Source organism: Magnetospirillum sp. 15-1, assembly GCF_900184795.1.
Classification (GTDB): Bacteria; Pseudomonadota; Alphaproteobacteria; order Rhodospirillales; family Magnetospirillaceae; genus Phaeospirillum.
The window spans coordinates 1-114133 of sequence record NZ_FXXN01000021.1 but is presented as its reverse complement, the minus strand read 5'-3'; the positions used below and the strand labels follow the sequence as shown (position 1 = coordinate 114133).

Below are 114133 nucleotides of genomic sequence, written 5' to 3'. Positions count from 1 at the left end.
GCCGGGCGACGGTGGTGACCGCCAGCCCACCATAGGCCAGTTCCTGGAGGCGGTAGGCCAGGCGGCTTTCCAGGAAGGTGCGGTTGTAGGGCGGCGCCTCGGCCTCGAACAGATCGCGCCACAGCACCTTCAGGTCCGGGATCGGCGCCGTCTTCAGGGCGGCCAAGCGGGCCAGCAGGGGGTCCTCGGTCATGATTTCCTCCGTCGGTTGACGGGGACATGACCGCTCTGGCCGGCCATGAAGTCGAGGGAACTGTCTCTGGCGTCAGCAGATAAACGACTGGATTTCCGCGCCTTCAGCCGGATCAGGCCAGTGGCCAGGATGTTGGCGACCTCGTCCAGGCGCTCGGCGGCGGTCATGCGGTCGGGAGACAGAGCATTGTGCATCGGTGGTGTCCGCAATCCTTCGCTGGGGTCGTTCGCCCCGGCAATTGGTTATTGCGGAAACCCTATGCTTGCTCCTTCGGTCGTAACAATCCGGGGACGGAGACTTTCGGATGGCAACGGATACTGGCGTAGGCGCCAAGCATGACATCGACCGATGCTGTGATATTCTGACCTCGCAGATTCTTCCGCTGGAGGGTCGAAATGGTCAAGGATGTGATGGAGTTTCAGGAAGAAGCTGCTCATTCGAACAGCATCCCTGACCTGCAAGAAGCGCTGAAGGTGGCGATGACCAGCCTCGGCCTTCCGTATTTCAGCTATGCCTGGAGCCGCTCGTCGTCGTTGGACCACCTTGAAATGGCCGATGACTCGTTCTTCACCACGGTCTCGGAGGAATTCTTTGCCACCTATATCAAGGATGGCCTGTACCGGAACGACTACTCGATCTACGCCTGCCGTGGCACCACCCGTATTCCGTCGCTCATCGGGCGAACCTATCACCGCTGGAAAAATGTACCAGATGACGAATTGAACGCATCGGAGTTGGCGGTGGAGGATTTCGCCAGGGAGTTCTTCGTCGATGGCCTGGTCGGCCTCCTCGAAAATCATGACGGCCTGTTCTTTGCCGGAGCCAGCGTGGTCGGCCAGGATATGCCCATACGCGAATTTGATCACGCATTGACCAACGCTGGCACCGCCTTTCAGCTCCTACGCATTTACCATGATCGGTTTCATATGCTGCGGCGGGGTGAGCGGCTCATCCATATCCGTGAATCCGATCTCGATCGGTTCCTGGTGGCGGTACAAGGCGGTGAGATCGGCGCCATCAGTGCCGGGATCGCCGAGTTGTTCCGCGGCGGCTCACCGGCATCCGCATCCATGTCCCCGTTCGAGCATTCTTCCAACTACACCAAGATCACGCTGCGGGGACGGGGATTCGATTTCGGCACCCTTCAGGCGCGGATCATTGGAATCCTCCATGCGGCAAGCCGGACCCCTGATCCATGGGTGCCTGAAGCAGAACTCCTGTTCTCAGCTCAGTCGAACTCTCAGCACCTCAGGGAATTGTTCAAGAACAAGGATCCCGGCTTTTTGTTCGAGCGGAATGGCATTGGCAAGATCCGCCTAAAATTGTAGGCGGGATCGAGCGTTCGCCCTGCTGTCAAGGGGACGGGATAGGGATGATCCGTCCCTGCCGCATCCACCTCCCTGACCCGCCACCATCCTCCATGCTTCCACGAGTTCATATCTCGCGGAGCACGCCAACATGGCCGAACAATTTCTCTGCCAGAAGCAACTGGCCCGACGGTGGGGTATTTCCCACCGCACCCTGGAAAACTGGCGCTACCGGGGCCAGGGCCTGCCGTTCCTGAGGCTGGGCGGCAAGATTTTCTACAAGATTGAGGAAGTCGAAGCCTACGAGGCCCGTCAGACCCAGCCCGGCTTCGGGCAGAACGTTCTGTTCGAGGACGTTGGCGTGGCCGAATTGAGGGCGGGCCAATGACCTCCCCCATGACCATCCCGGCCTTCCAGTCCTGGTTCGCGGGCGCCGTTCCTGGTGACGGCCTCATCTACCACCTGGGCCTGCTCGGTCTCGACCGCGCCCGTGGCCCGTCGTCCCTGCCCGAAGCGGCCCGCTCCCAACTCGACCGTGTTGCTGCCCGCGCCCTGGCGCTGGCCGAGGACGGCCGCCTGCTGCTGGTTCAGCGCCGCGTCGCTGAAGACCGCATCGCCTACATCGCCATCAAGGCGAGCGGCGACAAGCCCCGGAGGATCTGACCATGACCATCCCCAACCGTCCCCGCCTCGCCGACATGATGACCATGGCGGTGGGCGAAATCGCCGCCCTTCCGGCGGACATGCTGATCCTGCTTCAGGAGGAAGCCGAAGAGGCCCTGCGTCGCGCCAAGATGCAGAAGGATTGGCTCGACGGCGTGCTGGACCGTCGTTACGCCACCATCGCCGCCGAGATGCGCAGCCGTGACGGCAAGGACACCGGCACGGTGCGCTTCGACGATGGCGGAATCACCGTGGTGGCAGATCTGCCCAAGAAGGTGGAGTGGGACCAGGAGCAATTGGCGGCCACCGTCGAGCGCATCCGCGCCAGTGGCGATGATCCGGCCGAATACGTCGATCTCGCCTTCAAGGTGCCCGAGCGCAAGTACGGCGCATGGCCCGCCCACATCCGCACCGCCTTTGAGGCCGCCCGGACGGTGAAGACCGGTAAGCCGACCTTCACGCTGAAGCCCAACACCCACTGAGACAGCGGCGGGGCAGCCCGTACCGCAAGGGCGGGCAAGGCTTCCCTTCGGCGCCCGGTCAACGCCCCGCCGTCCCCCCTTTGAATCGGAGAATCCCATGGCCGTTCGCATCATCACCGCCGACGAGCGCTTGTCGTGCGCCGGCAACAAGACCTCGGTGGCCATCTTCGGCCAGCCCGGCGTCGGCAAGACCTCGCTGCTGAAAACCCTGCCGCCCGACAAGACCGTCTGCCTGGATCTGGAAGCTGGCATGAAGTCGGTGCAGGACTGGCCGGGCGCCAGCATCCCGGTGCGCAGCTTCGGCGATTTCCGCGACCTCGCCGTGCTGATCGGCGGCCCCGATCCCGCCGTTGATCCCAACGCCTTCTACAGCGCCCAGCATTACCAGCATGTCCGCTCGGTCTATGCCGGGACCGGAATCGAGGAATTCCTCGACTCGATGCCGGTGGTGTTCGTCGATTCCATTACCGACCTCACCCGCCAAGCCATGGCCTATGCCAAGCAGCAGCCGGAAGCCTTCTCCGACCGCACCGGCAAGCCCGACATCCGTGGCGCCTATGGCCTGCTGGGCCGCGAAGTGATCCAGGCCCTGAAGCACCTGCAGCATGCGCCGGGCAAGACGGTGATCTTCGTCGGTGTGCTGGAGAAGGTCACCGACGAGTTCAACGCCTCCACCTGGCAGCCGCAGATGGAGGGATCCAAGGCCGGGCGCGAACTACCCGGTATCGTCGATCAGGTCATCTCCATGCACCTGTTCTCCCAGGATGCCGAGGGCAATTGGCTGCTGGACGAGAAAGCCACCGAGCGCCGCCTGGTCTGCTGTTCGGGCAATCCCTACGGTCTTCCCGCCAAGGATCGCTCCGGCCGCCTGGACGTCACCGAGCCCCCTGATCTCGGCACCCTGCTTGCCAAGATCAACCGCGTTTCCGCCTGACCCGAGGAGATTTCCCCATGTCCTACGATTTCAACGACGCCCAGCCGCAGATGATGCCCACCGGGGAACTGATTCCCGACGGCACCTTCGCCAAGATCCGCATGACCATCCGCCCCGGCGGGGTCAACGGCTCGGTGCCCATGGATGCCGGTCTGCTGAAGGCGGCCTCCGAGAGCGACGCGAAGATGCTCGACTGCGAATTCACCGTGGTCGAGGGGGCGTTCGTGCGCCGCAAGTTCTGGCAGAACTTCACGGTGGCCGGCGGCAAGCTCGACGACAAGGGCCAGTCCAAGGGCTGGAACATCTCGAAGGCGTCGTTCCGCGCCATGGTCGATAGCGCACTGGGCTTGAGTCCCAAGGACATGAGCGACGCCGCCAGGGCCAAGCGGGTGCTGCAGGGGCTGAAGCAGTTGGACGGCATCATCTTCGCCGCCCGCATCATGGTGGAGCCGGCCAGCGATCCCAAATACCGTGACCAGAACCGTCTGGCCAACGTGGTGCTGCCCGATGAGCCGGAATATGGCGCGGTGATGAAGGGCGAGACGGTAGAGGCCGATCCCGTCAATGCCAAGCCGCGCAAGCCGTCCGTCACCGCCGGGCAGAACGCCCCGGCCTGGGCCACCGACGCGGCTCCGGTCCAGGCGCCGCAGCAGCAGGCCGGCAATGTTCCCTGGACTCAGCAGGGATCTGCCCAGGCTCAGCCTGCCGCCCAGCAGCCCGCTCCCCAGCCGTCGGCCAATGGCCCAGCCTGGCTCAATGGCTAATGGAAGTGCCGCCCGTCAGCCCGGCGGGCGGCCCCACTATGACCGATGACGAATGGCAGGCGCATGTGACGCGCCAAGCGGCAAAGGCGATCGGCGAATGGCTCGAGGCACGCGGAAGACTGCACCAGCCCATCAGGGTTCTCGCCCTGTGGGAGCTGGAGGCCATGGCCCAAGCGGCCATCAGCAGCTTCGTGGTGCTGGGCTGTTCCCGGATCAAGGAGGAACCCGGCCAGCACCCGGACCTGACTCGGTTCTTGCTGGCCTGACCCTGTGCGCGGTGTGCAGCCGCGAGGCCAAGGGCTTCGGCTACGTCCACCGCCTGCGCCACGACCAATACCCGTTTCATCGCTTCTGTTCCCGCCGCTGCCAGGAGGCAGGGGCAAAGATCGCAGGGGATCACCACGGCATGATCGACAAGACCGCCCGCGAAACCCAGGCCATCAAGGATGCCCGCCCGCTCTTCGCCGAGGCACTGACGGCGCTTGGCCTGATGGAGCATTTCTTCAACCGCTCCGCCGCCGACATCGACCGGCTGATCGAAGCCGCCATCACCGGCTACGTGGACTCCATGCAGCGCCAGGCGGGCGTCAAGGAACGCACCGGCACTCCCTTCGACGATCCCATCCCGTTCTGAAGGCCGCCGCCATGCTCGACCTCAACCACGGCTCCGGCTGCCAGTACCAAGCCCCGGCCCGCGATCCCGGCATCACCATGGCGGTGAATACCGCCATCGATGCCGCCTTGGTGGTGCGCAACCGGGCGCAGGTGGCCCGCCAGTATGTCAGCACCTCGGGTATCGGCCGGGAATGCCTACGCCAGATCCAATACGACTATCTGGCCGTGCCCAAGGACGAGGGCCGGGATTTCGAGCCGGCGACCTTGCGGATCTTCGAGGCCGGGCATCGCGGCGAGGACGTGGTGGCGGCGTGGCTGCGGGGGGCGGGCTTCGATCTGCGCACCGAGCGCCGCGATGGGCGGCAGTTCGGCTTCTCGGCGTTGGGCGGTCGGTTCAAAGGCCACATCGACGGCTGCCTGGTCGGCGGGCCGGTGGCCATGGACTATCCCACCCTGTGGGAGAACAAGGCGCTGGGCGTGTCGTCGTGGAAGGACGTGGTCAAGCGCGGAGTGGTGCTGTCCAAGCCGGTCTACGCCGCCCAACTTGCCCTCTATCAGGCCTATATGGACCTGCCGGCCCCGGCGCTGTTCACCGCGCTCAACCGCGACACCTGGGAAATCCACTGCGAGCTGGTACCGTTCGACGCCGCCTTGGCCCAGACCATGAGCGACCGTGCAGTCCAGGTGGTGCAGGCCAGCGATGCCCAGGAGCTGCTGCCCCGCGCAGTCGCCGAACGGACATCGGTGGTGTGCCGCGGCGGCAAGACCAGTAGTGGCTGGCACGGCACATGTTCCTGGCAGGACCGCTGCTGGGGGGGCTGCCGATGAGCGATATCACTCCGTCCGACACGCAAGGACGCGCCATCGCCACCATCCGCCAGTGGTTTGAGACCGGGACGGAGCGGCAGCCGGTGTTCCGGCTGTTCGGATTCGCCGGCACCGGCAAGTCCACCGTCCTGAAATTCGCCCTCGACGATCTGGGCCTCAGCCCCCATTCCGAGGATTGCCCCGGCGTGGTCACCGCCACCTTCACCGGCAAAGCCGCCCTGGTGTTGCGGCGCAAGGGCACCCCGGCTCGCACCATCCACAGCCTGATTTACAGTGTCGTCGAGGCCACCGACGAAGAGATCGCGGAAGCCCAGAATCGGATCAATCAGGCTGAGCTTGATGCCCGATCTCTGATCGGCTTCGACCGCACCGCCACCGAGGCCGCCATCGAGGCCATGCGCCAGGGCTTGCGCGACATGAAGAAGCCGCGTTTCGCCCTCAATCCCGACAGCCCCGCCGCCAGCGCCAGGCTGATCGTGCTGGACGAGGTGTCCATGGTCGGTGAAGAGATGGCCCGCGACCTGATGAGCTTCAAGCGCCCCATCCTGGTGCTGGGCGACCCCGGCCAGTTGCCGCCCATCAAGGGCGAAGGCGCATTCACTCAGGCGGCCCCCGATATCATGCTGACCGAAATCCACCGCCAGGCCGCCGAGAGCGCCATCATCCGCCTCGCCACCCTGGCCCGCGAAGGCCGCCCCATCGGCTTCGGCCAGTACGACGACCATGCCTGGAAGATGCGGATGGCCGACGTCACCCCGCAGCAAGCCTTGCGCGGTGGTCAGGTGATCTGCGGCCGCAACGCTACCCGGTTCCAGTTGAATCATGCACTGCGCTATGCCGCCGGTTTCGGGGGATCGTATCTGCCCACCGGTTCCGACGAGAAGGTGATCTGCCTCAAGAACCAGAACGATCTCGGCCTGATCAACGGCATGTTCCTGACACTCTCGGACATCGTTGACGAGGGCAGCGTCTATTTCTCGGCCGTCGTCACCGACGAGGAAGGAACACCCATTGGCCCACCCGCCAAGGACGGCAAGCCGGGGCGGTTGCTGCTCTACAAGGGCCATTTCGAAGACCATGTCGCCCTCGACCCGAATCGCCATGACCGTGATTGGCGCGACAAGAAGAAGCTGACCGAGGCGACCTTCGGCTGGGCTATCACCTGCCACAAGGCGCAGGGATCGCAGTGGGAGAACGTCATCGTCTGGGACGACGGCCTCGGCCGCACCGAGCAGGATCGCCGCCGCTGGCTCTACACCGCCATCACCCGCGCCGAGCGGGGGCTGGTGATCCTGGCATGATCGATCTCAATGACGTTTGGCTGGCGCCAGCCCGGCATGATCTGGATGATATCCGCGACCGCCTGGCCGCCACCGCGCAGGATTGGCTGCCGGGGCTGTTTCCGCAGGCGCGGTGGTCGCAGGACTGCCGGACGTTGCGCTGTGCCGACCTGTCGGGCCGTGCCCCGCGCAAGGAAGGCTCCTGCATCCTGCATCTGGCTGGCAGCCATGCCGGGTGGGGCTTCGACCACGCCACCGGGGAAAGTGCCGGCCCCATCGACCTGATCCACCACGCCACCGGCCTGTCCGACCGTGAACTGTTCGAGGAAGCGGCGCGGCTGGCCCGCATGCATCTGCCCGCGCCACCCCGAGCCAACATCCCGAAGCCCACCCATGACCTGGAGGTGGCCCGCATCGTTGGTTCCGCCCAGCCGCTGACCGGAACCGTGGGCGAGACCTATCTCCGCCACCGTGGTGTCGGCGACCCTGGTTCGCCGGATCTGCTGTTCCACGACGATCTGGCCGATTTCGACAGCCGCCGGGGCTGGCCGGGGCTGGTGGGAATCGTGCGCGACGGCACGGGCAAGCCCACAGGCGGCATCCACCGCACCTTCCTGCTGGACGACGGATCGGGCAAGGCCCCGCCAGCTAAGAAGATGCTCGGCCCGGTGGCGGGCGGTTCCGTGCGTCTCGCTCCCATTCCCGCCGATGGCCATCTCGGTATCGGCGAGGGTATCGAGACCGCGCTGTCGGCCTGGGCCATCTTCGGCATCCCCACCTGGGCGGCCTTGTCGGCGGGCAATCTGCGCGACTGGCAATGGCCGGAGGGGACCACCCGCGTCACCATTTTCGCCGATGCCGGCGAGGCCGGTCAGCAGGCAGCCCAGGTTCTGGCCGAGCGGTTGACCGCTACCAGCATCACGTCCACCATCATGTCGCCCCTGCATGGCGACGACTTCAACGACGATCTGCTCAAGGGGGCCGTCGACGCACATTATAATAGTGACTCGGTCGCGTCCGATCAGCCGCTGCCGCCGACCGGCTTCGACGACCTCTATGCCGCCGCCCTGGCGCTGACCTTTCCGCCCGACATGGGCGACCTCGGGCGGCTGCTCGGCCACATCGCCCAGGCTCGCCTCGATCCCGTGACCGAGCGCCAAGTGCTGGTCGCCATCAAGGCCACCACCCGCATCCCGGTGTCGGTGACCGAAAAACAGATCAAGGATCTGCGCCGCCGCATCGGCCCCGTCGGCATGCCGTCCGTCCGCCCGGCGTGGTTCAACCAGCTTCGCACCAGCCCCGACGGAATCCCTGAGCGCAACGAGGCCAACGTCATCACCGCCCTGTCGAATGACGAAGCCTTCGCCGGGGCACTGATCTTCGACGAATTCCGCCAGGAGATCGTCGTCAATCGGCCGTTGCCCTGGGATGACCACAACAAGGCCACCATTCCCCGCCCGTGGTGCGAAGCCGACGACATCCGCTGCGCCGAATGGCTCCAGCGCCGCGACATCAATGTTTCCTCCCTGGTGGTGGCTCGCACTATCGGCGCCGTCGCCCGCGACATCCGCGTCCATCCGGTGCGCGAGTACCTGACGGGCCTGAAATGGGATGGCGTGCCCCGTCTGGAAGCCTGGGCCGTCACCTATCTTGGTGCCGCCGACACCCGTCTGTCTCGCGCCTTCGGTTCGCTGTGGGTGCTGTCGGCGGTGGCCCGCGTCATGGACCCAGGGGCCAAGGCCGATCAGGTGTTGATCCTCGAAGGCCCGCAGGGTGCCAAAAAATCGACGGCGCTGAAAACGCTGGCCGGGGCCGACTGGTTCACCGACGAGCTGGCCGAGATCGGCAGCAAGGACGCCGCCCAGCAGACGCGCGGCGTGTGGATCATCGAGATCGCCGAACTGGATGCCATCGGCCGCGCCGAGGTGTCCCGGATCAAATCGTTCCTGTCCCGCTCGGTCGATCGCTATCGTCCGCCTTACGAACGCTACGTCATCGACGTGCCGCGCCAATGTGTGTTCGCCGGCACCGTCAATCCCGACACCTATCTGCGCGACGAGACCGGCAATCGCCGCTTCTGGCCCGTCCGCTGCGGCAAGATCGACATTGATGCGCTCCGCCGTGACCGAGACCAGCTTTGGGCCGAGGCCATGGTCTGGTACGCCAATGGCGTGAAGTGGTGGATCGAGGACGAAGAAACCAAGCACATGGCCGAAGCCGCTCAGGAGGAACGCTACCAGGGCGATGCCTGGGATGGCCTGATCGACCGCTGGCTGGTCTACGACAAGGAGCGGATCAATTACGGCAATGGCGCCTACGACGACTGGCGCGACGTGGAGGTTGCCCGGCCCGAACCGCTCGCCGACGTGTCCGTGGCGGAAATCCTGGGACAGGCTATCGGCATCGAACCTGGGCGTTGGACCAAGGGCGACCAGATGCGTGTCGGCGCATATCTCAAGGCACGCGGTTGGGAGCGATACCGTTGCCGCATCAACGGCTCCCTCGAATGGCGCCACAGGTACCCTGGTTAGGCCGGGCCGAAACCGGTCAGTTCCCGCTGGAATACATCTCCAGATCTTTCACTCCGCCCGTCTGCGGAAAGGTGATGATGCCCCCAAACGCCGCCATTTTGCGAACTGATGGCTGTTCGACGGCCATGTCGCTGGTGAACGGCTTGAAGGTGTTCATCGCCAGCAGTTCGCTGAATTCGGCCTGCTCGATGCTGAAGTTGAGGCTCCGCCCGTAGCCCCACAGAACACCCCTCAGTGTGATTCCGGTGCAGAGCGTCTTGCTCACATACTGCCCATTCTCGATGCTGTACCGATAGGGTCGGCACTGGCGGGGCGTGATGTTGACCGCTCGCCGGTCATCCAGGCGAAGGCCGTCGACCTTGGCCTGATCGATAATCGCTCCATCCCCTTGCCGCACGGTCATCACCAGGGAGTAGGCCGAGGCATCCGTTCCCGACGGGACAATCTCGGCGGTCACCAAACGCCCCGGTCGATTGGGCTGCTCCACCTGATGGGAACAGGCCATCGGAAGCGCCAGCACGAATAGAATGCCAAGCAGGCGGGCGGATCGCGTCCCCCAGGTCACAATCGCTTCAGCCATGCCGCCACATCCCCAGACAGTTCCCGATCGACGATGCGACGCACAGTAGCGCGCCCAGGTTGAGCGTCAACGGCTTGCCGCCATAGACCGCGTCGCCCGTTCCCACCTGTGGTCGATTGTTCCCACCTGAGGCCCCGGCTTTCCCGATGGGCAGCCAATTCGACGGCGCTCTGTTCCCACCTGTTCCCACTTCACGATTCAGGTAGGAACGGCCGGAAGCCGCAGAAACCCTGCCTGTTCTTACCGTTCCCACTGTTCCCACCTTGTTGGAGACTCATTTTTGGAAAAGAAAAATACGCCACTAAGGTGGTATAACGCAGTCGCAGATGCAGGCGATAATTTGTAAATTTGTTTTCCTGGGAAAAAGTTTTGAAATGACATTCCAGGTGGGAACATGGGAACACGCCTTCCCACCTTACGAAAACCTCCGTATCTCTACGATGCCGACAGGACGCCGCTTGAACGACGGCCCCACGGGCAATAGCCTTTCCCTCGACCAAAGCCGAAGGCCCACAACCTCGTGAGCCTTCACCATGACCACCATCCTCGCCCTTGATCTGGGCACCACCACTGGCTGGGCCATGCGTCTGGCCGATGGTTCCGTCGTATCCGGCACCATGGAATTCAAGCCCGGCCGCTATGAAGGCGGCGGAATGCGCTTCTTGCGTTTCCGGTCCTGGCTCGACCATCTTGAATTCGCCGCCAAGAAGATCGACCTCCTGCATTTCGAGGAAGTGCGTCGCCATGCCGGGACCGATGCGGCCCACATCTATGGTGGCTTCCTCGGCCATCTCACCGCTTGGTGCGAACTGAAACACATCCCGTACCAGGGTGTACCGGTCGGGACCATCAAGCGGCACGCCACCGGCAAGGGCAATGCGGGCAAGGACGCTGTCATCGCCGCCATGCGGGCACGCGGCTTCAACCCCGAAGACGACAACGAGGCCGACGCCCTCGCCATTCTGTCCTGGGCCATCGACACCCAAGGCGGTGTGCGATGAACTGGACGCCGTCCCTGGTTGAGGAACGTCTCGCCGAAGCCGCCGATACCCTGCGCCGTCTGCCCGAAGTCCGGGTTCAGGGGCACGCCAGCATATGGCCGCCCTACATCCAGGAATGCTGGTCGGCGGAAGATGTGAGGCTCCGCCGTCCGCCGCCCTCGGCCGCCGCCATCACCCGCATGGACGAAACCTTGCCCTGGCTGCGCCATCTCGATCCCGCCGATGCCCGGATCGTCTGGCTGCGGGCCGACGGAGATCCGTGGAAGGTGATCTGCTGGAAGGTCGGCATGACCCGTTCCGCCGCCCACCGCCACTGGCTGTTCGCGCTATGCGTCATCGCCTGGACGCTTAACGGGCGGCGCATCCCCCGTCACATCTCCAAGGTCGATCTGATCGCCCGAACCAAGGCAGCGGAGGAAAGCGAAAAGTGTATCGAGACATCGCAGGCCGCGACAGGAATGGCCGGTCTGGGGTAAATGTAGTCCCATGCTCGCGAGGGGCGGCGAAGACGATCATCAAATGATCCGCCGCTCGCCGCTGGCGAAAGAATAGAACAGGCCAGGGCAAGGCGGCGCGGATATCGCGGGTCCTCCCTGGCGCTTTCGCTATGCGGGCGGCCCCAGCGCCCGATTTCGCTAGCGACAGCCGAAAAATCTAGGCTACCACCCCGTACCAGTTACCACCCCGGAAGGCGCGCAAGTCCCAAGGACATCGCGCCTTTCACGCTTTCGGGCGGGGTGGTACGGGGGGCGGTAGCCAGCCCGGTAGCCGCCTTCCGGCTACCACCCCTGTACCACCCGTACCACGGCTACCACCATGCAACTTGCTCTCACCGAGCCGGTATCCCCGGCGCTCGGCTCCATGCCGCACGCCCAAGGGTTGGTTTACGGCTCAGTGTGCAGCGGAATCGAAGCGGCGACGGTGGCCTGGGAGCCGCTGGGTTGGCGGCCAGCCTTCTTCGCCGAGATCGAACCATTCCCCTCCGCCGTGCTGGCGCACCATTACCCCACGGTGCCGAACCTGGGCGACATGACCGCCATCGACGGTGCGGCGTGGCGGGGCAAGATCGACGTGCTGGTGGGCGGCACGCCCTGCCAGGCCTTCTCGGTGGCGGGCCTGCGCAAGTCACTGGATGACGCCCGAGGCAATCTTGCCCTCAAATTCGTGGAACTCGCCGATGCCATCGCCCCGTCATACGTGCTTTGGGAAAACGTCCCAGGCGTACTCACCACCCGCGACAACGCCTTCGGATGCCTTCTGGGCGGACTGGCCGGAGAAGATGGTCCGGTTGTCCCGCCAGGGGGCAAATGGTCGGACGCTGGTGTTGTCGTTGGACCCGCGCGCACAGTCGCGTGGCGGGTGCTCGACGCCCAATATTTCGGCTTGGCCCAACGCCGCCGCCGTGTGTTCGTTGTCGCAGGTGCTGGAGACCGGGCAGATCCCGTCGCGGTACTTTTTGAGCGCCAAGGCCTGCGCAGGGATTCTCCGCCGAGCAGAGAAGCGGGGCAAGGCGCTGCCGGTTCGACTGCATGCCGCGCTTATGGCGGCAACAACACCTCCGGCCCCATCGACGTCGCCACCGCTCTGAACGCCTGCGCCTCGGCCAGCGGACGAATGGATTTCGAGAGCGAAACCTTCGTCGCCACCACCTTGCGGGCCCGCGACCTGTCCCGTGGCGTCAATAGCGACTGCACCGACACGCTGATCGCCCACACCTTGCGGGCCAAAGCGAATCTTGCCCATCGGCCCGACATCGACACCCTGGTTACCCATTCCCTGCGCGGCGAGGGTTTCGACGCCTCGGAGGACGGCACCGGACGCGGCACACCGCTGGTGCCGGTGGTGATCCCCATTCAGGAGGCCGGTGCCCGCACCGGCATCAGCACCACGGACGTACGTGCCGGAATCGGTGTCGGCAGTGATGGCGATCCCATGTTCACCTTGCAGGCGGGCAAGCAGCACGCCGTGGCGTTCAACCTGCGTGGCCGCGACGGTGGGGCGCAGGCCGAAATTGATGCCGACAACATCGCCAGCCTACGTGCGGCCAGCGGCGGCTCCAGCCGCAGCTATGTCGCCTTCGCCCAAAATCAGCGGGACGAGGTTCGTCCTCTGGATGTTGCGGGTGCCTTGGCGGCGGAGCCGGGAACCAAACAGCAGACCTACGTGGCGTTCGACTGCAAGGCCGGCACCGGGTTCCAGACGATCAATGCCGACGGTGTCACCCCGACCCTGCGGGCCATGTCGGCTCAGGGCAGAGAGAATGGCGGTGGCCAGTTGGCGGTCCAGCACGACATGGCAGTGCGCCGCCTGACGCCCCGCGAATGTGAACGGCTGCAGGGCTTTCCCGACAATTACACCCGCATCCCGTGGCGCGGGAAGCCTGCGGACAGGTGCCCCGACGGCCCAAGGTATCGGGGGCTGGGGAATTCCATGGCTGTACCGGTGATGCGCTGGATCGGCAGCCGCATCCAGGCCGCAGGAAAATGACAATGACCCATCCGCTTCCCGATACGGTCGAGGCTTGGCCCATCGACCGGCTGATCCCCTTTGGCCGCAATGCGCGGACCCATTCGGACGGCCAGGTCGCCCAGATTGCCGCCAGCATGGTCGAGTTCGGCTGGACCAATCCGGTGCTGGCCGACAGCAATGGGAACGTCATCGCCGGGCATGGCCGACTGGCCGCCGCCAAGTCCCTGGGGCTGGACACGGTGCCGGTGGTGATTCTCGATCATCTGACCGAGGCCCAGCGCCGCGCCTACATCCTGGCTGACAACAAGCTGGCCCTGAACGCCGGATGGGACGACGAAACCCTGGCGGCGGAACTGCACGCGCTGAACGCCGAAGGCTACGACCTCGACCTGATCGGCTTCTCCGCCGAGGAACTGGACGCCTTGATGGCGCCCCTCGACGACGAAGGCGATGGAGATGGCGAGGCTGGGGAAGACGAAATCCCAGAGCCGCCCGCCGATCCGGTGACGCGGCCCGGTGATCTGTGGGTCTTGGGCCGCCATCGCTTGCTTTGCGGCGACAGTACCAGCGCCACCGATGTGGAGCGCCTGCTGGCCGGGGCTGTGCCGCACCTGATGGTGACCGACCCTCCCTATGGCGTCGAATACGATCCCACCTGGCGTAACGAGGCCGGGGTTTCATCCTCGGCCCGCACCGGCAAGGTGGCCAACGATGACCGCGCTGACTGGCGGGAAGCCTGGGCGTTGTTCCCCGGCGAAGTGGCTTATGTCTGGCACGCGGCCATCTTCGCCAAGACGGTGGCCGAAAGCCTGGAGGCCAACGACTTCAAGATTCGCGCCCAGATCATCTGGTCGAAGAATCGCTTCGTTCTGGGGCGTGGGGATTACCACTGGCAGCATGAGCCCTGCCTATACGCCGTGCGCAAGAATGGCACCGGCCACTGGCAGGGGGCACGCGATCAGGCTACCGTTTGGGCCATTGGTAATAACGGTGATGAAGACGAGGCCACGGTCCACGGCACCCAGAAGCCGGTGGAATGCATGCGGCGCCCGATTCTCAACAACAGCGCCGAGGGCGACGGGGTGTATGAGCCGTTCGCGGGTAGCGGCACCACGGTGATCGCGGCCGAGACCACCGGTCGCATCTGTTTTGCCATGGAGTTGAACCCGGCCTATGCCGACGTGATCGTCGGCCGCTGGCAGAAGCTGACCGGAAGCAAAGCCATCCTGGAGGGTGATAACCGGTGTTTCGACGACATCGCCGCCGGGAAGGTGGTCAGCGCCGGGTGATCCGGCGAAGGGAATGCTGGTACTTGGCGTCGGTGGGCTTCCAGTTCAGCGGCTTGCAGCCGAGGCGTAGGTCGCGCTCCCAGAATTCGAGGATCTGCTGGTTGCTGTAACCCTTGCCCCGGAAGTATTCGAAGTCGCTTTGCGACCACTGAGGATGGGCCTTCAGGGCGGCGGTGGGGCGGACGGTCAGGGCCATGATCACTTCGCCTTCTGGCCGGCGGCGTAGGCCGCTTCCAGGGCCTTCTTGATCTGCCAGACCGCCAGTTCGTGGAAGTCGAGGCGATCGCTGTTCCGGGTGTTCAGGGTTTCGAAGCCAAGGATCTGAGTAGCGATCTCGGTCAGGGCTTGGTCTCGGGTCTTCATGCTCTTGGCCTCCGTTGTGCGGGGACCAATAACGCTCTGTTCCGCAGGCTTATCAAGTCGATTAATCAATCAATTTCAATTGATTAGTAAAATGCGCCAGAGCCGCAGCATGTCGCTGGTGGAAGCCGTTACCAACGTTGTCATCGGCTACGTTCTGGCGGTGGCAACGCAGATGGTGGTGTTCCCGATATTCGGTATTCACATCGCCCTGGCCGACGACCTTGCCATCGGCACCATCTTCGCTCTGGTGTCCCTGCTGCGCGGTTTCGTGCTGCGGCGGGCCTTTGAGGCTCTGCGCTGAGGACTTGGATTCGTGCGACAGCGAATCTACTGTGCCTCATTGATGCCCGGAAAGGATTCGTTAACCATGTCCAAGTCTGCCCTGTCCAAGTCTGTCCGCGAGGCCACCGGTTGTACGGTCGCCCAGGCCGATGCCGCCGTCGAGGCCATGCTGTCCACCATCGTCGAGGGCGTGAAGAAGGATGGCAGCTTCCGTCTGGTCGGTTTCGGCAATTTCAGCAAGGCCGAGCGCGCCGCGCGTCAGGGCCGCAATCCCAAGACCGGCGAGGCCATCGAGATCGCCGCCTCCACCAGCATCAAGTTCAGCACGGCGGCGGCTTTGAAGAAGTCGCTGTAAGTCATGGCCGTCAACCCCGAGCATGTGGCCCGTGCCGCGAATGATCTGCTGGATCACTATGGTCGGGCCGCTCTTGATGTCGCCAAAACGCAGGTGGACCGAGCGTCGAGGGCCGGTGATATGCCAGCCCTCGATCAAGCCCTGATGGTCCTGACCGAAATCGAGCGCCATCAGGACACTTCGTCCACGCCGGTGACATAGGAATCGCCCTTGTTCCAGGACCCTTCGTCGAGTTCCCACTCGGTGTCGGCGCTCTCAAACAGCTTCTCGAAGGCCACCGTTCCAGCCTGTTCGGGTGATTCGGCATCAACGTCAACGAAAGTGCTTTCGGTGACGTCGCGAGTGATGATCACTCTGTAGCGGGGCATCGCCGATCTCCTCAGTCTTGGATGCGATACACGCGACCGCGCCCATCGACCTTCTCGCTGGTGACCGTCAGGTCCAGCTTCTTCTTCAAAGCCCCGGCGATGGCCCCGCGAATCGTGTGTGCCAGCCAGCCGGTAGCCTCCATGATCTCGGCGATGCTGGCCCCCTCGGGGCGCTTCAGCATGGCGATCAGGGCTTCCTGCTTGGTTCCCTGACGCATCTTGCGGACGGGTTGGCCTTCCGTGGCGGTGTCCGGGCTTTCGGGCGAGGTTTCCGGCTGGTCGGCCATGTCCGTTGCCGGTTCCTCTTCCGAGCCCGTGTCCGCGCCCGTGTCGGCGACAATGCCCAACGCCTCATAGGCGGCGGGCGCAGCCCGCAGGGTCAGCGCATTGCCGTCCTCGTCCTCGCGCCAGACCGGTGCGCCGGGTTCGGCGGGGATTTCCTCGGCCAGTTCCTTCTTGATCAGGCTGTTCAGCACCATGTTTACCGCGCCGCCCTTCAAGGCGGCGGTGACCGGCAGCAAGAAGCCGCCTTCGCGGGCGCAAGCGGCGGAAAGAATGACGGCCTGAGTGTCGGAAAGCTGGGTCATGGGGTGGTCCTCCAAGGATGGCGCGGGTCGATCCCGCCGCCTGTACCACCCCGAGCCCCGCCAGCTTGAAGCCGGTCGGGGCGGATGGAAAAAGCCGTCGATCAGGTGGCGAATTCACCTTCCTGGAAAGCGCTGTCGGTGATGTTTTTCAGCGTCTCGGCGTAATGGGCCATCGTCCCGGCATGGCCCCAGGTGATCTCGTCGGGCGTCCAGTTGAAGTGGTCGTCGCTCAAGCTCTGTAGCCGGGCCAACATGGCGTCGAATTCGGCCTTCTTGGCGAGGAAGGCGTCGATGGCCTGGGTGTTGTCGCTGCGCTTCGTCATGGTTCCCTCCGGTGTTCGTGGGACCATCCATCGCTCTGCCGGGCGATGACATCAACTCGATAAGTCGATCATTTCATTGCTTTCTGCGGGGTTCCGGCCATGGGACTGTCGATACGCGCCTATGCGCGGCATCGCGGGGTCAGTCACGTCTCCGTGCTAAGGGCCGCCAAGGCTGGACGCATTTCCCAGGAGCCGGACGGCACCATCGACCCGGTCAAGGCCGACGCCGCCTGGGATGCCCAGACCGATCCGGCCCGCAAGGCTCCGCCCACTTCGCCGGAGAAGGCCACACTGATTCCGCCTGCGACCCAGGCATCCCCGTCACCACCGCCCCAGCGCGATTCTCTGCCCTCGACAGGTACCAACTTCACCCAGGCCCGCACCGCTCACGAGGTCGCCAAGGCACAGAAGGCCCGCATCCAGGTGCAGCGTCTGAAGGACGAGGTCATCGACCGCGCCAATGCCCTGGCCCTGGTGTTCAAGCTGGCCCGCCAGGAACGCGATGCCTGGGTCGGCTGGCCCGCCCGTGTTGCCGGGTTGATGGCGGCGGAGGCCGGGATGGACCCGCATGTGATGCAGGTTTTGCTGGAAACCCACGTCAGGGCGCATCTGAATGAGCTTGCAGACATCAAGCCGGACTTCCGCTGAGTTCGACGGCGCGGATCTGATCCTGTCGGCCTGGAGCGACGGTCTGCGGCCCGATCCGCTGCTGACCGTGTCGGAATGGGCCGACCAGCACCGGGTCCTGTCGTCGCGCGCTTCCGCCGAACCGGGCCGCTACCGCACCAATCGCACGCCGTATTTGCGCGAGATCATGGACTGCCTGTCGCCATCCCATCCCTGCCGACGGGTGGTGTTCATGAAGGGGGCCCAGGTCGGCGCCACCGAGGCGGGCAACAACTTTCTCGGCTTCATCATCCACCACGCCCCCGGCCCGGTGCTGGCGGTGCAGCCCACGGTCGAGATGGCCAAGCGCAATTCGCGCCAGCGCATCGATACCCTGATCGATGAAAGCCCCATCCTGCGGGAACGGGTCAAGCCGGCCCGCTCGCGCGACGCCGGCAACACCATGCTGTCCAAGGACTTTCCCGGCGGCACATTGGTGATGACCGGGGCCAACAGCGCGGTGGGCCTGCGCTCCATGCCCGCCCGCTATCTGTTTCTCGACGAGGTCGACGCCTATCCGGCCTCCGCCGACGAGGAGGGCGACCCGGTGGCGCTGGCCTGCGCCCGCATGGCCACCTTCGCCCACCGGGCCAAGGCGTTCCTGGTCTCAACGCCCACCATTCGTGGGCTGTCGCGCATCGAGCGGGAATTCGAAGCGTCCGACCAGCGCCGCTTCTTCGTGCCGTGCCCCCATTGCGGCGAAATGCAGTGGCTGAAGTTCGAGCGGCTGCGCTGGGACAAGGGTCAGCCGGGCAGCGTCCGTTACGTCTGCGAATCCTGCGACCAGCCGATCAGCGAATCGGCCAAGGCCACCATGTTGGCGGCAGGCGTTTGGCGGGCCACGGCGGTGGCCGAGGATCCCGGCACCGTCGGCTTCCATATCTCGGCGCTGTACTCGCCGCCGGGCTGGCAATCCTGGGAAAGCATCGCCCGCATGTGGGAAGCAGCTCAAGGCAATGACGACGCGCTCAGGGTGTTCCGCAACACGGTGCTGGGGGAAACCTGGGTCGAGTCCGGCGAGGCCCCCGATTGGCAGCGGCTCTATGACCGCCGCGAGACCTGGGCCAATGGCACGGTGCCTCACGGCGCCCTATTCCTCACCGCCGGGGCCGATGTCCAGAAGGACCGCGTCGAGATCGATGTTTGGGCCTGGGGCCGTGGCCTGGAAAGCTGGCTGGTCGACCATATCGTCATCGACGGCGGCCCCGAAAAGGCCGAGACCTGGACGAGCCTGGAAGAGGTGCTCGGTCGCATCTGGAAGCACGCCAACGGCGCCGCCCTGAAGATCGCCCGCCTCGCCATCGACAGCGGTTACGAATCCTCGGCGGTCTACACCTGGGCTCGCCGGATGGGCGTCGGCCAAGTCTCGCCCATCAAGGGCGTCGAGGGCTTCAACCGCTCCAGCCCGGTCTCCGGCCCCACCCTGGTTGACGCCACCGAGGGCGGCAAGAAAATCCGCCGTGGCGCCCGGTTGTGGATCGTGGCGGTCTCCACCTTCAAGGCGGAAACCTACCGCTTCCTGCGCCTGGAGCGCCCCACCGACGAGGAATTGGCCGAGGGAATCCGTTTCCCGGCCGGAACGGTGCATCTGCCATCGTGGACGGATTCGGAGTGGTGCAAGCAATTCGTGGCCGAGCAGTTGGTGACGGTCAAGACCCGACGCGGCTTCTCGAAGCTGGAATGGCAGAAGCTGCGCGAGCGCAACGAGGCGCTGGATTGCCGGGTCTATGCCCGCGCCGCCGCCTGGATCGTCGGCGCCGACCGCTGGTCGGAGGCCAAATGGCGGGATCTTGAGAAGCAGGTGGCGATGAACGACCGGCTTCCCGCCAGTGACCCGGAGGCCGGGCAGATCCGCCGCACCGTCCGTCGCCCCCGGCGGATCATCAAGTTCAGCGGGATGCACTGATTATGACCCTCGACGAAATGAAGGCTGAGCGCGAGCGCGTTCTGGCGCGACGCAACTCACTGGTGGCTCGCGTCACGGTTGGCGACCGCACCGTCCAATACGACCTCACCCAGGCTAACGATGTCCTGGCCGATCTCGACCGCCGCATCGCCATGCTGGAAGGCAAGAAGCCGCGGCGGCGCATCCTGGCTGTTGCCAGCAAGGGATTATGACCATGTTGTCGGGCCTGCGCAGAAGGATCGGCGCCCTGATTGGCGGGTTCGAGGCTGCCCAAGGCAGCCGTCGGCTCAAGGGCTTCCAGCCCAGCCGCGCCCATGTCAACACCCTGATCGCGGCTGCCGGTTCCGACATCACGGCGCGAGCCCGCTATCTGGTCCGCAACAACGGCTACGCCCTCAACGCCGCCGAAAGCTGGACCGGCAATGCCGTCGGCACCGGCATCAAGCCTTCGTCGCTGATCGCCGACAAGGATCTGAAGACCTGGGTGCAGCAGTTGTGGCTGGCCTGGACCGACGACTCCGACGCCGAGGGCCTGACCGATTTCTACGGCCAGCAGCGCCGGGCCGCCCGCGAGGTGTTCATCGCCGGGGAGGTGTTCTTCCGCCTGCGCCCGCGTCGGCCCGAGGACGGCCTGACGGTGCCGTTGCAGCTTCAGATGCTGCCCTCGGAGATGCTGCCGCTGACCCGAACCGAGGTTCTTCCCAGCGGCAACGTCATCCGCCAGGGCATCGAGTTCGACCGCATCGGTCGGCGGGCGGCCTATTGGTTCCTGCGCCGCCATCCCGGTGATTTCACCGACCCCGGCATGGTCGGCGAAATGGTGCGCGTTCCGGCCGCCGAGATCATCCACGTCATCGACCCGGTGGAATCCGGCCAGCTTCGCGGGGTGTCGCGGCTGGCCCCGGCGGTGGTGAAGCTGTTCCTGCTCGACCAGTACGACGACGCCGAGTTGGAGCGCAAGAAGATCGCGGCCATGTACGCCATGTTCGTGACCTCACCGGCCCCCGCCGACGTGATCGACATGGTGCCCGCCGATGACGGTTCCGGCGACCGCATCGTCGAGGTCCAGCCCGGCCAAGTGGTGCCCTTGGAGCCGGGCGAGCAGATCCAGACCTCGGCTCCCGCCGATGTCGGCGGTTCCTATGAGCCGTTCGAGTACCGGACGCTGCTGCAGATCTCCGCCGCCACCGGCATCCCCTACGCCTACCTCAGCAACGACATGCTGAAGGCCAATTACTCCAACTCGCGCATGGCGCTGCTGGAGTTCCGCCGTCGGGTCGAGGCGTGGCAGCACTCGGTGATGGTCCATCAGATGTGCCGGGTGGTCTGGCAGCGCTGGCTGGACGTGGCCGTTCTGTCCGGGGCGCTCGACATTCCCGGCTATGAGCGCAACCGGGCCGGCTTCATCGCCTGTTCCTGGCTGCCGCCGAAATGGGACTGGGTCGATCCGCTGAAGGATGCCAAGGCCGAGATCGAGCAGATAGGCGCTGGCCTGAAAAGCCGCACCCAGGCGCTGGCCGAGCGCGGCTTCGACGCCGAACAGGTGGATGCCGAGATCGCCGCTGATCGGGAACGCGAACAGCGGCTGGGGCTGGTGTTTGGTGCCACGCCGTCGGCCGCTCCCACCCATGACACCAGCCCCATCAGCCGGAGGATGGATATGAGCGAACGCGTCTTCAGCATCGACACCGTCAGTGAGGTGACTGGGATTTCACGAGCGAACCTCCACCAGATGATTTACCGCAGGCATTTCGTGCCCATTCACAGCACTCGAAATGGCGTTGCTCGTGACTTCACACTGCGGGACATGGTGCATCTCGCCGTCGTTTCCGATCTGCGCTCCATCGGCATCGATCTCCGGCAGGCGGTGAATATGGTCGGCTCCTCGGCTGACGGCACGGCGGGACGGGATATTGTCACCTGCCGCAGCGGCGAGATCGAAATCACCGTCGATGTCGCCCGCATCACCGAACGTATCCGCGACAGGATGGCAGGGGAGCGGTCATGACCGACCTCCCGCATCTCGCGGCCCGCCTCTACGGCACGCCGCTGCTGGTCGCCCGCAGCAAGCTGGACGTGATCCTGGGTGCCCTTGGCCCCCGGCTGGCCGGGCAGCCCATTTCCTTCGACGGTGACGCAGCTTCGACCGGCGATGTCGTGGTCACCACCGACGGCATCGCCATCGTGCCGGTGATCGGCACCCTGGTGGCGCGCTCGGGCTACCTGGGCGCCGCCAGCGGCCTCACCGCCTATTCCGACATCGCCGAGTCCATCGAGGCGGCGGCCACCGATCCTGGCATCCGCGCCATCCTGCTGGATGTGGATTCCTCGGGTGGCGAGGTGGGCGGTCTGTTCGATCTGATCGACCACATCCAGGCCATCCGCACCCAATGCGGTAAGCCCATCTGGGCGGTAGCCGATGAGGCGGCACTGTCGGCCGCCTATGCCATCGCCTGCACCGCCGACCGAATCTATGTGACCCAGACCGGCGAGGTCGGTTCCATCGGCGTGGTGGCGGTCCACCGCGACGAATCGGGGGCCGATGCCCAGGCGGGGCTGGCCTGGAGTTTCATTCATGCCGGGGCGGCGAAGGTGGATGGCAATCCCCATCAGCCGCTGTCGGACTCCGCCCGCGCCACGCTCCAGGCCGACGTGGATGCCCTCTACGGAAAGTTCGTTGCCCTGGTGGCCAAATGCCGCAAGCAGCCGCCCGAGGCGATCCGCTCCACCGAGGCCACCGTCTATCGCGGCGACCAGGCGGTGGCTGCCGGACTGGCCGACAAGGTCGGCACCCTGCGTGTCGCCCTGGCCGATCTCGGTGCCAGTCTGGCCCGTCCCACCGTTTCCCGTCCCATCGCCGCCCGAAAGGAAGTCCCGATGTCCGAATCCCAGGGGGGTGTCCCCGTTCTGGCTGCTGTGCCGCAGTCGCCCGCCCAGGCCAACGCCGATCTGGAGCAGCGCCTGCGCGCCGAATATTCCGAGATCAGCGCCATCGCCGCCCAGGCCGCCCGCCTGGGTGTGGCCATCGATCCCGCCGAGGCCATGGCCAAGGGCATCCGCCCGGAGGCGCTTCGCCGCACGGTGCTGGATCAACTGGCCGAACGTTCCGACGCCACCGACGTGGTCGCCGCCGCCCCGGCGGGGGCCACACCCAAGGCTGAAACCGAAAGCCCCATCGTCCGGCGTGCCCGCGAAGCCGCCGCCCGCCAGTAAGGAACCGCCACCATGCCGACGTTGACCGCCCCGCCCACCCTGGGCGACCTGCTGAAATTCGAGTGCAATGCCAGCTATGGCCGCGAGACCGTGACTCTCAAGGCCGGCACCAACTATTTGCTCGGCTCCGTGCTCGGCAAGGTCTCCGCCAGCGGCGAATACCGCCTGTCTCCCGCCGCCGAGGTGGTGGGTGATGAAGGCGCCGAGGTGGCCTTGGCCGTCCTGCTGGAAGCGGTGGATGCCACCGATGCCGCCGTCACCGGCCTGATCGCCGCCCGTGGCCCGGTCATCCTGGCCGAAGGCGCCTTGGCGTTTGACGCCTCCGTCGATCAGCCCGCCGAACGGGTTGCCAAGATTGCCCAGCTTTCTGCCCTGGGCCTCGTCGCCCGCACCACCGCTTGACGCACCGAGGAAACCCATGAACGCCATCATCAATCCCTTCGACGTGGGCGGCTACTCGCTCGCCGAAATGACCCAGGCCATCAACATTCTGCCCAACCTCTACACCCGGCTCGGCCAGATGGGGCTGTTCCGCTTCGAGGGCGTCACCCAGCGCTCGGTGATCATCGAGCAAGCCGAAGGCGTCCTCAACCTGCTGCCCACCGTGCCGCTGGGCGGCCCGGCCACCGTTGCCAACCGCGACGCCCGGAGCATGCGCTCCTTCACCGTGCCGTGGATTCCCCATGATGATTCCATCACGCCCCAGGACGTCCAGGGCGTGCGCGGTTTCGGCGTCGCCGATGCCGCCGATCCGCTGGCCACCGTCATGGAGCGGAAACTGACTCGCATGCGGAGCAAGCACGCCCAGACCCGCGAGTTCATGGAGGTCAACGCGCTCAAAGGCGTCGTCCGTGACGGTGCTGGCAGCACCCTCTACGACTACTTCAGTGAATTCGCCCTGAGCCGCCAGCAGGTCGATTTCACCCTGGGCACCGCCACCACCAACGTCCAGGCCAAGATCCGCGACGTGCTGCGCAAGGTCGAGACCGAGCTGAAGGGCGAGACCATGACCAGCGTGCTGGCCCTGGTCAGCCCGGAATTCTTCGACAAGCTGATCGGCCATGCCAAGGTCGAGCAGGCCTACCAATACTATTCCTCGACCGGCGCCCAGCCGCTACGGGAAGATGTGCGCCGTCGTTTCCCCTTCGCCGGCATGGTGTTCGAGGAATACAGCGCCACCGTCACCCTCTCCACCGGCCAGACCGAAACCCTGATCCCGGCGGGCGAGGGCATCGCCTTCCCGCTCGGCACCATGGATACTTTCGTCACCTATGGCGCCCCGGCCAATCTGATCGAGACGGTCAACACCCTGGGCGTTCCCATGTACGCCCGGCAGCTTGCCCGCCAGGACGGCAGCGCCATCGACGTCAAGACCGAGGCGTCCATCCTGCCGGTCAACAAGCGCCCGCGTCTGGCGGTGCGGTTGTTCTCGGGCAATTGAGCATGACCGCCTTTGCCGACGCCCTCGACGACCTGTTCGCCGATCCGAACATGGCCGTCACCGTCAGCTACCAGGGCCGTCCCGTGCGCGCCCTGGTACGGCGGCCTGACCGCGACATCGAGTTCTCCGACATCACCGTGCAGACCAGTACGGCTTTGTTCGAGATTCGGCGGCGGGACGTCCCGGCACCCCAGGCGGGGGATGTGATCGTCCACGATGGCGACAGCTTTGTCGTTCAGGGCGAACCCCGCCTGGATGCCGAGCGGCTGATCTGGACCTTGGACACGAGACCGGCATGAAACTGGCGGCGGCTATTTCCGGCGATCTGCGCAAGATCATGGCCGAGGAGGTCAAGGAAGCCGAGGATGCGGTCACCGCCGCCATGCGCCAGGCCGCCGACGGGCTGAAGGCGGATCTTCGCCGCCAGGTCACCGAGACGGGCATGGGCCAGCGCCTCGCCAACACCTGGCGGGCCGAGCTGTATCCCAAGGGCCAAAAGAGCATCAAACCGGCGGGCTTCGTCTTCACCAGGGCACCGACCATCATCCGGGCCTTCGACCAGGGGGCGGTGATCAAGTCCAAGCATGGCTTCTGGTTGGCGATTCCCACGCCTGCCGCCGGCACCGGTGCCCGAGGCAAGCGCATGACGCCGGGCCTATGGGAACAGATGCACGGCAGCCGCCTGCGATTCATCTATCGCCGAGGCGCGCCCTCGCTGCTGGTGGCCGAGAACATGCGGGCCCGCACCGGCAAGCGGGGAGGCTTCGCCAAGGGCAGTGCTTCGGCGCTGCGCACCGGGCGCGGGCTGGCCAGTGTGGTGATGTTCATCCTGGTGCCGCAGGTCAGTTTGAAGAAACGCCTCGACGTGGATGGTGCCGCCGAGCGGTGGGCTTCGGCGCTGCCGGAGCTGATCGTCAGGAATTGGCGGTGATCATTCCGATCACTGCACCGATTTGGCAGCACCACCATGGATGGCCATGAACATCCGTCTTTGTGGTCCCCGCAGGGACTGGAACCCGAACGCCGAGTAGAATCCTTGGGCACCATCGTCGATGGGGTCAACGACGATCACCGACATGGCGACCGTCTCCGCCGCCACCTTGGTCTTCTTGACGGCATCAGCCAGCAGAACACTGCCCAGACCCTGTCCAGCAGCGGCCAGATCAACGGCGAGGCGCCCGATCAGTGCCGCCGGAATGGGATGTCGCGGTAGGCGCTTCTCCATTGCTGGCGGCAGGTCAGCGGCGACCACCGTCGCGGCGCTGAGGGTGAAGAAGCCGAGGATATGCTCGGGCCGATCCGGCATGACGGCCACGAACACCCGTGCGGTATTCCGCCGGACATCCTGGCTGGCCTGCTCGTGGATATAGCGGTCGAGGGACTCATTGCCGCAAGAGAAGGACGAGCGATCATGATGGGATTCAAGCGGCTCGATCTGGATGGAATCGGTGGCGAGACTCACCGGCGCACGACCCGCGAATGCTCCTCGAGCGCCTTCTGGAGCTTCTCGTTCGGCTCGGGCGGATTGAGCAGCAGTTCCTGAAAACGCTCCCATTCCTCAGCATTGAGCGCAATGACCTCGTGCTCGCGCACCACCGCATCCGCCTTCTGCAAGGCGACATCGACCACGAAGTCGGTGAGCGTCTTGTCGGCATAGGCGGCGGCCCGTTCCAGCTTCCGCTTCGATTGCGGGCTGAGACGAATGCTGATGCGCTCCTGGCGCTGGGCAGTCCTGGGCATGATGGCGGCTCCAATTGATGCCTCAAATATGTACGCCTTATTGGCGCACGTTTCAAGGATTGCCCATGCCGAGTGTCCGCGAACAGATCCTCGCCGCCCTGCTGGCGCGGCTGGAAACGGTGCCTGGCGCCACGGTCAAACGGGAAGCGCCGCTACCCGAAACGGTCCCGGCGGGTGGACTGATCATCCTACGCGACGGCGATCCCGGCGACCCGGAGGTGGTGCTGTCGCCCGTCACCTATCTCTGGGAACACCAGACCGAGATCGAGGTCATCCTCCAGCGCGGCCAGGACGACGATAGTGCCGCACTGGATGCTTTGCTGATGGCGGTGGGCGACGCCCTGGCCGCCGACCGTTCCCTCGGTGGTCTGGCTGAAGGACTGGATTGGGGCGCCCCCAAGACCTCCGGTCTCGCCATCGGCGGAGCTGCCGCTCTGCGCGGCGCCATGGTGCCGATCTCCATCCATTACGCCAGCCCAGATCCGCTGGGCTGATTTCCAATCCATCAAGGATTCCGATCATGGGCAAGACTCGGGCCTACGGCGCCGATTGCATCCTGCTGGCCGCCTTCGAGACGGCTTACGGCACCCCGCCTGCCGACGGTTATGGGCGGTTGTCGTTCAAGGAATCGAGCCTGGGGGCCGAGCGCCCTCTGGGCTCCGACCCGCTGCTGGGCCAGGGCCGCGACGCCCAGGACCCGTTCTATGAAGCGGTCAAGGACGAGGGCGATATCGGCGTGCCGCTGGATGTGCGGGCGCTGGGGTTCTGGCTGAAGGGCCTGTTCGGCGCGCCCGCCACCGCCGACAACGGTGATGGTACCTTCGACCATGTCTTCACCTCGGGCGGCACGCTACCCAGCCTCGCCATCGAGATCGGTCATGTCCAACTGGCGGCGCCGAAGTTCTTCCGCCATGGCGGCGCCAAACTGGACAAAGTGTCCTTCGACATGGCCCGTTCCGGCGCCGCCAACGCCACCATCTCGGTGATCGCCCAGGGAGAGACCGAAGCGGCTGCCACCATCGACACCACCCCATCGACCTTCGCCCTGAAGCGGTTCAGCCAGGGCAGCGGCACCATCCGTGTCGGCGGCAGCCAGCTCGCCAACGTGGTCGGCGGCAAGATGGCCTTCTCCAACAATCTGGAGCGGGTCGAGACCATCCGCGCCGACGGCCTGATCGACGGCGTCGATGAGACCGAGGCCACCGCCGAAGGCTCGGTGGACATCCGCTTCGGCATCGACACCACCCTGACCGCCGCCATCGCCGCCGAGAGCCCGGTGGCGATGGAATACGGCTTCACCATCCCCGGCTCGGTCTTCGCCCTGACCTTCCATCTGCCTCGGGTGTTTCTGCCGAAAAAGAAGCAGGAGATCAAAGGCCCCGGCGGCATCCAAGCCAGTTACGACTGGCGGGCCGCCCGCGACCCGGTGGCGGGGTATCTGCTCCGTGTCACCCTGGTCAACGACGTGACGGGGTACTGATCATGATCCGACTCTCCCTGCCCAAGGAGCCGTACTGGCTCGATCTGCCCCATGGCGTGCGGGTGTTCGTCCGTCCCCTGACCACGGCGGTGTACGAGGCCGCCCGGTCGCGCGGCTGGCGCATGGCGCGAGCCATCGCCGCCGAGCATGCCGATCTGAAAGCCGCCGGGGCCGATATCACCGGCCTGCCGGACCTATCCGACGAGGACGCCCTGGCCGGGCTGTCGCAGATGCTGTTCGCCCAAGGTTTGGCCCGGTCGGCCATCACCAAATGGGAAGGCGTGCTGGACGAGGCCGATCAACCGGCAGAGGTCTCCGACACCGCCATCGCCGAGTTGATGCAGCTTCCCCGCATGGCCGAGTCCTTCGTCGTCCAATACACCGAAACCCATGAAGCGGTCATCGCCGAGGGAAACGTCTCCAGGCCCGCGCCGAATGGCACTTCGGCGGCGGGCCTGACTATTGCCGAGGCTGCGGTGGAAACTGCGACTGTCCCTACGACCGCAACGCCCCCCTGACCGAGGCGGGTTGGCAAGCCTGGGAATTGCTGACCGGGGCCATCGGCGCCATTCGTATCGGCCCGCGTGGCGGCATCACCGGTCTCGACCTTCCGGCTCTGCTGATCCAGGCCCAGACGCTGGGTTACGACCGACCCCTGCTGGCGCGGCTGCTGCCCTTCGCCGAGCGGGGCATGGTGGCCGGTTCCGGCAAGGTTCAAACCGAGACCTGATCCATGGCCACAAAATCCGTTTCCATCCGCCTGTCCCTGCAGGACGGCGAAACTGTCCGCCGCGCCCTGCTGCAACTGGGCGAGGATGGGCAGAAGGCCCTGCTGCGGATCGAGACGGCGGCGCAACCGGCGTCGAAGTCGCTGCTGGCCATGAATGCCGCCAGCCAGGATATCCAGGGCGGCATGGCGGGGTTTGCCTCGCGCCTCGGCCCCATCGGCTCGGTGATGATGGCGCTGGGCCCGGCCGGGCTGGCGGCGGGGGCGGCCATTGGCTTCTTCGGCAAGGCCATGGTCGAGTCCACCATCAAGGTGGAAAGCCTGGAGGCCCGCCTCAAGGGTCTGGTCGGTGCCGCGGCCCTGACCGAAACCACCAGCTATCTCTACACCCAGGCTCAGAAGACCGGCACCGCCCTGGAGACGGTGGTCGGGGCCTATTCCCGGCTGGCCGCGTTGCAGAAGGCCGGGATCATCACCACTGGTGAATCCCGCGCCCTGCTGGAGGGCTTCCAGTCCACCGCCATCGCGCTGGGGGCCTCGGCTGAGCAGTTGGAGCAATCGCTGTTCGGTCTGGCCCAGGGGCTGTCGTCGGGCACGCTGCGCGCCGAGGAACTCAACCAGATCGTCGAACCCATGCCGGGGCTGCTGCAGGCTCTCGACCGGGCCGCCGCGCTGCCCTCGGGCGGCTTCCGCCAGATGGTCACCCAGGGCAAGGTCACGGCGGATTTCTTCCGCGACACCCTGATCAAGGCGCTGCGGGGGTTCGACGAAGCCGCCAAGGAAAGCGCCGACACCGCCGAGCGGTCATTCACCCGCATGGCGAACGCTTGGCAGGGCTTCACCAACGCCCCGTGGCTGCGCAAGGTTCTGTCGGGCGGCGCCAATGCCGGGGCGGCGACGCTGGAATCTCTGACGCCGGGAGAGTCCTCGGTCAAGACGCGGCTGGCTGATCTGGATCGCCGCATCGCCGCCCTGGGGGGTGAGCAGGCACTGGATAAGCCGCTGCCCGCTGGCACCCATTCCGTGGTGGTGAAGGCGGTCAGGGAAGAGAACGAAGAACTGCGCCGCCTGCTGGCGGAGCGCCAGGATGTCGCCGCCGATCTCGACGAGATCACCCGCAAGCGGGCGGGCATGGATGCCCAGGCCAAGATGGAGCGCGACCGGGTCCGGGCCGAGCAGCGCGAGCCCAGCTATCTGGAGAAGCTGACTGATCTCAAATTCGAGGTCGAGTGGCAGGAGAAGCTTAACGTTGCTCTCGCCGCCGGTAATGCGGAATTTACCCGCACCAAGGCCCAGTACGAGGCGGCCAAGGGCTTCAAGCAGCTTGAAAAGGAGCTGTTCCAGCAAGGCGGGGTCTATCGCACCAAGCCCAAGGAACAGGAGATCAAGGATCTGCTGGCCCGCGAGGCCGAAGCCAAGGGCAATGGCGAAATGTCCGCCCAGGCCCAGGCCGAGGTGCTGGGGCTCAATCTCCAGGCCCGTGGCCAGGAGCGTCTGGCCGAAGCCGCCCGCACCGGCGGGCAGGCCCAGATCGACGCCGCCCGCGATGCCAAGGTGTTGGAGTTTGCCTTCAAGAACAATGGCGCGGCGGTGGCCGACTATGACCGGGCGTTGCGCCGTATCGATGCCGCCAAGCTGCTGGAGCAGAAGAACGGCCTGATCCGCACCTTGGAGCAGGAAGCCACCGCCAATGACCGCCTCGCCGAGGCTGCCAAGGGATCGGTGGCCGACACCATCCTGGCGGAGCGCACCAACTGGCTGGCTGAGCAGGCCGCGAAAGGGCTGACCGACGCCAATGGTGAACTGGCGACGTCCTACGCCCAGGTGCAGAAGTCCCGCGCCCATAGCGATGCCGCCCGCGCCATCGCCGATCTGGAGCGTGAGATCGATGCCCAGGTGCGTCTGGCCGAGGCGGTGCGCAGCGGGGATCGAGGCCGCGTTCGTGACACCACCATCGACAACGATGTTGCCAAGTTCGCTCGCAGCCGCAAGCTGGCCGAGGACGACCCCCAGGTCGATGAATACCGGGCAGCCCGCTCGCGCCAGTACGCCGAGGCGGTCAAGGACGAGGCCCAGCAGACCAATCTGGCCTATGACGCCACCCTGCGGTTCAAGGACGAACTGGCCAAGCTCAATGAGCAGCGCGCCTCGGGCACTCTCACCGAGGAAGCCTACGCCCGCCGGTACAAGGAGTTGGAGCAGGACAAGCTGGCGGCCAGCCGCGATTGGCAGGACGGCGCTATCCGGGCGGTGCGGGCCTATGCCGACGAGGCCAGCAACGCGGCGGCTTCGGCAGAGCGGGCCATGTCGGGGGCCTTGCGGGCCAGCGAGGACGCCTTCGTCAAATGGGCCATGACCGGCAAGCTGGCGGGGCAGGATCTGTTCAACAGCTTGGCCGAGGAGGCCCTGCGTGCCGCCTGGCGCATGTCGGTGGTGGCGCCGCTGTTTGGCGGAGCCGGTGGCGGCATCTTCGGCGGCATGATCGCGGGCATCGGCAGCTTCTTTTCCGGCACCGGTTCATCAGGGACTGGTAGCGGTGGCTCGGTCCCGGTGCCCGATACCGGCGCCTTCGCCATCGCCCATTCCGGTGGCCTGATCGGCCTCGACCGCCTGGAAACCCGGTCCTACAGCCCTTCGGTCTTCGCCAATGCGCCGAAATACCATACCGGTGGTCTGGTGGCGGGAGAGCGTCCTATCGTCGCCCGCGTCGGCGAGGGCGTCTTCACGCCGAAGCAGATGGACAACGCCGACCGCATCCTCAATGCCGCCTTGTCGCAGCCCGCGGCTGTGGGCGTGGTGGTCACGGTCAACAATCATGCGTCGGGCACCCAGGCCCGTGCCGAACAGTCCCAGGGGGCCGATGGCCGTATCCACCTCGACATCATCGTCGAGGAGATAGAGGGCCGCATGAGCCGCCGCATCGGTCGCGGCGAAGGCATGGCCCCGATGCTGGAGCATCGCTATGGCCTCAACCCGGCGGCGGGAAGCTATCGATGACCACCCTCATCTCCTGGCCCGCCCGGCTGCCGCTGCCGACCTATGACGGCTATGCCCTGGAGCCGGAATCCGGTGTGTCGCGCACCGACATGGAATCCGGCCCCGCCCGGCAGCGGCGGCGGTTCACGCAAACGCCCACCCGCATCCCGGTGCGGTGGCGCTTTCGGGACGTGGACTTCGCCACCTTTGAGGCATGGTTCCGACTGAAGCTGGACGATGGGGCCGATTGGTTCGCCATCTCCCTGCTGGGTGGAAGCGGCATTGCCGCCCATGACGCCCGCTTCGTCGGCCAGAGCAACGCACCCTATAAGGCGGTGCCCAGTCGGGGTGGGGTTTGGATCGTCACCTCGGTGTTGGAAATCCGCGAACGCCCCATGCTCGACGAGGGGGCGCTGGACATCCTGCTGGCCGAGGATGTGGTCGCTCTCTTCGCCAACATTCAGACCCTCCATACCACCCTGCATGTCGGCTTGCCCGTCAGCATTCGCTGGTGATCGTCCATGACCCTGCAAACCGATCTTGCCGCCGCCATCGCCAAGGTGACCGCGGACAGTACCCTGCTGCACAAGGTGGTGCATGGTCCTGCCAGCGGGACCGAGTCCCAGGTCGTCACCGAGGGCGGGGCGGTCAAGACGGTGGCCAAGGCCATCGCCGATATCGACACCCTGCTTCAGTCCGGCCTGGAAACCCTGGACCAGAAGGTCGCGGCGGCGGCAGCCAGCGCGACGCTTGCCGTCCAAAGCGCCGATACSGCGGAGACGAGCGAGGCGGCCATCTCGGCCAACGCCCAGGCCGCCCGTCAGTCGGAAACGCATGCCGCCGCCAGCGCGTCATCCGCATCCGGTAATGCCGCGGCAGCCAATACCAGCGCACTCGCGGCACAGGCATCCCGGCAAGCGGCGGAGAATGCAGCCGCCCAGGCGGAACAGGCCCGGACAGCCACGGTGGCGGCGAAGGCCGTCGCCGTGCAGGCGGCAATCGATGCCGGGGCATCTGCATCGGCAGCCAATGCATCGGCCATCGCTGCCAATACCAGCGAAGCCGCCGCCCGGTCGAGTGCGGAAGCGGTGGATTTGTCCGAGCAGCGGGCGGCGGCCTCCTCTGCTTTGGCAGTCCATGCCGAGGCCAGCGCTACCGCCTCAGCGGCCCAGGCCCACGCCTCGGAAGTCGCCGCCACAGGCTCGGCCACGGCAGCAGCGCAATCCGAAACCGACGGCGCCTTCTGGGCCGGACAGGCCGAGAGCTTCGCCGTGGCCGCCGAGGCGGCCGCAACCATCGTCGCCGAAGCCACCGGCCTGGATATCACGACGCTGATCGTTTCCGCCCGCAGGGGCTCGGATTACCGGACGCTCGGCATCCAGTTGTTCTGAAGGGAAGCCCATGACCACCCTTGCCCATTACCTGACGCTCAAATCCGCCCAGGACAACGCCTTCGCCACCATCTCAGCCAAGCTCGATGATCCCAACCTGCGGATGGACGATTTCGCCCTGATGGTAAAGGCCATCGAGTTGATCGAGACCGTCCAGGACACCGATGCCTACGACGCCCTGTTGCGCAAGGTGGCGGCCAAGGCGGCAGGGCTCTACGCCCCGGATTTAAGCGGCGAGGCCATCCTCATGCTCACCCGAGCGTCCAGGCTGGGCGACATCCCCCATGGCGGGGAGGTGCGGTGGATGCTGCTCAATCGCGATGACCGGAACATGGATGTCACCGGCGCCGTGATGGTCGGCGAGCGCAGCCTGGAATCCTTCGGCGATTGCGTCCTCGAAACCTTCTACGCGGAGACCTGATCCCATGCCCCTGACCATCACCCCGATCCCCAATGCCGCTCCCTTCGCGGCGTTCTCCGACAATGTCGGCATCTTCAGCAATTCCAAGGCCCGCGAAATCCCGGCCCGGCTCAATGCCGTCGCCCAGGCCCTGAAGGATCACATCAACACGCTCTGGCTGTCCACGGCCACCGGCTTCATCAACGGCACGGTGATTGCCGGCCTGAACGCCGCCATTGCCAAGATCGAGACGTTCTCCAACGGGATCGAAACCCGCATCAACAATCAGATGGCCGAGTTTCAGGTCAATCTCGCCAATTACCTCGGAACCAATGCCGGGTATTCGGTCAGTGCCGCCAACGCCGCCCTGTTCACGGGGGGTATCGTCGCGGGCGACATCGTCTACGACGTTGCCGGACGGGCCGCATCGATCCGCCAGGGCCCGCGTCTGATCAACGGCATCACCTACAACGATGACGGGACCATGGCGGGCTATGCCGAGAAACTGACCCTCGGTGGCATCACCTACACTCGCGCCTACAGCTTCACCTATACGCCCGACGGCCAGATCGCCACCATCACGGAGGTTTGACGATGGATATCCTGACGTTCAACGCGCTGAAGCAGTACCAGCGCCGTATTGACAGCGATCTGCTCGATCCCTGGAAGCGCCCGGCCTTCGCCGTGGTCACCATGAGCAGTTCGGCACCCTGGGGCACGGTGGTCTACAACCACTATCTCCAGGAGCTTTGCCGCCAGCATTACAATGACAGCGGCTACATGCAGGGCAGCACCAGCAGCCTGGGCACCGAGTTCTTCAACAACTGGTATTCCTACGGCCAGACGAACTCGAACATCTCGTCGACCGACACCTCCTATGGCGACGGCACGGCGCGGTGCGGGCATCTCGGCCACATCGCCCTTGGCATCGGCCCCGACGGTTCGATGATCGGCCGTCCCAGCCCCTATGCCGGCACGGCGCTGAGGAATGTCGGTGTCTGGGTCAACAACAAGACCAACAAGAACCTCGCCCTGTTCATGGAGAACCAATACGCGGGCGTKGCGCCACGCGCCATCGCGCCCGGTCGCCTGACCGGTACCGAAGGCTGGCACCTGGCCTGGACCAACACCAAGTTCTACGCCCAGAACAATTTCGGGACCTACAGCAAGTACGGCATGATCGGCTACAACGAAAAGACCGGCACGCTGGTGATCAACGAGAACAGGAATGGCGGCACCTCCATGAGGCTGCACGTCTATTCCAGCGTCCCGCCCTTCGACATTTCCGACAGCAATCGCCGGGCCTGGTTCAACAACCTCAACGAGGCCAAACACACCGTCTACGACTGGACGGCCAATTCGGCGGGGTATGCCGAGAGCCTCTATCGCGCCATCGTCATCCCTTGCGACGACGGCAAGATCATCGTCGTCCGCATGGAGCCCAACAATTACTGCATGCTGGACCGCTTCACGCCGAACGGGGCCGGGAGCTACACGAAGGAAGCCACCCATACGCTGAGCACCACCACGACCTACGGCATGGAATCCGGGGATCGCAACGGCATCCGTTTCCAGATCTCCAACGACGGCAAATACGTCATCTGCTACCAGCCCTATTACTACTATGGCGCCGGGGCCGAGGTTTTCCTGATCCGGGTCTCCGACGGGAAATACGCCTTCCTGCAATACCAGGATTCCGGCTATGGGCGGTCGTTCGCCCCCATCCGCGACAGCGATTTCATGGTGTCCTACAGCCCGAATTCCGACAGCGGCTACGGCATCTACATGTCGCACATCGATACCAGGACGGTGTTCCAGGCCGTCGCCGACAAGGGCGACATGAGTGCCAAGGTGCCGGGCTTCAACGTCTACATCTTCGACAGCGCCTACCACTCGACCAACTACCCCTACATCGTCCCGATCATCGGAGGGAATTGATCATGGCCGGCAAAATCAGTTTCCCCCACGGCAATGACTGGGGCGTCATCGGTCCCGAGGGTGATCACGACCTGCCGGTGGACTCGACCCTGGGCCACCGCTTCCAACTCGTCGATGGCAAGGTCATCGACCGCTATGACGGCGTCACCGACGACGAGGTCCGCGAGATTGATGCGGCGCGCGTCGTCGAGAGGCAGGCCGGAGAACTCCAGGCGGCCAGAACCGCCCTGGTTCGGCGGGTCAAGACCGAAGCCGCGCAGCGGATCGCTACTCTGGACTGGAAGGTCGAACGCGCCCGTGAGCGGGATGCCCTGAACGGCACCAAGAGCCTCCAGGAGGTCTATGCCGAGCGCGAGGTCATTCGGCAGGCGAGCAACGAGGCCGAAGCCACCATCGCCAAACTCGCCACCCAGGACGAGATCCTGAGCTTCTCCTGGTAAATCCCTCCACCGCCCCGGAATTCAACGCCATGACCGAACAATCCCCGGACATCTGGGCGGGCGTCGCCACCCAGTATGTGGGCGCGTGGGGGCAAGCCGCCCCCATGGTCCAGATCGCCGCCATCGCCGCCACGGTGATCATCATCGCCATCGTCGCCTGGGCATGGTCGAGGAAGCAGGGAGCGCCGGATGCATCCGGTGTCCCCATCGAGGCATTCGCCCATGTGGTCGAGGAACAGGCCCGCCAGACCGAGGCCCTGCGCTCGGCGGTCGAGGGCTTGTCCGAGATCGTCCATCAGATCCGCCTGCTGCTGGAAGCCCGCACCCTGTGCCCCTATGGCGAGGACCGGCACGATGCCTGATCCGGCATTGTCGCAGGCGCTGAAGGAAGCGTTTGCGTCTGCTCCGGCCGGGACGGTGATCCTCGACACGTTGGAGATCTGGCATCCGACCTTCGACCAGCCCATCCGGGTGGTCCGCGATCATGCCGACCTCACCGCCCGGCTGGAGGCTGGCGCTCCCCGCGACGGCGGCAAGCGGGTAACCTTCGCCGCGCTGGCTTTCGAGTTCTCGCCGCCGCCCGTGGATACCGCCCCGGTGCCGGAAATCACCGTCACCCTCGACAATGTCGGCAGCGACATCACCGATGCCCTTGAGGGCGCCGCCGTCAGCCAGCAGGTGATCGAGATCACCTGGCGGCCCTACCTCTCCACCGATCTCAACGGCCCCCATATGGACCCGCCCATCACCATGACCCTGACCGATGTCGAGGCCGACACCATGAGGGTCACGGGCCGAGCCCGCATGTTGGATGCGGGGAACAAGTCCTTCCCCTCCATCACCTATACCGCCCGGCGGTTTCCCGGCCTGGCGCGGTGATCCTCGCAGGGCGCTGCCCTGCACCTGCCAGGGACTCGTCCCTGGACCCCATTCCTTCGAGGGCATCATGCATTGGGCTGCCGCTTATATCGGCCTGCCGTGGTCCGTCCATGGCAGCGGGCCGGACTCGTTCAATTGCTGGGAATTCGTCCGCATGGTGCAGGCGCGGCATTTTGGCCGTCTGCTGCCCGAGATCGGCAATCCCGAAGACATGCTGGTCATGGGCCGTACCTTCCGCGACCACCCCGAGCGGCAACGCTGGTCCAAGGTTGATCCTCCTGCGGAAGGCGACTGCGTCCTGCTGCGCCGGTCCCGCAATCCCATACATGTGGGCGTCTGGCTCGATGTGGATGACGGCGGCGTCCTGCACTGCGCCGAGGGTGCCGGGGTGGTGTTCCAGCGTTCGGATGCGATCTCGCTCAACGGCTGGGCCATCGAAGGCTTCTACCGGTTCTCGCCATGACCGCATCCGTCGTCATCGTCACCAATCCGTTCGAGCCGGTGACCAGCCGCTCGGTGCATGCGGTGGATTCCGGGATCACTGTGGGCGGCCTGTTGCAGGCTTGCGGCATCGCCGAGGATTGCTGGCCCGACGGGCCGGAGATCCTGATCGGCGGCATGACGGTGCCGGTCGGCATCTATGCCGTCCGGACCATCATCGACGGCGAGGTCGTCACCGTCATTCGCTGGCCCCAGGGCGGCGGAGGCGGTGGTGGAGGCGGCAAGAACCCCATGCGGATCGTTCTCACCATCGCGGTGATGGTGGCCGCCATCTATCTGGGGCCCATGGCGGCGGTGGCCATGGGATATACCGCCGCCGGCAGCGCCGCCGCCATGGCCACCGCAGGCATCGCCCTGGCAGGCTCGATGCTGATCAACACGGTGATTCCGGCGCCCAAGCCCTCCATGCCATCGCTCAACTGGGGAGGCAGCGGCAGCGCCCCGGCTCCCAGCCCGACCTATTCAATCCAGGCTCAAGGCAATCAGGGTCGATTGGGCCAGCCGATCCCGGTGATCTATGGCCGCCACCTGATCTACCCCGACCTCGCCTCGGAGCCCTACCAGGATTACGTCGGCAACGAGCAGTACCTGTATCAACTCCACGTCATCGGCCAGGGCGAGTATGCGGTCGAGCAGATCCGCATCGAGGACACCCCCATCTCCTCGTTCGAGGAGGTTCAGACCCAGATCGTGCCGCCCAGCGGCCGGGTAACCCTATTCGAGCCCGACGTGGTCACCGCAGCCGAGGTGGCTGGCCAGGAACTGGTCGCCCCCAATCTGGTGCAATCCGGTGACGACGGATATATCGGCCCGTTCGCCGCTAATCCGGTGGACACCTCGGCGGGAGCGTTGGGCATCGACGTGGTGATGCCGCGTGGCCTCTATTACGCCAATGACGGCGGCAGCCTCGATAGCCGCACCGTCCAGTGGCAGGTCGAAACGCGGGCTGTCGATGCCGAGGGAGGCGCCATTGGCGGCTGGGCGGTTCTGGCCCAGTCGTCCCATACCGCCGCCACCAACAGCGCTATCCGTCTGTCCTTCCGCTATTCGGTCAGTCCGGGCCGTTACGAGGTCCGCCTCAAGCGCCTCGACACCAAGGATACCGCCGAACGGGCCGGGCACGAGATCCGCTGGGGAGCTCTACGCGCTTACCTCACCGGCCAGCCCGATTTCGGCGCCGTCACTCTGCTGGCGGTGAAGATGCGGGCCACCGACAACCTGTCGCAGCGCTCCTCGCGCATGATCAACGTCATCGCCACCCGCAAGCTGCCGGTGTGGTCGGCGACCGGTGGCTGGTCGGCACCCCAGCCGACCCGGTCCATCGCCTGGGCCTTCGCCGATGCCTGCAAGGCGGAGTATGGCGCCAAGCTGGCCGACAGCCGCATCGACCTCAAGACGCTGGCCACCCTGGATGCCGTTTGGGCGGCCCGCGGCGATACCTTCGACGCGGTGTTCGACACCAGCATGACGGTGTGGGAAGCGCTGACCCGAATCGCCCGCTGCGGCCGCGCTGTGCCCATCCAGCAGGGCGGCATCGTCCGCATCATCCGCGACGCGCCCCAGACCATGCCGGTGGCCATGTTCGGGCCGCGCAACATCGTCAAGGGCTCGTTTAAGATCAAATACGTCATGCCGGGCGACGACACCGCCGACGCGGTGACGGTGGAGTATTTCTCGTCGCGCACCTGGAAGCCCGACGAGACCACGGCCAAGCTGGCCGACAGCCAGGGCGACAACCCTGCCAAGGTCAACCTGTTCGGCTGCACCGCCAAGGATCATGCCCTACGGGAAGGCCTCTATATCGCCGCCAACAACCGCTACCGCCGCCGTCTGGTCACTTTCCGCACCGAGCTGGAAGGCATGATCCCCACCTACGGCGATCTGGTCGCGGTTACCCACGACATGCCCCGCTGGGGTCAGGGCGGCGAGGTGACCGGCCACCAGGGCGACGTGCTGACGTTGTCGGAGCCGCTGGAATGGACGGCGGGAACTACGCACTATCTGGCGCTCCGCCGCCGCGACGGCGGGCTGGCCGGGCCATTCCAGGTCGAGGCCGTCCCGGACGATCCAGCCAAAGTCCACGTCCTCGATCCCCTGACCGTCACCCCCTATGTCGGCGGCGCCGAGGAGCGGACGTATTTCAGCTTCGGCCCCGGCCAGACCTGGGCGCAATCCGCCCGTATTCTCGGCATCCGCCCCCGTGGCGAACAGGTGGAAATCTCCGCCGTCGCCGAGGATGCGCGGGTGCATGTGAATTAGCCGGTTTCCATTTCCCATTCCCCAGGCCGCTCTCAATGAGCGGCTTTTTTCGTTGGAGAAAGCCCATGACCAAGGACTGCACGGTGCCGCGCGGTATCCGCCTGAACAACCCCGGCAACATCAAGGAATCGCCCGGCGACAAGACCCAATGGCAGGGCGAGAGAGCCACCGATGACGATCCGGTGTTCGAGGAATTCATCAGCCCCGAGGCGGGTATCCGGGCGCTGGCCCGCATCCTGGTCGGCTATCAGCGCCGCTACGGCCTGAACACCGTTGCCGGCATCATCAATCGCTGGGCGCCGGGCTGCGAGAACAACACGGGATCCTACATCGCCCATGTCGCCTCCCGCCTCGGCGTAACGCCCGACCAGGCCATCGACGTCACCCGGCCGGAGACCATGGCCGATTTGGTGGAGGCCATCATCCGCCATGAAAACGGCCAGCAGCCCTATGCCCGCGAGGTGATTCTGGCCGGTATCGGCATGGGCTTGGGGAGTGCCTGATCATGAAGCTGCTCGATCTGCTCGGCGATACCGCCGTCATCGCCGCCAATCCCGTGGTGGGGCTGGCTAAGGTGGCGTTGGACGTCGCCCCCGACATTGCCAGCCTGTTTGGCGACGATGCCGAGAAGGTGGTGAGCAAGCTGGCCGACACCGTCCGCGCCGTCACCGGCACCGATGACCCCGCCCAGGCCCGCGAGGCACTGGCCGATCCCAATTTGGTGTTCCAGCTTCGCTCCCAGGCCCAGGCCTTCGCTCACGAGGAGCGGATGCAGGAAATGGCCAACGCCGTCACCACCCTGACCGCCACCCTGGGCGACCGCCAGAATGCCCGCGCCCGCGACACCGAGTTCATCAGGGCGGGGCGCAGCAACATCCGCGCCAACGTCCTGCTGGTGACGGCGGGGGCGGGTATCGTCGGCGGCATCGCCTTCATGGTGTTCGGCCACGTCGACGGCAACACCGCCGTCGGCGGCTGCATCATCTCGGTGGTGACCCTGCTGGCGGGCAAGTTCGCCACCGCCTTCGATTTCGAGTTCGGTGGCTCGGCGGATTCGGAGCAGACCCGCACCCTGCTGGCGCAGGCGCCGCCTATCGGCAAATAGAACAGATCGGAAATGGCATCATGCGGCCGACCGGGGGAAACCCTGGTCGGCCGCTTTTCGTGGTTTTGGCGGGCGCCAAACGGATTCGCCGCGTTTCCCGCCTCCGTCCTCGGCTTGCCGCCGCTGCCGCCTCCGTTCCCTCTGACGGTGCCGGCGCTTGATGGAGCCCAGTCTCCAGAGGGCAGAATGCAGGATAGACTCCCCCCACGGCAATGTTCATTCCGTTGGCAGGATGGCAGGAAGCGCACAGATCGGAAGATTGTCCTCCGGCACCATTCCGACCTGCCAATCGCTGGCGGCAATCATGCGGCCATCGCAGCCCAGCAAACAATCAACCAGGGCAATCATCCTCTGATTGGGCAACAGATGAGGGGCGCGGGCGAGCAGATCAGCCACCTCGGCTTCGCGTCCAGGGTTAGTCTGGCAGAGGACGAAAGCCGTTGCCCCGCTCCGGCTGATGCCTGCTTCGCAATGGGCCATCAATGGCGATGCTTGATCCCAGGACGCTGCAAATTCAACCAGCGCCCGAATATGATCGAGATCCGGCAGCATTCTTGGCCGTTCCTCTGTGCCATTGAATCTCAAGACCAGTCGGATGGCCGCCGACAGAAACGGAGAGGGCATGGCACCAGGACCGACCCGGGAAAGAATGTGTCCAGGCAGCCAACTGTCGACCGCCTCTGTCGCTCGGGTGCGCGAACAATGAACTTCTCAAATTTTCAAGAACAATTCCGATCCGCTCACGACCTATTTATCTTCATCATCGATATAGTTCATCACGCGTTTCTGATATTCTTTTAACTCCTTTCGTCTATTGACTATATCAACTTGTGCCGCAAGCGCGTCTCCTAGCGCTTCCATCTTCATCTTTTCATTTTTTGAATATTCGCGCACCAACGCTGATCGTGTCTCTAGTTTTTGCAGGAAGGAGCCTTCCAACACACCCCCGCCCATATGACGATAAAGGGCATCAGACATTTCATCCATTTCCTTAACTCGGCCCTCAAATTTTTTTAGAGCCGCCTTCATGCGATCCACCCTGGATTCTCCATCAATGGAGGCGCGACTTTCACTGGTGGCCACAATGGTATCACTCACGGCGGAACAGGCGCCAGAGGATGCCTCTCCTTGAGGGGCCAGCCGTTCCCTCCATTCCTGTACGCTCTGTGGCCGTTTGCCGCGCGGCAATTGCAGCGCCCAATCCAGGGAATCCCGCCACGCCGAGGACAACAGGCCCCGTCCGGCCTGTTCCGCCGAGACCAACGGATCTTCCTCGTCGTTCTGGACACAATCCCAACGCTCGTTGGCGGTGGGGATCGGTCCACCGATGATCAGGCTGTAGAGGGTCACCGCCAAGGCATACAGATCCGACCACGGGCCAACACTTCTGGCCCCCTGTTCTGGCGGCATGAATGGCGGTGTTCCTGCGGCAAGCCGGGTTTGGCTGCCGAATTCGCGCACCAAGCCGAAATCAATCAGCACCGGCACGGCGCAGTCCTCGCGGATCATGATGTTTTCCGGCTTGATATCGAGATGCAGCAGGTCCTTGGCGTGAACGGCCTCCAGGCCGTCGAGGAGTCCCGCCAACAACGGGGCCAGATGCTTTTCGGACAGACGTCCGCCGCGTTCCCCGGCAAGATCAGCCAGGGTTCTCCCAGAGATGTACTCCAGCACCAGATAGGCGGTGCCGTTGGCCTCGATGTGGCGCAACACCCGCACCACGTTGGGCTTTCCCGCCAGTTGGGCCAGGGTCTGCCCCTCGCGCAGGAACTTCTTCAGGCAGTGGGCGAAAGTCTCTTCCTTGCCCTGCTTCGGCACTACTTGCCGCCCCTGGTGCTCGGCGAAGTCGCCGGGGGCCAATTCCTTGATCACCACCTCCAGCCCCAAGGTCAGATCGATGGCCTTATAGGTCTCGGAAAACCCGCCACCGCCAAGTTTGGCCTGGATGCGGTAATTCTCCAGATTGTCGCCCGGCCTCAGCATTTTTCATCCCCTTATGAACGCCACAACTCTCGACAGCCCTACCCTCTCTTGCGAATATGCCAGAAACAAAGTTGCGTGCAAATGGCTGGGGGGGGGGCATGAAACGGGGAAAAGTTACGACGCTAATCGTGGCGATGGTCATTGCCGTCACCGCTGGGCCGGCCCGTGCCGGGCTGTTGGATTGGCTAGGTGATCTGGTCGATCCCGGCATCACCTCGGTTTCGGCGGATGATTTGAGGCTGTTCCAGCAGCGTGCAGAACAGGGCGACCCCGAGGCTCACCTGGCCCTGGGCACGGTCCACGAGAAGGGGCTTGGCGTCCCGCAATCCTGGTCCAAGGCCCACCAGCATTACAATCTCGCTCTGGCTTTGTCGTCCAAAGGTGCGGTTGGGGACGACATCCGCTCGGCGGCGCGCAAGCGGCTGGAGAGGGTCGAGGAGAAGATGGGGACGGCGCAGATCGCCGAGGCGCAGATGCAGGCGGCGGACTGGATGGAGTCCTTCCAGCGCCGCCGCAAGGCCGAGGCTTTGGCCGAATCGGGCAAGCGGATGCTGGATGAAGGCTCGACCCGGGTGCGTGCGGCGCTGGACGGGTTCTGGTCCGGCCTGTCGGGAAAGAAATAGCCCATGTCGTTGCCCGCCCATTTCCATGTCGATCGGGCGGTCAACGCCCTGAAATGGCCGGCGGCATTCGGCTCGATGCTTGTGCTGATGCCGGCCTTTGCCACGCTGGTCGAAGCGGTGAAGCCGTTCTGGCTCAATCACAACCGAGGGATCGCCTTCCTGGCCGGCGCGGCTTTGTTCGCCCTGCCGGTGCTGCTGCGCCGCCGTATCCCCAGCCTTGGCTTCTGGGCCACCTTCGAGCACGAGATGACCCACATCCTGTTCGCCCTGCTGACGCTCCATCCGGTGCGCTCGATCCAGGCCACCGACGGCAACGGCGGGGTAATGAGCTATAGCGGCAGCGGAAATTGGCTGGTCACCATCTCTCCCTATTTTTTCCCCACTGTACCCTTGGTGGCGGGCATCATCGCCATGCTGCTGCCGTCATCGTTGCGGCCGTTCGGCATTGCCGCCGTCGGCTTCTCCCTGGCCTGGCATCTGGCGGCGACCTTGCGCGAGACCCATCCCGGCCAGACCGACCTGCAAAAGGTCGGCTTTCCCTTCGCCCTGGCCTTCCTGCCGGGGATCACACTGCTGTGCCTGGGTTTCGTGCTGGCCCTGGCCTATCGCGGCGCCTATGGGCCGGAATGGTTCTGGCTGCGCCTGTCCTCCAATTTCGCGAAGGCATTGCCATGGTGATCAAGGCCGGTTCCATCCCCTTCGGGCCACTGACGCTGCACTGGGCCGCTGCCACTCATGTGGGACTGGTGCGCGAGGGCAATGAGGATGCCTTCCGTGTCGTGCCGTTGCCTGATGAGGCCGGATTGCTGATCGTGGTGTCCGACGGTATGGGGGGCACCGCAGGGGGCGAGGTCGCCTCGCGGATTGTGGTCGAGACGTTGACCGATTGCGTTGGCCCTGACCTGGCAGCGCAGGACCGGCAGATTCGCTACGACGCCCTGCGCGGCTGCCTGGATCGGATCGAACCGGCGATGATGGATCGCATCCGCCAGGACATGGGCCTGTTCGCCATGGGTGCCACCGGGGTGTTCGCCAGTTTCGCGGCCGGCGAGTGCCTGCATCTGTGGGCCGGGGACAGCCCGCTTTATCGCTTTCCCGGCGACGGCGGCACCCCTTACCGCACCCGCGACCATTCCATGCTGCAGACCATGATCGAATTGGGCGAGTTCACCCCCGAGGAAGCTTTCGGCCACGGCCTGCGCTCGGCCATTACCTCGTGCTTTGGCGGCGGGCCGCAGGCGCGGCTGTCCATCGCGCCCAAATTCGACAGCACGAAAACATCGCCGTTCCTGCCGGTGGAAGCGGGCGACCTGTTCCTGCTGTGCACCGACGGGCTGTGCGGCGAGGTGCGGCCGGCGGCCTTGGCGGACCTGGTGCAGGACCTCCGTCACGATCCGCGGGCGCTGGTGCGGGCGGCCATCGACGCGGCGCTGGAGACCGGGGGGGCGGACAACATCACCGTGGTGGCGGTGGCTGTTACGGGGGGCGGGGATGGACATTGACCTGACGCCGATTTTCAAAGCGCAAGAAGGACGCAGCCTGGAAAGCGGCTATCGTCTTCAGCGCTATATCGGGCGCGGCACTTTCGGCGCCGTCTATCGCGGCGGCAAGGAACTGGCGGGCAGCCGGATCGATCGAGTCGATGCCGTCAAGCTGATCCTACCGCAGGGCAGCCCGGATTTTCGCCGCCGCCAATTGGATGAATTGCTCAAACTGCCGGGATTGGAACATCCCCATATCATCCGGTGCCGCGATGTTTACGAATGCGACACACTGGACGGTAGAGGCGCTTTTCCCGCGACTTCAGTTTTGACCCTGGTGATGGAACTGGCCCAAGACAGCCTGGAGGATCGGCTGAACAGCCTTCGGACCGAAAATCCCGGATCGCCCACCCGTCTTGCCCTGGCCCGACAGGTTGGCAGCCACATCGCCCAGGCCCTGGCCTGGTTGGATGAGCGCAAGCGCATGGTTCATCAGGATCTGAAGCCAGGCAATGTGTTGCGGGTGATCCAGGACGGCGAGGAAGTCTGGAAGCTGTCGGATTTCGGCCTGGTCAGCACGGTCGAGGAAGGCAGCTACCGGCGGTCCGACTGGACACGCGGCACCCTGGTCTACATGCCGCCCGAGGCTTTCCCCTCCCGCGATCATCCCAAGGTGATCGTCTCACCCAAATGGGATGTGTGGTCGCTGGGCTGCACCTTGGCGGAAATCCTGTCCGGGCGTCTGGCCTTTTCCGGGAACAGTGAGGGCGAAGCGACGGAAAAGATCTGGCGCGGTCGGCCGGATGTGCCTCCGTCCTCGCTGCCGGCGCCGTTCGACCGTGTCGTCGCCGGCTGTCTGGAGGCGGATCGCAAGAAGCGGTGGACGGCGCAACAGGTGGTGGACGCGCTGACCGAGCGGGTGAAGCCGGAAACCGTGCCCGCCCCGGAACGTCCCGTTCGTCCTGCGCCATCCTCACCGAATGCAACTGGGAGCACGTCCCGATCCGCCGGTTGGTTGGGGGCGTTGGGGGTTATGATAATTCTGGGTGGTATATCCCTATTGGTTTGGCGTCATGATGTTAGTGAGGAAAAAAGAATACAAGAAGTAAGGCAACAGAATTGGAGTGCTTGGCAGTCGCGTATGAAGCAGGCCTTTGACGCGGCGGCGGCGGTCACCGGCACCGCGGCCAACCGGCGCCAAGCCTGGGACCGATTCCTGGCCGAGTATGCCGAGGACAATCCCTTATCGACGGACGATCATTGGCTGCGGATCGAGGCGCAAAAGCGTCGGCAGGCCATCGTAGACGAAAAAACAGGCGGCACGTTGTCTGGTGCGGACTGGGCTGACCTTAACGCCCTGATTGAGGCGGCGGGCCGTCAAGGGGCGGGGGGCTCATCAGGGCTAACATCGTCGGAAACTGACAGACTTCATGGCTGGTCAATAGACATTGGCACGGAACAAAAATTAGATATCGCAACAAAATATGCTAACACTGAGAGGGAAGATATCATTTCAGCCAAGTTGGCTCGTCCATATATTACTGTAAAAATTAAAGAAGTTAAGTTCAATTCTGCAAGTTACTTCAAGAAAACCATTGTAGGAATGAGTGAATATGAAGCGCGAGGGGTCTGCAAGCGGATAATTTCGTCTGGAGGGATTTGCAACCTACGACAGCCAGAAGGTAGCTCGCCTTCCGCCCCACCACCTCCTCCTGGGGTGGTTGTGGTCTCGGGTCAGTGGATGCAACCAGGCTCGGTGTTCCGGGACGCCCCAGGGCTACCCGAAATGGTGGTGATTCCTGCGGGCAGCTTCTGGATGAATGCCCCGGACGATGACGAGTCCGGGAACCGACGGAAGCATCTGGTCACCATTGACAACCAATTTGCGTTGGGGAAATTTGACGTCACGTTTGCGCAATGGGACGCGTGCGTAGCTGATGGCGGCTGTAAAGGTTACCGCCCAGGAGATGAAGGCTGGGGGCGTGGAACTCAACCTGTCATCAATGTGAGTACAGAAGATGCAAATAACTACGCATCGTGGATATCGAATAAAACCGGGAAACATTATCGTCTGCCAACCGAGATCGAATGGGAATATGCAGCCAAAGCGGGAACAACGACAAGATATTACACAGGCGAGACCATTAACCAAAATCAAGCAAATTTTGACAAGGATAAGACAACCCCTGTAGGAAACTTTCCCCCCAATCCTTTTGGATTATACGACATGGTCGGGAATGTATACCAGCTGTTGGCTGGATGTGTGCGTGGTGGAGAAGCCTTCACTGAGCCATGCGGCGCTCCAGGAAAGGGTGGTTCATGGGTGTTTGATTCCGGTAACAGAACACCAGGTACTGATGCTTTAATTGGCCTTGGCCAGAGAGAAAGTTTTATAGGATTTCGTCTTGCGAGGACACTGCCATAACGAAGATAAGAATTATTTCAAGGATTATAAAGTTTGACCTATTTACGAGTCCCCCATCTGACCCAGGCAATCAAACCAGGAAAACGAACTCGTAACGTTAGGAGCACACCATGGTTTTATGCCCCGATCTCGTCGGCCAGATCATCGACGATTCCTATCGGCTTGATGTCCTGCTCGCCGAGAGCGCCATCGGTGGCGTGTTCACCTCCCGCCCGGTTATCGGCGGCCAGATCGTCGCGGCCTGCCTGGTCAAGAAATACCAACAGCGACCGAGTGCCGAGACTGTCGTCGCGCAACTTTCAAAATCACCATCGGAATAGTCCGCATTACGCACAATGCCTTCGCACGACATTAACCAAGACGTCTTCAGGAAAAGCCTTGAAGGGCTAACGTTCCCCGGAAACGGCGGCGTTCAATATATCCTGACCAAGTTGCTGGGTGCGGGTGGCTTTGGCGCGGTGTACCGTGCCGACCGGATCAAGGCGGACGCTTGGGAAGGTGAGGTTGCGGTCAAGATCTTCTGCATCAATTTCGATGCCGGCGCCGATGACGCGGTCAAGACCGCCCAGGCGGCCGATTTGGGGCGCAAACTCAACGAACTGCAAATCCAAGCCAGGGTCCGACACGACCATATCGTCGCAACCCCGGATCAAGGCTGTGGCGGCGTCAGTCTTGGGACGAAGCAGGGGTTGTTCCTTGAGTTGGAACTTGCCGACAGCGACCTGGAACAGCATGCCTTGTATGGATCGCAAGGGGGGCAGGTTGGTGAATTGGTTCAGATGATCGAAGACCTTTGTGCGGCGTTGAATTTTCTTCATGATCAAGATCATCCCGTCATCCACTGCGACATCAATCCGTCAAATCTGCTGTGGTTTGCCGCGCAGGACCGATGGAAATTGGGCGATCTTGGCATGGCCCGCGTCGCGGTCGGGCGCGGAATGGCCGTTTCCATCGAGCCCTTTGGCACGATTGCCTATATGGCACCGGAAATGTTCGAAAAGACCGTGCTGCCCGAAAGCGATATCTGGGCCTTGGGGTGTACGATCTATGAAGTTTTGACCGGCAGGCTGCCATTCGGCGATGGCCTGTCGGACAGGGACGCGAGGAAGCAGGAAATCCTGCATGCGTCATTTCCCCACGACGACGTGAATCTGCCGGCGCCCTTTGATCGCATCATTCCAGGCTGCCTGGAGAAGGACCCGAAGAGCCGATGGTCGGCGAAGCAGATATTGAACACTCTGGCTGATTTTCGAGAACCGGAGCGCCAGTCTGCGGCGGCAGAAACCCCAGCGCTCCATTCGGACTGGCTGATGTCGAACGCCCGGGCGGCTCGGGCGGCGATCATGGGGCGATGGGGTGAGCGGCGCTGGCAGCGGGCGGCTTTCGGGGCGGCCCTTTCACTGACGGTTGCCACGGTTGCGGGAATTTACATCATCGTGGATGGCCGATCTGGGCACCGGTCGCCCTTGGACTGGATGCACACGGCCATTGGCGATGCGTCGTTTACTCCTTCGTCCCCGATAGATGCCGCCGATGCGCCTCCCGGCATAACCATGATATCCGGGACATGGATGCAGGCCGGCTCCGTATTCAAGGATTGTCCCGACTGTCCCGAGATGGTGACGATTCCCGCCGGGTCGTTCTGGATGGGGTCAACGAAAGAAGAGCGAGCCTGGGCGGCGCGGAAAGGAATGGAGGGGGACTGGCTGAAACGAGAGGTCGTCCGGCGGCGCGTGACGATCGCCAAGCCGTTCGCAATGGCCAGAGCAACGGCGACCAGGGGGGAATGGACTCGGCTTTTCAGATTCTCGGGCACGGCCATGAGGGGATGCGGCGAAAACGATGAGCAAAACAAGGATGGGAGAGGCTGGTGGTTCCCCGGATGGGTGCAGAACGACGACCACCCGGTGGTCTGCATCAACTGGAATGACGCCAATGAGTTTGTTTCCGGATTAACTGCTGTTACGGCAGGAGATCGAAACGGCAAAGGACGGTATCGTCTGCCAACCGAGGCCGAATGGGAATATGCGGCTCGCGGCGGCGATCACACGGAATGGCGATTCTGGGGGAATGTCGACAACGAAGCCGCCACCTGCCTTTTTGCGAATATATTTGACGGAACCGCAGCTCAGCACAATAGAGGCACCCCCATAAGCTGCATCGACAACTATATGTACACAGCCCCGGCTGATGCGGACCAGTTCAGACCAAACCAATTTGGCCTGCGACAGATGATTGGCAACGTCATGCAGTGGACGCAGGATTGTTACCTCGAAGACCTTGGCAAGGCCCCCACCGATGGCTCGGCGGTTAGCGCATCGACATCGTGTCCTCGGGTTGTACGGGGGGCGTCATTCGCCAACAACGCCCCATTCCTTCGTGCCGCCGTTCGTTATATGGCGCCCCCCGACCTACGGGCACCGGATATCGGTTTCCGCGTTGTCCGCGACCTGCCGTGATAAAACGGCAAGGCCGACGCTATCGCTGGAAAAGCTTTCCGTCCCCCTTTGGCAGATCCTTCGCCGACTTGCTGATACGCTCCGGCGGCTTGCCGTCCCACGTCAGTTCGCCGGTGACAATGCCAAAGGCTTCGGCCATGCGGTTCTTCATGTCTTCCAGCACGTCTTCGGCTTCATCGCAGGTGCGCACCATGCCGCCGCCGGTCTCCTCGGCGGTCATCTCGAAACCATCCACGTCATACATGATGTCGCCTTCGACAGGCACACTAACCGAGAAGCCGCGCCCCGAGGCGCCCTGGGCAACCAGGATGTGGGCCGAAGCCGGGTGGCCGGGATGTTCCTCCTGCGGTGCGCCGACAACGAAGCCCATGCCGGACAGCACATCCATCATGCTGTTGACGATGTAGTCACGCTGGTCGGCCTTTAGCTGCGCCTCGTTGGCGCGGACCACCAGACTTTCGGCATCGGCGCGAACCTGAGTCAGCACTTCCATCGGTCGGTCGAACCGTTCATCCGTGATCGCTTGTTCGGCTTCAGCGCCACGGCTTACCAATTGCTCGACAGATGAGCCGCACCAGCGCATCAGCACATCATCAGCCTTCAAGCCCCCAAGGAATGCGCCAACCTCGCCCGCAACCTCAGCCGCCGCCTGTCGCCGGGCATGCCATTCAGCGCGTGCCTTGCCAACGGTCTCGACATGGCGGGCGGCTTCTTTCTCCAGGCGGTCCACCAGGGGGCGCAGGCTGGCGGGGTCGCCGGCATCACGCAGGCGACCGGCGTTGCTCAACGCGTCCTCCAGGGCACGGAGTCCGGCCGCATCAAATTTTGAGCGATCCTCAGTCAATTCGGCGGCAAGCACGTTGTGTACGGCGGCCATTCGTCCGCCCAACGCAGCCAGATCCCGAATTCTTTGGCGTTCGACGTCATCACGTTGCTTGCGTTCGATGGCGGCGACAATGTCCGACGAAAGGGCCTCTACCTCTTTTTGCAGTGCTGCGACCCGACCGACATCCGTGGCCGAGGCGATCCGGCCCGCCAATGCTGCGGATGCCGCCGAAAGGCGATTGACGTCTTCCGCCGCCATGGATGCGGCTTGATTGCGGGCCATTCGGTCAACCCCATCCAACCGCCCCTTGACGTCAGAGCGGGCCTGATCCAATCGGCGCTGAGCCTCCTTGCGGGCTTCTTCCTCGCGGCGCTTGCGCGCTTCCTCCTCGCGACGTTTGCGTTCCGCAGCCTCACGCTCGCGGCGGGCCTTGGCCTCGGCTTCTGCGCGGGCCTTGCGTTCCCGTTCCAGACGTTCAAGACGCTGCGGATCAAGTCGAACCGGGCTGTGCTTCGGACTATCGCTCATGAGGAAACCCGCCTTTCCAGAAGAATGCCTTTTTGCCCAAGACGTTGAGCCAGAGTTTGCGCGAAATCCGGCGCAGGCGGAACCCCGATAAATATGGGGGTTCCATCCTCTTCGAACCGGAATTCCAATCCCGCCGACCGATCAGCATCGATCAGCCGTTGCGCCACTTCAATTTTGTAGCGGTCGGTCAGCAGATGAAGGCGCTGATTGGAGGATCCACGCCACAACAGGTCGCCATGGAGTTCCTGGACATAGGGGCCGTCGATCAGCAAATCGATCTGATCGATTAGCGCTTGGTGCGCTACGCTGCCAAGGCGTTCCAATTGGTATCCCGTGTAACATAAGACCCCGAGATCACGCTTTGACCGGATCATCTGCACCAGTTCCGCCAATTCCGCGGCTTGATCCATGGGCTCGCCGCCAGACAGGGTGATCCCGTCGATACTATCTTGTTGCAGTACCCAATCCGCCAACTCGGCGACCGGCATGACCTCCCCCCCATCAGTCGGCCACGAATCCGGCACAATACAGCCGGGACAGCCACGGGAGCAGCCCTGTACCCAGATGCCGGCCCTTTTGCCGGGCCCAAGCACGGTAACGGGGCTGATGCGTCGGCGGATCCACAGGTGGGGGGAAGTGTCCGTCATGATCCGGGCTACCGCACCGAGAATGCATAAGTTTCACCGGATCTGAAGGGGCCGGAGTGCTTCCGTCCGTCGATATAGACGTTGGCCAACGACGATGTGTTGGACTTCCAGGTCAGACAGGCATGACCGTCGGCATTCGTCGACAGTTTTGCAGTCATTCCACCAAGCATCCCGCCAACCTCCCCAACGACCTTGACACCTGATGCGGGGCGTCCGCTGGCATAGGTGACCAGGATATTTACGGCCCCCATATCAATCCCCTTCCTATTCTGAACCATCTCCGCATCAAGTATTATTTCTGTTGTGGGGAATAATATCGTCACCTCGCAACAGACCTTTTGGTGGATGGCGCGGTTCCTTGACGACTTCTTTCGGCTCGGCTACCGCCTGCTTTTGGTCGGCGGCTGGAACAGGAGGTGGCGGCGGCAAGACAAGTTCCTTTCGACGAGTTGCCGCGAACTTCCGCACGGACATCTCAAATCGATCGAAACTCGTCCGTTCTTCATGATCCAGAGCAGCAAACCGCTTTTTATTAGCCAGGGCGAATTCCCTTCGCTCAGACGGTGTCGTTGGTCGGAAGGTCGCCAGCGCGGTCCCCTCCCGAACCATTTCTGCCCAGCGTGGCGCATTAAACTGCCGAATGATATCCTGCATCTGGGTGATAATCGGGTCAAAACCCTGCACGGCTTCGTAGAGGGAGACCTCGGCAGATCGACGGATCGATTGGTATGCCGACAGGGCTTCCATCACCTCCACGAAGGACGATTCGAATTCACCGACATTCGTTTCCAGCGCCTCCAGGGTGGAGCAGCTCGACATGTCGGCAATCATGGACAGGCATCGACTGAAGCGGTCGGCAATGAATCCAGCAGATTTAGCAGCTTCACCCGATGCGTCCTCAATACGATAGCGAGGAATATCGAACATTTCTGCCGAAAGAGCTGTGTCAGCTTTTATATAGCCGATCAAGGCCCCGCCAAAAGCAATGTCGTTTTTATTAATGATCCACGCCAATTTTCCTGTGGCGGGAGCAATGATGTCGACTTCTTTCGAGCCGAATTTTAAAAGTGCGATCACGGCCCCTTGACCAACGGATCGGGCTGCGCTCGCCTCTACGACTTCGCCCTCTCCGGCGATATTTGGCACGATAATCTTGCTGGTCATTACCCCAATGCCTCGGAATTCCGCTATTCCAAATCCCCAAGCCCAACAGGACCAACTCGATTACACCTTTTCACCTCTCGATGGTCAAAGCATAATCACCGTGGCGTGCATCAAATGTCCGTCCGCAATCGGCGCAAGTTTAGGGAGGGGGGAATGAATTCTGCCTGGATTCGGGAGTTCCAGACGACCGTGTTGCGGCGCAAGCACGTCGTGCTGCACGGCAATGTGCTCGACTACTGCCTGTGGAATGACAGCTACATCACCGTCGGTCAGTTCCTGCGCAACTTCTTTGCCGAGCAGGGATTTGAGGTCATAGCCAGTTATGACGAGGTTGATGGCTACCGCTTTGAAGAGGTCGAGCATCGTGCTTCTTCCCCGGCGCAGCCGAATCAGCAGCCTTTGCCCGACGACATGCGGGCGCGATTCTTCGAGATCGTCCGTCGCTCGGTTGCCTCGGAACGTGGGGCCGCCCAGCCTCAAGCCGCCCAACCCGCCGCTCCGGCGGCTCCAGCCGATCCGACAGCTCCCCCACCTCGTCAGGCTCCAGGCCGAGCCTCCCCTCAAGCTGCCGCTTCCAACCAGCGCATTCCGCCGCTGGAAGCCTTCGCCCAAATCCGCCACGCCTTGCGCCAGCCCCAATCAGCGGTGGCGGCCATCATTGAACTGGGCGATTTGCTGACCGTCCAGACTGAGAATTACGGCGAGGGCGAGCGTCAGGCCCTGGTCACCCTGCGTCGTGGCATGGAGGACGCCGCCGTCATCCCGGAAGGCCGGGCATCGGGGTGTCGCAACACGGTGGTGTTGCTGGCCACTAACGGCCAGAAAGTTCCCGCCTGGCTGTATCGCGACAACCCCCACGTTGCACTGGTCCAAGTTGGCGTGGCCGACAAGGATGAGCGGGTTCATTACGCCCGCACCTTTATGCGCCCTCAGGGCGGATTCCTGGGTTTCTTCGGCGGCGGCGAACTGTCTGAGACGCCCCCCAGTCCCCGTGAGCCCAGCCAGTTTGAGTTGGCCGTGGAAGAGTTGGCGAACCTGACCGAAGGCTTCACCGTCATCGATCTTGAGGCGCTTCGCCGTGCCTCCCACATCGCCCGCCGTCCGGTCTTGCCGGGGCACACCCGTCAATTGGTGGATTATTTCAAGTTCGGCGAGCAGGACGATCCGTGGGAGAAGGTGGACGCCAAACGCATCGCCGAGGCCGGCGAGGTGCTTCAGCGCCGCGTCATCGGCCAACCAAGGGCGATCCAGTCGGTGGTCGATATGCTCTACGCCTCGCGCCTGGGGGTCTCGATGACCGGCAGCAGCAAGAGCGCCAAGCCCAAGGGCGTGTTCTTCTTCGTCGGCCCCACCGGCGTCGGCAAAACGGAACTGGCCAAGACCCTGACCGAATTCGTGTTCGGCGACGACCGCGCCTTCGCCCGCTTCGACATGAGCGAATACCAGGAGGAACACGCCGCCGCCAAGCTGATCGGCGCTCCGCCCGGATATGTCGGCTACGACGAGGGTGGCCAATTGACTCGGCGAATGCAGGAGCGCCCCCACAGCATCCTGCTGTTTGACGAGGTGGAAAAAGGCCATCCCCGTGTGCTGGACAAGTTCCTCCAAATCCTGGAGGACGGACGCCTGACCGACGGCAAGGGCCAGACTGTATTCTTCAACCAGGCCGTCATCATCTTCACCAGCAACATCGGCGCCGCCCAGTTGGGCGATCAACTAGCCCAGGTCGGCATCGACGGCATGACGCCCGAGGCCGTCGCCGCCCACTTCGACCATTACGTAAAACAGCACTTCATCAACGACCTGAAGCGCCCGGAACTTCTCAATCGGCTGGGCGAGAACATTGTGGTGTTTGACTTCCTCCGCCCCGCCTTCGTACACGGCATCTGCGACAAGTTCTGTCGCCTGTTCATCGACAACGCCCAGACCAAGCTGCGCTGCCAGATCATCATTGACCCGTCGCTTTCGGACTGGATAGAGCGGGTGATGGCCGAAGGCGACAAGCTGGCCTTCGGCGGCCGTCGGGTAAAGACCGAACTGGAAATGCTGTTCGAGCGCGCCTTCCCCCGCTGGGTGTTCCAGCACCAGGATGATCCGAAAGCATTGGAAGGACGGACCTTGACGCTGGGGGTGGATGACGTCGGCCAGCTTCAGGTGGATGTTCGATAGAGCGAGGGGGCGTTGATAGCATGTCCGGTCCTCACGACATCACTTGCCGACTGCTGGTCAACGAGCAGCTAACACCCGAAATTCTGCTGGGGGAATTTCTCGGGGGCGGCAGCTTTGGCGGCGTGTTCCGCTATGACAGCGTTGTCGGTGACCGCAAGGGGGCCGGGCGGCGTGCGGTGAAGGTGATCTTCCCCGATCCCAATCCAAGGATCGCCAGGGACCAGATGAACGAACTACTAGTTCTGCCCGATCTGGACAACGATCATATCGTCAGGGCCTTTCACTGCGGCCAAGTGGACGTAAGGAAGATCAACGCATCGATTCTATACATGACGATGGAACTGGCGGATCTGGACCCGAATGGCCGACCGATCACGCTCAGGACCAAGATCGATGCTTTGACGGGGGCTGCGGCCCTTAGTCCGTCACGTCTTAGTCTGGCGCGAGACGTGGGAATGGCGATGACCTGCGCCTTGGAATATTTCGCCACGCAATCCGATCGCTTGATTCATCGGGATATCAAGCCGGAGAACGTCCTGAAGGTGAAGGGGGCGTGGAAACTGGCTGATTTCGGATTGGTGCGGGCGCTGGGGGAGGATGCCTATCGCCGCAGCAGCCAAGCTATGGGCACCTATCTGTACATGCCGCCGGAAGCCTATGACGGCAAACAGTCACAGGCTTGGGACGTCTGGTCCTTGGCGGTGATGTTGTCGGAAATCCTGACCGGCCGGATGCCTTTCGATGGTTCACAGACGGAAGTCATGCGCAAGGTTCTGTCTGCCGCTCCGGATTTTGGTGGTGTCAAATTACCTGAGCCGTTCCATCGGCTCATTCGAGGCGGCCTTGAACGGGACGCGCGCAGACGCTGGACCGCCCGGCAGATCAAAGAGGCGCTTGATGCGCCGCCTCGGCCAGAGTCACATAGCGTCCCCAATCCATCGCCGCGGGCGGTCGAGGCGCCTTTTGTCCTTCAAGGGGGCGTCACCGTCGCAGCGAGGAGAAGTGCTGGTCCAGGTTTTGGAAACAAAAGGCCATCCGATGCGGATATAGCCAACGACCCGCGCGTGATTGAAATCCGGAGAGGCAACGAGGCCAGGAACGAGGCGCTTCGCCGAAGTACGGAAGACACCATCAGAATAATGAACCATCTGAGGGATGTCGCGGATGTTATCAAGAACAACCCGAATGATCTGGGGGGCCTGGGGCGGGCTTACGCCCGCCATCGCGCTCCGGCGCCAGTGGAGCAATTTCCCGCCCCACCCTCTAACGTAGAGCAAACAGCGTATCAGCGAGCTAAGCCACCCTCAAGAGCCAGGGGGCAAAAAGAGGGGGGTAGAAAAATTAGCCTCATGATCAGTATGGGGTTTGCCGTCCTCTGCGCAGGATATCTTCTCATCCCAATTACAAAATATGAAGCTGCTGTTAGCTTATATGTCTGCGCTGGCTTTGATCAGTACAGAGTGCCCCCATACGGACTTTGGGGGAAATATGCACTAAGAATGGAAGATGTTCGCAGTGATGGCTTTATCAGGCCGTCTTGTCTTGAGTACAGGGGTGTTGCGGATAAAATTACTTGGTAGGCGACAATTTTTCATAACAATAATCGTCATGTGTAGAGGGGAATTATGTTCAACCTGACTCTCGACTGGGACATCCCCAACCACCTCGACCGCAAGCGGCCGCAGACCCACTTCCTGCGGGCGCGGCTGACACCGACGGTGCAGGCGGGGCGGGGGCTGCCCACCCGCATGGCCATCGCTCTGGATGTCAGCTCCTCCATGGGCAGCGAGAACAAGCTGGCGCGGGCCAAGGAAGCGTTACTGGCGGTGGTGCGTCAGCTGCGCCCCGAGGACCGGCTGTCGGTGGCCGCTTATTCGGGAACCGTGACGCCGTTGTTCGACGGCATTGCCGGTGGTCCCGGTGCGGTGCGGAGGGCGGAAGAGGCGTTGGCTCGCCTGTCGGCCGAGGGCATTACCCGCATGGATCTGGCACTCGATTGGTTGGGGCGGGCCGTTCCCGATACCGCCGGAACGGTGCGCGTCGCCATCCTGATCACCGACGGCGAGCCGACCACCGCCAAGGGCGTGGTGCTAACCGAGGCCGCCGATCTGGACGGCATCAAGGAACGGGGGCACCGGCTGCGCTCCTCGGGCCTGTCGCTGTGGGCGTTGGGGTTGGGCAATCCCTCGGACTTCAACGGCGCCTTTCTGGAAGACATCGCGCCTGGCGGCTTCATGCTAGCGGCCGATCCGGCGACGCTGTCGGCCCGCCTGCAACACCGTCTGTCCGAGGCGCAATCCATGGCCACCGAGGGCATGCGCCTAATCGTACGTCCGCTGATGGACGGCGCCAAGGCCAAGGCGTTCTGCCGGATCGCCCCGACTTATGCCCCCCTCGATATGCCGTCGGCGGCAGGTGCGCCGGTGTTCGCCGGCCCAGCGGCCAGCGGTGGTCCCACCGATTACCTGATCGAGTTCGAGGTTCCACCGCCCCCGATGGCGGCGCCAATGTTGGGCGGGCGCCCGGCTTCGACCCCGGCGGATGTCGCCCTGGTACGGATCGAATCCGCCGATGGCCGCTTCTCCGCCGAACAGAAGGCCGTCATCATCTACACCGCCTCGGTTTCCGAATCGCAGAAACGCGACCGCGAGGTCGATCAGGCTCGCCTGCTGTGGGAAATGAACCTGTGCGGCCAAAAGGCCACCTCCTCCACCGACCGCAATGCCACCCGGGAATTCTTTGTGCAGATGGCGGTAGCGGCGGAACAGGCTGGTCGCCCCGACGTTGCCGTGGCGGCCAAGGAAAACGTGCAGGAACTGGACAAGAGTGGCGACATTTCGAAGCGCCGCACCACCGAACTATTCGGCCTGATGCGTGACGACATTCTACCGCGCAAGCCCGACGACAGGAAATAGAGGCCGACAATGGATTGGAAATCCCTGGAGGGTCTGAAATTCCGCGGTGGCCATGGTGACACCGAATACCGCCTCGGCGTCCGTCGCGGGTTCGGCGGATTCGGCTCGGTGTTCGAGGCGACGCGGAGCCAGAGCGGCCAACCCGATGCGCGGGTGGCGGTCAAGATTTTCCTGGTCGAGGAAGAGGAGGAAGATGAGAACGGCAAAATTGTATTCGTTCTCGACCACGCGGGCCTAACGCGGAAGCTGAATGAACTGATGACGGTGGCTGCGGAACGGCACGACTGTATCGTAGCCACACCCCGCCACGGCGTCGGCAGCGTCGATCTGCGCGGGCGCCATGGCGTGTTCATGGAAATGGAACTGGCCGAGTGCGACCTGCTGAAGCGCATGAGCAGCGGGCGCATGTCGGTGGATGAGGTCCGTAAGCTGGCGGTCGATATTTGTCGGGGGCTGGCCTTCCTGCACGACCGCCCCAATCCTATCGTCCACCGCGACCTCAAGCCGGGCAACATTCTATGGTTCGCCGGTCAAAAGCGGTGGAAGTTGGGCGATCTGGGGCTGGCTCGCGAATTGTCCCAGCCCGGTCAATTGACGCGTACCGCCCAGATCGGCACCCCGATCTACATGTCACCCGAGGCGTTCAAGAGCGAGGTCGGCCCGGCCAGCGACATGTGGGCACTGGGGGTGATTATCGCCGAACTGCTGACCGGCCGGGTGCCGTTCGGGCATGGGGTCAGCGAGGTGTATCAGGTGATGTACCAGATATTGGAGGGGCGCCCCGATTTCGGAGGTACGCGCCTGCCACCACCGTTCGACCGCATTGTCGATGAGTGTTTGAGCAAGGAGTGGAAAAAGCGGGTGAGCGCCGGTCAGGTGCTCGATATGCTTGGGGAGCAATCTGCTGCTGCCCGGGCGAATGTTGGTGCGGTGGTCAATAAGAGTCCTGCTGTTGCCCCGTCTTCTGCTCGCTACACCCCTGGCCAGATTATTCGTGCGACGTTGCGAGATGGCAGCGCGGCACCGGAATTGTGCGCGATTCCTCCTGGGGTGTTCGACATGGGGGATCTGAGCGGAAAAGGTCTGGAAGACCAACGCCCCGTAGTCCATAGCGTTAAAATTGATTATTGGTATGGTCTGGGTCGCTTTGCGGTGACCTGTGATGAGTATGGCTTATATGTAAAATCGAGAAATATACGAACCAACAGCTGTCATGAACGGGCGAGCGGTCAGTTTCCAGTCACCCACGTCAGTTGGAACGATGCGCAAGATTACATTAATTGGCTGAATAAATTGAATGGATTTAGCTTTGATTGCAAGCATCGTTGGCGCCTGCCGACCGAATCGGAATGGGAATATGCTTGCAGAGCAGGGAGTCGCACGGAATTTTGGTGGGGTGACCAAATTTCGACAAGCAAAGATAATTATGGCGGGAACTACGATGATAAAGGGGAAACGGGGCGGTGCCGGAAGGAAATCGTCGCAGCTAACAGGTTTCAACATAATAAATGGGGGCTTTATCAAATAATTGGAAATGTATGGGAGTGGTGTGAGGATGCTTATCTTAGTGAATCATATGAAGCGTACAATTGGGTTTATCCTCAGGCAGTCACTCCACAACATGCTGACAAAAGACATTACACAGGTCAGCGGGTAAAGCGGGGGGGGACATGGGCTAGCTCTCCAAATCGCACCCGCTCCGCTCACCGTTCTGCACTGCCCCCCGATGCACACACCAACCGCACTGGATTCCGTCTTGCCCGGACGCTCCCATGACTACGGAAGCATTAAGTTGGAGGAGACATGGCTTTCCCCCCCCTTGGCGGCGGTGACTTGATCCGGCGGGAACGCCTGTCACCCGACACCGCCATCCTGAAACTGCGCAACGGGCCCAGGGCGGGAACCGTGTTCCGCCTTGACCTCCCGCGCGCCGTGCTGGGCCGGTCCGATCCGCCGCACAGCACGGCCGATCTGGACCTCACCGGATTGGAGCCGGCCCCCGGCGCCATGATCTCCCGCCGCCATGCGGAAATCGACTGGGCCGACGGCACGCTGTCGATCCGCGATCTGGGCAGCCGCAACGGTACCTTCGTCAACAGGGTGAAACTGGAGCCACCCAAGCCCGGCGATCTGGGGGCGAAAGCCCTGGCGGTCGGCGATGTGATCCGTCTCGGCCAACTGGAGATGGAAGTCGATGCAGATCGAAGCCGGTAGCGCCCCCTTTGGCCCTTACCGACTGAACTGGGTAGTGGGCACCGACCAGGGGCATGTGCGCCAAGTCAACGAGGATGCAGCCCGCGCCGCACCTCTACCCTCGGGCGACGGGCTGCTGGTCGCTCTCTCGGACGGCATGGGCGGCCATGTCGGCGGCCGCATTGCCGCCAATCTTGTCGTCGATGCCATTCTGTCGGCTGCCGACCAGGATTTGTCGGGGGATCGTCCCCAGCGTTACGAGACGCTGGTTAGCGCGATGGACAGTGCGCAAGACGCCATCAGCGCCCGCATCTCCGAGGACTTCTCGCTGATGAAGATGGGGGCTACCGGCGTCGCCGCCCTGTTCGCCCATGGCGAATGCCTGCACCTCTATGCCGGCGACAGCCGCCTCTATCGCTTCCCCGGCAACGGCGGCCCCGCTTATCAGACCACCGATCATTCGGTGATCCAGGTTTTGCTCGACCTCGGCCAGATCACCCCGGAACAGGCCCGCGACCACCCCATGGCTTCGGTCATCACCTCATGCTTCGGCGGTGGGCCACAGGCCCGGTTGACCATCGCCCCCGAGATCGACAGTGAAAGCCCCTCGGCCTTTCTCCCAGTTGCCGCCAATGACCTGTTTTTATTGTGCAGCGACGGCTTGTGCAAAGAGATCGATCATTCCACACTGGTGGAGATGGTCGCCGGTCGCTACACCCCAGAGAAGTTGGTCCAGGCCTGCATCGAGGCGGCGCTGAATGCCGGGGGGCACGACAACATCACGGTGGCCGTGGTGATGGTGGAACAGATGGATGCGTCCGCGCGGAATGATGATGGGACGATAGGGGGAAACGATGGCATTAAATTGGAAGGACCCTTTGGGGAAAAATAAGGGCAAGGACGAGCCTGCGGTCGTCGTTCCACCCGCGCCCAAGTTGCTGGGCAACCAAGGGCAGATCCTGACCACCCTGGTGTTCGAGGGTGTCGAGGATCCCTTCGACTACGATGCGCTGTGGAGAGGCAAAGGCAAGTGGCGTCTCCCCCAGGGTCAGAAGTGGGCCAGCCTGTTCGATGCGATCCGCGACAATCCCATCATCAAGATCGCAGCGGTAAAAAAGGGCAACGATGAACTTGATGAGAACGTGGCCCATACGGCCTCCTCAGTCGTCATCCATGTCAGCGAATCTCAATACAACCGCTTCACCGCCACAGGTCCACAGCACGTGCTTCGCGGTCAAGCCCGGCTGGATGACATCCATTGCGGCAAGAAGCAGAAGCACTTTGAGCGTGACAAACCCAAATTCGCCTTCATTCCGACCAAGGGGCTGGCCGAGGGGCGAATCATCGTCAAGTTTGGAGTTTCCATCTATCTCCCCGACGACGGCGAAGCGCCGTTCGGCGATCTGCTGATCGGCGGTGCCGACGGCGAGTTGGTCGAGGCGGCGCCGCTGCGCATGATGAAACGCCAGAATGCCGAGGAATATCTCGGCCGCATGATCGAATTCCCCGGCGGTCTTTACGCCAGCCAGCAGGTCGTCCTGCTGTCCCACTGCATGGAGCATTCCTCGATTCCGGTGGGCGACATCCTGCCCAGCGCTTTTGACGGTGGGATCGCCATCAGTGTGGCCAACTGGAAGAAACTGATGGAGGGCGAGGCGGTCGCGCCGGACACCATCTTCTTCGGCCTTGACGCAGCGACCGACACGGTACGCCGAGAGAACGGTTTGGTCATCGCCACCATCAAAATCAAGGACGAGGACGGCCCGGTCGAGGGCAACGAATTCCGCATCGCCCTGCGGCATCCTTCCGTCCACCAGCCCCAGCCCGCGCAAGCCGGGGCGCAACAGGCCAAGGCCGATAACAAGGCGGGCCAGGCAGGCGGGCAGGCTAAGTCTGGCGAACAGGCGGCCCACCAAACGCCTCCGCGCCGACCCGAGGTGGTGGCCGCCGATGCCGACCAGCGCCGCCACAACCATACGACGACGGTCTTCGACATCCGCCCCCAGAGGAATGGCGCAATTGCCGAGGTTAATGTGCAGGTGGAGGTGCATGACGGCCCCCACTTCTCCAATCTTGGTGTGGGGTTGTGGCGCTTGTCCCCCGGCGGGTCGCACCGGTCATGGACCATCGCCTTTGACGAGGAAGGTCGCCCCGCCCGTACCCTGGATCCCGCCCGAACCCTTCGGTTGATGTCCACGGCGGGAAGCGATCAGGTGACCTGGCAGGCCCCAGGAATGGCCCACGAGCAGCCGGTCGGGGCCTTGCCCGCCAAACTGAGCTGGGGGGGGAATACTCCAGTGCGGATTTTGGCGGCGCCGAGTGCGTTGCGGGAGCGCTTCTTCGGTTACGTTCCCGTGGCCGCCGGGTCCGACATGACGGTTTCCGGCGATTGGAACTGGATTGGCCGCGCCAAGTTCGGAGCCTTCCGCGAACTCGATAACATGGCGCTGACCGACGGCAAGAGCATCAGTATCGACAATTTGCAGATGTCGCGTTTCCACGCGGCGTTCCGCCAAGCGGCAGGCGGTGGTATCACCCTACGGCAATTGTCGACCACGGTGCCGCTGATCATCGTGCGCAAGGACGGAACCGTGGAGAATCTGGCGCCGGAGACCTGGGGGCAGGCGGATCGGGACGCGGTTGCAGACCATTACGAAAAGACCGGTGAGTACGAAATCCGCGAAGGCCGTGAAAAGATTTTGCAGCCGGGTGATTTGTTCGTGATCGGGGCCTATCTGTTCCGACTGGAGGAATAGGTGCCCGCACGGCTTCTGCTCTTCCTTCGGCGCGGTCTGTTGCTGCTTCCGGTGCTGATTGTCGCCATTGCGCTGCTTCATATCCATCAGCGCCAGGACGATCCAAAACAGCGGCCGCCGGGATCCGCTGCGCGGCTGTTCAGCCAATTGATCGATTCCAAGCTCGCGACGTTTGATCCGGTCTCCTACCGGATCGACCTCCCGGCCGAGGATGAGGGGCTGTTGCGGGTATTGTTGGCGAAAAATGGTCAATCCTCCTCTTCAGCCGAGGATGCAGAACACGCCCGCAAGCTGGTTCGCCGTCTGTACGGCACAAATTCCGGACAGACCCTGATCGCCGAAGTGGCGCAGTGGAATGCTGTTCACCATTTCGCGGCCGTGCGTGACAACGCCCCCCCCGACGTCACGGGTGCGTCCTGGTCGGCCTGGGGGCATGGAACGGCCTTGCCGACCACAGACGACGTTCCCCTGTCACTGGGCTTCGTCAATCTGCCGATCGAGGGGATTCCCGAGGGCATGGGTGATTGGGTGGCGGCGGCCCCCCACAGCGTCAACGGCATTATCCACTTAAAAAGGGAAGTCACCGTCAGTGGAAAGTCCGACTTGACCGTTCAGGTCGTCGGCACGCCGACAGAGGTTACGGTCAACGGCGCCAAGCTTGCCATTGATCAATATTTTAAGCTTCGTGCCCCCTGCCGAAACGGGGGCGAAATCCTCGGCGATTTGGCACGGATCCTGAAAAAGCAGTGGTGCAGCAGCGATACGGCCCCAAGCGCCTATGCCATGGTCCGACCGCTGCCCTTGGTGCAGGGCGTCAATAAGATCGAGATCGCTCTCCAGCCGACATCAGTCCCGGACGACAGTGTCGGCGGCATTCGTATCCGCCTTGATCAAGGCGTTCTGACCTGGCGTGACCTGAAACACAATCATCGCGATACCGCTGATGTTCAGTTGACCTTGGGCGATGGCACCGAGTTGACCGATGGGGAGGGAAAGGCGACTGAAGCCGCTCGCAACCTTGATCTGGTCCGCGTCACCGGCCCCGGTCGCTCTTTCACGGGGTCCTTGATCGAGCGCCTGTCCCAGGGACTTCCTTCAGGAGAATCACACCAGGCGACGCTGACGATCGACACCCGCTGGCAGAAAGCGGCAACTTCCGCTCTATCCGCAGTGCCGCAACGCGAAGGCCGAATGGCGTCGCTGGTCCTGATGGACGCTGAAACCGGCGACATCCTGGCCGTGGCCGAACGGCACGGACATGTGGTGCCCAAGCATGCCAATTCCTGGGATCTGTTGTCGTTCCAGCAGGTCTATCCGGAACTCGATCCCATTCAGGTTCGGGCGTGGCATGGCGCCGGGCGTCACTTCACCCCCGGATCGACCTTCAAGATGGTTTCCGGACTGGCCATCGCCCATGCTGCCGCGCAGGGCGCAAACGTTCAGGAACAGGTCGATGGCGTATCCGAAGGGGCGTTGACCAGTTCTCTCGGCATCCAGCGTCGATACGAAATCGCCAAATCGAAGGACGGTAAGCCCGAATATGGTGACGATTATGGCTATTATCGCCCCTCCCTTCTAGAAGACCTGAATGTTGGCCGTGCCTATCACAACGATAAGAACGGTGCCCGGGTTGAATCCCTGATGCAGGCGTTCCGCACCGATCCCTGTAGTCGGGGCAGGGCGCGACCGCACCTGGGGCTGTGCGAGGCCATGGCAGAATCCTTCAACATCTGGTTCGTCCGCATGATGGAGCTTATCGACGGTCAAAGTACGTATCAGTTCGACAAAGCCCGGTCCGGTCTCACCGATGCCCAGGCAGCGTCGCTGGCGGTACCACACACCCATTTTTCCACAGTGCTGAAGGTTATCGGCCTGGACAAAGCGGACGATCCAAAGCAGCCGAGAGGGGATGACCTTCTGCCCGGTCTCCCCCTTGTTGATGGCATTTCCTACCGGGCGGACTCGGTCGCCTCGTCCCTGTTGGCAGAGAGTGCGGCCAAGGTGAAGGGGCGTTTGTTGACGCACGATCTGATGTTCGCCGCCTACGGCCAGGGCGTCGCGGCGACACCGCTGGCGGTCGCCCGTGTGGCCGCAACCGTTGCCCAAGGCAAGCCAATCCAGCCGCGCCTCGTGTCCCGCCTGGACGGCGATGATCTGCCCCTTCGGGAAATGACCGACAAGCTGGAACTGGATTCGAACGTTCTCAAGGAACTACGGGCCGGCATGAAGGCAGTCCCGGCCAAGGGCACAGCCAAGTCGTTCTTTGGCGCGAACAGCCCGCTCACCCCATTTCTTTGGGCCAAGACCGGTACCGCCAATGTGGCGTCGAAGGACCATCCATCACAACTGGAAAAGTACAATACAGGGTGGCTGGCAGGCTGGATCGACGGCCAAGGCCAGCAATTTGGCCCGCATAAAGTGGCCTTCGCCTGCATGGTCACCCATTGGGAGGACTATGGCTCCGCAGCCTGCGCCCCGGTCATCGCCAACCTGATGCGAAATTATCAGCCCGTGCTTCCTGATACCGCCCCCCAGGGAAAGAAGAGCAATGCTAAGAAACGGTGACCGACTGGGCGATTACGAGATCATCGCGGAAATCGGCGGTGGCGGTTTTTCCAACACCTACAAGGCCGTCGATCCGACCTTGGGGCTGGAGGTGGTGATCAAGGAACTGGCCCCGGCGGATATCGTCGTCCATCGCGGTCGGCAGGTGGAGGCCAAGCCCGGCAAGGAAGCGGTGTTCGACCATTGCCGGACCAAGTTCCTGCGCGAAGGCCGCGCCCTGGCCGAACTGGCCGGCCATCCCAATGTCGTCCGCGTCATGCGCCATCTCGAGGCCAACGGCACCGCCTATCTGGTGATGGAATTCATCCCCGGACGGACGCTGGGCGATCTGGCGATGGACGGCGGTGGGCGGCTGACCGAGGCAGTATTGCGGCCGCTGCTGGACGGCATCCTCAAGGGGCTGGCCGACGTCCATGCCAAGGGCTTGCTGCATTTGGACATCAAGCCCGACAACATCATGATCCGCGACGGCTGGAACGTGCCGGTGCTGATCGATTTCGGGCTGGTGCGCGAGATCGGTTCGGGCACCCGCTACGCCGCCGGCACGCCGCCCTTCGCCCCACCAGAACAGGAAGGCGGGGTGGTTGGCCCATGGTCAGACCTTTATGCCCTGGCCATGACCGTCTACACCCTGACCATAGGCTCGAATGTTCCCAATGCCAGTGAACGGGTCGATTGCCTCAGCAACGACGAAACGGACCCGCTGATCCCGGCAGGTCGGGTTGGTCAGGACCGGCTTTCGCAATCCTGGTGTGAAGGACTCGATTGGGCCTTGGCGCTGAAACGCGGGAAACGCCCGCAAAGCGTTGAGGCATGGCGAGATCGGCTTGGGGCGCAATCTGCTGCCGCCAGGGCGAATGGTGGTGCGGTGGTCAATAAGAGTCCTGCTGTTGCCCCGCCTTCTGCTCGCGGCTACACGCCCAGCCAGATCATTTCTGCGACATTGCGTGACGGCAGCGCGGCGCCGGAGTTGTGCGCGATTCCTCCGGGTGTTTTTGATATGGGGGACCTAAGCGGTAAGGGCTATGGTCATGAACGTCCTGTGGTTCGGGGGATAAGGATCGACGACTGGCTTGGCTTTGGCCGTTTCGCTGTGACGTTTGAAGAATACGACCGGTACGTTGCGGCGAAGAAGGTGACACGCCCGACTGATATGGGCTGGGGCTGTGGTCGTCTTCCGGTGATCAATGTCAGTTGGGACGATGCGCAGGGTTATATCGGCTGGCTGAACGATCAGAGCGGTTTCGGCCCCAGTGACCGGCATCGTTGGCGTTTGCCGACGGAAGCGGAATGGGAATATGCCTGCCGTGCGGGAAGCAAGACGGAGTTCTGGTGGGGGGACGAGATCTCGACCAGCCAGGCGAATTACCAAGGCAATCATACCTTCGGCAAAGGGGCGAAGGGGGTGTCCCGGCAGCGGACGGTGGCGGTGGACAGTTTCGCCCCCAATCCGTGGGGTCTGTTTCAGATGCACGGCAACGTGTGGGAATGGTGTGAGGATGCATATGACGAGAACGCATATGGAATGCATCCAGATGTTTATGCTAACGCACTCAACTCAATGCACCTTGGAGAAGAACGGAAAGTCAGTGGGTGCGTGTTGAGAGGTGGGTCTTGGTGCATGCAACCAAGCGAACTGCGTGCAGCCTCCCGTTTCCGCAGCACTCCGGACCAAATGTTTCGCGATATCGGGTTTCGTCTCGCCAGGGCTTTGCCATGAGTACGGAAGCCGTAAACCCTGCATTATCTCAAAGGAAACGCCACCTCTCCGGGCAAGGAGAGACAGAGTGCAAGGGGTTGCCATGTCGATTTTGAGGCACCAACGTTCGTCGGTGGAACTCGTCTGGCTGGCGACCATAGCCGCCCTGCTAGGCTTCGGCGCCTGGATGCATACGCAAATGATCGGCGGGGGTGAGCGGTCGCCGCCGACGCAAAAGGCAGGCGGCAGCACCATTGCCTGCCAAGCCGATCCCATTGACCTGGGCTGGTGGGAACTGGGCCAGCGTCCGACCAAACGGGCCGCCGCCGCCGGTCATCTGAGGATCATTTGTGATGGCGGTAGCTGGCGGATCGCCGACGTCGCTCGTGACAAGAAGATTGACGTCCGCACCTCACGCTGGAAAACGTTGTTTCCCGACCGCTGGAAACTGATGGCCGGCGACGAGATCGATATCGGCAACGCCCGTATCCATATTGAGACCGTTACAGCTGATGCCTTGACCTGGAGCGAACCTGCCAGTGGGCGTGTCGGCGGCTGGACCAATGGCACCCTGGATCAGACACCGGGCCTGCCGACGGAGGATAAATGCGCCCGTGAATTGCGCGGCAATGCGACCAAGCAATGGCTGCATGACTTCATTTTCGGCGCCAAGCGTGCGGAAACCCGCCTGTTCTCCTTTGGCGGCAGTTTCGCCTGTCCCGAGAACTGGCCGCTGACCGGCGAACGGACCCTGGAAGCCGCCTTGGTCACCCGCCTTGGCGAAGCCTTCTATCTGGCGCCGGGGCGTGAACTGCCCGGTCGCCCCGCCGCCGCCATCACATTCCGTCGTGCCGATGGGGCAGTGCAGACCTTTTCCGACATTTTCCTGCCGTTGGACGATTCGGAAACCGGCAAGGTCGAGCGCATTGTTCTGGGCCGCACTCATTACGAAGTGTCCTGGACCAAGGATGCCCTGACCCTGAAGCCGTCCTTCAATCAGGAGCTCTGGTACAAGGAGGAGGTAAGGGCACCGGTCTCACCTATACCGGATGAGATCAAGGACGGACGAATCCTGCCTCTTCCACCTGCGGGTGCCCTGGTTTCGCGAGCCCCTGCGGAGCCTGCCTTGTGGAGTGCCGGGGGGCGGGATGGATCGATCCTGGGCGCCTTGCTGTTGCCCGGACTTGCCTGTCTCACCGCCGCCTGTTTTCTGGTCTGCGGCCTTTCGTGGTGGCGCCATCGACGGCGTGCCACGCCGTGGCTGGACGGCAGATTGATCTTGAGTGCCGCAGGCCTGGCGCCGCCCATGCTGATTCTTTGGTGCCGACTATTCGGTACACAATTGGGCCTGGCTGAAATGGGCTATCTGTGGATAGTCGGCTGGGGGTTGGCGACCCTTGCCCTATGGTCACAGGGGAAGCTTGGCGGTCGCGGGGGGCAGGTTTGGACTCTGACGACCGGATTGGCCCTGGCCGGCATGATCACCTTGAGCCAACTCGGAGCCGGTGCCCTTAACCTTCGATGGCACGGTTTCGGCATTGGTGCCGCGCAACTCATGATCATATTCGCAGGATTGGTCTCTCTCCTCGGCATGCTGTCCCCTCAGCACATGGCCAGAGTTGCGGAGCGGGTAGCCGCACCTAATAAAAAGTGGCGTGATTGCATTGAGTGGAGCAATGGCCGCATTCGGCATATTCACGGCGGCGATTTACTGTGGGTGATCGCTCGGTTGGGGGTGGTGGTTTTGGTCGTAGGACTTTTGTTCTGGGAAGTGATGGCGGGAGGTGAACAAGGTGTCGGCGGGATTCAGCCGGCGGAACTGGCCAAAGTTGTTCTTGTCGTTTTCATGGGCCAAGTCGCGCTTTTAATCCGCGAAGCACGTTTGGATTGGGATACGGGCTTCAGAAACCACCCTCTGCGCAGCAGCCTGCGCTTTGGCTGGTTCGCTCTGTTAGCTTTGGGGTTGATTGCTGCAGTCCTCACCAGTGTCGGCGATTATTCCCCTGGCGTTATTCTCTTCGTATTCGTTTTGACATGGGCATGGCGTGTCCGAGATTTGATGTCGATTCCGGCAAGGGATATCCCGCTGCCACCTGCCGATTTTCTGGGACGACTGCAAGCCGCAGGGGCGGCAACGCTTCGTGGGCAGGGGGGGATACGGCTTGGGGTCATACTATTTACCTTTCTGGCTGTCGCGACCCTGGCATTCTTCTACAGCAACCCCGAATCTGTGGCGACAATCCCTCATCTGCCGGAAACCAAGCTGACCCGCGTCCAAGTCTGGGCCGACATTGCGGCTTATCGGGAAGAGGGATATCAGGTTATCAACTCTTTGGATCGAATCCGCGACGGTGAGTTGTTTGGGGCCAGCGCTTGGTTTGGTATCAACGGCGGCACTATCATGGACCTGCCAGAGGTACAGAACGACTTCATCGGCGCCTTTGTGCTGAACCGGTTCGGCGGCGTTGCGGGCTTGACGCTGGTTGCACTCCAGACATTTTATATCTGGCTTCTCTTCCGCCTTGCCGATGATGTTCAAGCCGTCGGACATCGCAGACGCGGCGACGCAGATCTCGCCTGGACCGCCCTGTCATTTGTCATGCACGGCTGTGCCGTCCTGGTGATGACCCACTGGATCATCGCCTGGGGCAACGTTCTTGGCCTGCTTCCCGTGATGGGGCAGCCCATGACATGGATCGCCGCCGGCAACAGTCATCTGGGCGGCGTAGGGATGACCACGGCGATCTTCTCGTTGGTGTGCGCATGGATCGTTCAGGAAGACGAGGATTCCCGATAGCTCTATCTATCTGAAAGATATGGAAAGAGGGTTGTTCGCGAGCTCCCTTTCCTACGCCAATATTTTCAAGCGCTTAGCTTGGCCCTTAAGCGCATTTCCCACAGATTTCCCACAAAGTCGCCCGCGAACGAAGGCGGATTTCGGCGGCTGTCACCGTCCTTCGGAGTGGGAATAATCGGTGGTGGCCCATTGGCGACGATTTCCAAGGCTGCCGGAATTCGCCAGCCGACCGTATGAGGACGCGGAACAAGCTGTCGCATCCCTTCTCAAGGTGGTGAAGGATGATCTGCGCAAGGATGATGCCTGTGTCCACGGAGGCGGGGCCAAGCACGCCCCCCCCCCAAAATAGCGTTGGGCCGAAAATGACGAAAATCCGAACGCGATCCGGATTCCGATTGAAAACAAGGATTTATAACAGAACGGGCCATTCGGGATGGTACTCTCCATCCCGAATGGCCCGCTATGCCCCCGAATGCCTATGCAGTGGGGATTTCCTCTGCCTTCCGGTGCGCGATTAGCCGCTCCAGTTCTGCCTCAAAGGCGGCTTTTTCAGTGCCAATGAGTTTTTCTGCCGCCTTGTGGTAATCATGAGCCGTGCTGGGAGAAATGCTATAATTGTCTTTGATCTCCTCGAAGGTGAGGCCCGCATGGTTCCTGGCAAATACAACTTGAGCGATCCGCCGTACTCGCTCTGATGCGACGGGTGGAGGGGGAGCTTGGTCATCCAGGACACGGAGAACGAAGCTATCCTTGGTAAAAGTCTTTTTTAGCTGAAAGGGCTTAGCATCGTCGCCATAGAGTCGTCGGGCAACCGGGAACTCCACCTGAATACGACCGTCTTCCTTGGCCTCGTCATCGGGGTAGCGAATGGCAATACTCAGATTTGCCAGCCGTTCCTTGGTGATGCTGCCCTGAAGGTCGCCATCGCGGTTTGTGTGGTCGATAGCCAACACCGCGATACGGTCATTCATCAGGTCCATGAACAAAGGACGGAGCGAGGTGATCACATTCACCCGGTTGTCGGTAAGGGACTGGATGTTGTCGAAGATCACAAGCTTCTTACCCTTCGCGGCCTTTTTGATGTGGTCCTGCCAGATAGGCTCAGCGATATCAATCACACCCTCAGGTTGACTGCGAGCGCAGATAATGTCGAAGGGAGCATGGCCTGGGGCGCGTCCCGCCCCAGCCATGACCATGCGAATTGATTGTGCAAGCTCATCTGGCAGATTTTCCCCGTCCACGAGGAGCACATCGCATGGTTCCGACGACTTCCACCGCGCGAGCGTGGAATTCCCCGTCGCGACGGCATCGGCGATGGACCAAGCCATCCACGACTTGCCCGACTTGGGCTCGCCGTACAGCCAGATCAGGTAACCTTCGCGGATGATCGGATCGAGTAGCATCCGGCGCAGGTCATTGCCGCCGAGCAGGGCTTGACCTGCTGAGGCGACGACAACGGAGGAGCCGCCCACCGCCGTGTCATTGGTGGGAGTTAGCAGAAGATCAATTCCAAGCTCTGCCGCTGTCTTTTCCAGAGTCTCGAACGACACGGGCGTGTCGTTGTAGTCTGAAATGAAGGATGCTGTGGCAACCCTTGCATTGAGCAGGGCATGATGGATTCTTCCGCTCCATGGGAGCGTTTCCACCCCCAGGACGACCACCACATTTCGGTCACGCAACGCCGCAAGATCGGCCAGGGCCAGATTTGCAAGACCATCGGGAACTGTGCTGTATATTCGCTCTCTGTCTGTCCCTGCCCAGGCCTGCGCCTCGGTCTCGACGAGGACCACAGGATCGCGAGGATAGCGGTGCAAAAAATGTAAATTGAACAATGGGTATGGGGCTTGCGGGAAAATCTCGGCCCACTGATTTGCATGCCCGCGACGATGGCGTTGCAGCGTCCGATATATGCGAACAAGATGCCCACCGGGTCTTGGGTATAAAAATGACTCCAGAAAAGGATGTCCGGAATTACTAAGGTATGAATATACGTCACAGCTTGATGGGTAGCACGGAGGTATTTGCGGCAATTGTTTGGAGTTGAGGGGATTTCGATCCTCAACCCATTGCATGGTGTATTTAGAATATTTCATTGGTTGTCGCCAGTCCTGCCTCTCCGGCTATAGCTTGAATTCCCTTAACATACGACGTGTCATGTACCTGGGCATAAAGTTCTACGAGGTTCTCGCCGTAGACCTCCGTCCTCAAGCAAGCCCACCCTCCTCGGTCTAGCGTCCGACCAATCTCCTTTACGTATTCTCGATTCAAGGCAACGATATAGAAGCCATCCCGGAATAGGCGGCCTTCCCTCTTGCCCCCGTCCAGGATTTTTTCCGCAACACGAGATACCTCGGTCAGGCAATAGCGATGCACGTTTGACCATAGATTCCGCTCGAAGATGGAGTTCGGTGGTTGGTAACACAGGGCAGGGCGCATGCGGGAGAGACGTATATATTCGTCCAGGATGCCTTCATGGAGACGGAAATGGCGGCCCATTACAGATTTCCCTGCTGGAGTTGCCAGAGGAACGCCGCGACATCCTGAGCCAAGAATATAGTGCGGCGGCCGCATTTTGTTTTTTGCAGCTTGCCGTCACGAATCAGCTCGAAAATTTTGGTCCGTTTTAGCGGGATCAGCGATAGAAGTTCATCGAAGTCGTAGATGGGTTTGGTCAGGCCATAGGTTTGGGGAGATGGCGCTTCTGGCGTCCTCGTCCAAGGTTGCGGCATCAAAGGCAATTGATCGTGATCAACGAAACGATTATTTGGGCAAAGTTCCATTACTTTTCTCCGTTTCTGTCTGTGGGTGGGAAACCCGAAATGGAGAATACAGGGGCACGGACACTGATGAAAAAGCGCATATCAGCATGAACTTTGCGCAGTTGCTGCCCGCCATGCACCGCGTCGAAGATGTCGTCGAGGTCCAGTGTGATCCGTTTGGGCACCTGGCGGAACGAGTCGCAGTAAATATCGACCATGGCCCGGCCCAGGCGCAGCGACGTCCGAACGCCGGGCAGATTTTCCAGCCGCGAGATGGTCGATTGTGAGCACGGTGCCCGGCCCTATTCCGGCAATTGGTCGAGCGTCATCTTGAGGCCGGTGGCGTCTTTGCCGTCCTCGTATCCGGCGGCGATCATCAGTAGGCGGAAGCGGATGATCTCGGGAGCAGATGCACCACCCGATCCGGGGCGCGCGGATCGTCCAGGCAAGTGGCCAGCCGATCCGCAACACCAAGCCGCGACTCGATCTCGCGCAGGGCCAGCACCCCGGCATCCGAGGACACTTCGCCGCCGTCGAACCGGGCCACGACGGCCCAGCCTTCAATGGGTGACAGCCACGGCAGCGGCAGAGTAGGCTCAATCATGGCGGGCGTGACCTCCGGAAATGGCGGGGATCGGCCTATACAACAAAATCCCATGCCAAATCAGCAGGTTAATCTACATCCGCCAACCCCGATGAATTTTCCGGGCTAGTGTTTTTGGTAGGGTTTGGGTAAATTTTCAGAATTACTCGCATAATGCTGAGGGTGGGTTATGCGCAGAGAAAAAATGGAAGAATTTTACAGAATAGTTGACGCTTCTTACGAGGAATTCGCGGCCATAATTGATCGCGCACTAGATGATGATCTTTCAAGTAACATTTTTAATATATCTAGCTACTTTGCAGATTGCAACGGCGACAAGGTGAAAAATGCAAGGACGGTGTTTGGATTAATGCTTTGCGCCAGAGTATTGGCGGACTTTATTGATCTCCAAATACCAGAATTAATTAAGAATTTTTCCGAAGGAACGGTATACGGAGACGGTACATGGAGGCATCTTCCACCAGAGATAAAGCGCAACATTCTTGAGCAATATCTTCGCACGATTGGTGATTGGAGAGATTACTTTGTGAATGATGGAGCCGGAAGTAAGTTCTCGGGCTTTTTTGAACTTGCAGAAGCGCTTCAGGCGCTTCGCCACGGAGAAACTCAGCTGCTGCTTGAAGCAAAAACCACAGGGAATCAAGGAGAATCTTATTCGCTCTGGAACTTAAGAAAAGATGCGGTAAGATACGTGATCTACAAAAATGAACGGCACCCTAAAAAAAGGGGAAAAGAAAAAGCCAGAGCTGATGTGGCCGAATTATTCGGAGTCAGCTCAAGAACTGTCCGCTCATGGGAGGAAAGACTCCCTAATTTTCTTGGTGAAAAGAATTATAAAATTTTCATAGAAAGCGTGAAGGATTTTACTTTAAATACAAGTTTTTTTGATAGACGCTTCACAAAAGAAGAGCTAGAAAAAGTATCAATCAAATACAAAATCCACCAACGCAACGGCTATCGTGGGTGAGAAAGTAAAATGATTGATGATTTTTAGACTCTAATCTCGTAGAAAGCATATTCCGACAAACTGATGCCCTGTGCTGTCCTGAATCTCCAAGTCGGAACCACCGCTGCGGCAGAGCGTCTGGTAAGGGCATCAACAAGTTGGCCCGAAGCCTTGGGGCAAGCCATCCCCTGACAGCAGTAGCCCAGATGCAACATGCCGTTTGCGCTGCGGGGAAGGATTGCCCCGGTCAATGCCGACACGAAGGCACCTCCCTGACGATGGCGGGCCAGATCTCGGTTCAACCGGATGAATGGGGCGCGCCGGGGATGTTGCGGATAGCAATGCAGCGCTGGTTTCCGGCATCGGCATCTCGCTACCGGGTACGTTGCTCGGACACCGGCACGCGGGGCAGCTTGACGATGCTGCATTCGATAGGAGCAATCAACTGTAAGTTGCTGAATGTTCAGGGATTTGAGGGCATTATTGGCCTTGCGGGTTCCCTCCAGCATCGGCTTGCTCCTGGGCGGGACTTGCGGTGTAGGGTCGCCATCTCACAGCGATGCGCATATCGGGGAGGTCATGTGACCTCCCCGATATGGCCTTATTATCGCATTGATTTCGGGTCTGCCAGGATGCTGGATGGGATCTCATTTTCCAGATTGCCGACAGGTAGGCCGACGCACTAGATGCTGATTGGTTTCTTCCCGCGCCGTTCCACGTCGATGCCGGCATCTTCGCCACGCTGTCCAACGTAATCGTGGACGATATCGCGTGTGTCTCCTTTGGTGAAGGCGATATACGCCGCCACCGCCGGAGAATGAAGTCGTGCCCCTGACCATACCTTCCCGAGATGCGGGATTTTCCGGCAGCACGATATCGGGAGTGCTGCCCGACTTTCCGGAGCGATACTGGACGGCCCCGGATGCATCAGTTTAACAAATCGAAACCATCTTCTTGCCGGTGCTGCACGAGAAGATGACCTTCTCCGTGCCAGAGCACAGCTTTTCCTTCACGACGCCTTGAGGCTTGGTCTCGACACTTCCAGCCAAGGCAAGGGGGGATTATCGCTGCCATGACAGCCGCGACAATAAGTGTCTTACGAATGGTGTACGGGCTCATTTTCGGACCCGTTCTGATCATCCCCCCTCCTGATCTGTGGCATCATCATCGCTCTCAGGCAGGAAATCTGCATTTTGGCATTCTCTTCGCCGCATCCCGCCAAAACTCCACCCACCCGTCATCGTGACTGGTACCGCCGACGTGGATCATCGCCGCGCAGCGGGTGTCGCCCATGGCGTGCAGATAGCTGGCGCTGACCAAGGGCGGCACCACCTTGTCACGATCCCCGACGTAGTGAAACTGCGGCAGCCCCACCAACTGTTGCGCCACATCCCTGGGATTGAGCGATCCCACCATGGGGCTGACATCGTGATAAAGGCTCAAGGCGTCATGATCCAGGTTGCCCGCCACGGTGCGTAGGCTCAGCACGTCGGCTCGACGGGCCGCGATCATTGTCGCCACCGCGCCACCACCCGAATACCCCACCAGATGGATGCGCTGCCCAGGCCGGATCAATGCGTCGATGGCGGCGGACATTGATCGAATAACGTCCTCGGCAAATCGCCGATCCGTCCAATATGTCACGTCACAAGCTGCGACTCGCACGTACTGGCACGGTCGGGCCAGATAAATGACGTTGGGTCCATGGTCTTCCGCCGCCAGCCGCAGCCCGACAGGATTGCGTGGCGTCGGGTCCAGGGATGGCTGAGAGCGGGAAATCCACGCCAGCCCATCGCCCTCGATGTAGATGACGACGGGGTTGCTCGGGTCGGAATTGCGGACATATGCCGCCAAGGTGAACGGCGGCGCGGTGACCGAGATCGCCCGCAGATCGGCACGCTGAGCAATCTCGTTCGCCGTCTGAAGGCGAGCTTCAGGACTGGCGCATCCCGTCATCACCAGTGCCAGCACCATGGCAAAGACCAACCGCATTCTTCCCCCCCAAACAAAAAGGGTCGCCCGAAGGCGACCCCATGCTGCACGAACCAATGCCGGATCAGAAGTCCAGACGCACCTGAAGCGTACCGTTGTGCCCCACATAGCCGTCCTTGAGTTCGGCATCGTAATTGGCGGACACGCTGACCTGATCGGCGGTGGCGATGGTCAGGCCGGTGCCCAGCACGGCGCTGTCCTGTGCGGGCTTCACCCCGGTGTTGGTGAAGGCCGAGCCGCCGGCCGAGAACCGGGCGGTCTGGCTGGGGGCGTTGTCGCGGAATTCGTGGAACCACGTCGCCCGCAATTCGGGAACCAGACGGGAGGTCCCGTTGCTGAACGACTTTGCGGCCTTCACCCCCAGGCCGCCGCGCAGCGAAATGGCGGTCTGCTCCTCCACCGACAGATTGGCCCCCGGCGCCCCGGTTTCCTCGTAGGCCTCCTGCCGCAGAAGGCTGTAGGCCAATGAGGCATTGGGGGTGATCAGCGTGTTGGCGATCAGCAGCGGATAGCCGCCTGCCATCTGGGCAGTGTACTGGTTGCCGTAATAGCTGCCCTTGGCCTCGGTTCCCAGGAAGTTGATGGCGCGGGTGCTGTCGTAGTGGTGACGGCCATAGACCAGGGTGGCGTCCACATACCAGGGCGCGCCGGTGTAGTTGGCGTAGAGCGTGCCCTGATAGCTGTCGATGTCGGAGCCGCTACCCGAGGAACCGCCCTTGGCGTCCACCTTGGTGCGGGCATAGGAGAACGCCGCGCCGAGACGCAGCGGACCGGCGACCTGGACATCGCCGCCGACAGCCAGGCCGCCGGTGGTGGCGTCGAAGCCGTCCTGTCCCTTGCGGCTATCCTGGCTGCCGGTGAAGCCGAGCCCTTGCATCCACAGTCCCAGGCCGCGCAGGCTTTCACCGCTGGCGATACCCGTCACGCCGCCCGCCTGGGCGGTACGCACATTGGCGGCGCGGGTGGTGACGGTGTTGACGTTGGCGGTGGTGGCCGCCGTCGATCCCGAGGTGGTGGCGGCGGCGACGCTGGTGTTGGGCGCCAATTGCTTGACCGCCTTGTCCACTTCGGCCTGCGAGGACAGGTTGGAAATGATGTTCACAATCCGCTGCACGCCCGCATTGCTGGAAGAGGCGATGGAGGTCAGGGCGCTCGCTGCCCCTTGCGCTCCGGAACTGCTGACCAGCGAGGTCAGTTCCTTCTTGCTGGCGACCAGATAGACGTCGCTAATGTCCTGGCCCAGGCTGGCATCGTCGCCGCGCAGCACCGACCACGACACCAGGGCGCTGTTGGTCGCCGTCACGGTGCCCACGCTCGCCGTTCCGGTGCCGTCCACCAGGATGTAGCGGGCGCCGTTGGAAATGGTCAGCGCGTTGACCGTCGGCGTCACGGTGGTGCCATTGCCCAGCGTTGCCACGCCGGCCGCCGTGATATGGGTGATGTTGCTGGTATTGCCCGCACCCGAGGTGTTGCCGTCGCCGCCGATGGCGAGCTTGATCACGCTGCCGGAAGTGGTGGTGAACGCTCCGGTCGAACTGTTGGAACCGGCGGCCAGGGTAGTGGTGCCGCCGCCGTTGATGAGGTTCAGCGTACCGCCGTTCAGAACCAGATCGCCGTGCAGGGTGTCGCCCGACGAGCAGCCGTTGGCGCTGCACAGGCCCAGGGTTGCGCTGCTGTTCACCGTGGTGGTGCCGACATAATAGCTGCTGTTGTCCAGATCGACCGAGCCGCCGTTGAGGATGACGGCTTTCAGGCTTTTGCCATTCTGCCCCATGTCGGCATAGATGTTGGTGCTGCCGTCGAAGGCCACGGTGCCCTGCCCATTGGTGTTGGCGGTGACGGCGCCGTAGATGGTCTTGCCGCTACCCATGGTCAGGGTGTGGTCGCCGCCGAACGTCACCGGAATATTGATGGCGGTCGTGCCGATGGTGCCGTTGACGGTGGAGTTTCCGCCGACCGCCACCGCTGTACTGCCGCTCTGGCCGGTGACGTTGCCGGCGATGGTGCCGCCGTTGACATTGAGGGTATCGCCGCTGCCCAGCTTGACGTTGCCGCTGATGGTGCCGGTATTGGTGACGGTGATGTGGTTGGTGGCCGAGGTGTTGCCGGTCAGGTCGATGGCGCCGCCGCCGCTGCCGGCGGTGATGGTGCCGGCATTGGTGATGGTGCTGGCCCCACCGACATTGCCGACCACCATGATGGCGGTGCCACCAGCCCCCAAGGCTTCAATGGTGCTGCCCGCATTGTTCGTAACCTGAAAAGTCGGGGCAAAGGCCGGTTCGTCAGAGTGGCCGATCTGAATGGCGTTCCTACTTAGCCCCGTGATCCTGCTCGCCGTGGTGCCGTTGCCGTTCGTGACGGTGATGGCACCGTTTGTGGCAAGGGCAACGCCGTAACCACCCTGCAGCACCCCGTTCACGTTGTTGATGGTAACATCACCCGTGGCGTGGGAGAGGACGGCGGCAGAATCGCCGTTTGCCACCAGGATCTGCCCGGTCGATGTGGCCGATCCCTGATTAAGAACAAGGCCGCCAGCGGTTGCGGAACCACCATCAATCCCGATTCGGATGCCGGTGCTGGATGTGCCAAGCGCCTGGATGGTGGCGTTGCCTATGGTGCCATTGTTGATGGTCGTCACGCTCGATCCAGCGAGGTTGATGACCGCATTGGAGCTGTGGCCGTTCGCGATGATGCCCTGATTGTTGATCGTGCCGATATTGGTGCCGCCGGGGGCCGAATAAACAGCGACCCCCAGGGGGGCATCACTGCCTGCATCACGGTTCACGATACCCGCCCCGTGATTTACGGTCAGGGTACCGCCGTTTCCAACGATTTGGTTGACCGCCGTGGCGGGCGAGGTTGCCGAGTCGGCAACCGATTGATTGATTTCGCCCGTGCCGCCCGTCACATCGACGGTGCAGTCTTGGCCTGCCGCCATTGCTCCTGGGGTACAGATCGCATAAGCGGGAGCCGTAGCCAGCAGCGCAAGCGCCGACGATCCACCAAGCAGAATTTTTCTGAACATTTGCCCCATCTTCCTCTGTTTCTATGCGTGTGGGCGACCACCACCCACCCGAAAGCTACCGCCCCATCCCCCCCAGATTTCGGCGGGCCTTAGAGGTCTTTGGGCCTGCAACGCTCGCAATCGGCGGTTTTAATGCCGGGATGCTATCAGCAAACTCGCATAACAGAAAATATATTTTCTCGTCAGGCGACGTTGATGCTCCTCAGATTTCGATGTGAACGCTCAGCAACATTTCGGAACGGCGCTGCGACGCCTGCGCACCGACCGCGACCTGACCCAAGAGGAGGTCGCGTTTCGGGCCGGTATCTCAGTCCCCTATCTGCGGGGATTGGAGGCGGGGCGGTATAACCCCACGCTCAACGTGATTTTCGATCTTGGCAGGGCGCTGGATATTCATCCGTCAGCGCTATTGGAAGGCATCCCGAAGGACGCCCCCACCCGAGACCCTGACCGCAAACGGCCAGGACCGCCTGAGGGAACGGTGCGGAAATCCTAATGGTCAGGCGCAAATGTCTGTCCCAAGGATTGGCCCTTTGCGCACCATCGCTACCTGAGTTGTGAATACCCATACTCCCGCACCCGGTACGGGGCATTACCCTTGGTGTGAGTCTTCGCCAGATAGGATGCGCGGGACAACACATAGGCGCGAGAGTTGTCAAACTCCTGACTTTGTTCGTCAAATTCTTGGCCGGAAGCCTTGTCCCTCGGTCGGAGGAGCATGATGCCGTTGTAAGCCGCAATCCCGTTGTGGTCATGGTTGCAATGGTCAATCAGTCCCCTTGCACTGACACCAATGATGTTCCCCCAGAGCCGCTCGGCTGCGCTGAAAATCCTGTATGGGCTCGTCACTTCGTGTCCATCCACGAATACCATGAGGTGATAGTGTGGATTTTCCGATGTCTTCTGCTCCCGTGTCCATATGTACTGAACTTCAATGCCGTGGAAGCCTAAGCCTTCCCTTAGTCTCTTGGTCATATCCCCGATTTCTCTATTCAATCCGTCATGGGGGTAGTCAGCAGGAAACCTAACGTCTATCCGAACACAAAGAACTCTGGAAAATCGCTCAGTCATCCTATCGCAGGTATTTTCGATGACATCCATGATGTCTCGCCTTATTCTCCGATCAATCACTGGCTTAACTCCCTTGCTAGTTTTCATAGTATGAGGGAGGTTATCACCAGTAACTCTGAGCTCGTTTCTTGATGTTATTGATGGCTATTACAAATAACCCCTCACAGTCACAAGCGTCATGGGCGGCAAAAGTCGGCTGGAATCAGCAATCCAGCGCGATTTTTGGGCTATAAATGCGCGTTTTATCGCGTTTTGCGGATGTGCGGATGTCCGCGACTTAACTCTTCGACTCCCCCCAAAAAAAGACGGCCTGGGCTCTCCCCAAGCCGCCCCCTTACACGAGCGTTTGCTCCAACATGGAAAAGACCGCCCTCGGCAATTCGCCGATGGTCGCGATCACCCGGCTGCGACCGGGCAGCAGGGTGGTGATGTGAGAAGACTCGATGCCGAGGCCATAGACCTCGACGCCCTGGGCCGCTGCTGCTTTGATGGCGGCCCGAACATTGGCGGCGCCATCGGGGCTGCCATCGGTGATGATCAGCACCATGCGGCGTTGTTCCGGCAGGATGGACAGTCGTTGCAGCACCCACCACAGGGCTTCGCCCATGGGAGTCATGCCCCTGGCTCCCACATCCTGGTATTGGCCCGGACGCTCCCCGTGTCGAAGCAGAGGAACCACCGTGCCGGGTTCGCCGCCGGGAAAGGCGGTGATCCCCACCGACACGCCAATCAGGGCCATGGCCTGGGCCACAGCGCGGCAGCACTGGTTGGCGAGGCCGATGCGTTCCCGCATGGAGCCGGAAGTGTCCAGCAGCACATGCAGAGCGGTGTTGATGGCGGGGCGAGCCTGATGGATGGCGAATATCCGTGGATTTCCCACGGCCACACCATGGAGGCGGCGTGTGTCGATTTTCCCGGCTCTGGCGGGCTTGTGCCTGACCATCCGGGATGATTGCACCAATCCATGCAGGCGTGCCCGCAGGCCCGCAATGGCATGGTCGATGGCGGCACGATCCTTGGCGTCGGTGGGCAGACGAGGTTTGTTTCCCACAATGGCGACGGTGAGGCGATTGATCTCCGTCGCGTTCCGCCCCAGGGATTTCCTCAGCACTTGCCCGAAATCATCGGGGAGATCGTTTTCCCCGGCGGAAATCAGGCTTTGAATATCGCTACTGATCGCCAAATCCGGGGATGGATTTTTTCCAGGAGACGGAGCTGAATCCTTCAGGCAGTGGATGACCTGGCGGGCATAGTCCAGGCAGGCCAGGCTATCGGGACAGTGACCGGGCATCCGCTCCAGGATCGGTTCCACATCCGGACGCAAGCCCGGCCACTGGCGGTCGATCAGGGCAGCGGCCTCCCGGCACCGGGTTGCCAATTCCGGCACGCTCCAGGAGCGAACCATCAGCAGAAGCCAATCCAGAACCACGGCCACCCCCGAAGGGAGCGTTGACACCCCCTCCAGGAACAGGTGGCGGATCAGCCAGGTAAAATTTTGTCGGCAGCCGGGATAATATGCCGCCAGCTTGGCTTCGACCCGCCAATCCTCGAAGATGTTCCAGATGTGCCGCTCCAGCGGGGTGGTGTCGGCCTGGGAAATGGCCCGGAACTCGGTGAAGCGGACATGCGCCGCCTCGTGGTCGATATAGCCGCGCACCAAACCCAGGAAGGTGGCATCGGCTTCGGCGGGAAGGCCGGGAAGGCGGATGACCTTGCCCGTCGTGTAGGCGTCGGTGCCGCCGATCTCGACGGCAACGCCATAAGCCCGCCCCAGGGCATCGGCCAGCAGGGGCAGGCTTTGCAGGATGGCTGAATTGTGCATGGGAGTTTGAAGTCCTTACCATAGGCCGAGGGAGTCCAGCGTGGAGGCGGGTTCCATCGGCAGATCAGGGGGAAGGTCGTCGTCGTTGAAATCGGGAAAGCGATCGGCGTCCATGTCCGGGGCCTGATCCGCAGCCGGCGGGGCCACCAGTCCGAGCAAGGCATTGTTGGGATTCTGGCCTTCGATGATCCGTTGACCGTGTTCGACCATGGCGGCGGGATCGCGGAGCAGGCAGACCAGCCCCTGAAGCCCCACCAAGGCGGTGCCGGTGATCGGCCCCTTATGGGGCACAGCCGCCAAGGCCGCGTCGATCACATCCACCAGGGGCGTCACCCGAGGCTCGACGAAGGACAGCCCGGCCAACTTGTGCCGCAGGTTTTTGATGGGAGACAGAGCCTTGGCCGTGACCTCGGCTTTCCCGGCGAAGCTCTTGTGCCACGCCTCATCGGCCACCTTGGCGACTTCCCCGAACAGCGAACCGCCGAGGGCATTGACCGCCTCGGTCAGAGTCTGCCCGGCCTGGCCTTTGGGTGGCACGACCTTGAACATCTGCCATGCGAAGCCCAGCCGTGCCCGCACGGTGTCGATACCCACCAGCGAGTGGGCGATCAGCGATTCCCAGCCGGGATTGTTGCCGACCCATTCCTGGATGGCCTGATCGTAGCGGGCGAGGAAGGAGTCCTTGGCGGCGGCGAAATCGGTTGCGATGACTTTCAGTCCCTCGCTCACCGGCTTGACGGCGTTTTCGGGAATCGCCCAACCGCCGAGGAACCGCATGCCGTGGCGGTCCAACAGCGCAATGGCGCGGGCCTTGAGGGTGGAGAACACCCGCAAATCCTCGGGATTGCAGACCTTCTTGCTCCCCAGCGAGGCCAGTTTTTCCGGGGGCAAATCCAGGGTGCCGAAATCGGCGGGGGTCAGTTTCTTCCTGGCGGACCAGATATTGACATCCAGCCGCAGGGCGATGAGCTGCTTCAAAACGGTGATGTCGGTGGAGATGGCATTGGTCATGGCATTTTTCCTTTAGCAGGGTGCGGAAAAACTCCGCTTCGCGGTCGGGCGACTGCCCGAACCCGTTCGGAGGCGCAGCCTCCGAGCCTCCAGTTTGTTTAAAATCAATAATTTAAAAGCTGGAGGGTTGGGGAGGCTGCGCCTCCCGATTGGGGGATCGGGGGCAAAAGCCCCCGAATTTTGAGTTTTTCCGCAGCTTGTTACGAAGCGGAGGGAAACAGCCGCTGCCCCAGCTCGTGGAGCAAAGCGCGGGTGGGCGGAGAGGCGCGAAACCCCAGCGCCCGGTCGAGGGCATAGGTCACGGGCTGGATGCCCGCGCGGGCCAAGGGCTGGAACCGCTGGGTCAGATCGGCCCAGCGGATCAAGGTGCGGGTGGAAAAGGTGACTTCGATGCTTTGGTGCCGGCCGTCGCTGTCGCCGATGAACAGGCGGCGAACCTCGTTGGCGAATTCGACCATGGTGGAACGCAGATCGGCAGGCAGAGCCGGAGCCCGGCGTTCGAGAATCTGGAGTTCCGCCGTGGAGTCTGGGTAGGCCACCTCGCACAGCCAGAACCGATCCATGAAGGCGAGGTTCTGGCGAAGCGTGCCCTGGTAAAGCCCGGTCCCATCGGACCCGCCATTGGTGTTGGCGGTGGCGACGAAGCGGAACATCGGATGGGGCGGAATCACCTCGCCGCCGTTTTCCGGGATGCAGAGCGGCGCACCATCCAACACCCCGTTGAGCCCGGCTGCGGTGGCCGGGTCCAACAGGTCGATCTCGTTGAGCAGAAACAGCCCGCCGTGCTTCATCGCCAGGGCCAGCGGCCCGTGCTCGAAGCGCATGGAGCCGTTGTCCACGGTCAGGTGCCCGGCCAGGTCCGGGAACTCCAGCCGTCCGTGGCCGGTGACATCGAACACCGGGTAATTCAGCCGCGCCGCCACTTGGCGGACCAAGCTGGTCTTGCCGCTGCCGGTGGGACCGAAGAGGTAGAGGGGATCGCTCCCGCTCATGAACCACACCACCAAATCCCGCATGATCGCGGGGAACAGGTAGTCGGGATCAACGGCGGGAGTGTGCCGGCAGGGAGAAGCGTAGCCCTTGATTTTGCGGCCCGAAGGCTGGCCGCTGAACAAGGCTCCGGCATCGAAATCGGCAGCCGAAAGGCTGCCGATCTCCGCGAGGGGATCGGTCATGGAATACTCCATTGAGAAGATGTGGAAATGGGGCAAACCATTGCCCCTCTTGGCATTACCGTCCGGCCTGCCTAAAATGACCCCGACCAATGCACCCGAGGGATTCATGGGATCGGCATTGAACGCCAAAGGCGTCGGCACAGCCAACGCCGAAACGGTTAATGATCGTGCCAAGCTGCTGATGCACCGCTTGATCGCGCGTCGCATCCGCTCGCGCCCAGACCTCATCGAATCTGCGAAGATACGGATTGCCCAGAAACGGCAGGCCGGGCCGTTGTTCGATTACATTCCGGAGTGGGAAAGCTTGCTGTCCCAGGACGCCGAAACCCTGTGCCGCTCCATTACCAGCCGGGGAGAAGCGATGGTGCGCTTGCGCCTTAGCTCTCCTCTGGTCGATGTCGTGGACTTCCGCGATCCTCAACTGCGTCGGCGTATCTGGCGCAAGGCCAAGCAGGGTTTGCGCTGACATGTCGGGGCAGAGGACGGCTGATGATCTTTACCGGGCGGTCCGGGCGCTATCGTACCATTTCAAAACGGATACCGTGATCGTGGTCGGCAGCCAGGCGGTTCTTGTCGGCTGGCCCGAGGCCCCGGCGCTTCTTCGGATGTCCGAGGAAATCGACGCCTATCCGAACAATTACCGTGACTGGGAGCGTGACCATCCCGGCGAAGAAGCGTCCGAGGAGATCAACGCCCTCTTCGGGTGGGGATCGCAGTTTCACGACACCCATGGCTTTTATATCGACGGCGTGAACGACGGGACGGCCAAGCTGCCGGAAGGGTGGATTTACCGCGCCGTGCGTGTCCAGGTCCGGGATGGGGACCATACCGTTTTCGCCGTGGCTCCCTGTCCCGAGGACCTGACCGTCTCCAAGCTGTTCCGTATGGCGGAAAAGGACGAGGCGTATATCCGGGCTTGGCATGAAATCCGCCCCTTGGATGTCGAGACGGTTCTTTACCGCTTCCTCTCCATGTCCCCCGACCCGGCGATTGAAGCGCGGGCTGTCCGGTTTCTAAAAACCATTCCAACCTGACCGCTACAGCGTGATGCCGTTGCTGCGGGCCAGTACGGATATGATGGTCTGGGCCATTGTCGTCACCACCAGCCGCTGAAGATGCTGCCGATCTTACCGGCAACCCAATCGACCGCTTTGGCAAGCGCCGTTCCGGCGACCTCGACGATCACGTCGAGAATCCCCTTTTCCGCATCCCTCTTTGCTTTTTTCGAACGGTATTCCTTCTGTACCTCGCGCAACACGCCGACCCGCTTTTCGGCAGGCAGGGCGTGAACGATGCCGTCCACCAGTTCCACCAGACCGTATTTCTCTGCGGCGGAAGCGGCCAGAACCTGACCGGGAGGCAGGCCGAAGAACCCCGCCACCACGCGGCATTTTTCCTCGATATTGGCCGCTTGGCGGGAGCCGGGTTGATGCGCCTTTTCGTCCCATTCCCGGAACGGTTCGATCTTGTCCACTTGGCTGAGGACCACGAAGAAGGGCTTGCCCACATCCAGATACGGCCTGACCAGCCGTTTGAAGAAATCCTGGTCCACGGCCAGGGCGCGATCATCGGCCTTGACGATCCACAGCACCAGATCGAGCTTGGGCAGCCATTGCCGATAGAGCGCGTCATATTCGGCGTCACGATCTTCGCTCTCACCCACGCCGGGAACGTCGAGCAGGGTCATGCCCCTGCCCACAAGGTTGAGCCTGACCTGTTGGGGCGTGCGGGTGCAGGCGGCAATGTCGCTGATCGGGCATATGTCCCTGCCGAACAGGGCATTGCACAGGCTGGACTTGCCCGCCCCGGTCTTGCCGAAGACCCCGACCATCGGTTCGTACTGGATGATGTCGTTGAGCCGCGACGATATTTGGGTCCGGTATTCCGCAGGGATGTCGATGCCCTGGCGAGCCAGGGCATCGAGGAAGGATTCCACATTGTTCACGTCGATCATGGTCGTTCCTGTCTTATGTGAGGGGGGAGTTCGCCCATTTCGGGCGAGGACAGAATCCCTCCTGTCATCATCGTTCCCTCCAAAAGTGAGACGCCCTGCATCCGTCAGGAAGGCAGGGCGTCGGTTGCTATCGGAGAGGTAATATGTGTCTGAAATTATTTGGAATATTTTGGAAATAACTACCGAACACATCCTAACGCCGACGGGCGCCAGTTGGAGATTTGATGTCGGCTTTGCGCCCATGTTGGACGTTCGGAGAATCCGCGCCTAGTCGCAAAAGCGGACGCCGATTTAATTTGCTGAACGAGCTTCTCCTTCCCCACTTCAGGATTATTCCGGGCGATCTTGGCCTGGGAATCGAGCCCCCCGTCCTTGTCCCACGTGGGGACGACGACAAAATCGCGATCATTTTCAGTCACATCTTGGCCAAGCCGGTCGAAATAAGCATCGCTGGCGATGTCTCGATTCTCGAACTCTTGAAGATCGATACCGAGGGGCCGTATAGCTGGAACTGTAAATTCACCACAAGCAAACCGATTCTTTGGTTTCCACACTCACCGTTCTTTGGAAGAGTGTCCGTCGGGTAATTGCCCAGCGCATTTGACGCAAGGAACCGCCATGCTCACTTCCCTTCGCATTCGAAACTTCAAGTCATGGAGGGACACTGGCGAGATACGGTTGGCGCCACTGACCGTGATCTTTGGCGCCAACAGCGCTGGCAAGAGCAGCCTGGGCCATTTGCTGTTGGCGTTGAAACAGACAGCGTTGTCGGCCGACCGGAAGCGTGCCCTCAATCTTGGCGACGCGACCACCCTAATCGACCTTGGGACCTTCGCCGACTGCCTTTACGCCCACGATCTTTCCCAGACGCTTGAGTGCGATTTGAGGTGGTCTCTGCCCACAGGACTGGGGTTTCGCGATCCCCTCACCAGGAAACGCTATTTTGGTACTAAGCTGGGCTTACAAGTTTCTGTGGCAGCCGAGAAGTCGGGCCAACCGGTAATGCGATCCCTCCGCTATGACCTGATAGAGGATGATGACATTGTTCTGGATGTTACCAACGCCCGGAAGGCGGACGGTAAATTCAAGCTGGAGTCGGATTCTTATAAGTTCGTGAGAGCCACGGGCCGAATTTGGCCGTTGGCCGAGCCGGAGAAATTCTATCGTATTCCCGAAGTTACCATGGCCCGCTACCAGAACGCCGGCTTCTTGGCTGATTTCGCACTGGCAACCGAGACGATGCTGAACAGCATCAGCTATCTCGGTCCATTGCGCAAGCATCCACAACGGCTTTACCAATGGTCAGGTGATCGCCCCGAGGACGTTGGCCAGTTGGGCGAATACGCGGTCGCCGCGATCCTTTCCGCCCAAAACGAGGGGCGAAGTTTTAACTGGGGACGGGGAAAACCGAGAGAGCCCTTCGCCGAATGTATTGCCAAGTGGCTGAAGGAGCTGGGTGTAATACACAGTTTCGTGTTGAAACCCGTGGCGGAAGGGCGCAAGGAATACGAGGTCCTAATCAAGACTCATACCAAAGCACCGGAAGTTAAGATTACCGATGTCGGGTTCGGGGTCTCGCAGGTGCTTCCCGCACTGGTCCAAGCGTTCTATTGCCCCGCCCATTCGACCGTCTGGATGGAGCAGCCGGAGATCCACCTCCATCCCCAGGTCCAGGCGGAACTGGCCGATGTGTTTATTGCAGCGATCAAGGCGCGCGAAGGCGGCCAGGACCGTAATATCCAACTCATCATTGAAAGCCATTCCGAGCATTTCCTGAACCGTCTCCAACGGCGGGTCGCCGAGGGCATGCTCACACCCGACGATGTGGCCGTCTATTTCTGTAAGCGGGCGGGGAGCGCGACCGAAATGGAACCGCTCAGTCTTAACCTCCTGGGCGACATCGAAAATTGGCCGGAGAATTTCTTCGGCGACGAAATGGCCGATCTCACCGCACGGACAGTGGCAGCAGCCAATCAGCTAAAGAAGGCGTCGCGTAAGTGAGTGCGGCGGCTCGGGTGGTGGACACCAATGTCGTCCTGGTCGCGAACGGCCAGCACCACGACGTGTCGCTGGATTGCGTGGCGGCCTGCGCCCTGGCGTTGCAGGCTTTGATGCGCCAGGGTAGGCTCGTCCTGGACGATCAATTCCGGATTTTGACAGAGTATCAAAACAAGACGCAGCCAAAGACGGGCAATCGGCCGGGCGATGCTTTTGTCAAATGGGCATTGAATAATAGGATGAAGGCCCAGTTCGTGGATCTTGTGGTCATCCGAGAGCATGAGGACCGGGGCTTCGACAGTTTCCCCGACAATCGCGCGCTGGCCACCTTCGATGCCCCCGACCGAGTATTTGTCGCAGTCGCGGGCGCCCACGCCGAGCAGCCGCCGATCCTGCAGGCGGCAGACTCGAAATGGCTCGACTGGGCACCAGCTTTGACGCAACACGGGATCGTCGTGGAGTTCCTGTGCCCGGACGATATTCAAAAGTTCCACAAGAACAAGTTTGGTGTATGAGCGCGTTTTTTCGTTTTCCCCGCATTCCCCACCTCGTCGGCCTTGGCACCGGCTTTACCCGAGACGACAAGGTCCTGTCTGGGTCAGAGGCCGATGCACTTCTGGCCCGCGAGGTGGTGATAGAGGAAAAGCTTGATGGGGCGAATTTGGGGCTGTCGGTGGGACCGGATGGGGGGCTGCGTTTGCAGAACCGAGGGCAATATCTGGTTCCTCCGTATTCCGGTCAATTTGACAAGGCTAACGCTTGGCTGGGCCTCCACCGGGATCAACTTGCTGCCAAACTTGGGCACGGCGAGATCCTGTTCGGAGAATGGTGCGCCGCGCGCCATTCCTTAACCTATGACCAATTGCCCGACTGGTTCCTGGTGTTCGACGTCTATGACAAGAGGGAAGCCAGGTTCTGGTCGACCCCCCGGCGCAATGCGTTGGCTGCGCGTCTTGGGCTGGCGGTGGTCCCCCTGATCGGGGTGGGACGGAGCAATCTTACCGAACTGAAGCAGATGGTCATTGGCGAACCCAGCCGGGTTCGCACGGGTCCGATGGAAGGCGTCGTGATCCGCAATGAAACCCGCGACTGGCTGGAGGCGCGCGCCAAACTGGTGCGGCCCGACTTTACGCAGGCCATCGGAGAGCATTGGCGCCGACGCCGGATCGAGTGGAATCGCCTGAAAGGGGCAGTACCCGGATCCCAATGAACAAACATGCGCACCCGAAAGCAGCCAGCCCAACGCCCCCCTTGATCAACAGCGGTGTTGGCCTTTCTGAAATCCATGTCCGACGCAACGACCGATATTGCCGATCCTATTTTCGAGACCGGCCAGTCCGCTTTCGGCCCATTGATGACGGCTCCGCGCCCATCTCGGTCATTCAACTCGTCCGGACTATTCTTCCAAAGCGGACCTCTGACTGAATCGCAGATACGGCTGCTGGCTGACTGGCCCACCATCATCTCGCCACAATCGATCTTTCAAATAACGTTGTTCAGAAAGATTGATTTGTGGAGGCAGGCATGCATTCGGGCAGCCAGGACCATCCGGAAAGCCGCTGGAACACTAAGGAAAGGGTATGGGCTGAAGCAGCCCCTGCCCACACTCCGCCAACTCGGCCACCAGATTTGATCCACCCCTGTCGGACTTTCGTCACGTCCCGGCGGTAGCGGAGGGTGCCATGTGGCTGGAATTTATGACGAAATGGCTGGGAGGTCGGGCCGCAAGGCGCATGGGCACGGGCGTCCTCATCGTTTCGATGGCGATGGCGACCGGTGCAGCATCTGCGAAGGTCATCGTCTGCCCTCCATCGATAGCCCCTCAACCGAATATTCAAGCTCGCGTCATGGCCTTGAAGGACATTCAGGCGCTGCCGAACAAGCCCGACCCGAAGGTTGAGGGGCTGGTCGTCGTGACCGAGGGATACCTCATCCGCGCGATTTCCATCCGCCCGACGGTATCGCGATGCGGAGCCCGGGTTGAGCGCAGCTACCGTCTCCGCTTGCTGCCCAAGAAGCCGTCCTCTCTGAAGGGGCGTTTCAGTTTTCGTCACGCTGTCGTGGCGACCGTGCCAGCCAGATTGGTGGAGGGCCGCGTGGACGCCAACGGGGCGCCCATCGCCCTGGTGGGCAAGCGGGTTCGCCTTTCCGGCATGCTGACCTTCGCCGCGACGAGCAAGGAGAAGCTGAACAAAACCCAAGGCACCCTGTGGGAGTTGGTTGCCGTCTCCCATATCACTTCCTGCCCCACGGGCGCTTGCCCCGCTACAGGTCCATAGAGGAGAACATCCATGCGAATGGCAATCCGGTTCGTCCTCCCCCTTCTCCTCGTGCTCGGCGGCATCGCCTGGGGCGGAGCGCCGCTGGTCGGCTCGCTGGTGGAGCGTTGGTTCCGCGCCGACGTGGAGATGCGCTCGCAGCTGGTGTTCAACTCGGTCCAGGAATCGGTGACCGGGCTGGTCCTGGCCAAGGCCGACCGCAAGATCGACGCCCTGTTCAAGCACATCACCCAGGACGAGCGCCTGCTCGCCCTGGGCCTGTGCACGCCCGATGGGCAGTTGGCCCAGAGGTCCACGGCATGGCCGAAAGCCCTGGCCTGTCCCCCGGCACCCGTCCTGAACCATGCCTTCGCCGTCCAGCACATCGACGGCGGGCCGGTCCTGGTCGCAACCTTCGCCCTGGCCGCTGACAACACCTATCTCGGCCGCCTGGTCATTCTCCACGATTTGCGCTTCATCGAACGGCGCAGCGACAGCGCCGAGCTTTATCTCGCGGGCTTTCTCGCCCTGCTGGGATTGGGGGCGGCGGGCGTGACCGTGGTGGTCGCCCGGCTGACGCTTCGCGGCTGGATCAAGGCGGTGCGCAAGGGATTGGCGGGGAACAGCGACGGCAAGGACGATTCCGCCCTTTCGTCAGATGTGGAGCCGCTGGTGCGCGAGATGCGCAAGATCCTGCGCGATCTCGACACGCCGCGCGTCCTGACCGAAGCCATCCGGGTGGATTGGAGCCCTGACAGCCTGCGCAGCGTGTTGCGCGACGAGTTGCCCGGGGCCGAGGTGATGGTCATCTCCAACCGCGAGCCCTACATCCACAATCTCGAGGACGGCAAGGTGGTGCTGCAACGCCCGGCCAGCGGTCTGGTGACGGCGCTGGAACCCATCATGCGGGCCTGCGGCGGCACCTGGATCGCCCATGGCAGCGGCTCGGCCGACCCGTCCATGGTCGACGAGAACGATCATCTTCAGGTGCCGCCGGACGCGCCCGCCTATACCCTTCGCCGCCTGTGGCTGTCGGACGAGGAACAGGACGGCTATTACTACGGCTTCGCCAATGAGGGCATGTGGCCGCTCTGTCATATCGCCTTCGTGCGGCCCAGCTTCCGCGCGGCGGACTGGGAGCAATACGTGGCGGTCAACCGCAAGTTCGCCGATGCCGTGGTGGCCGAGGCCAAAACGCCCAATCCGGTGGTCCTGGTCCAGGATTACCACTTCGCCCTGCTGCCCAGGATGGTGCGGGAACGCCTGCCCGAGGCGACCATCATCACCTTCTGGCACATTCCCTGGCCCAATCCCGAGGTCTTCGGCATCTGTCCATGGAAGGAGGAGATTCTGTCGGGACTGTTGGGCTCGTCCATCCTGGGCTTCCACACCCAGTTCCACTGCATCAATTTCCTGGATTCGGTGGACCGCTTCCTGGAAAGCCATATCGACCGTGAACACAGCACGGTGCGGGCCGGAAACAGCACTACCCTGGTGCGCCCCTATCCCATATCCATCGAATGGCCGCCCAGCGCCCTGGCCAGCCAGCCGCCCGCCGAAAAGTGCCGCGAGAGCGTGCGGCACAAATACGGCATCGCCCCCGAGACCAAATTGGCGGTGGGCGTCGAACGGTTCGATTACACCAAAGGCATTGCCGACCGCTTCCATGCGGTGGGCAGCCTGCTGGCCGCCCATCCCGAATGGATCGGCCGCTTCACTCTGCTGCAGATCGCCGCGCCGACGCGCTCGCGCCTTGCCGCCTATCGCGACACCCAGGTCGAGGCGGAAAGGGCTGCCGCCGATGTCAATGCATGCTTCGGCCGCAACGGCTGGGTGCCGATCATCCTGGTGCCCAAACATCATGAGCCCGAGGACGTGTTCACCCTGTTCCGCGCCGCCGATGTCTGTCTGGTGTCCAGCCTGCACGACGGCATGAATCTGGTGGCCAAGGAATTCGTCGCCGCCCGGGACGACGAGGACGGCGTGCTGGTGCTGTCCACCTTTGCCGGGGCGTCGCGCGAATTGCTGGAGGCGCTGATCGTCAATCCCTATGACGTCCAGGCCATGGGCGAGGCGCTGCATACGGGCCTGTCCATGCCCGCCGTGCAGCGCCGCGAACGCATGCGGCTGATGCGCGAGATGGTGGGAGAGAACAACATCTACTTCTGGGCGGGCCGGATGCTGCTGGATGCCGCCCGCATGCGCAAGCGCCGTCATATCGAATATCGCATCGAAGCGGTGACCCAGGGCGCCATCATGGTGGGGAACACATGATGGGTGGCCTTCCTCTCTCGGCGGACCAGGCCGGGTGGGCCTTGTTCCTGGATATCGACGGGACCTTGCTTGACCTGGCGCCCACTCCCGACGGGGTGGTCATTCCCGAAGGGTTGCCGCAAGTGCTTGACTCCCTGGCCCGCGCCTTGGGAGGCGCCTTTGCCCTGGTCAGCGGCCGGTCTCTCGACAGTATCGACAGTCTCTTTCCCGGCCCATGGGATGCGGTGGGCTGTCACGGCGCGGAATGGCGCCTGGGCGGCCAGAGGTTCACTCCGCCGCCGCCCTGGCCCGACGGCCTTGTCGCAGGGATCGAGGCCGCCCGGCGCAGGCTTCCCGGCGTCATGATGGAGCGCAAAAGCCAGTCCCTGGCGCTCCATTTCCGCGCCGCTCCCGAGCAGAAAGCCGCCGTCCGTACCCTGGCCGCAGCCGCCGTCGCAACGGATGCGCATGGCCTCGACCTGCTGGAGGGAAAATCGGTGATGGAGATCATTCCCGCCGGAAACAGCAAGGGCCTGGCCATCGAGCGCTTCATGCGACTACCCCCCTATGCCGGTCGGCGGCCGGTCTTCGCCGGCGATGATGTGACCGATGAAAGCGGTTTTATCACCGTCAACGCCATGGGCGGACTGTCCATTCATGTGGGTGACAGCCCAACGACCCAGGCGCTGTTCCGCTTTCCCGATCCCCGGGCCATGCGCCATTGGCTGAACGGACTCGATACCGCAATAGGAGGACACCAAGACCATGAGCACCCTTGATCTCGGCGTCATCGGCAATTGCAACATTGCAGCCCTGGTGGACGCGCAAGCCACCATCGTCTGGGGGTGTTTCCCCCGCATGGACGGTGACGCGGTGTTTCATGCCCTACTTAACGAAGGAAAGGGCGATGGAATGTTCTCCATCGAACTGGTCGACCAGCTTCATTCGGAACAGGCTTACCTTCCAAATTCGGCCATCCTGCGCACGACGCTTTATGACCATCATGGCGGTATTGCCGAGGTGGTGGATTTCGCGCCTCGCTTCGCCTTGTACGAGCGCATCTTCCGCCCGCCCATGATCGTCCGGCGGATCAGGGCGATCCAGGGGCGGCCGCGGGTGCTGGTGCGGCTGCGGCCCGGTTTCGAGAATGGCGGGCTGAAGCCCCAGCTCACCCGGGGCAGCAATCATCTGCGCTATGTGTCGCCCGCCCAGACGCTGCGCCTGACCACCAATGCGCCGGTCTCCTACATCACTGAGGAACGGCCCTTCGTCCTTGACCGGCCCATCGACATGCTGCTGGGCAGTGACGAAAGCCTTCAGGCCGGGGTGGAGACCACGGCCCGCGACCTGTTCGAGCGGACGCTGGACCATTGGCGCAGTTGGGTCCGCTCGCTGTCCATTCCCTTCGAGTGGCAGGACGCGGTGATCCGTGCGGCCATCACCCTGAAGCTGTGCAATTTCGAGGAAACCGGCGCCATCGTCGCGGCGCTCACCACCTCCATCCCGGAAGCGCCCGAGACCCAGCGTAACTGGGATTACCGCTTCTGCTGGCTGCGCGACGCCTATTTCGTCATCCATGCCCTGAACCGTCTCGGCGTCACCCGGACCATGGAGGACTACCTGCGCTTCATCAACGACATCGTCGAGGAAGCCCAGGACGGGGAGTTGCGGCCGGTCTACGGCATCACCCGCGACACCTCCATCGACGAGATCACCATTCCCCATCTGGCCGGGTATCGGGACTTCGGGCCGGTGCGGGTGGGCAATCAGGCCCATATCCAGATCCAGAACGACGTCTATGGCAGCGTGGTGCTGGCCTCGACCCATGCCTTCTTCGACCAGCGCCTTGCCCATCCGGGCAATGCCGCCCTGTTCGAGCAGTTGGAGCGCCTGGGCAATCGCGCCGTCGCGGTGTTCGACAAGCCCGACGCGGGGCCGTGGGAGTTGCGCACCATCGCCTCGGTCCACACCTTCTCGTCCGTGATGTGCTGGGCCGCCTGCGATCGCCTGGCCAAGATCGCGCGCCATATCGGCCAGACCGACCGCGCCATCTACTGGCGCCGCGAGGCCGACCGCCTGCACGCCATCATCTGCCAGCGGGCCTGGAATGCTGAAAAGGGCTGCTTCGCCTCCACCTTCGACGGCGACGAGTTAGACGCTACCCTTCTTCTGCTCCACGAAGTGGATTTCCTGGCCGCCGACGACCCGCGCTTCGCCGCCACGGTGGATGCCGTCGCCGGCACCTTGCGCACCGGCGACTTCCTTTATCGCTATGTGGCCGAGGACGATTTCGGCCGCCCTTCGACCGCCTTCCTCATCTGCGTCTTCTGGTATATCGACGCTCTGGCCGCCCTGGGGCGGCACGACGAGGCCCGCGCCCTGTTCGAGACGGTGCTGGCGCGTCGTAATCCGCTGGGGCTGCTATCCGAGGATATCGACCCACGCAGCGGTGAATTGTGGGGTAATTTCCCCCAGACCTATTCCATGGTCGGGCTGATCAACTGCGCCATGCGGCTGTCCAGGAATTGGGAGGACGCTTTCTGATGCCGCCGGCCGGGCTGGAATACCTCTATGCCAGCCTGATCGTGGCCGTCGCCCTGGCCGCCTTTGTGGTATCGGTGCGGCTGATGGTATGCACGGCGCGGTGCCGGGCCCGCAATGGCCGCCTGCTGATGATGCTGGGCGGTATCGCGACTCTGCTGGCCCTTGGCCTCGCCAATCTGTTCGACGCCTTCGACAATGTGGTTTGGCACCGGGAGGTGCCGATCATCCCTTCGGCCTGGCTGTCGGGCATTGCCGGCGCGGTCATCGTCCTGTGGTTCGAGGTCTTCGGCCGTTATGCCGTGGAGCGTGCCGAATTCGAACGCCAGCTGGAAATTCTGGCGACCACCGATCCCTTGACCGGTATTCTCAACCGCCGCGCCTGCCTGGAGCGCGGCAAGGCTCTGACGGAATCCGCCAAGCGCTATGGCCACCCCATGACCGTGATGATGTTGGATATCGACCACTTCAAGCGGATCAATGACCGCCACGGCCACGACACGGGAGACGAAGTTCTGCGTCTATTCGTCGCTGTGGTCGCCAAGTGCCTGCGGCAGGTGGACGTCTTTGGCCGCATGGGGGGCGAAGAATTCGCGGTGCTGATGCCGGAAACGGCGCAAAAAGGTGCCCAGATCGCCGCGGAACGCATCCGCCAGGCGGTGGAGAAGGGAAAACTGAACCAGGGCGGGCAAGAATTGTCCGTGACTGTCAGCGTGGGCGCCGTGGTCGGCACCCACAGTGTGGACGACGCACTGAAACTGGCCGACGAGGCCCTTTACCGTGCCAAGCGTGAAGGCCGCAACCGGGTGGTCATGACCGAGGCCCAAGGAGAAAATATTTGACCGAACACCTGCCCGATCTGACCGGCCATTGGGTCGGACTTGCCGCCGTGGCGGTGTTCGTCTTCGCCTATGCCTTGGTGATCACCGAGGAAACCACCCATCTGCGCAAATCCATTCCGGTGGTGGTGGCGGCAGGGATCCTGTGGGTGATGATCGCTCTGGCCTTCAACGCCCAGGGCCTTCCACACGCACTGGAGGTGCCGATACGCCACGTCTTCCTGGAATATGCCGAGCTGATGCTGTTCCTGCTGGCAGCCATGACCTATGTGAACTCGCTGGAGGAACGCCGCGTGTTCGACGCGCTCAGGGCCTGGCTGGTCCGCTCGGGCTTTGGCTACCGCGCCCTGTTCTGGCTGACGGGCACCCTGGCTTTCTTCATCTCGCCCGTGGCCGACAATCTGACCACCGCCCTGGTCATGTGCGCCGTGGTGCTGGCGGTGGGCAAGGATTCACCCCGCTTCGTCGCCATGGGCTGCGTCAATATTGTGGTCGCCGCCAATGCCGGTGGCGCCTTCAGCCCCTTCGGCGACATCACCACCCTGATGGTCTGGCAAAAGGGTGTGGTTCAGTTCAACGAGTTCTTTCTCTTGTTCCTGCCGTCGGTGGTCAACTTCGTGGTGCCCGCCGCCCTGATGCATCTGGCACTGCCCGGCGGCCGGCCGGAGGCCAGTGACGATGTGGTGAAGCTGAAGCCCGGCGCTTGGGGCGTCCCGGTCCTGTTCGCCCTGACCATCATCACCGCCATCTGCTTCCATAACTATCTGCATTTGCCGCCGGTGATCGGCATGATGACCGGGTTGGGCTATCTGTTGCTGCTGGGCTATTACCTGCAAAAGACCCATGGCCGCCGGGGAGCCTCCACCGAGAACCCCTTCGACGTGTTCCGCAAGATCGCCCGCGTGGAGTGGGACACGCTGCTGTTCTTTTACGGTGTGATGATGTGTGTCGGTGCGCTGGGCGTGCTGGGCTATCTGTCGGTGATGTCCAACCTGCTCTACGGCCAGCTGGGCGCCACGGCGGCCAACGTCATCATCGGCCTTCTGTCGGCCATCCTGGACAATATCCCGCTGATGTTCGCGGTCCTGACCATGCAGCCCGACATGCCGCTCGGGCAGTGGCTGCTGATCACCCTGACCGCCGGTGTAGGCGGCTCGCTCCTGTCCATCGGCTCCGCCGCCGGGGTGGCGCTGATGGGCCAGGCGCGGGGCGTCTATACCTTCGGCTCACACCTGAAATGGAGCTGGGCGGTGGCGGCGGGCTATGTGGCCAGTATCGTCACCCATCGGCTGATCAACACGGGCACGTTCTAGCCAACAGTATAGATATTTAATTTATGATGCTCTAATGTGGTTACAAAATAGTAATTCACATGGCGGCGTCATGTCATCTCGGCTTCGTATAGTGGTCCGCTCTCTTCTATCGAGGAAAGATCACAATCATGAGAATCTCTGGTTACATCGGTACTGTTGGCATCGTCGGTATGATCCTGGCGAATTCCGCCTTCGCCAATGACAGGGGCGTAGTCAACCCGAGCTGCAAGCCGGAACCGGAGAACCAGTGCGCCTTCGGTGAGCTTCGCAAGGCAAGTCTTGCCGGCAAAGACCTTCACAGCGGCAATTACGATACCGCCCGCATGGATGAAGCGAATTTGGCCGGTGCCGACCTCAGCGATTCCTCCATGCAGATCGTCAATCTGACCCGCGCCAATCTGGCCAAGGCCAACCTGAAGCGCGTTCATCTGCATGCGGCGAATCTGAGCAATGCCAATCTGGCGGAAGCGAATTTGAGCGGCGCCACCTTGACCAAGGCATCCCTTCGTGGGGCCAATCTGAGCGGCGCCAATCTGTTGAAGGCCTCGCTTCAGGGCGCGGACCTCTCCGGTGCCACCTGGATCAACGGCCGCGTCTGCGCCGAGGGCTCCATCGGCGGGTGCAAATAGGCGATCGGGGGGAGGATCGAGCCACTCCTGGAAGGTTGGACCGGCTCCGGCGCCGTTTAAAGCGAATGGCTAGACCCTGTCCATTCGGGGCTCGCGTCGGATTCCCCGCTCGATGAACGCCTCGGCCAGGGTGCGATACATGGGATTGGGGCAAACCAGCCGCGACACGCCGTAGGCGATCACCGCCGCCGCCATCAGGGGCAGGGTCAGCGACTGGCTGCTGGTCATCTCCATGACGATGACCACGGCGGTGATGGGCGCCTGTACCACGCCGGTGAAGTACCCAACCATCCCCAGAATCGCCAGGGCGCCGATGGGAGCGCCCGGGAGCCACGGCACCAGATTGGCGCCGAGGCCCGCTCCGACCGCCAGCGATGGGGCGAAGACGCCGCCAGGAATGCCGCTGACATAAGACAGCATGGTGGCGGCCAGCTTCATCAGGCCAAAGCTGGCGCTCAACTCACTCTTGCCCTCGATCAGCCCCTTGGCCTCCTCGTAGCCGGTGCCGTAGATGCTGTTGCCGGAGCTCATGCCCAGAACGGCCATGCCCAGGCCGCAGAGGGAGGCGAAGACAAAGGGATGGTCCTTGACCCATTGGCCTGCCCGACCGGGCAGCCCCAGCGTGACGGCGATCAAGATGCGGGCGAACAGGCCGCCCAGCAATCCGCCGCAGATGCCGCAGATCAACACCGGCCGCCAGGCCGCCGCCAAATCCAAGACCGCATCGGTACGGCCGAAATACGTGTAGTTGCCTACCACCGCCATGGCGGTAACGCCGGAGACGATAACAGTGGTCAGCACTGTGCCGCTGGTGCGCTCCTCGAATGAGCGCGACAACTCCTCGATGGCGAAGACGATTCCGGCCAAAGGGGTGTTGAAGGCGGCGGCAATTCCGGCGGCGCCGCCGGCCAGAATCAGGGTACGGTCGATCTCTTGGATTGGCAGCCGGATCCAGCGCCCCAGGGCATGCATGATGGCGGCGCCGATCTGGACCGTCGGGCCTTCACGGCCCACCGAAGCCCCGACACAAAGGCCAAGGCTGGTCAGCAGCACCTTGCCGGCCGCCAAGCGTAGAGACAGCACGGAGTTGCGATCGGCCAGGACCGGAAGCTTCATGGCGGCGATGGTCTGGGGGATGCCGCTGCCTTGGGCACCGGGAAACACCCGCCGGGTCAACCACAACACCCCGACAAGCCCCAGGGGCGTGATGACAAAGGCCAGAGCCGGATGAATGGCGATGGCTTGGCTGAACAGGTGATTGCCCAGGGTGCTGGTGCGTTCGAACAGCATGGCGGCCAGGGCCACAAGCACCGCTCCGCCCCAGAACAGCATGCGGTGCAGCCAGATCTTGAGCGAGAATTTGGGGTAGCGGATCAAGCGGCGCAGGCGGTGGGTTATTTTGGCAATCCTCTGACTGGCTGGCCGTCTCCACGCTTACAGGATCTGGTCTTCGCACCGAGTGCCTTGAAATCAACCCTTCCGTTTACATGACAACTCCGCGCCCGTGGTGGTTACCCGGCCTGAAGCGGCTTGCCATTCCACCGCCCGATCCTCTACCACCTGGGGCAGCGACAACCTCCATTTGCCGACCCGCTTGGGCCATCGCTCCAGGGCCACAATCGTCGCTTCCGTCTGGCGAAGCTGCTCAAGCTGCCGCGCTGGTTCAAGATCGACACCCCCATCGGCCAGTACAATCCCGATTGGGCCTTTGTCACCGAACGGGATGAACGCCTCTATTTCGTGCGGGAAACCAAGAGTACGCTCGACAGCGAGGAGCGTCGCACCAAGGAAAACCAGAAAATCCATTGTGGACGCCGCCACTTCGAAGTGATCGGCGCCAATTTCGACGTGGTCACGTCCTTGGCCGAGGTGGGATTCTGATGACTGATTACGACGTCGAGGAGAAAACCGTTTCCGAGGGAGATTATGAGCCTGCCGATGCGGGCGCCTCCGTAGGCTAAATCTTGCATTTCAATTCGCCAGAAAGAGCAATAAGCCCTCACCGCTCCCTCGTCACAAACCCCGCAACCACTTCCTCCTGACTGATGAACCCGTGATGCGACTGCCCTTCACCGGAAAGGAAAAGCGCACTTCCTATGCCCGCTTCAGCGCCACCACCGTTCGGGGTTGAACGATCCCCAACTTCGGTAGAGCTGCCCGGATGGCCGTGGCGATGTGGGACGGAGCCAGATGGGCATAGTGCTTTTCGGTCATCCGGGTGTCGGCATGCCCCAGGTTGGCGGCAATAACCGAGAGGTGGGCTCCGGCCTGGACCAGATGGCTGGCATAGGTGTGGCGCAGGATGTGAAAATTGGCGGGAGGCACGATATTGGCGGCTTCGCAGGCGTCGGCCAATGGGCGGAACTGATGTGACTTCCCCCAGGCCGTCCCATCTGGCCGGGCGAAGACCAAAGCGTTGCTGGCGCGTCCAACAATGTGATCGGTAAAGAACGCAGCGCCGTCGTCACCGAGAACGACATGCCGGGGCTTACCTCCTTTGCTGGCACGAATGGCAATGGTCTGGGCGGTTTCGTCAAAGTCGGAGCAGCGCAGAGCCGTCAATTCCCCATAGCGGCACCCAGTCAGTAATGCGGCCTGGACGAGGGGGCGGAAGGATTCACCGCAGGCATTGACCAAGCGGACGCATTCATCGGGCTTCAGATAGCGGATTTTTGCCGAATCGGCCTCTCGAAACGGCTTGACCCGACGCCACGCGATATCGGACTGGATTTTCCCTTCATGAAAAGCGTAATTCAGCGCCGCCTTTAGGGCGGTCAGCGTGCGGTTGGCGGTGGCTTGCCGACGCCGAAGGGCGTCATGATCCTCGGAGGTGTCTCGGTATTTCTGGTCATCCCCCTTTCTCGTGCGAAGGCGAGGCGGTGTGGCAGCGACCTCGGCGTGCCAATCGCGCAGGCGCTTTGTCGTCAGCTTTTCGAGCGTCACATCCCCCAATTTGGGGAGGATGAAGGCATTGATCCGACTTTCCAACTCCTTCAGGGATTTGCCGCCCTTTCTTTTGTATTCGGAAACATAATCCTGCATCACCACCGTGATCGTGGCCTTGCCGGGTGTCATGGTCCTCTCGCCGACGGCCTCCATGGCCGACGAGGAAAACCATTCACGCGCTTTGGTTTGGGCATGGACATAGTCGAGAGCGGTGAGGCCATCGGCGTCCATCACATCATCAGCGGGGCCGAGCGAGACCTCGCGGCGAAAGCCCTCCTTCACGAACTTTGCGATCCACATCCCGCCCTTTGCCCCCTTGCGATAGCCGAGGGCGCAACCGGGGGCGATCGTGGTCCAATGGATGGTCTTCCCTGTCGGCAGTTTGGAGCGGGCGGAGCGAGTGTCAATCTTGGCGTTGCGGACGGTACGGGCCATTGCGAGCTTCCCACAAATTTCCCACAATTATGTACCCGAACGGTGCCGATCTCACAAGGACAAATATACACTAACTCATTGATTTTAAATTATTCGCTAGCGTTCGCCGGCGTCCGGAAAGTCACGTTTAGTCCCCCTCTCACGGCGGTAACCGGGGTTCGAATCCCCGTGGGGACGCCAGCGCCGATTTTTCCAATAAAATCAGGCACTTAGGTCACGAGCACATGCTCGTGTTACCCATGCCTGTACCCCAGTCTGTTACCCACATTCGACCGCCAGAGAGCCCGCCCGATCATCGGAGCGGGCTTTGCTGTCTTCGGGCGGGGGCGAAGCCTATGGGGGCAAATGTCTCCTGTCTCAAGAAAATGAGAATGCGCTCTGATCAGAACCGGCGTGGGTGCCCTGCGCGTGCGGTGCAAGCGAGAAGTAGGTTGGCTTGGCGCCACACGGTCGTCCAGCGCGGCTATTATCCTCTGTCTCCTGGGTCACCCGGTAAAGCATTTCATGGCGTGTCAGACTGACTTGACATCACGTTAAGATCGCAATAACAGGGACATCTCTTTGGTTGAGAGATGGATCATGGAATACGTCGCCGGGTCGCTCGCGCTTGATCGCAACGTCGCTGCTCAGGAAATTGGGGCATTCCTCGATGAGCATCTCTCCGCCCTTGAGGGGCAGATCGGCTATAGACAGCCGTCCGTGGGTATTAGAGATAAGGCGGAGGTTCCGTCATTCATAATAATATCCCCGTACTATGGCGTCGCTTTGATTGATGTTGTCGATGAGAAAATTAAATGTCCAATGGCCGTTTCCGTCAAGCTGCTCGCTGTGCCGCGTACATGCTGACCTTCGGAAACGATGAGACGCTCATCCGAGCCGATCTCACGGCGCGCGGAGTTAAATGGCCCGAGGAAAACTGCAAGCTTCCCGTTCCGACGATCTTGACCCGTGAATTCATTTTCGAAGGAGAAGACTGCACTACGCTTAAAAACCGTGTGTCCGAGTTCGCCCGCGTCGTTATGCACCTTGCACGGCAGAAAATGAGCGATCCGGAGAAGGTGGTCCGCCACTTCAAGGAAAATGGTGGTTTGCGTGGCCTGTATGCCAAACTCGATGCCGAAGGGAATGTTCGCATCCTTGACGGCGAGGATGGCCCCGCAAAGCCGTCCGACGCACCAAAGCCGAACACCGTTAATCCGCCTGCAATCGCTTGCCAACAGAGTCACGGGGGTGAGCGAGTCGATAGGCATGCCCCTGGTGTCGAGCAACCGATGCACCGGGCATCAGTCTCGGCCAAGCTGGCTGCTGCGGTACATGAATACGAGTTGGCCAGTCAGAGCGCCACCCAGGCGAACAAGGATTTGAGCCGTATCGAAACGGAAGCCGAGCAGAAGGCTCAGGTTGAACAAACCAAACTCACCACCCAGCAGCAAGCGTTGATCGCTGACGCGAAGGTGAAAGCGGTTCGGGCTGCGGAAATGGCCCAGCCGCTTCAGCAGCGTGTAAACCTGCTCCGGCGAATCGAGAAGCTTCCCGTATGGGCTGTGGTCAAGGTGTCTGAAGGGCGCCTGCCGCCGGAGTCTGCGCATCCGAATAGCGCCGGTGACCACTTTGGCGTTTCCGTTCTGATTGTCCACAATGTGGACCATGAGACAGTGGAAATCCTTGCGAATGTGACGCCGCCCCCGGTAGCCCTCGCGAAGTTTCTAGATGACAGTGGCCTCGGAGCATGATGGAGGGTTGGCGACGATGGCGGGGAACTGATCCCCGCCATCGTGCGTTCTAGCCCTTCTTCCGTTGCATCTGGGCATGGGTGGCTGCAATAGCATCCGCGAACTTGCCATCGCGAATCATACAGGCGACCTGCTCCAGCACCGCAACGGCACCCTTTTCGGTAGTCCCGCACAGCAGAGTTGGCTTGCCCGGCTCCAGGGAAACGACCTTGGTTCCCAGATGAATCTGGATGTACCAGTTCCCATTATCGCCTTTCCACCACCACTTCCTCGGCGGTTTGGCAACGGCGGCACGCTTATAGCCCCCGTCCGTCTTCTGGTAGCGCACTCGTTCCACGACAAAAGCCGGGTCTTTCAGCAGGCTGATCTGGTGGGTGATGGCGTCGAGGATGATCTCCTGCGGCAAACGGCGTCGGGCATCGATTGCCTTTTTCGGTTGGACATCACAGAACTTCAGGGAAACCATCATGACCTCCGACGTTATTGGACGGAGGTTATGGCCGCTCTTGATGCGCGGCCAAGACGTGTAAAGCAGTGTTCGTCTTATTTTCTGTCAGGTTGGCCGGTCGGCCACATTTCATCAAGTGCGAGTCCTTCGGGCGATCTCGCCCCAGATGTCCCTTCTCAGTGCATCAATGGCTTGCCATTGAACGGATGTTGTTGCCGCTGTGTAACTGATGCGGGCAAGCGAGAAATAGAAAGCAAGAAGGGCTTCGGTGCTAGGCCGTAGACTCATTACGCGGCGCACCAAATGCGCAGGGCGACGAGCTTTACGGCGGCGAGGAAATTCCGTGGGTCTTTGTCATAGCGGGTGGCGATCCCCCGGAAGTGTTTGATCTTGTTGAAGAAGCGTTCGACCAGATTGCGCTGGCGATAGACCCAGGCGGAAAAGGCGAAGGTGCCCTTGCGGTTGGACCTGACCGGGATGTTGGCCCAGGTCTTGTTCTTCTCGGCCAAGGCCCGAATGGCGTTGCTGTCATAGCCCTTGTCGGCCAGCAGGGTTGAGCCGTCGCCCAAGGCTCCATCGAGCAAGGCTTCGGCCTCGACGCTGTCGTGGACCTGCCCGGCGGTCAGGCGCAGGGTGACGGGACGGCCTTCCGCATCGACGAGCGCGTGGATTTTGCTGGTGAGCCCCCCACGGGAACGTCCCATGCTGCCATCGTCGAGAGCCCCTTTTTTCCCGTGGCCCCGTGTTGGTGAACGCGGACACAGGTCGAGTCGATCATGATGATGTCGCCATCGTAAGCCTTGGAGATTTCCTCCAGAAGCCGGTCCCAGACGCCCGCCTTGCGCCAGCGGACGAACCGGTTGTAGCAGGTGGTCGATGGGCCGTAGCGCTCGGGAACTTCCGCCCAAGGCGAGCCCGTGCGGAACCGCCACAGGATACCGTTCAGGACCCGACGGTCATCAACCCGAGGCACGCCGCGAGGCTTGTTCGGAAGCAAGGGCTCGATGATCGACCATTCGTGATCCGTCAACTCGTACCGCCGCCGTGCCATCAATGCCCTCCGTGCCAGAGGGAATCGTTGAATCACGACGCGCGACGAAGGGGAAGCCTGTTTATGAGTTTACGGCCTAACCCCTTCCCTGTCCTTGGTGAGAACCTCTTTGGCAACCAAACCGGCAAGGAAACGTCTGGAAATGGGACAACGAGCGGCGAAAATAATGGCCCAGCGCTAGGGCGCGACGGGAATAATCAGAATATTATTGGAAAGATAAATGACTCAGAAAAACTTAAGGAGGCAAAGGATAGGGTTCAGCGCGAGGAGGCTGTTGTTAACGCAAATAGATATCTAGACACAATTGTAACTGGTGATACGGTAAAGTTATCTGATTCGCAGCAGCGCGATATGACAAATATCGTAAACTCCCTTATAGTTTCAAATTCAATAAATGAAGCTTTAGACACATTCCATAAAATCGATGAGTCGGCCCAACTCAAGGTCCTTGATGCTTTTTCGGCCTCAGCAACAGACGCTATTAAGAATTTAATTGTTGGAAAATTTCGTGATGCGATTATCGAGGCTGTTGGAAATGGGGTCGCAGATAACGCCGGAACAGATACCCTAAAAATTAGAGACCTAAGTGATGCAATAAATTCCGCAGTTGCTGCGTCAACGTCGAACGAAAGGGCTGATAAATTGGCTGCTGTAGCCTCAGCAATCAACCTCTTATCCGATACTGTTCCTCTCCTGGGGCAGCTAAGTGATGCCATCTCCCTTGCTATCGATATATCCCGAGGAACGCAGTCAAGGATTGATAGCCGCGACGAGGCAATTGTAAATACAATGCATCTATTGCAAAGTGATCCCGCTTATGCTGGGAAGATAAGTCAGTTGACTGGTATTGATTTTAATAGCGTAACAGTGCAATTTAATTAATTTTTGATCAATCTGATGCTAAATCTACTTGTTTTGTCTGAAACATCTCAAGTGAACATGACGTAATTTCTGAATATGGTTAAATTGTACGAAGATGATTCTGAATATGAATCTGAGCTTCAGTATGCGGACTGATTTGATTGGGCTGTGTATGATAGATTGTATCTATCTATAAATCATGCTGGCGGCAGCTTTAGTGTTTGAACAATGATATTATTTCGTAGTTTGACCATTTCGTCGGCGCACAATTCTCAAGATATGGTTCTGCACATCGTTTTCCATTCCGGCAGGCTTGGAACTCGCCATCATTTTGCGCAGAGCGCATCTGCTTCTTTCCGCTGATAGTAACCTCATAGCCACGTCATGGATGAATTGCAATTCGTATGGCTTCAGTTGCAGTTTTCTGGCTGCGCTACCCCATCCCGAACCGTTGTTGCTCATAAATTCATGCACGACCATGTCTGAAGCGTCTTTCCTGTTCATATGGTAATCTCAAGAAGTCACTTCCTGCATTCTTTAGCTGGCACGCAAGTGGCTCCATCGTATCCGTATCCCGGTGCGCACACAAAATAGCAGGGATAGGCCGAGTTTATCGTCTGCCGGGGTTGATTTTTACGTGACGCTGCTCATGCCCTTAAAAATGCGTTTTTGGGCTTAATTGATGCGCAATTGAACGTTGTGTTGTTTGGAGAATTTCTGGGCCAACGCCCAATTATTGAGAACAAAATGATGGCGATTCCAATTGCAATAAATATTGATGTTGCCACTAATTTGAGAGTGATTTTATTTGCAGTCATGGTCGTAATTTTAAGATATATGTTGCTTTATATATTATTAATAATAGTTATGATGTCAAAAAAATATTTGCACAATGATTTGTCTGGAAATAGGGCGCATTATATAATGTGCGTTATGTAATGCGTTTATTAATATTGGGTTTGCGATGCCAATTGCGCGGCCAAATGAAAGTTGGTTTTGTTGACAATTTTTTGCACGTAATGTTGTATGATATATTTTATTGGCGTATCAGGGAGGCATTCCCTTCCGGATATATGCCGCTGTGGCCCGCTCAAATGGGGGTGTGGAAATCGGTGGCTCGCTCCGTGTAAGATGTTCGGAGCAATGCGAGGAGGCTTTTGGCATGCGGAACAGCGCGACATTGGCGATGCAGGGGGACAAGCTGCCTCCCGAGCTTTCCGCCGCGCTCAAAGGCAGCGAGGCCGGGGCTGTGTATGCCGTCCATATCCAAAAACTTTCGGTTGAGGATGCCGCCGACTTTTTGGAGACCCGCGCCAAAATTCAGGAAGGTCTTGCGGCCATCGCGGCAGGCGAGGTCTACGACGAGGACGAGGCATACGCCGAAATTGCACGGTTGATGGATGACGAGGCTGCCGAGTAGCTATGCCTCGCGTCACCTATTCGAAGCCAGCAATCAGCGATATTGCCAAGATTGGCGCCCATATAGCAAAGCATAACAAGCCGGTGTCGGTGAGCTTTGTTGCCAGCATAAAGGAAAAATGCCAAACCATCGCTTCCGCTCCCCTTATTGGGCGGGAGCATGAAGATTATGGGGCGGGCATTCGTAGCTTTCCTCTTGGCAATTATGTCATTTTTTACCAGCCCGATAGCTTCGGCATAACCGTTGTTCGCGTCCTTCATGGAGCGCGAGATATAGCCCGGCTCATGTCTGAAGAACCGGGCTATTCCTGATCGGCCCCCTATCCCCTGAGCGGCACAATGTTGCTCTCGCCGTCCTGGGGCGTTACCAGACTTTCCAGGTAGTTCGCCCAGGTATCCAGTGCCCGCCGTTTTTCCGGCACGTATGTGTGCTTGTCGTACACCGTAGCCGTAACGCCTCGCGGGGCGTGGTTCAGCACGCGGGCGATATGCTCGACCGGAACTCCGAGTTCGGCCATGCGCGTAGCTGCCGTGCGGCGCAGGTCGTGCAACCGGCACGCCTGCCCGGCCCTTACCGGCTGGCGCCGCAGTTGACCGCCCGCCAGATATTCCTCGGTCAGGGTCAGGCTGAAGTCACCGGCGATGTGGTCCAGGTTCAACGCCACGGCGGCGGTTGACCACCCCTCATGTTGCTGGCCATCCACCCACAGGGTGACGCGGTTTTCCGGATCAGCCATTGGTCGGCACCCTCAGGATCATGCCGCCGGGGATGAAACCGGGATGGCGGATTGTCGGGTTACGTTCCAGCACGACGGTGTCCTTCGCGGCATCGCCCCACAGGCGATGGGCCAGGACCAGGGCCGGGGTGTCGGCGTCGTTGGTGATGTCAGACAGGCGCGACAAGTCAGCGCCCCGCGTGGTGATGTCGCGGACACTGGCCGCCCGCAAGGTGGACAGGGCCTGATAGGTAGCATCGGGCGCGGTCATCATGCGTTGGTCCAGACCAGCGGCGACCTGGTCGCGTACGGCCACGGCGTCGTCATAGACCACGAAGGGGATATCCGCCGAGGCCCTGGCGGCTTCTACCGTGGCCAGTCCGCGCACCAGCGCTACCATGGCGCCCTGATTGGCGGCGGACTGCGCCCGCATGGTCGTCGTGGGGGCGATGACGGGCCAGTCGGCGCCGTAGCTGGTCAGCCCCTGGGCCGCCTGATAGCGCGACCATCACCGCCACGCCGGGAGACGTGCCGCGCATCTCGGCGCGCATACCGGCCGGCAGGATCAATTCGACGACGACGTGTTGCTGGCCGCCAGCCGACGACCCGGCCGGGCCGGTGCCCGCCGTCGCGCCGCCCGCTGCACCGCCGCCAGCCATGACGGCGGCGCCCCTGGGACCAGCTTCTGGAGGAAATCTCCAAGGCTTACGATGGTGACATCATCATGATCGACTCGACCTGTGTCCGCGTTCACCAGCACGGGGGCACGGGAAAAAAGGGGCTCTCGACAATGGCGGCATGGGACGTTCCCGTGGGGGCCTCACCAGCAAGATCCACGCGCTCGTCGATGCGGAAGGTCGTCCCATCACCTTGCGTCTGACCGCAGGCCAAGTCCACGACAGCGTCGAGGCAGAGGCATTGCTTGATGGAGCCTTGAGCGATGGCTCCAACCGGCCAACCTATACCAGATCCACGCCGACAATTCTGATGGTGGCCCTGCTGTGGCCCTGGGCTGCCTTCCGCCAATGGTCCGCCGATCTTCGCTCGCGCCGACGCCGAGGACGGGCATTGTTGTGGCTTGTGCTGGGCCCGACCCTGATTGGTGTTCTGTATCTGGTGATCGAGACTGGGCTGGAGGTGGCGGTGAATTGATGGGCCGAGGCGAAATGGGAGCTACAGCTTCGGTCGCCTCGGCTTTGGCAAAGCCTTATCCGTCTGCCTCAATTCAGAAATAACCCGATCAGCGTCCTTCTGACGCTCGGCCTTCCGATTGGCGCTGTAGATTTCGTACTGTTTTTCCGCCCGCTTCTTCGCATCTGTCATTTTCACGTGCCCGCCCCCCGTGAGAACAACACGGTTGAGCGACTTGAGCTGTTGGTCGAGAAGTTTCTTTGCGTCCGCCATGACAACCAGACGCCCGATGTCGAGCTGGTCTTCGAAAATGTCGAGGAGGATGGTGGTCAGGCGGTTCAGTTCCTTGATTTCAGCATCGGCCAGATAATTCTTGGATACGGCGACATCCTGCTTACGGATGTTGTCGTTTGGCCTGGTCGTCAGGCCCATATCCGGTGCAGTCGCGTCGGCGCGCGATTTGATGATTTCGGCCGGAGTGTGCATCGTCACGGCATACATGAGCTTGGCCTGGGTGTTCCGATAAAACTCGTGCCACTCCTCCGAGGAGCCATCGTAGTCCTGGCACATGGCACAGATGCGACGAAGCTCATGATAGACATTGGCCTCGTCGGCCCGGATGTCCCGGATGATTTCGCGCAGTTCGGCAACACGATCCGTGTTCTCGGGCTGCTTGAGGCGAACCGAATCAACCACGAATCCCTTGGTGGCGAATTGCACCAGCTTTTCGGTTGCCCACCGGCGGAAAAGGGTCGCCTGCTTGGAGGAAATGCGGTAGCCGACGGCGATGATGGCGTCTAGGTTATTAATCAGGGTTTTGCGGCTGACCTCGCGCCCACCCTCGGTACGAACCTGCAAAATTTCCTTGCAGGTTGCCTCCCGTTCAAGTTCCCCCTCTTCGTAAATATTGTTCAGATGCCCGTTGACGCTCTGGCGTGTCACACCAAACAGATCGGCGATCTGTGCTTGGGTCATCCAAAGCGTTTCACCCTCATATCTGACGTCGATACGGAGGCCCTTGTCTGTTCCATAAACGAGGAAACGGTCTCCTGTCTTTTCATCCTCTTGAAGGACCACAGGCTCAAGGTCAGTCATTTCATTGCTCCTGCAATCTCATTCATTCGGCAGCTTCTTCTGCCGGACACCAGGCCCACCATCCCCTTGGTACGTTCCGCTGGTGATGAATGCGACCCCCCCGGCCTCCAACGCTGCCTGCATCTTGGTCACGGTGCTATGCATCGCCTCGCCGCTGTTCTCGAAGCGGCTCACCGTGTTCACGCCGACTTCGGCCTTCTCCGCCAGGTCGCGCACGCTCCACCCAAGGATACCCCGGGCGGCACGGGATTGCTCAGGGGTCATGGTGCCTCCGTATGCCTATGTGGTGAAAATATCACCGTATAGGGGTTGACGCAAACCAAAGATTGGTGCAATTGTTTCTGCGTACGGTGACAAACACACCAATGAGCTTCCGCCAATGACCCTCGACTGCAGAGCCATCTTTATCGAAGCTTGGAAGTCCGCACGTCGGACGCGCGGTCAATATCAGACCATCCGCGCAGCCTTCCGGCCCGGCCGGTTCCCTGCATGTCCAAGGGGTAGCGAATGGTAGCGGAGAGACACGCGGGACGCCATGGCCAGAGGGGAAAGCGTGGCTTCGCTGATCAGCGGGATGGCCGCGTCCATGCCCCTGCACCCGGAGGAAGCCATGGGCAAGGGCGAGAAGGAGGCCATTCGGCAACGGTCCCTGAATCGTGATCTTGCGAAACAGACCCCATGCAAGGGCGGGGCGGGGAGCGATGCGCGATGACGGCCGATATCTTGGTTCGGACCGCAATCACCCTGGTGGGTCTGCTCGACTGGATCTATCGCCGTCAGAAGGCCGACGTGATGGTGGGAAAGGGGCTGCGGTTCGATCCCGGCCAGTTCGATGTCTACGATGTCGTGCTGGAAGATAGAAGGGTGGCCCCCAATACCTCGGGTTCCCCTTACGGCTCACCGTCATCGGCTGCCTTGGGCAGCCACCCTTCATTCATCAGCATTCGCCAAATGCTGGCCGGCGTCAAGGATATGGGGGAGGTGTATTTCCAGGGTGCCGCAGGAACGGAAGCGTACCGCCACAACGAGCGAAGCCTCGCGTGGTTTGACCAGGCCCGACGCCAAAATGCCGGGGAGGGAGCCCACGCGAGGCTTGGACACCAATATACCGACCGACACCAATCTGAACAACGGACGATCCCGGCCTTATGGCGGCATCGGGGGGGCGGCACCTCCTCCGCCCCCCCCATTGCTCAATGCGCCTTGCGTGGCCCACCGATGGCGATACCACGAAGCCAGTCGGCTAGGTCATGAACCGGATCGGCGAAATGGTCGGGCTGCAGGAACTCGGAAACCCGCTCGTAGGCGCGGTTGGACAGCAGGATGGCGCCCAGCAGCGCCTGTTCGGCCTCGAAGTTGTGGGGCGGGGTGCGGACCGATTCGAACATGCTCACGGGTTTCCGTCAGGAGGAAGAAGCCCGTAGCGGCGACAGGTGGCAATGATGCCATCGGCCTCGCGGAGGGCCTGCGCTCGGTCGGTCTGGCTGAGGGTGCGATCTTCCGCTCGCCTCCAATGGAAATGCAGTGCCCGGACGGCAATGCGGTAGAGCAGTTCCGCAAGGATACTGCCAAAAGGGCGAAGCCCAGGCCGGGAGTGAGCGTCGATGCGGGTCATGCCATGCGCCCGATTGCAGTCGCGGTTGCCGTCAGTTCCCCCGGATTGTCGGAGGACAGCAGCGGCAGCAACTTTGCCAACCGAGGCGCAACGGCAGTGATCGCGGCCATGGTGAATATCCGTTTATCGAATATTCAGGCCGCGATGCCGCTGTCGCTGGTGCTGGTCCGCTTCAGGCCGTCTTGGACGCCTTGCGCCCGGCAATGGCGACCGTTTCCGGCGGCCTGCTGTTGGTGGCAAGCTCGCCATACGCCCGGAAAGGCATTCTCTTCCCGGCTTGTCTAAAACCGTTCGCCGATTGTCCGCTTTCGCTGTCGGCGCTGTCTAAAATCCCCTTCCGGGTTCTGGTCCTTGAAATCCGTCATTCAACGGTGGTCACCCGGCAGTTTTCCTTGGGTTTCCCGTCTCACGGTGTCGCATGGCATCCCGCCGTATCTCACTCGACACCCGTCTAAAACCATTCACCTGGTTACACACCACGGCGTGATCCTGCGCCGGATCGTCATCCCTCATTTGGGGGCGGTGTCCTTAATTTCTTGACGCTTATGTACTAGGCCGTAAACTCATAAACAGGCTTCCCCTTCGTCGCGCGTCGTGATTCAACGATTCCCTCTGGCACGGAGGGCATTGATGGCACGGCGGCGGTACGAGTTGACGGATCACGAATGGTCGATCATCGAGCCCTTGCTTCCGAACAAGCCTCGCGGCGTGCCTCGGGTTGATGACCGTCGGGTCCTGAACGGTATCCTGTGGCGGTTCCGCACGGGCTCGCCTTGGGCGGAAGTTCCCGAGCGCTACGGCCCATCGACCACCTGCTACAACCGGTTCGTCCGCTGGCGCAAGGCGGGCGTCTGGGACCGGCTTCTGGAGGAAATCTCCAAGGCTTACGATGGCGACATCATCATGATCGACTCGACCTGTGTCCGCGTTCACCAACACGGGGCCACGGGAAAAAAGGGGCTCTCGACGATGGCAGCATGGGACGTTCCCGTGGGGGGCTCACCAGCAAGATCCACGCGCTCGTCGATGCGGAAGGTCGTCCCGTCACCTTGCGTCTGACCGCAGGCCAAGTCCACGACAGCGTCGAGGCAGAGGCATTGCTTGATGGAGCCTTGAGCGATGGCTCCACCCTGCTGGCCGACAAGGGTTATGACAGCAACGGGGCAGTAGACAACGATTGCAGGTAGGAGTCGAAACCCCCGATCATGGGTCGGAAATTAGGTCACGTCCGGTGATGCCGGATCGAAAACCCAGTTGGCTCAAATCATCTGGTACAAAGTGCTGCTCTGTGAAAAACCACAACAGCTAGATCACACAGGCTATGGAATGCTCGGTCTGTGTGATTGACCGCGACTTGCCCGACAAGGCAAAAGGTGGGCGGGATCGGGAAGGAAATCGGGTCGCATCCTTCCATCTATCCGCCGCTGCATCCTCGACAACTCATCGCAAGAAATCGAACACGCCTTTTCCCCCTCAGGGGGGGGAAGGTGTGTCTCCAATCTATCGCAAGTGAGATTTCAGATTTGATCCCCGCAGGGAAAAGCGCCAATGCGGATGCGACGGATGACCTGCCTTGGAAGTTTCATCCGGCCGTAAGTAGAGCCTTGGGCGAAGTTACGCCGTGTGGCGCGGTCTGAGCAATGGGGCCGGGCTCGGAGCCCCGGAGGGGCGGAGAGGCCGGCCCCATTGCTTTGAGTTTGGCAGCGTGGGCCGCCGGTGTCTGGTAGCCCAGGGCCGAGTGCGGCCTGGTCGTGTTGTAGTCGGCGACCCAGGTGGCGATGACGGCGCGGGCCTGGGCCATGCTGGTGAACACCGTTTCGTTGAGCAGTTCGTCGCGCATGCGGCCGTTGAAGCTCTCGACGAATCCGTTCTGCATGGGCCTGCCGGGGGCGATGTAGTGCCATTGCATGCAGTGGTCCTGCGCCCATTTCAGCACGGCGTTGCTGGTCAACTCGGTGCCGTTGTCGGACACGATCATCTCCGGCTTGCCGCACCGGGCCACCAGCGCCGTCAGCTCGCGGACCACCCGTACGCCCGAGATCGAGGTGTCGGGCACCGAAGCCAGGCACTCCCGCGTGAGTCACGTCGTCGACGATGTTGAGCACGCGGAAGCGCCGCCCGTTGTCCAACTGGTCTATGGACGAAATCCAGCGACCAGCGGGCGTTGGGCTTGGCCTCCACCAGGATCGGCTGCGCGGGCTTCGCCGATCAAGCCGGCCTTGCGCCGAGTGCGGCGCTTGCGCACCGCCAGCCCTTCCTCGCGGTAAAGCCGGTAGATGCGGGTGATCCCTGACGACTCCCCGTCGCGCCGCAGCAGGATGAACAGCCGTCGATAGCCGAACCGGCGACGCTCCTGGGCAAGCCCGCGCAGGCGGTCGCGCAAGGCACTGTCGTCCGGCCGGATCGAGCGGTAGCGGATCATGGTGCGATCCGCTGCGATGACCGAGCAGGCCCGACGCTCGCTCATCTCGAAAGCATTCCGCAGATGGGCGACAGCTTCCCGCTTGGCGGCGGGCCCTACCATTTTTTTCCCAGAAGATCGCGGAGCGCGGCCTCGTTCAGCATGGATTCCGCCAGCAGCTTCTTCAGCCGGGCGTTTGCTGCGCTGCCCTTCGGGTCTCATCCTCAAGCGCCTTCAGCCGCCGCGCCTCCGACACCTCCAGGCCGCCATACTTGGCCTTCCATTTGTAGAAAGTGGCGCTCGAAATGCCGTGCCGGCGGCACACATCCGCCGTCCCCGCCCCGGCCTCCTGCTCCTTCAGGATGCCGATGATTTGTTCTTCACTGAACCTGCTGCGCTTCATGTCGTCCGTCCTCTGATGGGCCGGACTCTACTTCAAACTGGAGGAAGATTTCCAAGGCAGGTCAAAGGCCACATTGAACCGACACCGGGGAACGTGGTGGACTTCCGCGCCGTGGAAGACTGCATCCGCGATCTGTGTGACCGCTTCGATGTGCATGGCATCGGAATTGATCCGCACCTTGCG

111 protein-coding genes and 6 pseudogenes (1 of these 117 cut by a window edge) are annotated in these 114133 nt (G+C 61.9%); 82 read left to right on the top strand and 35 right to left on the bottom strand.

Annotation, left to right across the window (positions count from 1 at the left end):
- A protein-coding gene (locus CP958_RS07505) for a DUF2924 domain-containing protein (RefSeq protein WP_096701359.1) crosses the window boundary here: on the bottom strand, positions 1 to 193 show its 5' portion. The gene continues 251 nt to the left of window position 1, outside the view; 193 of the gene's 444 nt are visible here — the first part of the coding sequence; its start codon is at positions 191 to 193; its stop codon lies beyond the left edge, outside the window.
- Positions 190 to 387, bottom strand: a complete 198-nt coding sequence (locus CP958_RS07500) for a hypothetical protein (RefSeq protein ID WP_096701358.1) — start codon at positions 385 to 387, stop codon at positions 190 to 192. The genes CP958_RS07505 and CP958_RS07500 overlap by 4 nt, the downstream gene beginning before the upstream one ends.
- A gap of 201 nt (positions 388 to 588) precedes the next feature.
- On the opposite strand from CP958_RS07500, the gene CP958_RS07495 reads away from it, so the two are divergent.
- From CP958_RS07495 to CP958_RS07445, 11 genes are all read left to right on the top strand, one after another.
- Positions 589 to 1521 (top strand): autoinducer binding domain-containing protein, encoded by a 933-nt coding sequence (locus CP958_RS07495; RefSeq protein WP_096701357.1) that lies wholly within the window; start codon positions 589 to 591, stop codon positions 1519 to 1521.
- A gap of 130 nt (positions 1522 to 1651) precedes the next feature.
- Entirely contained in the window at positions 1652 to 1888 is a 237-nt protein-coding gene (locus tag CP958_RS07490; protein ID WP_096701356.1) for a helix-turn-helix domain-containing protein, read from the top strand.
- The gene (locus tag CP958_RS07485) at positions 1885 to 2163 is read left to right on the top strand and encodes a hypothetical protein (protein WP_096700140.1); all 279 of its coding nucleotides are present in this window, start codon (positions 1885 to 1887) and stop codon (positions 2161 to 2163) included. The genes CP958_RS07490 and CP958_RS07485 overlap by 4 nt, the downstream gene beginning before the upstream one ends.
- A 2-nt stretch (positions 2164 to 2165) precedes the next feature.
- Complete coding sequence (locus tag CP958_RS07480; protein WP_096701355.1) at positions 2166 to 2645, top strand: hypothetical protein; 480 nt, start codon at positions 2166 to 2168, stop codon at positions 2643 to 2645.
- Positions 2646 to 2742: 97 nt separating this feature from the next.
- Positions 2743 to 3579, top strand: coding sequence for an ATP-binding protein (locus CP958_RS07475; protein WP_096701354.1), 837 nt, complete (start codon positions 2743 to 2745; stop codon positions 3577 to 3579).
- 17 nt (positions 3580 to 3596) lie between these two features.
- Positions 3597 to 4343: a hypothetical protein gene (locus CP958_RS07470; protein ID WP_096701353.1), complete on the top strand. Its 747-nt coding sequence runs from the start codon at positions 3597 to 3599 to the stop codon at positions 4341 to 4343.
- Between the two features lie 38 nt (positions 4344 to 4381).
- The gene (locus CP958_RS07465; RefSeq protein WP_096701452.1) at positions 4382 to 4609 is read left to right on the top strand and encodes a hypothetical protein; all 228 of its coding nucleotides are present in this window, start codon (positions 4382 to 4384) and stop codon (positions 4607 to 4609) included.
- Between the two features lie 140 nt (positions 4610 to 4749).
- A complete protein-coding gene (locus CP958_RS26895) occupies positions 4750 to 4977 on the top strand; it encodes a DUF6511 domain-containing protein (RefSeq protein ID WP_242442792.1) in 228 nt (75 codons plus the stop codon).
- Positions 4978 to 4988: 11 nt separating this feature from the next.
- Complete coding sequence (locus tag CP958_RS07455) at positions 4989 to 5786, top strand: hypothetical protein (RefSeq protein ID WP_096701352.1); 798 nt, start codon at positions 4989 to 4991, stop codon at positions 5784 to 5786.
- Complete coding sequence (locus tag CP958_RS07450; RefSeq protein WP_096701351.1) at positions 5783 to 7087, top strand: AAA family ATPase; 1305 nt, start codon at positions 5783 to 5785, stop codon at positions 7085 to 7087. The genes CP958_RS07455 and CP958_RS07450 overlap by 4 nt, the downstream gene beginning before the upstream one ends.
- Complete coding sequence (locus CP958_RS07445) at positions 7084 to 9597, top strand: VapE domain-containing protein (protein ID WP_096701350.1); 2514 nt, start codon at positions 7084 to 7086, stop codon at positions 9595 to 9597. Before CP958_RS07450 ends, CP958_RS07445 begins: the two co-directional genes overlap by 4 nt.
- A 16-nt stretch (positions 9598 to 9613) precedes the next feature.
- On the opposite strand, the gene CP958_RS07440 is transcribed toward CP958_RS07445, so the two are convergent.
- Positions 9614 to 10177, bottom strand: coding sequence for a hypothetical protein (locus CP958_RS07440; RefSeq protein ID WP_096701349.1), 564 nt, complete (start codon positions 10175 to 10177; stop codon positions 9614 to 9616).
- 533 nt (positions 10178 to 10710) lie between these two features.
- On the opposite strand from CP958_RS07440, the gene CP958_RS07435 reads away from it, so the two are divergent.
- The 4 genes from CP958_RS07435 (at position 10711) to CP958_RS07420 (ending at position 14936) form a co-directional block, all read left to right on the top strand.
- The gene (locus CP958_RS07435) at positions 10711 to 11178 is read left to right on the top strand and encodes a hypothetical protein (RefSeq protein ID WP_096701348.1); all 468 of its coding nucleotides are present in this window, start codon (positions 10711 to 10713) and stop codon (positions 11176 to 11178) included.
- Positions 11175 to 11654 (top strand): DUF6362 family protein, encoded by a 480-nt coding sequence (locus CP958_RS07430; protein WP_096701347.1) that lies wholly within the window; start codon positions 11175 to 11177, stop codon positions 11652 to 11654. Before CP958_RS07435 ends, CP958_RS07430 begins: the two co-directional genes overlap by 4 nt.
- Before the next feature lie 340 nt (positions 11655 to 11994).
- Positions 11995 to 13665, top strand: a complete 1671-nt coding sequence (locus tag CP958_RS07425; RefSeq protein WP_096701346.1) for a DNA cytosine methyltransferase — start codon at positions 11995 to 11997, stop codon at positions 13663 to 13665.
- 2 nt (positions 13666 to 13667) lie between these two features.
- Entirely contained in the window at positions 13668 to 14936 is a 1269-nt protein-coding gene (locus tag CP958_RS07420; RefSeq protein WP_096701345.1) for a site-specific DNA-methyltransferase, read from the top strand.
- On the opposite strand, the gene CP958_RS07415 is transcribed toward CP958_RS07420, so the two are convergent.
- The gene (locus CP958_RS07415) at positions 14923 to 15132 is read right to left on the bottom strand and encodes a hypothetical protein (protein ID WP_009870814.1); all 210 of its coding nucleotides are present in this window, start codon (positions 15130 to 15132) and stop codon (positions 14923 to 14925) included. The two genes, CP958_RS07420 and CP958_RS07415, sit on opposite strands and share 14 nt — an antisense overlap.
- 2 nt (positions 15133 to 15134) lie before the next feature.
- Positions 15135 to 15299 carry a hypothetical protein gene (locus tag CP958_RS26300; protein ID WP_170958883.1) on the bottom strand — a complete coding sequence of 55 codons (165 nt, stop codon included), beginning with the start codon at positions 15297 to 15299 and terminating at the stop codon, positions 15135 to 15137.
- 91 nt (positions 15300 to 15390) lie between these two features.
- On the opposite strand from CP958_RS26300, the gene CP958_RS07410 reads away from it, so the two are divergent.
- Both CP958_RS07410 and CP958_RS07405 read left to right on the top strand, forming a co-directional pair.
- Positions 15391 to 15600 carry a hypothetical protein gene (locus tag CP958_RS07410; protein ID WP_096701343.1) on the top strand — a complete coding sequence of 70 codons (210 nt, stop codon included), beginning with the start codon at positions 15391 to 15393 and terminating at the stop codon, positions 15598 to 15600.
- 66 nt (positions 15601 to 15666) lie between these two features.
- On the top strand, positions 15667 to 15936 hold the full coding sequence (locus CP958_RS07405) for an HU family DNA-binding protein (protein WP_170958882.1): 270 nt from the start codon (positions 15667 to 15669) through the stop codon (positions 15934 to 15936).
- A gap of 170 nt (positions 15937 to 16106) precedes the next feature.
- Here the strand turns inward: CP958_RS07405 and CP958_RS07400 are convergent, their stop codons facing one another.
- From CP958_RS07400 to CP958_RS07390, 3 genes are all read right to left on the bottom strand, one after another.
- Positions 16107 to 16304 (bottom strand): hypothetical protein, encoded by a 198-nt coding sequence (locus tag CP958_RS07400; protein WP_096701342.1) that lies wholly within the window; start codon positions 16302 to 16304, stop codon positions 16107 to 16109.
- An 11-nt stretch (positions 16305 to 16315) separates the two neighbouring features.
- Positions 16316 to 16891 (bottom strand): DUF3489 domain-containing protein, encoded by a 576-nt coding sequence (locus CP958_RS07395; protein WP_096701341.1) that lies wholly within the window; start codon positions 16889 to 16891, stop codon positions 16316 to 16318.
- 101 nt (positions 16892 to 16992) lie between these two features.
- Complete coding sequence (locus tag CP958_RS07390) at positions 16993 to 17214, bottom strand: hypothetical protein (protein WP_096701340.1); 222 nt, start codon at positions 17212 to 17214, stop codon at positions 16993 to 16995.
- Between the two features lie 99 nt (positions 17215 to 17313).
- Here CP958_RS07390 and CP958_RS07385 point away from each other — a divergent pair, with 99 nt between their 5' ends.
- From CP958_RS07385 to CP958_RS07345, 9 genes are read left to right on the top strand one after another with little or no spacing between them, the layout of a single operon-like run.
- Positions 17314 to 17862 (top strand): elements of external origin, encoded by a 549-nt coding sequence (locus CP958_RS07385; protein ID WP_096701339.1) that lies wholly within the window; start codon positions 17314 to 17316, stop codon positions 17860 to 17862.
- A complete protein-coding gene (locus tag CP958_RS07380; RefSeq protein WP_096701338.1) occupies positions 17828 to 19786 on the top strand; it encodes a phage terminase large subunit family protein in 1959 nt (652 codons plus the stop codon). The genes CP958_RS07385 and CP958_RS07380 overlap by 35 nt, the downstream gene beginning before the upstream one ends.
- A gap of 2 nt (positions 19787 to 19788) precedes the next feature.
- Complete coding sequence (locus CP958_RS07375; protein ID WP_096701337.1) at positions 19789 to 19998, top strand: hypothetical protein; 210 nt, start codon at positions 19789 to 19791, stop codon at positions 19996 to 19998.
- Positions 19995 to 21794: a phage portal protein gene (locus CP958_RS07370; RefSeq protein ID WP_242442791.1), complete on the top strand. Its 1800-nt coding sequence runs from the start codon at positions 19995 to 19997 to the stop codon at positions 21792 to 21794. Before CP958_RS07375 ends, CP958_RS07370 begins: the two co-directional genes overlap by 4 nt.
- The gene (locus CP958_RS07365; protein ID WP_096701336.1) at positions 21791 to 22999 is read left to right on the top strand and encodes a S49 family peptidase; all 1209 of its coding nucleotides are present in this window, start codon (positions 21791 to 21793) and stop codon (positions 22997 to 22999) included. Before CP958_RS07370 ends, CP958_RS07365 begins: the two co-directional genes overlap by 4 nt.
- 12 nt (positions 23000 to 23011) lie before the next feature.
- On the top strand, positions 23012 to 23401 hold the full coding sequence (locus tag CP958_RS07360) for a head decoration protein (protein WP_096701335.1): 390 nt from the start codon (positions 23012 to 23014) through the stop codon (positions 23399 to 23401).
- A 16-nt stretch (positions 23402 to 23417) separates the two neighbouring features.
- Positions 23418 to 24440: a major capsid protein gene (locus CP958_RS07355; RefSeq protein ID WP_096701334.1), complete on the top strand. Its 1023-nt coding sequence runs from the start codon at positions 23418 to 23420 to the stop codon at positions 24438 to 24440.
- 2 nt (positions 24441 to 24442) lie between these two features.
- Positions 24443 to 24739, top strand: a complete 297-nt coding sequence (locus tag CP958_RS07350) for a hypothetical protein (protein ID WP_096701333.1) — start codon at positions 24443 to 24445, stop codon at positions 24737 to 24739.
- On the top strand, positions 24736 to 25371 hold the full coding sequence (locus CP958_RS07345) for a DUF6441 family protein (RefSeq protein WP_096701332.1): 636 nt from the start codon (positions 24736 to 24738) through the stop codon (positions 25369 to 25371). Before CP958_RS07350 ends, CP958_RS07345 begins: the two co-directional genes overlap by 4 nt.
- A 9-nt stretch (positions 25372 to 25380) precedes the next feature.
- Here the strand turns inward: CP958_RS07345 and CP958_RS07340 are convergent, their stop codons facing one another.
- Together CP958_RS07340 and CP958_RS07335 are read right to left on the bottom strand one after the other, a co-directional pair.
- Positions 25381 to 25902 carry a GNAT family N-acetyltransferase gene (locus CP958_RS07340; RefSeq protein ID WP_197706344.1) on the bottom strand — a complete coding sequence of 174 codons (522 nt, stop codon included), beginning with the start codon at positions 25900 to 25902 and terminating at the stop codon, positions 25381 to 25383.
- Positions 25899 to 26180, bottom strand: a complete 282-nt coding sequence (locus CP958_RS07335; RefSeq protein ID WP_096701330.1) for a DUF1778 domain-containing protein — start codon at positions 26178 to 26180, stop codon at positions 25899 to 25901. The genes CP958_RS07340 and CP958_RS07335 overlap by 4 nt, the downstream gene beginning before the upstream one ends.
- 65 nt (positions 26181 to 26245) lie before the next feature.
- Between CP958_RS07335 and CP958_RS07330 the strand changes: the two genes are divergently transcribed.
- The 17 genes from CP958_RS07330 to CP958_RS07250 all read left to right on the top strand — a co-directional run bounded on the left by CP958_RS07330 (position 26246) and on the right by CP958_RS07250 (position 40276).
- A complete protein-coding gene (locus CP958_RS07330; RefSeq protein WP_096701329.1) occupies positions 26246 to 26674 on the top strand; it encodes an acyl-CoA transferase in 429 nt (142 codons plus the stop codon).
- Between the two features lie 26 nt (positions 26675 to 26700).
- On the top strand, positions 26701 to 27660 hold the full coding sequence (locus tag CP958_RS07325; RefSeq protein ID WP_096701328.1) for a phage tail tube protein: 960 nt from the start codon (positions 26701 to 26703) through the stop codon (positions 27658 to 27660).
- Between the two features lie 2 nt (positions 27661 to 27662).
- Complete coding sequence (locus CP958_RS07320; RefSeq protein ID WP_096701327.1) at positions 27663 to 28178, top strand: hypothetical protein; 516 nt, start codon at positions 27663 to 27665, stop codon at positions 28176 to 28178.
- Positions 28179 to 28204: 26 nt separating this feature from the next.
- Complete coding sequence (locus tag CP958_RS07315) at positions 28205 to 28390, top strand: hypothetical protein (RefSeq protein ID WP_096701326.1); 186 nt, start codon at positions 28205 to 28207, stop codon at positions 28388 to 28390.
- A 3-nt stretch (positions 28391 to 28393) separates the two neighbouring features.
- Positions 28394 to 31384, top strand: a complete 2991-nt coding sequence (locus CP958_RS07310; RefSeq protein WP_096701325.1) for a tape measure protein — start codon at positions 28394 to 28396, stop codon at positions 31382 to 31384.
- Positions 31381 to 31878, top strand: coding sequence for a hypothetical protein (locus tag CP958_RS07305; RefSeq protein ID WP_096701324.1), 498 nt, complete (start codon positions 31381 to 31383; stop codon positions 31876 to 31878). The genes CP958_RS07310 and CP958_RS07305 overlap by 4 nt, the downstream gene beginning before the upstream one ends.
- Positions 31879 to 31884: 6 nt before the next feature.
- Positions 31885 to 32754: a hypothetical protein gene (locus CP958_RS07300; protein WP_096701323.1), complete on the top strand. Its 870-nt coding sequence runs from the start codon at positions 31885 to 31887 to the stop codon at positions 32752 to 32754.
- 10 nt (positions 32755 to 32764) lie between these two features.
- Positions 32765 to 33175, top strand: coding sequence for a hypothetical protein (locus CP958_RS07295; protein ID WP_096701322.1), 411 nt, complete (start codon positions 32765 to 32767; stop codon positions 33173 to 33175).
- Between the two features lie 4 nt (positions 33176 to 33179).
- Positions 33180 to 33746 carry a hypothetical protein gene (locus tag CP958_RS07290; RefSeq protein ID WP_096701321.1) on the top strand — a complete coding sequence of 189 codons (567 nt, stop codon included), beginning with the start codon at positions 33180 to 33182 and terminating at the stop codon, positions 33744 to 33746.
- Between the two features lie 2 nt (positions 33747 to 33748).
- A complete protein-coding gene (locus tag CP958_RS07285; RefSeq protein ID WP_096701320.1) occupies positions 33749 to 35092 on the top strand; it encodes a hypothetical protein in 1344 nt (447 codons plus the stop codon).
- Between the two features lie 2 nt (positions 35093 to 35094).
- A complete protein-coding gene (locus CP958_RS07280) occupies positions 35095 to 35532 on the top strand; it encodes a hypothetical protein (RefSeq protein ID WP_096701319.1) in 438 nt (145 codons plus the stop codon).
- Between the two features lie 29 nt (positions 35533 to 35561).
- Complete coding sequence (locus CP958_RS07275) at positions 35562 to 35894, top strand: hypothetical protein (protein ID WP_096701318.1); 333 nt, start codon at positions 35562 to 35564, stop codon at positions 35892 to 35894.
- Positions 35887 to 36411 (top strand): DUF1833 domain-containing protein, encoded by a 525-nt coding sequence (locus CP958_RS07270; protein ID WP_096701317.1) that lies wholly within the window; start codon positions 35887 to 35889, stop codon positions 36409 to 36411. The genes CP958_RS07275 and CP958_RS07270 overlap by 8 nt, the downstream gene beginning before the upstream one ends.
- A 67-nt stretch (positions 36412 to 36478) precedes the next feature.
- Entirely contained in the window at positions 36479 to 36874 is a 396-nt protein-coding gene (locus CP958_RS07265) for an NlpC/P60 family protein (RefSeq protein WP_096701316.1), read from the top strand.
- On the top strand, positions 36871 to 39171 hold the full coding sequence (locus tag CP958_RS07260) for a host specificity factor TipJ family phage tail protein (protein ID WP_096701315.1): 2301 nt from the start codon (positions 36871 to 36873) through the stop codon (positions 39169 to 39171). Before CP958_RS07265 ends, CP958_RS07260 begins: the two co-directional genes overlap by 4 nt.
- A gap of 65 nt (positions 39172 to 39236) precedes the next feature.
- A complete protein-coding gene (locus CP958_RS07255) occupies positions 39237 to 39674 on the top strand; it encodes a structural protein (RefSeq protein ID WP_096701314.1) in 438 nt (145 codons plus the stop codon).
- 2 nt (positions 39675 to 39676) lie between these two features.
- Positions 39677 to 40276, top strand: a complete 600-nt coding sequence (locus CP958_RS07250) for a hypothetical protein (protein WP_096701313.1) — start codon at positions 39677 to 39679, stop codon at positions 40274 to 40276.
- A 216-nt stretch (positions 40277 to 40492) separates the two neighbouring features.
- Here the strand turns inward: CP958_RS07250 and CP958_RS07245 are convergent, their stop codons facing one another.
- Positions 40493 to 40828 carry a hypothetical protein gene (locus CP958_RS07245; protein ID WP_141400455.1) on the bottom strand — a complete coding sequence of 112 codons (336 nt, stop codon included), beginning with the start codon at positions 40826 to 40828 and terminating at the stop codon, positions 40493 to 40495.
- Between the two features lie 195 nt (positions 40829 to 41023).
- Positions 41024 to 42259, bottom strand: coding sequence for a serine/threonine-protein kinase (locus CP958_RS07240; protein ID WP_096701311.1), 1236 nt, complete (start codon positions 42257 to 42259; stop codon positions 41024 to 41026).
- 128 nt (positions 42260 to 42387) lie between these two features.
- Between CP958_RS07240 and CP958_RS07235 the strand changes: the two genes are divergently transcribed.
- From CP958_RS07235 to CP958_RS07210, 6 genes are all read left to right on the top strand, one after another.
- Positions 42388 to 42882 (top strand): SEL1-like repeat protein, encoded by a 495-nt coding sequence (locus CP958_RS07235; protein ID WP_141400454.1) that lies wholly within the window; start codon positions 42388 to 42390, stop codon positions 42880 to 42882.
- A gap of 3 nt (positions 42883 to 42885) precedes the next feature.
- Positions 42886 to 43560 (top strand): M50 family metallopeptidase, encoded by a 675-nt coding sequence (locus CP958_RS07230; protein ID WP_096701309.1) that lies wholly within the window; start codon positions 42886 to 42888, stop codon positions 43558 to 43560.
- Positions 43554 to 44384, top strand: coding sequence for a PP2C family serine/threonine-protein phosphatase (locus CP958_RS07225; protein WP_170958881.1), 831 nt, complete (start codon positions 43554 to 43556; stop codon positions 44382 to 44384). Before CP958_RS07230 ends, CP958_RS07225 begins: the two co-directional genes overlap by 7 nt.
- Complete coding sequence (locus tag CP958_RS07220) at positions 44374 to 46788, top strand: bifunctional serine/threonine-protein kinase/formylglycine-generating enzyme family protein (protein WP_096701307.1); 2415 nt, start codon at positions 44374 to 44376, stop codon at positions 46786 to 46788. Before CP958_RS07225 ends, CP958_RS07220 begins: the two co-directional genes overlap by 11 nt.
- A gap of 110 nt (positions 46789 to 46898) precedes the next feature.
- Positions 46899 to 47108 carry a hypothetical protein gene (locus tag CP958_RS25840; protein ID WP_141400453.1) on the top strand — a complete coding sequence of 70 codons (210 nt, stop codon included), beginning with the start codon at positions 46899 to 46901 and terminating at the stop codon, positions 47106 to 47108.
- A 15-nt stretch (positions 47109 to 47123) separates the two neighbouring features.
- On the top strand, positions 47124 to 49247 hold the full coding sequence (locus tag CP958_RS07210) for a bifunctional serine/threonine-protein kinase/formylglycine-generating enzyme family protein (protein ID WP_096701305.1): 2124 nt from the start codon (positions 47124 to 47126) through the stop codon (positions 49245 to 49247).
- 19 nt (positions 49248 to 49266) lie between these two features.
- Here CP958_RS07210 and CP958_RS26295 read toward each other — a convergent pair whose 3' ends face one another.
- From CP958_RS26295 to CP958_RS07190, 3 genes are all read right to left on the bottom strand, one after another.
- Positions 49267 to 50601: a hypothetical protein gene (locus tag CP958_RS26295; protein ID WP_170958880.1), complete on the bottom strand. Its 1335-nt coding sequence runs from the start codon at positions 50599 to 50601 to the stop codon at positions 49267 to 49269.
- A complete protein-coding gene (locus CP958_RS07195) occupies positions 50598 to 51248 on the bottom strand; it encodes a 4Fe-4S single cluster domain-containing protein (RefSeq protein ID WP_096701302.1) in 651 nt (216 codons plus the stop codon). Before CP958_RS07195 ends, CP958_RS26295 begins: the two co-directional genes overlap by 4 nt.
- A gap of 285 nt (positions 51249 to 51533) precedes the next feature.
- A complete protein-coding gene (locus CP958_RS07190) occupies positions 51534 to 52412 on the bottom strand; it encodes a hypothetical protein (RefSeq protein ID WP_096701301.1) in 879 nt (292 codons plus the stop codon).
- A 153-nt stretch (positions 52413 to 52565) separates the two neighbouring features.
- On the opposite strand from CP958_RS07190, the gene CP958_RS07185 reads away from it, so the two are divergent.
- From CP958_RS07185 to CP958_RS07140, 10 genes are all read left to right on the top strand, one after another.
- Complete coding sequence (locus CP958_RS07185; RefSeq protein WP_170958879.1) at positions 52566 to 54581, top strand: AAA family ATPase; 2016 nt, start codon at positions 52566 to 52568, stop codon at positions 54579 to 54581.
- 20 nt (positions 54582 to 54601) lie between these two features.
- A complete protein-coding gene (locus CP958_RS07180) occupies positions 54602 to 56161 on the top strand; it encodes a protein kinase (RefSeq protein WP_096701299.1) in 1560 nt (519 codons plus the stop codon).
- A gap of 45 nt (positions 56162 to 56206) precedes the next feature.
- Complete coding sequence (locus tag CP958_RS07175) at positions 56207 to 57496, top strand: VWA domain-containing protein (RefSeq protein ID WP_096701298.1); 1290 nt, start codon at positions 56207 to 56209, stop codon at positions 57494 to 57496.
- Between the two features lie 9 nt (positions 57497 to 57505).
- Positions 57506 to 59272 carry a bifunctional serine/threonine-protein kinase/formylglycine-generating enzyme family protein gene (locus tag CP958_RS07170; RefSeq protein ID WP_096701297.1) on the top strand — a complete coding sequence of 589 codons (1767 nt, stop codon included), beginning with the start codon at positions 57506 to 57508 and terminating at the stop codon, positions 59270 to 59272.
- 27 nt (positions 59273 to 59299) lie between these two features.
- Positions 59300 to 59710 (top strand): FHA domain-containing protein, encoded by a 411-nt coding sequence (locus tag CP958_RS07165; RefSeq protein WP_096701296.1) that lies wholly within the window; start codon positions 59300 to 59302, stop codon positions 59708 to 59710.
- On the top strand, positions 59691 to 60581 hold the full coding sequence (locus CP958_RS07160) for a protein phosphatase 2C domain-containing protein (RefSeq protein ID WP_096701295.1): 891 nt from the start codon (positions 59691 to 59693) through the stop codon (positions 60579 to 60581). The genes CP958_RS07165 and CP958_RS07160 overlap by 20 nt, the downstream gene beginning before the upstream one ends.
- The gene (locus CP958_RS07155; protein ID WP_141400451.1) at positions 60544 to 62445 is read left to right on the top strand and encodes a hypothetical protein; all 1902 of its coding nucleotides are present in this window, start codon (positions 60544 to 60546) and stop codon (positions 62443 to 62445) included. The genes CP958_RS07160 and CP958_RS07155 overlap by 38 nt, the downstream gene beginning before the upstream one ends.
- Entirely contained in the window at positions 62446 to 65010 is a 2565-nt protein-coding gene (locus CP958_RS07150; RefSeq protein ID WP_096701293.1) for a penicillin-binding transpeptidase domain-containing protein, read from the top strand.
- Positions 64994 to 66730, top strand: a complete 1737-nt coding sequence (locus CP958_RS07145) for a bifunctional serine/threonine-protein kinase/formylglycine-generating enzyme family protein (RefSeq protein ID WP_096701292.1) — start codon at positions 64994 to 64996, stop codon at positions 66728 to 66730. Before CP958_RS07150 ends, CP958_RS07145 begins: the two co-directional genes overlap by 17 nt.
- A gap of 67 nt (positions 66731 to 66797) precedes the next feature.
- Positions 66798 to 69506 (top strand): FtsW/RodA/SpoVE family cell cycle protein, encoded by a 2709-nt coding sequence (locus CP958_RS07140; RefSeq protein WP_141400450.1) that lies wholly within the window; start codon positions 66798 to 66800, stop codon positions 69504 to 69506.
- 476 nt (positions 69507 to 69982) lie between these two features.
- Here CP958_RS07140 and CP958_RS07135 read toward each other — a convergent pair whose 3' ends face one another.
- The 3 genes and pseudogenes from CP958_RS07135 to CP958_RS26890 form a co-directional block, all read right to left on the bottom strand.
- Positions 69983 to 71296 carry an AAA family ATPase gene (locus CP958_RS07135; protein ID WP_170958878.1) on the bottom strand — a complete coding sequence of 438 codons (1314 nt, stop codon included), beginning with the start codon at positions 71294 to 71296 and terminating at the stop codon, positions 69983 to 69985.
- A 705-nt stretch (positions 71297 to 72001) separates the two neighbouring features.
- Positions 72002 to 72286 carry a helix-turn-helix domain-containing protein gene (locus tag CP958_RS07130; RefSeq protein ID WP_141400449.1) on the bottom strand — a complete coding sequence of 95 codons (285 nt, stop codon included), beginning with the start codon at positions 72284 to 72286 and terminating at the stop codon, positions 72002 to 72004.
- 83 nt (positions 72287 to 72369) lie between these two features.
- Positions 72370 to 72869, bottom strand: a pseudogene (locus tag CP958_RS26890) (transposase); the annotation flags it as partial.
- A 169-nt stretch (positions 72870 to 73038) separates the two neighbouring features.
- Here CP958_RS26890 and CP958_RS25830 point away from each other — a divergent pair.
- Positions 73039 to 73836 carry a hypothetical protein gene (locus CP958_RS25830; protein WP_170958876.1) on the top strand — a complete coding sequence of 266 codons (798 nt, stop codon included), beginning with the start codon at positions 73039 to 73041 and terminating at the stop codon, positions 73834 to 73836.
- 1152 nt (positions 73837 to 74988) lie between these two features.
- On the opposite strand, the gene CP958_RS07115 is transcribed toward CP958_RS25830, so the two are convergent.
- Together CP958_RS07115 and CP958_RS07110 are read right to left on the bottom strand one after the other, a co-directional pair.
- Positions 74989 to 75807 carry an alpha/beta hydrolase gene (locus tag CP958_RS07115; protein WP_096701286.1) on the bottom strand — a complete coding sequence of 273 codons (819 nt, stop codon included), beginning with the start codon at positions 75805 to 75807 and terminating at the stop codon, positions 74989 to 74991.
- A gap of 64 nt (positions 75808 to 75871) precedes the next feature.
- The gene (locus CP958_RS07110) at positions 75872 to 78592 is read right to left on the bottom strand and encodes an autotransporter domain-containing protein (RefSeq protein ID WP_141400447.1); all 2721 of its coding nucleotides are present in this window, start codon (positions 78590 to 78592) and stop codon (positions 75872 to 75874) included.
- A gap of 454 nt (positions 78593 to 79046) precedes the next feature.
- On the opposite strand from CP958_RS07110, the gene CP958_RS07105 reads away from it, so the two are divergent.
- Positions 79047 to 79328, top strand: coding sequence for a helix-turn-helix transcriptional regulator (locus CP958_RS07105; RefSeq protein ID WP_096701284.1), 282 nt, complete (start codon positions 79047 to 79049; stop codon positions 79326 to 79328).
- Positions 79329 to 79378: 50 nt separating this feature from the next.
- On the opposite strand, the gene CP958_RS07100 is transcribed toward CP958_RS07105, so the two are convergent.
- From CP958_RS07100 to CP958_RS07085, 4 genes are all read right to left on the bottom strand, one after another.
- Positions 79379 to 79933: an inovirus-type Gp2 protein gene (locus CP958_RS07100; protein ID WP_170958875.1), complete on the bottom strand. Its 555-nt coding sequence runs from the start codon at positions 79931 to 79933 to the stop codon at positions 79379 to 79381.
- A gap of 304 nt (positions 79934 to 80237) precedes the next feature.
- Entirely contained in the window at positions 80238 to 81725 is a 1488-nt protein-coding gene (locus CP958_RS07095; RefSeq protein WP_096701282.1) for a VWA domain-containing protein, read from the bottom strand.
- A gap of 15 nt (positions 81726 to 81740) precedes the next feature.
- Positions 81741 to 82736: a DUF3150 domain-containing protein gene (locus CP958_RS07090; protein ID WP_096701281.1), complete on the bottom strand. Its 996-nt coding sequence runs from the start codon at positions 82734 to 82736 to the stop codon at positions 81741 to 81743.
- A 200-nt stretch (positions 82737 to 82936) separates the two neighbouring features.
- Positions 82937 to 83911 (bottom strand): AAA family ATPase, encoded by a 975-nt coding sequence (locus CP958_RS07085; protein ID WP_096701449.1) that lies wholly within the window; start codon positions 83909 to 83911, stop codon positions 82937 to 82939.
- Between CP958_RS07085 and CP958_RS07080 the strand changes: the two genes are divergently transcribed.
- Complete coding sequence (locus CP958_RS07080; RefSeq protein ID WP_141400446.1) at positions 83910 to 84377, top strand: hypothetical protein; 468 nt, start codon at positions 83910 to 83912, stop codon at positions 84375 to 84377. The genes CP958_RS07085 and CP958_RS07080 overlap by 2 nt on opposite strands.
- A complete protein-coding gene (locus CP958_RS07075) occupies positions 84307 to 84945 on the top strand; it encodes a DUF6036 family nucleotidyltransferase (protein ID WP_347337835.1) in 639 nt (212 codons plus the stop codon). Before CP958_RS07080 ends, CP958_RS07075 begins: the two co-directional genes overlap by 71 nt.
- 62 nt (positions 84946 to 85007) lie before the next feature.
- Here the strand turns inward: CP958_RS07075 and CP958_RS07070 are convergent, their stop codons facing one another.
- Positions 85008 to 85865 (bottom strand): GTPase, encoded by an 858-nt coding sequence (locus CP958_RS07070; protein WP_096701278.1) that lies wholly within the window; start codon positions 85863 to 85865, stop codon positions 85008 to 85010.
- Between the two features lie 678 nt (positions 85866 to 86543).
- Between CP958_RS07070 and CP958_RS07060 the strand changes: the two genes are divergently transcribed.
- The 10 genes from CP958_RS07060 to CP958_RS07015 all read left to right on the top strand — a co-directional run bounded on the left by CP958_RS07060 (position 86544) and on the right by CP958_RS07015 (position 97696).
- Positions 86544 to 87866, top strand: a complete 1323-nt coding sequence (locus CP958_RS07060; protein ID WP_242442790.1) for a DUF3696 domain-containing protein — start codon at positions 86544 to 86546, stop codon at positions 87864 to 87866.
- A 17-nt stretch (positions 87867 to 87883) separates the two neighbouring features.
- Complete coding sequence (locus CP958_RS07055; RefSeq protein ID WP_242442789.1) at positions 87884 to 88378, top strand: hypothetical protein; 495 nt, start codon at positions 87884 to 87886, stop codon at positions 88376 to 88378.
- Positions 88375 to 89073 carry an RNA ligase family protein gene (locus CP958_RS07050; protein WP_096701274.1) on the top strand — a complete coding sequence of 233 codons (699 nt, stop codon included), beginning with the start codon at positions 88375 to 88377 and terminating at the stop codon, positions 89071 to 89073. Before CP958_RS07055 ends, CP958_RS07050 begins: the two co-directional genes overlap by 4 nt.
- 472 nt (positions 89074 to 89545) lie before the next feature.
- The gene (locus CP958_RS07045; protein WP_141400445.1) at positions 89546 to 90142 is read left to right on the top strand and encodes a hypothetical protein; all 597 of its coding nucleotides are present in this window, start codon (positions 89546 to 89548) and stop codon (positions 90140 to 90142) included.
- 12 nt (positions 90143 to 90154) lie between these two features.
- Positions 90155 to 92395, top strand: coding sequence for a trehalose-6-phosphate synthase (locus CP958_RS07040; RefSeq protein ID WP_170958874.1), 2241 nt, complete (start codon positions 90155 to 90157; stop codon positions 92393 to 92395).
- A 41-nt stretch (positions 92396 to 92436) separates the two neighbouring features.
- Positions 92437 to 93153 carry a trehalose-phosphatase gene (otsB, locus tag CP958_RS07035; RefSeq protein ID WP_242442788.1) on the top strand — a complete coding sequence of 239 codons (717 nt, stop codon included), beginning with the start codon at positions 92437 to 92439 and terminating at the stop codon, positions 93151 to 93153.
- Positions 93140 to 94918 carry a glycoside hydrolase family 15 protein gene (locus CP958_RS07030; protein ID WP_096701271.1) on the top strand — a complete coding sequence of 593 codons (1779 nt, stop codon included), beginning with the start codon at positions 93140 to 93142 and terminating at the stop codon, positions 94916 to 94918. The genes otsB and CP958_RS07030 overlap by 14 nt, the downstream gene beginning before the upstream one ends.
- Positions 94918 to 95757, top strand: a complete 840-nt coding sequence (locus CP958_RS07025; protein WP_096701270.1) for a GGDEF domain-containing protein — start codon at positions 94918 to 94920, stop codon at positions 95755 to 95757. Before CP958_RS07030 ends, CP958_RS07025 begins: the two co-directional genes overlap by 1 nt.
- Positions 95754 to 97067: a sodium:proton antiporter NhaD gene (gene nhaD / locus CP958_RS07020; protein ID WP_096701269.1), complete on the top strand. Its 1314-nt coding sequence runs from the start codon at positions 95754 to 95756 to the stop codon at positions 97065 to 97067. Before CP958_RS07025 ends, nhaD begins: the two co-directional genes overlap by 4 nt.
- A 128-nt stretch (positions 97068 to 97195) precedes the next feature.
- Positions 97196 to 97696 carry a pentapeptide repeat-containing protein gene (locus CP958_RS07015; protein ID WP_096701268.1) on the top strand — a complete coding sequence of 167 codons (501 nt, stop codon included), beginning with the start codon at positions 97196 to 97198 and terminating at the stop codon, positions 97694 to 97696.
- 69 nt (positions 97697 to 97765) lie between these two features.
- Here the strand turns inward: CP958_RS07015 and CP958_RS07010 are convergent, their stop codons facing one another.
- Complete coding sequence (locus CP958_RS07010; protein ID WP_242442787.1) at positions 97766 to 99073, bottom strand: chloride channel protein; 1308 nt, start codon at positions 99071 to 99073, stop codon at positions 97766 to 97768.
- 153 nt (positions 99074 to 99226) lie between these two features.
- On the opposite strand from CP958_RS07010, the gene CP958_RS07005 reads away from it, so the two are divergent.
- On the top strand, positions 99227 to 99577 hold the full coding sequence (locus tag CP958_RS07005) for a hypothetical protein (protein ID WP_197706375.1): 351 nt from the start codon (positions 99227 to 99229) through the stop codon (positions 99575 to 99577).
- Positions 99578 to 99790: 213 nt separating this feature from the next.
- Here CP958_RS07005 and CP958_RS07000 read toward each other — a convergent pair whose 3' ends face one another.
- Positions 99791 to 101077: a site-specific integrase gene (locus CP958_RS07000; RefSeq protein WP_096701267.1), complete on the bottom strand. Its 1287-nt coding sequence runs from the start codon at positions 101075 to 101077 to the stop codon at positions 99791 to 99793.
- Between the two features lie 579 nt (positions 101078 to 101656).
- Between CP958_RS07000 and CP958_RS06995 the strand changes: the two genes are divergently transcribed.
- Positions 101657 to 101923: a hypothetical protein gene (locus CP958_RS06995; protein WP_096701266.1), complete on the top strand. Its 267-nt coding sequence runs from the start codon at positions 101657 to 101659 to the stop codon at positions 101921 to 101923.
- Positions 101872 to 102810: a hypothetical protein gene (locus tag CP958_RS06990; protein ID WP_170958873.1), complete on the top strand. Its 939-nt coding sequence runs from the start codon at positions 101872 to 101874 to the stop codon at positions 102808 to 102810. The genes CP958_RS06995 and CP958_RS06990 overlap by 52 nt, the downstream gene beginning before the upstream one ends.
- A 49-nt stretch (positions 102811 to 102859) precedes the next feature.
- Here the strand turns inward: CP958_RS06990 and CP958_RS06985 are convergent, their stop codons facing one another.
- Positions 102860 to 103279, bottom strand: coding sequence for a DUF6641 family protein (locus tag CP958_RS06985; protein WP_096701264.1), 420 nt, complete (start codon positions 103277 to 103279; stop codon positions 102860 to 102862).
- Between the two features lie 266 nt (positions 103280 to 103545).
- Positions 103546 to 104309, bottom strand: a pseudogene (locus CP958_RS06980) (IS5 family transposase).
- A 63-nt stretch (positions 104310 to 104372) separates the two neighbouring features.
- Here CP958_RS06980 and CP958_RS25825 point away from each other — a divergent pair.
- The 3 genes from CP958_RS25825 (at position 104373) to CP958_RS06970 (ending at position 106901) form a co-directional block, all read left to right on the top strand.
- On the top strand, positions 104373 to 105191 hold the full coding sequence (locus CP958_RS25825; RefSeq protein WP_141400414.1) for a hypothetical protein: 819 nt from the start codon (positions 104373 to 104375) through the stop codon (positions 105189 to 105191).
- 1141 nt (positions 105192 to 106332) lie between these two features.
- Complete coding sequence (locus CP958_RS06975; protein ID WP_096700878.1) at positions 106333 to 106590, top strand: hypothetical protein; 258 nt, start codon at positions 106333 to 106335, stop codon at positions 106588 to 106590.
- 2 nt (positions 106591 to 106592) lie between these two features.
- Positions 106593 to 106901: a type II toxin-antitoxin system RelE/ParE family toxin gene (locus CP958_RS06970; protein ID WP_096700877.1), complete on the top strand. Its 309-nt coding sequence runs from the start codon at positions 106593 to 106595 to the stop codon at positions 106899 to 106901.
- Positions 106902 to 106909: 8 nt separating this feature from the next.
- On the opposite strand, the gene CP958_RS06965 is transcribed toward CP958_RS06970, so the two are convergent.
- Positions 106910 to 107326 (bottom strand): phage baseplate assembly protein, encoded by a 417-nt coding sequence (locus CP958_RS06965; RefSeq protein ID WP_096700876.1) that lies wholly within the window; start codon positions 107324 to 107326, stop codon positions 106910 to 106912.
- The gene (locus CP958_RS06960; RefSeq protein WP_096700875.1) at positions 107319 to 107738 is read right to left on the bottom strand and encodes a hypothetical protein; all 420 of its coding nucleotides are present in this window, start codon (positions 107736 to 107738) and stop codon (positions 107319 to 107321) included. The genes CP958_RS06965 and CP958_RS06960 overlap by 8 nt, the downstream gene beginning before the upstream one ends.
- A 240-nt stretch (positions 107739 to 107978) precedes the next feature.
- Between CP958_RS06960 and CP958_RS06955 the strand changes: the two are divergent.
- Positions 107979 to 108232 (top strand): annotated as a pseudogene (locus CP958_RS06955) (transposase); the annotation flags it as partial.
- Between the two features lie 246 nt (positions 108233 to 108478).
- Here the strand turns inward: CP958_RS06955 and rhuM are convergent.
- The 3 genes and pseudogenes from rhuM to CP958_RS06940 form a co-directional block, all read right to left on the bottom strand.
- Positions 108479 to 109531, bottom strand: coding sequence for a RhuM family protein (gene rhuM / locus CP958_RS06950; protein ID WP_096701263.1), 1053 nt, complete (start codon positions 109529 to 109531; stop codon positions 108479 to 108481).
- Between the two features lie 18 nt (positions 109532 to 109549).
- Positions 109550 to 109795: a helix-turn-helix transcriptional regulator gene (locus CP958_RS06945; protein ID WP_096701262.1), complete on the bottom strand. Its 246-nt coding sequence runs from the start codon at positions 109793 to 109795 to the stop codon at positions 109550 to 109552.
- 986 nt (positions 109796 to 110781) lie between these two features.
- Positions 110782 to 110919 (bottom strand): annotated as a pseudogene (locus CP958_RS06940) (DnaB-like helicase N-terminal domain-containing protein); the annotation flags it as partial.
- Between the two features lie 206 nt (positions 110920 to 111125).
- Here CP958_RS06940 and CP958_RS26290 point away from each other — a divergent pair.
- Together CP958_RS26290 and CP958_RS06930 are read left to right on the top strand one after the other, a co-directional pair.
- On the top strand, positions 111126 to 111431 hold the full coding sequence (locus tag CP958_RS26290) for a hypothetical protein (RefSeq protein WP_170958872.1): 306 nt from the start codon (positions 111126 to 111128) through the stop codon (positions 111429 to 111431).
- Between the two features lie 345 nt (positions 111432 to 111776).
- Positions 111777 to 112306: pseudogene (locus tag CP958_RS06930) on the top strand (IS5 family transposase); the annotation flags it as partial.
- A 422-nt stretch (positions 112307 to 112728) separates the two neighbouring features.
- On the opposite strand, the pseudogene CP958_RS06925 reads toward CP958_RS06930, so the two are convergent.
- Positions 112729 to 113950: pseudogene (locus CP958_RS06925) on the bottom strand (IS3 family transposase).
- Between the last annotated feature and the right edge of the window lie 183 nt (positions 113951 to 114133).

Coding starts and splice junctions, on each gene's coding strand:
- CP958_RS07500 (WP_096701358.1), bottom strand. CDS start 387: ATGCACAATGCTCTGTCTCCCGACCGCATGACCGCCGCCGAGCGCCTG.
- CP958_RS07495 (WP_096701357.1), top strand. CDS start 589: ATGGTCAAGGATGTGATGGAGTTTCAGGAAGAAGCTGCTCATTCGAAC.
- CP958_RS07490 (WP_096701356.1), top strand. CDS start 1,652: ATGGCCGAACAATTTCTCTGCCAGAAGCAACTGGCCCGACGGTGGGGT.
- CP958_RS07485 (WP_096700140.1), top strand. CDS start 1,885: ATGACCTCCCCCATGACCATCCCGGCCTTCCAGTCCTGGTTCGCGGGC.
- CP958_RS07480 (WP_096701355.1), top strand. CDS start 2,166: ATGACCATCCCCAACCGTCCCCGCCTCGCCGACATGATGACCATGGCG.
- CP958_RS07475 (WP_096701354.1), top strand. CDS start 2,743: ATGGCCGTTCGCATCATCACCGCCGACGAGCGCTTGTCGTGCGCCGGC.
- CP958_RS07470 (WP_096701353.1), top strand. CDS start 3,597: ATGTCCTACGATTTCAACGACGCCCAGCCGCAGATGATGCCCACCGGG.
- CP958_RS07465 (WP_096701452.1), top strand. CDS start 4,382: ATGACCGATGACGAATGGCAGGCGCATGTGACGCGCCAAGCGGCAAAG.
- CP958_RS26895 (WP_242442792.1), top strand. CDS start 4,750: ATGATCGACAAGACCGCCCGCGAAACCCAGGCCATCAAGGATGCCCGC.
- CP958_RS07455 (WP_096701352.1), top strand. CDS start 4,989: ATGCTCGACCTCAACCACGGCTCCGGCTGCCAGTACCAAGCCCCGGCC.
- CP958_RS07450 (WP_096701351.1), top strand. CDS start 5,783: ATGAGCGATATCACTCCGTCCGACACGCAAGGACGCGCCATCGCCACC.
- CP958_RS07445 (WP_096701350.1), top strand. CDS start 7,084: ATGATCGATCTCAATGACGTTTGGCTGGCGCCAGCCCGGCATGATCTG.
- CP958_RS07440 (WP_096701349.1), bottom strand. CDS start 10,177: ATGGCTGAAGCGATTGTGACCTGGGGGACGCGATCCGCCCGCCTGCTT.
- CP958_RS07435 (WP_096701348.1), top strand. CDS start 10,711: ATGACCACCATCCTCGCCCTTGATCTGGGCACCACCACTGGCTGGGCC.
- CP958_RS07430 (WP_096701347.1), top strand. CDS start 11,175: ATGAACTGGACGCCGTCCCTGGTTGAGGAACGTCTCGCCGAAGCCGCC.
- CP958_RS07425 (WP_096701346.1), top strand. CDS start 11,995: ATGCAACTTGCTCTCACCGAGCCGGTATCCCCGGCGCTCGGCTCCATG.
- CP958_RS07420 (WP_096701345.1), top strand. CDS start 13,668: ATGACCCATCCGCTTCCCGATACGGTCGAGGCTTGGCCCATCGACCGG.
- CP958_RS07415 (WP_009870814.1), bottom strand. CDS start 15,132: ATGGCCCTGACCGTCCGCCCCACCGCCGCCCTGAAGGCCCATCCTCAG.
- CP958_RS26300 (WP_170958883.1), bottom strand. CDS start 15,299: ATGAAGACCCGAGACCAAGCCCTGACCGAGATCGCTACTCAGATCCTT.
- CP958_RS07410 (WP_096701343.1), top strand. CDS start 15,391: ATGCGCCAGAGCCGCAGCATGTCGCTGGTGGAAGCCGTTACCAACGTT.
- CP958_RS07405 (WP_170958882.1), top strand. CDS start 15,667: ATGTCCAAGTCTGCCCTGTCCAAGTCTGTCCGCGAGGCCACCGGTTGT.
- CP958_RS07400 (WP_096701342.1), bottom strand. CDS start 16,304: ATGCCCCGCTACAGAGTGATCATCACTCGCGACGTCACCGAAAGCACT.
- CP958_RS07395 (WP_096701341.1), bottom strand. CDS start 16,891: ATGACCCAGCTTTCCGACACTCAGGCCGTCATTCTTTCCGCCGCTTGC.
- CP958_RS07390 (WP_096701340.1), bottom strand. CDS start 17,214: ATGACGAAGCGCAGCGACAACACCCAGGCCATCGACGCCTTCCTCGCC.
- CP958_RS07385 (WP_096701339.1), top strand. CDS start 17,314: ATGGGACTGTCGATACGCGCCTATGCGCGGCATCGCGGGGTCAGTCAC.
- CP958_RS07380 (WP_096701338.1), top strand. CDS start 17,828: ATGAGCTTGCAGACATCAAGCCGGACTTCCGCTGAGTTCGACGGCGCG.
- CP958_RS07375 (WP_096701337.1), top strand. CDS start 19,789: ATGACCCTCGACGAAATGAAGGCTGAGCGCGAGCGCGTTCTGGCGCGA.
- CP958_RS07370 (WP_242442791.1), top strand. CDS start 19,995: ATGACCATGTTGTCGGGCCTGCGCAGAAGGATCGGCGCCCTGATTGGC.
- CP958_RS07365 (WP_096701336.1), top strand. CDS start 21,791: ATGACCGACCTCCCGCATCTCGCGGCCCGCCTCTACGGCACGCCGCTG.
- CP958_RS07360 (WP_096701335.1), top strand. CDS start 23,012: ATGCCGACGTTGACCGCCCCGCCCACCCTGGGCGACCTGCTGAAATTC.
- CP958_RS07355 (WP_096701334.1), top strand. CDS start 23,418: ATGAACGCCATCATCAATCCCTTCGACGTGGGCGGCTACTCGCTCGCC.
- CP958_RS07350 (WP_096701333.1), top strand. CDS start 24,443: ATGACCGCCTTTGCCGACGCCCTCGACGACCTGTTCGCCGATCCGAAC.
- CP958_RS07345 (WP_096701332.1), top strand. CDS start 24,736: ATGAAACTGGCGGCGGCTATTTCCGGCGATCTGCGCAAGATCATGGCC.
- CP958_RS07335 (WP_096701330.1), bottom strand. CDS start 26,180: ATGCCCAGGACTGCCCAGCGCCAGGAGCGCATCAGCATTCGTCTCAGC.
- CP958_RS07330 (WP_096701329.1), top strand. CDS start 26,246: ATGCCGAGTGTCCGCGAACAGATCCTCGCCGCCCTGCTGGCGCGGCTG.
- CP958_RS07325 (WP_096701328.1), top strand. CDS start 26,701: ATGGGCAAGACTCGGGCCTACGGCGCCGATTGCATCCTGCTGGCCGCC.
- CP958_RS07320 (WP_096701327.1), top strand. CDS start 27,663: ATGATCCGACTCTCCCTGCCCAAGGAGCCGTACTGGCTCGATCTGCCC.
- CP958_RS07310 (WP_096701325.1), top strand. CDS start 28,394: ATGGCCACAAAATCCGTTTCCATCCGCCTGTCCCTGCAGGACGGCGAA.
- CP958_RS07305 (WP_096701324.1), top strand. CDS start 31,381: ATGACCACCCTCATCTCCTGGCCCGCCCGGCTGCCGCTGCCGACCTAT.
- CP958_RS07295 (WP_096701322.1), top strand. CDS start 32,765: ATGACCACCCTTGCCCATTACCTGACGCTCAAATCCGCCCAGGACAAC.
- CP958_RS07290 (WP_096701321.1), top strand. CDS start 33,180: ATGCCCCTGACCATCACCCCGATCCCCAATGCCGCTCCCTTCGCGGCG.
- CP958_RS07280 (WP_096701319.1), top strand. CDS start 35,095: ATGGCCGGCAAAATCAGTTTCCCCCACGGCAATGACTGGGGCGTCATC.
- CP958_RS07275 (WP_096701318.1), top strand. CDS start 35,562: ATGACCGAACAATCCCCGGACATCTGGGCGGGCGTCGCCACCCAGTAT.
- CP958_RS07270 (WP_096701317.1), top strand. CDS start 35,887: ATGCCTGATCCGGCATTGTCGCAGGCGCTGAAGGAAGCGTTTGCGTCT.
- CP958_RS07265 (WP_096701316.1), top strand. CDS start 36,479: ATGCATTGGGCTGCCGCTTATATCGGCCTGCCGTGGTCCGTCCATGGC.
- CP958_RS07260 (WP_096701315.1), top strand. CDS start 36,871: ATGACCGCATCCGTCGTCATCGTCACCAATCCGTTCGAGCCGGTGACC.
- CP958_RS07255 (WP_096701314.1), top strand. CDS start 39,237: ATGACCAAGGACTGCACGGTGCCGCGCGGTATCCGCCTGAACAACCCC.
- CP958_RS07250 (WP_096701313.1), top strand. CDS start 39,677: ATGAAGCTGCTCGATCTGCTCGGCGATACCGCCGTCATCGCCGCCAAT.
- CP958_RS07245 (WP_141400455.1), bottom strand. CDS start 40,828: ATGCTGCCGGATCTCGATCATATTCGGGCGCTGGTTGAATTTGCAGCG.
- CP958_RS07240 (WP_096701311.1), bottom strand. CDS start 42,259: ATGCTGAGGCCGGGCGACAATCTGGAGAATTACCGCATCCAGGCCAAA.
- CP958_RS07230 (WP_096701309.1), top strand. CDS start 42,886: ATGTCGTTGCCCGCCCATTTCCATGTCGATCGGGCGGTCAACGCCCTG.
- CP958_RS07225 (WP_170958881.1), top strand. CDS start 43,554: ATGGTGATCAAGGCCGGTTCCATCCCCTTCGGGCCACTGACGCTGCAC.
- CP958_RS07220 (WP_096701307.1), top strand. CDS start 44,374: ATGGACATTGACCTGACGCCGATTTTCAAAGCGCAAGAAGGACGCAGC.
- CP958_RS25840 (WP_141400453.1), top strand. CDS start 46,899: ATGGTTTTATGCCCCGATCTCGTCGGCCAGATCATCGACGATTCCTAT.
- CP958_RS07210 (WP_096701305.1), top strand. CDS start 47,124: ATGCCTTCGCACGACATTAACCAAGACGTCTTCAGGAAAAGCCTTGAA.
- CP958_RS26295 (WP_170958880.1), bottom strand. CDS start 50,601: ATGAGCGATAGTCCGAAGCACAGCCCGGTTCGACTTGATCCGCAGCGT.
- CP958_RS07195 (WP_096701302.1), bottom strand. CDS start 51,248: ATGACGGACACTTCCCCCCACCTGTGGATCCGCCGACGCATCAGCCCC.
- CP958_RS07190 (WP_096701301.1), bottom strand. CDS start 52,412: ATGACCAGCAAGATTATCGTGCCAAATATCGCCGGAGAGGGCGAAGTC.
- CP958_RS07185 (WP_170958879.1), top strand. CDS start 52,566: ATGAATTCTGCCTGGATTCGGGAGTTCCAGACGACCGTGTTGCGGCGC.
- CP958_RS07180 (WP_096701299.1), top strand. CDS start 54,602: ATGTCCGGTCCTCACGACATCACTTGCCGACTGCTGGTCAACGAGCAG.
- CP958_RS07175 (WP_096701298.1), top strand. CDS start 56,207: ATGTTCAACCTGACTCTCGACTGGGACATCCCCAACCACCTCGACCGC.
- CP958_RS07170 (WP_096701297.1), top strand. CDS start 57,506: ATGGATTGGAAATCCCTGGAGGGTCTGAAATTCCGCGGTGGCCATGGT.
- CP958_RS07165 (WP_096701296.1), top strand. CDS start 59,300: ATGGCTTTCCCCCCCCTTGGCGGCGGTGACTTGATCCGGCGGGAACGC.
- CP958_RS07160 (WP_096701295.1), top strand. CDS start 59,691: ATGCAGATCGAAGCCGGTAGCGCCCCCTTTGGCCCTTACCGACTGAAC.
- CP958_RS07155 (WP_141400451.1), top strand. CDS start 60,544: ATGGCATTAAATTGGAAGGACCCTTTGGGGAAAAATAAGGGCAAGGAC.
- CP958_RS07145 (WP_096701292.1), top strand. CDS start 64,994: ATGCTAAGAAACGGTGACCGACTGGGCGATTACGAGATCATCGCGGAA.
- CP958_RS07130 (WP_141400449.1), bottom strand. CDS start 72,286: ATGGAACTTTGCCCAAATAATCGTTTCGTTGATCACGATCAATTGCCT.
- CP958_RS25830 (WP_170958876.1), top strand. CDS start 73,039: ATGCGCAGAGAAAAAATGGAAGAATTTTACAGAATAGTTGACGCTTCT.
- CP958_RS07115 (WP_096701286.1), bottom strand. CDS start 75,807: ATGCGGTTGGTCTTTGCCATGGTGCTGGCACTGGTGATGACGGGATGC.
- CP958_RS07100 (WP_170958875.1), bottom strand. CDS start 79,933: ATGGATGTCATCGAAAATACCTGCGATAGGATGACTGAGCGATTTTCC.
- CP958_RS07095 (WP_096701282.1), bottom strand. CDS start 81,725: ATGCACAATTCAGCCATCCTGCAAAGCCTGCCCCTGCTGGCCGATGCC.
- CP958_RS07090 (WP_096701281.1), bottom strand. CDS start 82,736: ATGACCAATGCCATCTCCACCGACATCACCGTTTTGAAGCAGCTCATC.
- CP958_RS07080 (WP_141400446.1), top strand. CDS start 83,910: ATGGAATACTCCATTGAGAAGATGTGGAAATGGGGCAAACCATTGCCC.
- CP958_RS07085 (WP_096701449.1), bottom strand. CDS start 83,911: ATGACCGATCCCCTCGCGGAGATCGGCAGCCTTTCGGCTGCCGATTTC.
- CP958_RS07075 (WP_347337835.1), top strand. CDS start 84,307: ATGTCGTGGACTTCCGCGATCCTCAACTGCGTCGGCGTATCTGGCGCA.
- CP958_RS07070 (WP_096701278.1), bottom strand. CDS start 85,865: ATGATCGACGTGAACAATGTGGAATCCTTCCTCGATGCCCTGGCTCGC.
- CP958_RS07050 (WP_096701274.1), top strand. CDS start 88,375: ATGAGCGCGTTTTTTCGTTTTCCCCGCATTCCCCACCTCGTCGGCCTT.
- CP958_RS07045 (WP_141400445.1), top strand. CDS start 89,546: ATGTGGCTGGAATTTATGACGAAATGGCTGGGAGGTCGGGCCGCAAGG.
- CP958_RS07040 (WP_170958874.1), top strand. CDS start 90,155: ATGCGAATGGCAATCCGGTTCGTCCTCCCCCTTCTCCTCGTGCTCGGC.
- CP958_RS07030 (WP_096701271.1), top strand. CDS start 93,140: ATGAGCACCCTTGATCTCGGCGTCATCGGCAATTGCAACATTGCAGCC.
- CP958_RS07025 (WP_096701270.1), top strand. CDS start 94,918: ATGCCGCCGGCCGGGCTGGAATACCTCTATGCCAGCCTGATCGTGGCC.
- CP958_RS07015 (WP_096701268.1), top strand. CDS start 97,196: ATGAGAATCTCTGGTTACATCGGTACTGTTGGCATCGTCGGTATGATC.
- CP958_RS07000 (WP_096701267.1), bottom strand. CDS start 101,077: ATGGCCCGTACCGTCCGCAACGCCAAGATTGACACTCGCTCCGCCCGC.
- CP958_RS06995 (WP_096701266.1), top strand. CDS start 101,657: ATGGAATACGTCGCCGGGTCGCTCGCGCTTGATCGCAACGTCGCTGCT.
- CP958_RS06990 (WP_170958873.1), top strand. CDS start 101,872: ATGTCCAATGGCCGTTTCCGTCAAGCTGCTCGCTGTGCCGCGTACATG.
- CP958_RS06985 (WP_096701264.1), bottom strand. CDS start 103,279: ATGATGGTTTCCCTGAAGTTCTGTGATGTCCAACCGAAAAAGGCAATC.
- CP958_RS25825 (WP_141400414.1), top strand. CDS start 104,373: ATGAGTTTACGGCCTAACCCCTTCCCTGTCCTTGGTGAGAACCTCTTT.
- CP958_RS06975 (WP_096700878.1), top strand. CDS start 106,333: ATGCGGAACAGCGCGACATTGGCGATGCAGGGGGACAAGCTGCCTCCC.
- CP958_RS06970 (WP_096700877.1), top strand. CDS start 106,593: ATGCCTCGCGTCACCTATTCGAAGCCAGCAATCAGCGATATTGCCAAG.
- CP958_RS06965 (WP_096700876.1), bottom strand. CDS start 107,326: ATGGCTGATCCGGAAAACCGCGTCACCCTGTGGGTGGATGGCCAGCAA.
- CP958_RS06960 (WP_096700875.1), bottom strand. CDS start 107,738: ATGCGGGCGCAGTCCGCCGCCAATCAGGGCGCCATGGTAGCGCTGGTG.
- rhuM (WP_096701263.1), bottom strand. CDS start 109,531: ATGACTGACCTTGAGCCTGTGGTCCTTCAAGAGGATGAAAAGACAGGA.
- CP958_RS06945 (WP_096701262.1), bottom strand. CDS start 109,795: ATGACCCCTGAGCAATCCCGTGCCGCCCGGGGTATCCTTGGGTGGAGC.